The following is a 99298-nucleotide window of genomic DNA, read 5'->3' as shown; positions in this document are numbered from 1 at the left end:
AACAACGCCCGCTCTGACCTGCACGTCAGAGCAGCCTTGAGATGCATTCATCCCCGGCGTGAACGCCGGGGCTTTCTGCAAGAGCCCCGGTAACCCCCGATGGACCGGGGCCGGGACAAGTCGAGGCACCGATGTGCCAGAGTCCGGGTCCCGCGGTGCGGTGGCGGCTCGACGACAGCCCCGGCCGCCAGGTCAGATTCTGGTCGAGCTCGGCGGAGCCGCCGTAGGGGTCGCCGCGGACGGCGTTGCGGTTGCCGCGCGGCCCGGCGCGGGACCCGTGAGGGGGCCAGTACGTGCTGCTGGCCCACCACGACCGGCCGTCGTCTGCAACAAGCTCCTGAACGGCGGTGCCATAGCCAGCTATACGAGGTGTACCGATCATGAACTGAGCAAGGCGCCCACCGCACCCCAGCCCCATCCGCTACCCTGTCTGGGACCGCCGCTCGCGGCGGTCCGCTCCCTTGCCGAAATCCGGATGAATCATCACTCAGAGTATTCATCCACGTTTTACGCAAGGCCCCGCCTCCGTGGGCCTTGCGGATTATTGCGAAACCGCAGGTCAGAGCGCCGTCGCAGTAGGGTCTCGGAACGCCTCTGCATCGAATCGGGAACACTTGGAACGTCATCGCAGGTCAGCTGTGTAGCGCCGCGTGACTGACGCCGCAGCGCCGTTCGAGGCTCCGCACTGAGGCATTGCGAGTGCGGCCGGGCCGCACATCCAGCACCGAGGCTGCGCCGTTCATGCTGTGATCACAGTTGACTGGCCTGCCGCCGAGACAGGCTGGTCGGTGCTCAGCGCGAGGCGTTGCACTGTGCGGTGGCGTCGCTTTCTACAGGGCATCGATTTCCGCCATGAGGACCTCGATGCTGGGCTTGATCTCGTCGCGGATGGGGCGGACGGCGTCGACTCCTGCCCGGCCGGATCCGCCAGCTCCCAGTCACAGCACTTCCTGCGGGGAAGATCGGGCAGGCGTCGCCGCAGCCCATCGATCTCGACTCCGCTGAAGCCGATCCCGCCAAGCTCTTTGACCGTGGCGCGGCCGTCGCCCAGGACTTCTACAGGTAACCATTCCCGGCCCGGATCGACTTGGCCATCGCTACGCAGCGGGTATTCGACCAGATTCGCAGCCGTGCGGCCGAGGGATTATCCATCGCCTCCACAGCGTCCGGCATGCCGACGAGATCTACGTCCTCGATCGCGGCCGCGTCACCGAACACGGCCGCTTCGACGATTTGATGCGCCACGACAACGACAGTCTTGGAAACTTCCGCTGCATGTGCTTGGTGCAGACCGAGCAGTACCGCCTAGACGGGTACGCCCTCCCGGCACAGAACGCTCAGGGAGGGAGAGAGCGCAGCCAAGCTAGGCGAAGCTCACTGAGTCGCGCCAAGAGTTGGTGGCATCGCAGAGCGTCCTACTCACCTGCTCACGTTGCCCAGCCAGACGGTGCAGAAGCCGAAGCTACCTCGTGCTTCGGCCATCTGCGCTCTGATCTTCTCCAGCTCGGTAGCGCCCATCTCCAAGTCCAGCGCCAGCACCACCTCAAGGACGTCGGCAATCTCCTCCGGAGCTGCCTCTGGGGTAGCGCCCAAAAACTCTGATGAGGTCTGGGATTCGATCCCGCACGAATTTGCCGCGCACTGGCACCAACTACCCTTCTTCTTCGGTAGCACTCCCATCTGGGCTGATTCACATACCGACACGCGTGGATCACGAGCGGTTTTCAGTCTGGAGCGAGTGTGCTCAGGTCGAGGCGACTAAGGACCGACAATGTGGGCTCCGTCTTGAGTAGGCACTCATTTCCCAGCCACTCAAGCCCGAAGTTTGCATACTCCATGGCCAGCCCAACGACCCGTCGTGGCTCCGTCAATACATCGTCGCCCTCTTTCGTAAGAGCAAGCAATTCCAGGTGAGTCACCCGCCACGGGTCACTGTTGAAGATAGAGCCGTCCATGAACTTAACGCGCTGAGCGTCTGACTGAAACGGCAGACGCTCACCCTTTCTAACGCCGATGCACAGTCCAAGCCACCATCCGTCAATCTGGCGACTAAATATCTTCCCTTGGCCAGTGCAGTTTCGAATTACTCGATGCGCATCTTCCGGCATGTAGAGATCAATGCTGGCGTACGGTGCAACCGTCACTGTGGAACCCCCTGTTCACGGTACTGAAGATGCTCGACGTCGCCGTGCCGGGCACACACGTCACACATTTCTCGATGTGTGCATGCACAGGTTCGTGATACCGGAGCTTCAACAATCCAGTTGTTCGATAGGTCCCGCGGGTAGTGATGGCTGCACGAGAGCGTTGTGAATGAGCCGGCGCGCTCATCCAGGATGTCTTCGATGCCGGCAATCTCCGACCTTGTAAGCAAGAGGACAACCTGAAAAGGCGTCTCTGATGGACTTGCAGGGCGAGTTATAGCCTCGACCATACGGCGTTTTGTATCGCCGGACACCATCCCAAGAGGCGTGTCAATGAAACGTGGAGCGACGACGCCCGCAACCTCCATGAGTGACCATACGAATGAGAGGGTCAAAGCTCGCTGTGACGCCCCGTTGACTTCGAAGTCGGGATCGAAACTAGCACCCCTTTGGCTCATTACTTTAATGTCGAATGAATCTGTGATCGTTACGCCCGTATAGACCCCTTGCGTAGCAGAGCTATCGGTGCCGATGATTTCCAGAAACATGGCTTGCAGCCGGCCCGAGACGCGATTGACATATTCGCCCTCCAAGCGATGGCGCACGGCAGAAACAAGAGTCTTCAGGTCGTGGGCAATGTCGCGCTTTGTGGCAATATCGGCGCTGATTTGAGCGTCGCGCTGAGCCTTCTCCAGAGCCTTTTGCTTAACGGCGAGGTCCTGCCGCGCGGCCTCGACCTGGTTGCTGAGATTGCCGTGCTCATAGATGGCGTCTTTGATCTTCTCCTCCAGGTCGTTCAAGTCGCCCTGAAGCCAGCGGACCCTTTCGTCATCAATCCGACCTCGCCGCTCCTTTGTAACATTAAGCAAAGCGCCTTTACGTTCAATCTCTTGCGTGATTGTCGTATACTCCGCGAGGAGCTCAGTCCTTCGCTCGGGGAATTTGTCTGACTGCCCCGCAATATCGCGAAGGGCGCGTGCGCGGTACCTCGTATCGGAGAGGCATGCGCCTACTTCGCTCCTTTTCTGTTGCTCAGCGAGAAGGCCCTGCACGTGGTTTCGGTGCGAGGTGCCATGGTCTAGCGACTCCCCACAGATGCACCGGCAGTCGTCAAGACAGTCATGAAGGACCTGGATTGAGTGGCTCGGGATAATTCTCTTGTCTGCGAGTTCATCGAGGCGCTCGAGTCCGGCAGCGAGGGACTCGCTCATCAAAGACCAGGAGGTGATCTCGCTGCGCAACAGCAGGGACATCTCGCGTAGACATTCATTCCTGCGGGAGTCCAGTGCTACACAATCGCGCTCGAGGTCGGAAATCTGGGCATTGAGGACCTCAAGGTCCCCGACATCCTTGATCGCCTCAAGTTCGCGCCGCTTTTGAGCCTGGGTTTCTTCCATGTTCTTCTGACGTGCCGAAAGTACGTCTACCCTGGCGACGAGTTCATCGTACTTCTTCTTTCGCGCATCTCTCTGATCTGCTAGCGCTTCAACCTTAGAGCCCGCGTCTTTCGCGGCGCGTTTCTCGTAGACTTCGTATACAGCGGCGACGTCCTCGACGGCTTTCCGTAGCATGCCGATTCCTAGAAGGCTTTCGATAGCCAGGTGCACTTTCTCCTGGCGCTCGTGGGCATGTTGCCGACCGCTAATGAACCTCTGAACGTCGTCACCATTCGTGAAGAAGACATCGGCCAGGCGTTCGGGGAGCCGGTGCGCTATCCATCGCTCGGGCAACGCCGTCGGCTCACCTCCGGCCTCAGTCAGTCGGGTGAGGCGAACGATTTCATTGCCTCGCTCGAATTCATCTTCCTCCGCAGGAGTCTCGGTCACCGTCCGCTGAAGTCGATAGCGGGCTAGTACACCATCGTCCTCGACTTCGAAGTCAAGGTTGACCTCGACCATGACGGGGATTCCTGCTGGACTGGCCGTAGAAGTTAGGCGGATCTTCTCCATGCCTGTCACTGCTCTGAGGCCGCTTACGCCATAGAGCCCCCACAGGATTGCGTAAAGTAGAGATGTCTTACCTGAGCCGTTCTCGGCTCGGATGACAGTCAGTGGCCGTTCGGGGTCCACTGAGAGGTCAATTCGGACATCTAGCAGCAACTTGAAATTGTGCACTTGGATACGATGCAGCCTCATCAGGCTTCGTTCCTTCCGAGGTTGATCGCCTGCGCCCCGAGTTTCTCAATGACCTTCTGGAGATTGTCCTGGCGTTGTCTTGAGCTCGTGTGGTCCTGTTGCCGCACTAGGACATTGAGAGCTGAAACAAGGTCATCGCGATATCCGCTGTACCGTTCGCTGCGCGCGGCTACTTCCTCGTGTGCAACTTGACTAATTCGCGGCGATGTAGTCATCGATCCCTCCCCGTTAGAGCGTTCGCTCATGCCTGTCGATGACGGCCCGGGGTCCATCCGAGTCGTATTCGTTATCGGCCGCACTCGCGAACTCGCGCGCCCTCTTCAGTTCGCCGATTAGGAGCGCGCGCCCTTCTCTCGTTCCCAGCGTTGGCGGGAGCACTAGGAAATCATGGAGATTGGCGATCTCCTTGCCTTCCGCACGTCGAAGAATCCTGCCTCGCCTCTGAACCCATTCCCGGCGCACGGTGCTCGAAGCCAGCAGATAGGCGGTGTCAGTTTGTGGAATGTCAATTCCTTCGTCCAGGACCGCCATGGCTGTAAGGACCTGATACTCCCCCCGCCCGAAGGCTTCCAGGTATTTCCCTGATCCACGCTTCGCAGTCTCTGCATGAGTGAACTGGTGAAAACTGATGCCCAACTCGTCGAGCATCCGATTAGCGGCATCAATCTGACGCTCGCGGGTGAGCACAGGGGGCTTCGCTGATGTATAGATGAGCGTCTTACTCACATCGCGCGATCCGTGCAGAGCAAGGAGCTGACGTAGGGCTGGGATCTTCGCTTCGGCATGCTCAAGAAGAGCGCGCCGGCGGCGGAGTAGATGCTCGATCTGCGCCTGCAGATCGGAATCTTTACCATCGTCTGCTTGCTGGAACCCTTTCCGTTGCAGCTGTCGAGTCAAGTTCTCATACTCCGCCATCTCGTCTTCGGAGAGATGGATTTCATGGAGATGGTAGTTGTATGGACTGAGGCAACCGGATCGGATGGCGTCTTTGAGCGTGAATTCGAATAGCTCCGGACCGAAGTAGCCGAGCAGGCCTACGGTGCCTTCAGGGTCGTACTGCCGACTCGGAGTTGCTGAGAGGCCCAAGCGGACGTCGAAGCGTTCGGGCTTCTGTGACATGAAGCTCTTTGAGCCTAGGTTGTGGACTTCGTCCCCGATGACCATCGCGAGAACCGATGGGGGGAGGGTGTCGATGACCCCCCGGAACGACGCGTCCGTAGTGAAGAGCTTCTGGGTGCACACGATTACCGATGTGTACGATCCTTGTGTAGCAAGTCCAGCCTTAATTTCCTCGAGACGGGCTTCTCGTTTAGGCCCGGAGCTGTCGCTTGGTAGAAATGGTTCGATCCCGAAACGCCGGACAATATCGGACCATTGCCGTACCAGTGGCGCACTCGGGACGATCACGATGACAACCATTGGCCCTTTGTGACGGTCTTGCGCTTGGACTGCAGCAATCAAGGACGTCTGGGTCTTGCCTCCCCCCGTGGCGATAGCCAGAATCCCCCGAGAGCCGTTGACCGAGAACGCTTCGACTGCTGCCGCTTGGTGTGCGTAGCGGCCATTGCGCCACTCGATATCGGGCGGGATCGAAAGAAGCCTTGGCTGAGCGAGACTCACGCCGGGAGGCAGCGGGGGTTCCAAACCTCGTGCGTGATCGGCGTGCCATGCCCGCCAGAAGTCATCAATAGTCGGCGCCTGTGCCGTATTACGTTGCCGTCCTGCCAGTCGGAGGCCATCGTTGAGATCCACGGCTAGCACGTGTGGACTCTCGTTGTGCCACTGCCTTTCCCAGCCTGCCAGGAGCTTGGACACGCGCTCCGAGGCGATGTGTCCATCACGCCAGGGTTGGTCAACCGTCATCTGCTCGCCGTTTACGAGCAGTCCTCGTGCGGTCGCGTTGCCCGAGCCATGCACCGCGGCCCACTCCGAGTCTGACCTGATGAGCCACTGCTTCTTGTGGTACATGCCGGACTTCATGAGGGCGAAGCGGACCTTTAGGCGTCCGGTTGCGACAAGGTATGAGAGACATTCGAGGGTGTGATGCACAAGAGCATGCTCGGAGAGGGCTGCTTCATCAAGCAGGCGATCGAGGGCAGCTTCAATGACCTGCTCAGGGCTCCGGACCCCTCGCTCCATCGCTGCTAGGTCGGTCGCGTCGACCGCCGGACTAATCAGGAGCTGAAGTGTGCCGGTGTCTCGGCGCAAAAAATCTGCTAGGCCCGGCGCGATCTGCGCGAGGCACTGAGAGCCGAAGAAGCCGGCAGCGATCCGAACGTCATCCGACACCTTGATCGCTGGAATGAGAACTTCCCCAATGAGGTCGTCCTCTGGAATCTCGTAGATCGGATGAGCTCGCCGAAGGGCTGCGATCAGTTGCTCGTTCATCGTGCCTCGCCCCCGTTCGCGGCCACGCTGCCTGCTGTGTTTGGCCGCTACTGAAGACGGTTGCCGAAGGTCAGGGTCGGCGGGCCTGCGTGTTCGCGACACCGGATCAAGCCTAGCCCTGACGGCTAGAGGGTGGGGGTGCTCCGGAAGATCTGTGGCCCGGAGTGGCTGAAAGTCGCGGTTCCGGCGAGCCTGCCTCAAGGGGGTGATGAGTCCGTTAGGATCTCAGGGCACTCCTGGTGGAAGATGAGCTAGCTACGAGAACAGTCACCAGGAGCGATGCAAGGAGCCAATCTCAGCAGGCGGGGGCACTCCATGAACACAGGCTCATACGCCGCGCAGGCGGTGTACCTCGACTACAACGCGACCGCACCCATGCGCCCGGAAGCACTGCGGGCCATGCACAACGCGCTTCAGACGGTGGGCAATGCCTCCAGCATCCATGATCACGGTCGCGATGCCGCGGCAAGGGTGGATCGGGCGCGTCAGCAAGTCGCAGATTTGCTGAACTGCTCTCGCGGCGAACTCATCTTCACGTCGGGCGCGACAGAAGCCAACAACCTTGCGCTGCATGCCACTTACGTAAGCCAAGGGAGCATCGTCACTTCTGCAGTCGAGCACCCGGCAGTTCTGGAGACTGCTCGGGCCCTGACTGCTGAGGCTCCGGGCTCTCTAATGATCTTGCCCGTCGACGGTGAGGGGAAGATCGACTATGGCGCGTTCAGAGTCGAGGTCGAGCAGCGCGGAGCGGCCCTCGTCTCCATCATGCTGGCGAACAACGAGACAGGGGTCGTCACCGATCTCGCCCCCATTGCAGAGGTTGCGCACTCGGTCGGCGCGTTGGTTCACACAGACGCGACACAGTATGTCGGCCGGCTCCCCCTCGACCTAGGGGATCTCGACGTGGACCTGCTCTCTCTGTCTGCCCACAAGTTCGGCGGCCCGCAGGGAGTCGGCGCGCTCTACATCAGACGCGGCACCCCGCTGCCGCAGCGACCGCTCGTGTTCGGAGGGGGGCACGAGCGAGGTTGGCGTGCCGGCACGCTTAACGTTCCTGGGATCGTCGGCCTGGGCGCTGCTGCCGAGGCTGCCCACCGTGAGCTCGATGCCGAGGCATCTCGCATCGGAAAGTTGCGTGATCTTCTGGAGGGCGAGATCCTCGCGCTACTCCCTGGGAGCTACGTCAATGGTGTCGGCTCCACACGTCTGCCCGGTGTCTCCAGTGTCACCTTCCCTGGCTGCCCCGCCGACGCGCTCCTCACGTCGATGCCCGACATCTCTGTGTCCGACGGAAGCGCCTGCTCCGCTGGCGTGCCCACCCCGAGTCACGTCCTGTTGGCCATGGGGCTAGGCCAGGAGGCTGCCGACTCCACCCTCCGTTTTTCGCTGGGCTACGCCACCACGGAGCAGGAGATTCGCAAAGCCATCGACGCCGCCGTACGAGCCGTGACTCACGTACGGGCCGTCATGGATGCGCCTGGCCGTCCTTGATCTCGACTTAAGACTTCGCACTCATACCTTGAATTGAAGGGTTCGACCGTAATGCCAGAAGGCCGCCTCTCCTCCGATCTCGTCGGACTGAAATTCAACAGGCACGAGAGCTTTCCTCCGCGCTTCGGTTGGCTGCACAAGGCATACCTACAGGTGAAAAAGGACGAGATGCTCTTCCACGCCCCTGATGCGCTTGTGCGTCTGGGCGTGGGTAAGAACATGGTTGATTCCATGAGGTATTGGGCGCAGGCGTTCAAACTCACCCACGAATACCGCAGTGCCGATGTGCAGGCGCGCGCGCTCGCGGCCGCCCCAACTTGGCGCGCGCGGTGGCTCCTTGACGAGGATGGCGCTGACCCCTACCTCGAGGACACCGGAAGCCTCTGGCTATTGCACTGGTGGCTCGTCTCTGGCGAAAGGGCAGCCAAGTGCCTGGTGCCGAGCTGGTATGTGATGTTCCACCTCGCGCCGCTTGCTCGCGTCACGGTGGACGAGATGGCGACCCTCATTACACGAGAGGTGCACAGCAGCTTCGATCGTGACAAGTGGCCGGCGCCCGACTCGATCAGCCGGGACGTCCAGTGCTTCGTCAAGATGTACGCCCCGGACATGGACCCGAATCCACTCTCCCCGGGCAGCTTTGAGGACTCGTTGCTCTGTCCCTTCAAGGAGCTCGGCCTGCTCGAGTATCAAGGAGGCCGCGGCAAGGAACGCACTTACCGCTTCACCAGCGGCATCCGCCCGAGCTTGCCTCCGAGCGTGCTCGTGCACACCTGCCTCGACTACGCTGCTCGATTTTCTCGTAGGCCGGACTCCATTTCGTTGGCCCGCCTGGCCAGTGAGCCCGGTGCTCCTGGTCGTGCCTTCCACATGCGTGAGCCCGAACTCGCTAGGTCGATCGAAGCCTTCGTCGAGAACCACCCCCAGTTGGAGATCGTGGAGTCGCTCGGGCAGCGGAGCCTCCGTTTCGCGGACAACCCGGAAACCTTGGCTTGGGACATCCTCGACGAGCAGTACGGCCGCGTGCGTGACCGTGCCGGGTTCCCGACCCCTGAAGAGTGGGCACGGCAGAACCCCGGTCTTAAGAAGAGTACGGACGATGCTGAGGCCACGCAGGGGCAGATCCCCCAGCAGCCCGCCATGATCGAGGAGCTCGCGTGACCACGGCGACCAAGACATCTCCCAGCGCCAAGCTGAAGGGCGCGGTTCTCCAGATCCCTGCTGGAATCAGCTTCGTTGGAACGGAATTCCGTTCCACCAATCTGGAGCGCGACGTCCGCGCGCAGGACTTGCACTCCCCATACGTGGGCGTGCGCGCCCTCGACGTCCTGGACCGGGTGGGTAACGCGCTCGGAGACCTCAAGCGCACTCGCGCCTGGTCGTTTACCGGCCCGTACGGCTCCGGAAAGTCGACGCTCTCCAACCTGATTGACGCCCTTCTCGGCCACGACTCCGCACGTCGAGCCAATGCCTATGAGGCGGTCGCAGCCACCAACCCTGCGCTGGCGCAGGAGATTGCTGAGAATCGCCAGGCACTTGCGGCTGACGGCTTCTTGGGCGCTGTCACAACGGCACGCAGAGAGCCGCTGGCGGCCACCGTCCATCGGGCACTGCAGACCGCGGTGGAGCGGAAGTGGAAGAGGCGTGTCCCGAAGGACGTCTCCACTGTCATGGCGGCTTGTGCCGAGACGGACGTCCCGACTACCGACAGCCTGCTCAACGCGGTTACGACGCTGTGCGACAAGGCGCCGCTCCTCCTCATCATTGATGAGTTCGGCAAGACGCTGGAGTATCTGGTCTCCGTCAGCGAGAGCAATAGCTCCGAGAGTGACGTATTCCTCCTGCAGCTCCTCGCGGAGAAGGGCGCTGGCGCCAAGGGGCTGCCGCTCTTCATGTTCACCCTGCAGCACCTTGCCTTCTCCGACTACGCTTCGCGGTCCAGTTCCGTGCAGACCCAGGAGTGGGCCAAGATCCAGGGCCGATTCGAGGACGTCACCTTCGCCCCCAACCTGGGTGACGCGGTCTACCTTCTCCAGCGGAAGCTGGCCCATTCCGAGGTGCCGGAGCAGGGCCGCAAGCTGGTTGAGTCCCAGGCTCAGGCGGCGTACGGCATCTGGCGCCAGCAGTCGCTGCACTCGGTAGTAGACATCTCGGCAGAGTCATTCGCCCAGCTGTACCCTCTACACCCTCTTACTGCCGTCGCGGCTCCGCTCATGGCGGCGCAGATCGGCCAGAACGATCGAAGCCTCAGCGGCTTCCTGGTCAACGATGAGCCATTCACGGTGCGGCGCAGCCTCGACACCTGCGCGGTCGAAGCAGCGGAGCTCGCCTCGACGATCCGTCTCCCGCAGCTATACGACTTCTTCTTCTCGGCAGGGCGCACCACGATCCTCGCGTCATCGAAAGCAAGCCGGTGGCTGGAGATCAACGCTCGCCTTGAGGAGGCCAACGGGCTCCCCGAAGCGGACCAGGAGCTGCTCAAGGCGATCGGCGTCCTCAATCTCATTGACGCTGATGGGCTGTTGCGCGCTACGCCGGCAATGATCCAGTTCGCGCTGAACGACCCGACTGACGCCACCGACACGAAGCGGTTCGACCAGTTGAGGGAGCAGCTGGACAAATTGGTGGAAGACGGATTGGTCGTCCACCGTACGTACAGCGACGAGTACCGGATCTGGCAGGGCACCGATGTCGACATCGACGCTCGGGTTCGAGAGATCGCCACCCAGCTGCAGCCTGATGACGTGGTGCGCTACTTCAACAAACACCTCGGGACGAATGTCCTCCCGAACGCGGTGGCCGCAGGCGCGCACAGCCAGCTCACCGGTATGCAGCGGCACTTCGTCACCGCGGTCAGCCATCGGACGGAGAAACTGCGCGGCCCGAAGGTCGTTCAGGACGCAGCAGACGGGATGCTCGTCTTCCACTTCGGTGACCTGAACAGCAGCCCTCGTGTGGACTCTCCACTCCCAGTCGTCGTAGGCGTCACCAAGAACCCCCAGGCGGTGCTGGACGTCGGCAACACCCTGGTGGCGCTCCAGGACCTCATCAGCGATGAGGACCTGGACCATGTCGCTCGGCGGGAGATCAACGAGCGAGCTGGTGAGTTCTCCCAGCGCATCACCGCCATGCTCGCCGAGGCGTTCCGCCCGGGAAGCGACGAGTCGAGCTGGTTCCTGTGGAAGAGCGGTGAGGACACCGACGGTGAGCCCGCCCGGCAACTCAAGGCCCGCAGCTACGCAGGGCTCGTATCCGAAGCATGCAACGTGGTCTACGACCAGACCCCGCACGTGCGGAACGAGATGGTGGGACGTCACCAGCTCACCAGTAACGCCGCTCGTACACGCCGTGAAGTCCTCACGTCGATGATCGAGAAGACCGGCTTGCCTCTGCTCGGCTGGCCCCAGGACAGGTTCCCGGCAGAGCGTGCCCTGTACGACGGCGTCGTTGAGCACCTCGGACTGCACCGTGCCGCTGGCGAGATCACTGGCGGACAGAACTCTGAAGGCAGCATTCATACCCACGGGATGTCTCGCCCGACAGTCGCCACGAACGCAAGTGTTGTGCCTGTTTGGGAGGCGCTTGAGGAGGCATTGAGCGATGCAAAGGAGCCGACCAACCTCGTAGAGATCTACGAGCGGCTCATGGCTCCTCCGTACGGCGTCAAGGCCGGTGTCGTCCCGATCCTCGTAGTTGCCGGGCTCGTCATCCGGGGCAACGATGTAGCCCTCTTTGAGGAAGGCAACTACTGTCCGCGCCTCACCGCTCCGATCATGGAGCGCTTGAACGTCAACCCCGAGCGGTTCGCGCTCAAATCGACCCCGATTGATCGCGGCCAGCGGCGACTCGTGCTCGACGGTCTCGTGAAGGCGCTCGGCGTTGATATCCCCCGTAGCCGTGCCAATCGCAACCCAGCGTTGCTTGCGGTAACCCGCGGCATGCTGGAACGGGTCATGGTCCTCGACCAATACTCGCGGAAAACGAAGCGTCTTAGCGACGACACCCTCGTGGTTCGCCGCGTACTGACCGAAGCGACCGACCCCGACCAACTGGTCTTTGAGGAGCTCCCGGAAGCCCTGGGCTTCGAGGAGATCACTCCGGGCGTGCAGAAGGATCCCGAGGCCGCAGAGGCATACGTCGCACGCCTCACCACCGCGCTCAACGAACTTACGGATGCCAGCGCGAACCTGTGCCGGTATGTAGTCGAGACACTGGCACAGGAATTCAGGCTCCCTGCGTCGAGTACCGGCGAACTGCGGACAGGTCTGGCCGAGCGCATGCGTGGCTTCGCCGATGCCTCGCTCGAGGTCAGTCTCCATGGCTTTGTGACCCGGGTGCTAAACGAGATGCTGCCCGACGACGACTGGCTCGGCACAGTCGTGGTCCAGCTCGTCAATCAGGCGCTCGGTGACTGGACTGACCGGAACATGGAGGTCTTCCCCCGTGTCGTACGGGACAGGGCACGTGCACTTGACCGCGTGAGCCATCTGTACGACGTCGCGGAGGAGGAGGTAGTCGATGAGCCCGCCGCGGCGTCCCTCAAGCGCACGAAGCCGAAGCAGCGCCAGATCGACACCCACCTGCTGACGCTCACCACTCCCCAAGGGACGGAGGAGCGCACGCTCATCCACGTCCCGAAGAAGTCGCGGAATGCAGCGGACAAGCTCGTTGTCAGTGTCATCAGGCAAGCTGAGGAAGCACTGGGCCCCGACGGCGCACGCGTCCTGCTCGCCGCCCTGGCCGAGCACCTGTCCAGCCAGGGCAGCGCCACATCCGAGAAGAAGGAGCAGCTGTGACAGACACCGACGGCTCCCAGAGTAAGAAGCGCCACGTACTCGGGATCTCGGGGGGCAAGGACTCCTCATCTCTCGCGATCTACATGCGCGATCGTGTGCCGGAGATGGAGTACTTCTTCTGCGACACCGGGGCCGAGCTGCCAGAGACGTACGAGTACCTCAACCGTCTTGAGGGCGCCTTGGGTAAGCCAATCGAGCGACTGAACTCCTCCCGAGACTTCGATCACTGGCTCGAGGTCTACCAGGGCACGCTGCCGAGCCCTCAAATGCGCTGGTGCACCAAGAACCTGAAGATCAGGCCGCTTGAGGAATGGATCGGCGACGACGAGGCCATCTCGTACGTGGCCATCCGCGCAGACGAGAACCGGCTCGGCTATGTCAGCACCAAGCCGAACATCACTGCGGTCTTCCCCTTCCGCGAGGATGGGATTGACCGCGCGGGCGTGGACCGAATCCTCGACGAAGCCGGCATCGGCCTCCCCGGCTATTACGAGTGGCGCACGCGCTCCGGCTGCTACTTCTGCTTCTTCCAGCGCAAGCACGAGTGGGTCGGCCTCAAGGACCGACACCCGGATCTCTACGAAAAGGCTGTTGAGTACGAGGACAAGGTCAGGCACCAGGGCACGGCCATGCAAGGCCGAAAGTACACCTGGTCGCAGGGCGAGTCGCTGGGAGAGCTGATAGGACGTCGCGACGAGATCGAGGCGAAGCATCAGGCGGCGCTCGATCGGGCAGCCAAGAAGGTGAAGCCGAACAGGCCGCTGCTTGAGATCCTGTCCGACGCGCTCGACGATGACAGCGACGAGGCCGGCTGCACAGTTTGCCACCTCTGATCCACATTTAGCGAGAGGCCCAGTTGACGGAACACTCCGCGAACTGGGCCTCTTGCGTTTCCCGTTGACTGGTTGCCAGGCCCACCTGTCACACTGAGCTCCATCAAGGTCACTCAGCGGGGGAGGGCTCCTGACATATGGCTGGCTCGGGCACGGCGAACTCGAACTCACTCAGCCGAATAGTCCAGAGGTACCGGGAGGAGGACAGCCCCGCCCTCCAGGTGGAGCTGGGGTTGCTCCGTATGCTCGACGCCGACCACTGTGAGCAACTCACCCGAGACCTCGTGGAGTTCGCTGGCCCATGGGAAATCCACCGCGCCACGGAGGATCTGGCTCCGGCGCTCCCGGACGCTCCCGGCCTGTACATGTTCGTCTGGCGGCCGCCGTTCCAGTTTCAGGTCGGCAGCGTGCCGACTCACGGCACGTTCCCTCAGCTCCTGTACATCGGGCAAGCCGGTGCGTCGCAGACCGACTACGGAAACACGATCCGCCAGCGATATAAGGACTACCGGAAGTTCCTTCGCGGCGACCCCGAAAGTCTGTGGACCGACACGGAGCCCACCAACCGCAATCAGCGGCTAGCGCGATACCTCATCCTCCAGCCCATGGAGTTCTGGTGCACCACCGTGCCAGAGCGCAACAGGATCGAAGGGCTGGAGAAGCGCCTCATTCGCCTGCACAATCCACCGCTCAATGACCGGGGGCGCCCCAAGCTCCGTGGGCGCCTCGGTACTCCACGCTCCGCCTGGCAGTCCTGATCAACTCCCTACGAAGCAGAGGAACTCATGCCCTCGAAGACGTTCGTCCCTGCCTTTGAAGCAAAGGTTGGGAACTGGACCTACTACTCATGCCTCATGAGCTACGCCGCCGTCGCGCGGGAGATCAACTTCGCGCACGACCTCGGTGGGAACCAGGACCTAGGGACGATGATCCAGCGCGGTGTTGGTGCCCGCACGGCTGAGATCACCAACTACCTGCTCACGAACGAGAATCGCTTCCTCGGAGCCATCATCGTCGCGGCTTGGGGTGGCGCCCCCGAGTACATCCCCTTGGAGATGGAGAAGAACTCCGAGAACGGCGACGTCTTGTCCGGCATGGACCGCAACTTCGGTGTGTTGACGTTCGATGGCACTCACCAGTTCTTCGCACTCGACGGTCAGCATCGTCTCAAGGCGATCAAGGACGCTGTGAAGCGTGACCCCGAGCTGGGCCGCGAGGACATCAGCGTCATAGTGGTCCCGCACTTCGACAACGAAGCCGGCCGCCGTCGCACCCGTCGACTCTTCACCAACATCAACCGCAACGCAGTAAAGACGACGGCTCAGGAGAACATCGCCCTGGACGAGGACGACGGCTTCGCCATCCTGACCCGTCGACTGCTCGACGACCACGACTTCCTACGCCGTGACGGAGTGGTGCAAGTGTTCAGCAAGGTCGGGACCGATGGTGAACTCAAGCTTGCTACCCGGCAGGTCGGGGTCACCGGTACAGCCTGGACCACGATCGGTGTCCTCTACGACGTTCTCACAGACCTCGGCTTCGGGCTCCACGACAGCATGAACAAGACCTCGCAGCGCGCCGCCGATGACGTCCTCGACGAGAGCTACGAAATTCTTGCCGGGCGCATCGACGAACTCCTCGAAGCCTGCGGCAAGATGCGGGAGCGGTATGAGGCACATGCGGCACCCAAAGACCTGCGTGCTCCTAAGGGACGTGACGGAGAGGGCCACTCGTTCATGCGGCCCGCGGTCCAGGTGCAAGTCGCCCGCGCTGTACGCCACATCATCGAGCAGCGCCTGCTCGACTGGCCCAAGCTGCTTGAGCGGCTGTCCGAGCTGGAATGGCGAATGTCGGCCGCTCCGTTCTCGGCTGTTTGGCAGGAGACACCAGATGGTGCCTCCCGCAAGGGCAAGATGATCCCAGCGAAAGACAACAACCAGGCCCTTTACGAGTTGCTGCTGGTTCATCTCGCACCGAACTCTCGGGCTCAGATCGACAGGGCACTGCGGGCTTACCGCACGGTCAAGAATGATCGCTACCCCGTGACCGCAGACGAGCTGGCAAAGCGGCTGACTGCTCCGGAGACATCCTGAACATCACCGTCCATCCTGGGCAGTGCGCGTATGTCAGAACTTCGTCTCATACCAGCTGCGACCCTTGGTCTTCACGCCCAGGCGGCGGGTGAGGAGGCCTGCGGCCAGGGGGATCCTTAGGAAGATCAGCACGCTGCGGGCGATCTCCCACGCCAAGATATTCAGCCTGGTCTGCTGCAGGCCCCGCCAGCTGGGCAGAACGGAGAGGTAGAACCAGGCCAGCAGGTGAAGGCTAGGACCTGTAAGACGGAGTTCAGGGCGACCAGGGCGGCAGCGGCCTCGCGGTCGCCGCAGGCCAGGTCGTTCCAGATGATGACCATGGCGATTCAGCGGGCCCGCTCGGCGATGATCAGCCTGGGCAGGTGCTCCGGCAGGTCGGGCTGGAAAGATCCACGCGAGCGCGAACATCACGGCGGGGCCGACGATCCAGTTGATCACCAGTGAGGGAATCAGCAGGCGGCGGTCGCGGGTGACGGTGTCCAGACGGTCGTATCGGACCTTGGCCAGCGCCGGATGCATCATCACCAGCAGCCCTTCCCGATCTTGAGGCGTCGGTGGAGTTCTGCTCCAAGCTGTTCGGCGTCGAGGCGGCCAATCACCGCCCGGGATATGCCAACTTCGCCGTCCTCGAGCCGCCGCTGAAGCTCGTCCTCATCGAAGGCGAGGCGGACCAGGAGACCCGCCTGGACCACCTCGGTGTCGAGGTCGACTCCACCTAGCAGGTCAACGCCGCCACCGACCGCCTGGTGGAAGCGGGGCTTGCGATCTTCAAGGAGAACGACACCTCCTGCTGCCACGCACTCCAGGACAAGGTCTGGGCGCACGGCCCCGGCAAGGAGCCCTGGGAGGTCTACGTCCTCAAGGCCGAGGCCGGCCAGATGGGCAAGAGCGAGATCCCGGGCAGCGACGCCCGTGCGGCAGCCAATCCACCACCGGACCCATCTAGCCGGCTTCCGGGTGCGCCTGCGGCATCAGCTGACCGGCTCGCCCGGGCACCCCGCGCGTCGCACGAGCGCTGAGCCGCCGGTGCCTGACGGGCAGCGCTACTGCAGGGTGATCCAGCCGTCTGGGATCCAGCCATCCACGTATCCCTCCAGAAACAGCCCCAAGTCGCCGACTGTCAAGTGCCCAATATGGTCGGTGATTTGGTTGTACGGGAGCCAGACGACCGGTACACCGACGTCGCATAGGGAGCCCGGCGAGGCTGCGTGCCCGGTGAAGATGCGACGCCCGCCCCGCCGCTGCGGCCGGGCGCCAGATGCGGCAGCAGGGATGCGGCCGGTGACCGCCCCGAGGCGGATGGTCCCCGCGGGAGCCATCGCGCGCACAAGGCGCTGCGCGGCCCGCCGGTACGGCTCGGATTCCCTGCGCCGCACAGTCGGCAGGCCCCAGGGGTGACCGGCATTCGGCGGTCCAGGGCGGATCAGGGCGACCCGGTGCCACCGGTCGAAGCAGACAAGGTAAACGTCACCACTCCCAGGTGGTGCATACATGCACATGGCGCGAGCGTAGGGGCGGCGTGTGCGCCGCGCGCGCCCACGCGGGCGGACGGGGGATGCGGCACCCCCGCCCGCACTCCTCCTACCGAGAAGGGGGAGGAGTCGGCAGCGCGCCGGGGCCCGGCCAGACCTGGAAGCCGAAGGCGGCCTCCAACCGGGCCAGGGTGCCAAGGTCGGGCATCACTTTGCCGTGGATGACGCGGCTGATGGTGGAGTGCGTGACCCCCGTCGCCTCTGCGAGAGTCCGCAGGCTGTGCCCGCTGACGGCGAGGGCATTCTCCAGGTTGCGGGCGAGTGCCTGGCCATAGTGGGCGCTGACGGGAGCATCGGGCACGAGAGCGGCGTGCGGCCAGGCTTCGTCGACGACATAGTCGCGCGGCACCTTGTCGTTACTGCTCCGGGGCATGGCCGGATCATCCCACGCACCCGTCATCCGCCGCCCCTCTTCCTCACTCCTTGGCAGCCGCCCATCACTGCCATGGTGCATACATACACCATTTCGCGGACTCTCGCGTAGACACCCTTCGACGCACCGGTACAACCCCATCCACACAGCTCAGCCCTCGCCGCTACGCCTTTCGCTAGCACCGCACCGGCTCACAGGCTTCACTCACTGCCGCCGGACGGCCGGGCTTCCCCGCCACTGCGTAAGCGCCCGTTTCACTACCGTGCGCCCCCTCCTTTTTCAGCGTCCGCCACACTGACAGTGAGTAACTGAGGCAATGGATTGAAAGACCAGGCCAGAGGCCATGTGAGGCGCGAAATGCTGCTTTCTCGCATGGGGCGACCCATTCCATTTCGGATTTCGTTCGATGCGGATTTGCCTCGCCGACTGTGGCGTTGAGGAGGCATTTCCGGGAGAAGATCTACGGGACTGAGAAGTCGCTGGATACGCTCCTCAGTGTTTCGCTGAATTCCGGATACCTGTGGGGAGGTTCTTCCATGCGGTCGCATCGGGCACTGGCCGTCCTCGATCAGCTGAGATCGTTGGCTGCAGACGACGCATCGCTGCTGACGCAGGCGAAGGGCCGACTCGCCCGGGCGGAGAAAGAACTGTCAGCGGCCCGCTCAGCGTTCGACTCGGCGATCACGCGGGCTGAGGTCTCCCAGCGTGTCGTGCGCGGCGCCGAGGAGCTACTGCCGGCGGCGGACCAGAGCTCGGCAACGGACGGGGATCGCACCGCGGGTGTCCCTGAGGGGCGGCCGCGGACGATCGCCCAGGAGATTGTGGCCTTCCTCCGCCCGCGCCTCCACGCCGCCCGGGAAGAGATCACCCACCACATGGAGACCACACGCCCGGACGTCAAGCTCGGCAGCTTGCGCCGGGAGTTGAGCCGGATGGTCACCAACGGGACACTGACCCGGACAGGCGGGGTCTACGCGATGGCATCCGGGGCCGCGGGCGGTGATGCGTAGCGCAAGGACGCCACGTCGAAAACGTCCGCACACGCGTACGTGCCGCCGAGGTCGATTCGGCGGCACGTGGATACGCGGTCTTGGGCTCACGCATCGCCTTGATTCTATGTGCCTTTCGGTGCAGGTGCGAGAGCCTCACAGGAATTCGGCCCCATCGGGCCAGGAATTGGGCTCAACGTGTCTTTTTCTCCCTCTCATCGCGCAGATTCCGGTAGCGACCGGAACGCGGACTCCCGCACATCCGCAAAACACCGCGGCCAACGGCGTGCTGATAAGTCGCCTGCACGTCGCACGCTGCCCAGCTACCGCGCGAATCCCCGCAAGCAGGTCAACGTCTTTCTGGGGCTCGCCGAGCTCGTCATCGGTACCGCCCCGGTGCAGCGGGCGGCGCTGGCGGAGCATGTCGGCATCGGTGCGGCCACCGTCGGCGACTGTATGGCGTTCCTGGCCGACATCGGGCTGGTCGAGGCCGGCCGGGGCCAGTACGCGATCACCGAGCGGGGGCGGGCCTTCGCCGACGCGTGGCGACGGGACCGGGACCAGGCTCGACAGGTACTTCGCCGCTTCTCGCCGCGCACTGGTCGGCCGCCGCGGCGAGTCGCCATCTGGCCCGCGGGCCCGTGCGGCAGGAGGAATTGGCCCGCCTGCTGCGCGCCGGCCTGCCCGGTGTGCCCATGCGCGGCCACTACATGGTCGAGTGGCTGGAGATCGCCTTGATCGTGGAACGCGACGAGGAGCGGCTCGAAGTCCACCTGCCCGGCCGGCACGCCCCTAGGCCACCGCAGTCACAGGACTCGAGCGGTGAACAGGAGGGCAAGGAAGGCCAGGAGGAAGGCGCGGGGCAGGAGGAGGGGGCGGGGGGCAAGGACCGAGACGGCAGCGCTGCGGACGGCACCCGCGCCGACGCCGCTGACTCCCGGAGCATCGCCGGTGCCGCTCTGCTGCTCGGCATGTCCCGCCAGGAGATCCAGGAGCTGCCCGACGCCCGCTACAGCGCCTTCCTCGAAGGCATCCTGCAGACGCTGCGCGGCGCCCTGGCACCGACCGCCTGACCGCCCGGAACCACAAGGGCGCCGGTCCGAGTGGACCGGCGCCCTGAGGGTGGCGGCTGGTGCTCGCGGCCGGCTTCTGGATCCTGCCCGCGGAGGGTTCGATCCCCTCGCCATCCACCACGTAACGATCAGCATGTCAGCCCGCCCCGGAAGGGAACCAGCACCCATGTTCAGCCGCCCAGTTCGCCCAGGTTTCTGACAGCACATCAGGCCGCACCCCGAAAGGGTGCACCCGTCACCGGTACAGCCCGCTCCTGTTGCCGAATCCCTCCAACCTCCCCACGGTGCATGTATGCACCGATCGTGTGGAGGTCACCCCATGCCGGAAACCGCGCATCCGCCCGCCCCGGCACCCCGCTGGCCGGGCCGCTTCGCCGTATCGGCGGCGGCACATGGCCGATGAGGTCCCGCTCGCCGCAGCCGCCACAGCCGTCTTGGCCGCCTGGCAGGAACTCGTCGCGCGCGGCGAGATGTCCCAGCAGACGTTGAGCCGGTTCGGTCAGCTGCTGCGCCGCTTCGAAGCCTTCGCCGCCGTCCGCGGCGCGCCGCTGCTCGCCGATGTCGATGCTGCGGTTGCGGCGCAGTTCATCGACGCGCACGGCCGCACCCGTCACCGGCACGTCGCGCCGGCTTCGCTGTCCACCCGGCATCTGCGCCGCAGCGTGCTGCGGATGTGCTTCGCCACCGCCCGCCGTCTCGCCCTCACCGACACCGACCCGACCCGCGACATCGACCTGCCGGCCCGTCTGTGCGGCGCCACCCGGCCACTGGACGAGGCGGAGGCGGTCGAACTACGCCGCGCGGCCGACTTCACCGACCGCCCCACCCGTCACGCCGCCGCGGCAGCCCTGGCCCTGGCCGGCGGATTCAGCGGCGAGATCGGCCACATCGCGCCCCGCGACATCGACCTGGCCTGTGCGCGGGTGTGGATGCACGGCTCGGCCAAGACGCAGCCGCGCTGGTGCCCGCTGGATGCCTGGAGCGCCCAGGTGCTGGCCGCCCGCGCCCACCACCTCCACGCGACGGCACCACCCGAACAAGCCCCGCACCGGCTACGGCTGGCTGTCTCGGTGCGAGGCGGTACCGACGAGCAGGTCCAGGCCCGGGTCTGCGTCGCCCTGCGCGACGTGCTCAAACGCATCGGCCTGGGCGCCGACCGCTCAGTGCGGCCCGCCTCGATCACCGCATACGCGGGCCGGGCGGTCTTCACCGCCACCGGCCGTATCGAGGCCGCAGCCCGTCACCTGGGCATGGCCTCCCTCGACAGCACCGCAGCCCTCATCGGCTACCAGTGGCGCGCCGAGGCGACACACCACACACCACCGAACGGGGGCGACTTCGATGCCTGATGACCTCTTCGGCGACCGCGTCCCGCGCGCGGCCCGCAAGAAGACCGCACGCCGCGCCGGCGAAGCCGACCTGCGCACCGTCTCCCAGCGCATCACCGACGTGGCCCGCTTCGACGACCTCTACCGCCTCGCCGACACCCTCGCTCCCGCTCCCGGCCCGCGCCGCGGGCGCCCGCCCCACTACCCGCCCTACATCTACCTGCTCTTCCTCACCCTGCGTGGCATCCACGGCTCCGCCCGTTACTGCGCCGGCGACCTGCAAGAACCCAGCATGTGGACGACGATCCGAGGCAGCGTCGCCCGACACCTCGGCCACGACGAAGCCGCCCGCCTGCCCGAGGCCGGGCCCTCCCGCCACCAGTGGCAACACGCCCAGCGCACCCTGCTCATCCCCCGCCTGGAAGAACTGAGCGAAACCTTCGCCGACCTCGCTCTGGCCCAAGCCCTGCGCCAGGGTCTGCTGCCCACCGACGCCAAACGCTCCTGGAGCAGCCCCCAGCGCCACCAACTCATCGCCGGCGACGGCACCGTCGCCAAATCCCCCACCCTGTCCACCATCCCCTTCAGCGTCGACCCCACCACCGGCGAAGTACGCCGCCACCGCGTCGACCCCGCCTCCTCCTGGCAGAAGGAAGGCGGCGCCGACCGCAACGGCAACAACGCACAGAATGCAACGCCGGCCGGAACAGCAGCCGACACCGACATCCACGCCCACACCCGCGAGGGCGCGATGGTGCTGGGCACCAAGTTCGTGGTCTTCTCCACCCGCCACCGCGGCTACTTCCGCCGCGTCTTCCTGCGCTACGCCCACGTCCCCCACAACCAGCCCGGCGGCGAAGCCGCCGTCGCCCTCGACCTCGCCTGCGCCATCCTCGACGCCGCCGAGGGCTGCATGGGCGTCCTCTACGACGGCGCCCTGCGCGGCATGCACCGCGACGTCATCGCCCGCCGCGGCCGCCTACTGGTCAACAAACAGCACAAAGGCGCAAGCCCCCGCTACATCCGCACCCTCGACTTCGGGCGCTGCCGCCACGAGCTGTGGTCCAACCGCGGCCGCGTCCACGAACGTGCCTTCCTCGACGACGGCACCAGCACCCTCATCCCCCTGTCCGTCAGCAAACTCGAACGCCGCGCCAGCACACACACCCACCGCTGGTACCACCTGCTCGCCATCCCCTGTCCCCGCGGCCCCCACCAGCACCGTGAGTCCGTCGGCGTCACCAGCACCATTGGCGAACAGAGCCAAGGCCAAAGCGACACCGAGACCGGCTTCCACCGCGCCGAAAATCTCCTCCAGATCCCCGACAACACCGCCGTCCACCAGACCCTCTACGGCGGCCGCGAAGACACCGAGGCCGGCTTCTCCCAACTCGACCGCTCCCTGTGGAACCGCCGCATGATCGCCTTCGGAGCCGAAGCCCAAAGCCTCGTCGTCCTCGGCTTCCTCCTCGCCCAGAACGCCACCAGCGCAGCCCGCTACCAAGAAGACCCCACCTACTCCGACGCCCACACCGAGACAGAAGACCTCAGCAGCGACCGACGAACAGCCTCACGATCATGAACTGAGCCGAGGCGCCAACCACACACCAGCCCCATCCGCTACCCTGTCTGGGACCGCCGCTCGCGGCGGTCCGCTCCCTTGCCAGGAACCGGATGAACATCACTCAGAGTATTCATCCACGTTTTACGCAAGGCCCCGCCTCCGTAGCTCAGGGGATAGAGCACCGCTCTCCTAAAGCGGGTGTCGCAGGTTCGAATCCTGCCGGGGGCACAGACAGAAGCGGCCGGTCCAGGAGGGTTTCCTCCCGGGTCGGCCCTTGGTCGTTTCAGGGCTCTGCCCTACGCCTGCCACTACGTCCGCTACGTCGACGTGGAGTCGACTGCCGCCGGCAGGCACCCCCACCGCATTGGCGTCCAACGGGTGAATCAGGCCATTCGGTGCGTGGCGGTCGGTGTGACAGCGGGAAGGCCATCTGCACACCGGACATGCGATGGGCAGGGAGCGTCCCGATGCCGAAGTTTCTGATCCAGGCCACCTATACGTCCGAGGGCACGAAGGGGCTGCTCAGGGAAGGCGCGAGTGGGCGGCGCGCTGCCGTCGACCAGGTCGTCACGGCCCTCGGCGGGACGGTCGAGTCCGTGTATTTCGCCTTCGGGGAGGACGACGTCGTGCTCATCATCGACCTCCCCGACCCGGTCTCCATGGCCGCCATCAGCCTCACCGTGAAGGCCAGCGGGGCCCTGCACACCCGAGCCACTCCCCTCCTCACCGTCGAGGAGATCGACGAGGCCACCCGTCGGCAAGTCCCCTTCCGCGCCCCCAGCGTGTAGGGGGAGAGTGCCACTGGGCCTGCCGCGGTCGTCGAGCGTCGAGCAGCGGCCCCACCCGCCCGCTGCACGGCCTCGAGCAATCCCGGCCCGGGCTACCGTCCCGTCGCCAGTGCCGCAGTGACGGCGGCCTCGGCGTGCAGGCGGGTGGTGGCGAAGACGGGGACGGGGCTGTGCTCCGGCCGGATGAGGAGCTCGATTTCCGTGCAGCCGAGGATGATGCCCTCCGCGCCGGAGGCCACCAGCCTGCCGATGACCTCGCCGTAGGCCGCTCGCGACTCCTCGCGGACGATGCCGAGGACCAGCTCCTCGTAGATCACCCGGTGGACGACGGCCCGGTCCTCCGCGTCGGGGACCAGGACCTTCAGATCGTGACCGGCCAGTCGGTCGCGGTAGAAGTCCTGCTCCATGGTGAACGCGGTGCCCAGCAGTCCCACTCGGCTCAGGCCGGCGGCTTGTACGGCAGCCGCTGTGGCGTCGGCCAGATGCAGGAGCGGAATGTCCACCGCCGCGGCCACCTGGTCGGCGACCTTGTGCATGGTGTTGGTGCAGATCAGCAGCATGTCCGCCCCGGCGTTCCGGAGGGAGCGGGCGGCGTCGGCCAGCACTTCGCCCGCCTCGTCCCAGCGCCCGGCGACCTGCAGCCGCTCGATCTCGGCGAAGTCGACCGAGTACAGCACGCACTTGGCCGAGTGGAAGCCACCCAGCTGCTCCCTGACCTGCTCATTCAACAGCCGGTAGTACTCGGCCGTGGATTCCCAGCTCATGCCGCCGATCAACCCAATGGTCTTCATCTGTCCACTCTTGCACGCGCTTTGCTGTTGCTGCCGTGGAATTCTCCGGCGCACATGCATGGTCCGGGGGATGGAGAGGAAGCCGTGCCCGGCATCTGGCCTTGCATCCATGGGGGCGGTTTTCGGCAGCGGCCGTCGAGGCGAACGACACCTGCCGGATCGGCCTCGGGTGTGGGGTGTTGCGGGCCGCCGGCGTCAGGGGGGCGCCGCCGACGGCCCTGTCTCAGGTGCGGCGCCGCTGGTAGACGGGGCCGCCGCTCGTGGCCGGGTCGAAGGGCCGGAGCCGGTAGATGCGCATGCAGTCGAAGCAGGCGTAGAGGATCGCGCCGGGGCCGCTGCCGGTCTCGATGAGGGCGATCAGGGTGGGGCGGTCGGTGTAGTCCTGGTGCCAGTTGCACAGCCGGGGCGTCACGGGCGCTCCTCCCGGTGCTGGGTGAGCAGCCACTGGCAGTCCCGCGCGAGGGTCGTGACCTGGATGTGCGCGGCGAGCGGGCCCTCACCCAGCCCCTCCGCGGTCTGCCACCGGATCCGGTCCAGACCGGCGCGCCGCTGGTACCAGGCGACACTGCCACGCCAGAGACGGTCCGTCGACGCCTCCACCTCGGGAAACAGCAGCGCGATGTGCCCACGCAGCAGCTCGTCGAGGTGCATCAACTCGGCCATGTCGATACGACCGGAGGCAGTCCGTAAGGACCGGACGATGGTGTCCTGGATGGTTGCTTCGTCGATGGGCCCGGGGCCCTGGTGAATGCTGTCCTCGCCGGTTTCCAACAACGGTGTCCTCCCGCTCGATCCCTGCGTCTCGCGCTGTACAAGGACGCTAGGGGCCGAGCGGTGACGGAAGTGCTACAGGCTGTAGCACCTCGTGGTCAGACGACGCCGAGCCGAATGCCCAACTCGACACAAGGGCCTTTCCTCTGGGTGCGAATCATGGTGCCGACTGTCTCTCGCACACCGGCGTGCATCCGTGTTGCCTGTGGGGCCAGCCGCTCCGCTGTCAGGAACGCCTCCAGAGCGCGTTCGCGGTTGCCGTTGTAGAAGTGGGCACGGCCTACGTCGATGTGGTGATGGCTGCGGCGCTCCGGGCTGTAATCGACCGGCAGCTTCACGCGGGAGGCACGGTCCACGGCCTCCCTGCCCCGGCCCAGCTCGACGGGCAGGCTGACTCCCCAGATGGCCACGTTCGTCGGGCCGAACTGCAGTTGCCAATCGTTCCGGTCCTCACCCAGCTCCTCGGCAACGCCTCGCGCCCGGCTCCAGTGCCCCTCTGCCGCCCGGCCGTCCCCCGCGCGGGCGTGGTTCAGCGAGGCTTTCAGCTCGAAGGCTCCCCTCAAGGACACGGCCTCGGGTCCCGGGTCCCGAACGGTCCCGAGCCAGGACAGCGCATGGTCGATGATGGCACCGGCTTCGTCGTGCTCGCCGATGCTCAGGAACTCTCCGGCGTCGTACCAGTGGGAAGCCAGCACCCTCAAGGGGTCACCGGTCTCCCGGGCGGACCACACCACCCGCTCGGTCGCGAGTGTGGCATCCGAGACGTGGCCCAGCTTGTACAAGTACTGCATCGCGCATTCGTACGCCGATGCCAGCAGGCCGTACACCGTGCGCCGGTCGCCGCCCTCACACACTTCGGCGGCCACCTGCAGATCTCGGAGCAGGGAGGGAAGTTCGCCTCCGGTGTGGGCGAACGCCGCAGCGTGTCGGTGGCGGTTGGCCACGACGGTGCGCTTTCTCAGCTCAGCGAGGTCGACCTCGCTGACCTCCTGCTCGGTGGGCCGCGTAGGGCGACCATGCCGCAGCAGGGCGCGGCGCACGGCTGCGACCGCGGCGACTGCGGCTTGCCCGTCCCGATCGGACCCCTGCGGGACGGGCGGACCTCCGGTGATCTCCGTGGGGTGGCAGTCGAGGGCCCGGCACATCGCGAGGACGACGGCGGGCCGGTCGAGGGCCCGGCGGCCCTGCTCGAAGGCGCGGACTGCGGCGAGGGAGTAGCCGGATTCGGTGGCGAGTCGCTGCTGTGTCCAACGGCGCCGCATCCGCAGCCGGGCCAGCCTCTGGCCGTTGCTCTCCCCGGCCCCCTGAGTGTCGCTGTAGTGGGGCATAGTGGCTCCATTCCTAGCGTCACGGGGAAATGTACCCCTCACTCGCAACTGGGCTACGGGGAACGGGCTTACGAGACGGTGACGCTGCGGAGGGCGCAGTTCACGGCGCAAGCTTGTGCTACGGGGAACTGGTTGCAGTCCACCGCCGCTCTCGGCTTGTACAAGGTCTCGCATGACCGGCACAGAGCCGCGCGTGCAGGAACGAGAGAGACGTTGACCGCCTCGACTGCCGGAACCGAGCGCCGTACGCGCTGGGCGACACCGACAAGGATGGGAGCACCTCCATGAGCCCTCACGATGGGCTGAGGTTCGGACAGTTCATCGGGGATGACGGCGGCGTCCACAGCACGGTCGCTTCGTCGGTGATCGCCGCCGTGCCCGAGGCCAGGGCGGCGGCGGAGCGGTACGGACGCGAGCTGAGGTTCGACTTCCTCGATGACAGGGCCGTGCACGGGATGCTGTTCCACCGCTGGGAGGACAACCGGCGGGCCCGCGGGATGGGATGCCTGGCCAGCATTCCGCTCTCGGTGCTCTTGCTCGGCGCCTGGCCGTTCTGGGACCTGGTGGCCTCGCAGAAGGCCCAGTCCTTTCAGATCGCCTTCATCTGCGGCGATACTGGCTTGGTGGTCGGGCTGCTTCTGGGGCTGTATCTCTGGCGGCGTCCCAGTCTGCGGAATCCTTCCCTGCGCAACGTACGGATCCGGGCTCGCCGATACCGCGAAATCGTCGGCATCGCCCGGCGGCGCGGGGCGGCCATACCTGCGACGTATCCCTATTACGGGATGTACGCCTCGTCTCGGAAGTTCTTCCCTGACGCCCCGGAACTGCCGGTCCCCGAAAGCGACCTTCAGAGGTGAGTACCAGGTCGGGCACCGAAGCGACCGTGGGGCCGCCTCGCCGAACGGTGTGAGATGCATCGGCGAGGCGCCCGCTGACGGAGGGGGCAGCGGCCGCTGCATCCGTCCGGCGGTCCTATTCCCAGTGCAGCGTCCCGGCCACGGTGTCGAAGAGTTCGACCATCTTCGGTGCCAGGGACTCCATGGGGGTGGAGAAGGTGAGCGTCAGCCACTTCCGGCTCGCCGGCACCGGGACGTTGTAGATCACGGTTGTCGTGGCGAGGGTGCTCCCCATCTGCCGTTCAGGATCAGCAGCTTCCGTGTGCTGCTCACGAACGGCGTCGCCTGCGGCCTCCAGCCGGGTCACTTCCGCCCGTCGGCCGATCTCCCCGAACCGGCGCACGAGGTCGTGCGCGGTACGGCATCCGGGCCAGCCCTCCGGCAGCAGACTGACCAGCAGCGAGGAGGCCAGCGGCAGTCCGCGGACGGTCAGCAGGGAGATGTACAGCTCGACACCGCCTGCTCGAAACGCCGCCTTCGCCTGCTTCTGGAGGTCCCGCATCAAGCGTTCCTTGAGCACCGGCGCGTGATCGACTCCGGCGAACTGCCGGTCGGCCAGGGCGATGATGCCCCGGTCCCGCTCCTTGGGGTCCAGAGGGAGTTGGAACCACCCGGCGGGAACGAAGATCGTGTAGTCACTCGGCGGTGTGGTCCACTCTGTCTTCAATGCCATGTCAGGGCTTTTCCTGCTCGGTACCGGTGCCGTCATCCGCTCCTGGCGGAACGGGCACCAGATGCATGGTGGGCATCAGCTCGTCGACGAGAGAGGTCAGCTCGTCGGAGCGGTGCATGGCCAGCCAGTCGACATCGACGAGGATGATTTCCTCCTGCCCCTTGGGCCAGACCGCGTAGCGCAGCGTCTCGGAGAGCCGGCGGCCGAGACCGAAGAGACGCTTCTCCTCCAGGACGGCCTGCACACGCACCGCATGGCCGACAGGCAACTGGATTTCGGTCACGTCCGGCGTGCTCTTCGGCTTCGCGTCACCCCAGTCCAGCAGGTGCGAGCGCCACTCGTCGGGCGACGGCCGCTGCACTTCGTCCTCCCCATACGCCCTCCCCACCATCTCAGCGAGAAATTCACCACCCACCGTGTAGACAGCACCCGTAAAGATGGGGTCGTCCTTGTGGAGCCTCAACGCCAGCTCAGCCAAATCCTGCTGCAGCTTAGCTTTGCTCACCATCATTTCCAGAGGGTTGAACTGTTCCACGAGGTTCGCGGCGACCTTCTCCGCTTCCCGCCTGGTCCCTTCATGGAGGGTCAGCGCCAACCAATTTCCGTCGAAAGCGAAGTCAACAAGATAGTCCTCTTCCGGACCGGGCGCCCTCTCGACCATCTTTTCCATGGATTCCCACCCTAACTTCTCAGTGAACCTCATCAATGAACAAACCCCCGGCCGTGATTCCCGAGCCCACCGCAGTCATTCCCGCCGCTCTGCGCGTCAGCTTGTTCACGGCGTCATACTGCCCCAGATCCCTACCCAAGTGCTTCACCTCCTTGAGGTCGGAGGCAACCGATGCATCGGCAAGCGAGAAGGACTTGATGCCACCCTTGAGTGCGCTTCCATCCCCGCGATTCTTGAGTTCACGCCACGACTGACGATAGCCGCCCTTGAATCCGTTCTTCCAGGTAGCGACCTTGAAGGGTTCTGTCACCGGCTCCCGGAGCGACCTGGAAATGTCCTCCCGGTCCAGTCGATCGGATCGCCCAGCCTGACGATTCAATGCCTGACGATTACGCTTCACCTGTCGCGGAGTGGCGCTGCCATTCTTTTTGGCTATGCGCATCCTCCGCAGAGCCGTCTTCACATACCGCCCCGCCACCTTGGAGAACGCCTTACCGGCCCCCATCGCCAGCAGGCCGACGGCCGACCACGCCAGTTCCGTCCACGACTCGTCCCCCATGCCGACCTGGATCGCCGTGCAGGCGATGTTCACCAGCGTGGCAATCATGGAGATCGCCCCCAGCAGCCCCGCCAAGCCCTGACCGACGACGGGGATCCAACCGACTGCGAGGGCAGCAATTCCGGCCCACTTGGAAATGTTCTCGGTCCAGTCCGCCAGCCCGTCGACGAAGGCTGCGAAGTCATCCCAGAAGCCATCCTTCAGGGAGTCGTCCGAGATGACGTCGTCAATGGCGTCGCGGGCCTTCTTCGCGGCGGCGTCGCGGATCTCCTTCGCCCTGCGGAGCTTCCCCTCGGCCGCCTCCAGGGACTTTCCGGCGCTCTTCTCCCGCTCCTCCAGAGCGGACTTCCGGTCCTTGTCGTCCTTCCCGGAGAGCCCGTCCAAGCCCTTGGTCGCGGACTTCTTGTCCGCTTCGGCGTCCTGGGCGTCACGGCGGGCGATCTCGGCGATCCGCTGCGCCCGCCGGAGTTCGGTGACGTACGCCCCGGCAGGCGCGGTCGCGTTCGCTTCGTAGTCGTTGCCGTGATCCACGATGCGGTCGCCGATGGCGTCAGCCGCCGTCTCGTACCGCTTGTGTGCGTCTTCGAGCCTGCCCCTGCACTTCTTGGCCTTCTCGCGGAACTCCTTGCCCGCGTCGCTGTCCCAGGAATCCACTTCGGCCGCCGCCTTGAGGTGACGGACCTGCCGTTCCAGCTCGTCGGCCGTCCTGCGTAATTTGCGCCCGAGCTCCTCCAGCCGGTCCGGGTCACCGGGGATCGGGTCGGTGTCCGCCAGGGGCTGCCAGTCACGCGGTCGCGCCGAGCCCATCAGGACTTCTTCTGCTTGTCGGAGTCGCGAAGGGCTTTGGCCAAGGCGCTGTCCACGCCGTCATAGGCCTTGGCAGCACCCTTGGCGATGTCGGCTAAGCCCTTGATCTCATCAGCGAGCTCTTCGCGATGGTGTTCCCAGTTCCCCACGAAGTCACCGAACTGCCAGGCGAGATCGTGCTCGCCGAAGTCGTCCTCGTACTGCCCCTTCAACTTGGACAGGCCGTCGAACGCACTCTTGATTCTGCCGAGTCCCACACCCATCTCGCGGATCACATTCAGATCGTCGATCCTCGTGTTCTCGCCCACTGTCCGGTTTCCCCCTACGCGTCGTGAGTGCCTCGGCGTGACTGCCCCTCGGACACACTTCCGCCGACCCCGTCGCACACTGCGTTGCGCTGCGAGGCCCCCTGCGCCCGCTCGCGGAATCCGCCGCTCGACTGTCAATGCCGTTCCACAGCGTACAGAGCATGACTCAACTGCCAATGCAATAAGGCGAGTTGTGAATATGCCCCAGGCTCGTTACAGCTCTCGCTGCAGGATTCAGGCAGGCATGCCGGCTCCCGGGGCCGGTCCTCGGACCACCCGGACGAGTCGCCGCCCCCTACCTCGCGCGCAGCTGCCTAAAGTCCTCCAGCTCCCCCCGCGTCGGCGGGTTCGCGCCCGGGCGGGTGCAGGTGAGGGCGGCTGTGGTGGCGGCCAGGTCCAGGAGGTCCGCGAGCTCGTCCGGGCCGAGGGCACGCAACCCGGCCGACGGGCCGGCGGCCTGGCCTTCGTCGGTCCCCCCGCCCAGCAGTCCCGCCCCGTCGAGCCAGTGCAGCATGCCGGCCGTGAAGGCGTCCCCCGCCCCCACGGTGTCCGCCACCGTGATCGACGGGGCCGGGCTGCGGACCGTGTGGGTCGCCGTGACTGCCAGGCTGCCCGCGCCGCCCAGGGTGACCACGACCAGCGCCGGGCCGGTGTGCTGCCAGCGGTGGGCGACGGCTGTGACGTCCTGTTCCGGGTAGAGCCAGGCCACGTCCTCCTCGCTGACCTTGACGATGTCGGCGAGCGCCACCTGGCGTTCGATGCGCGCGCGGGCCGTGTCGCGGGCGGGCAGCAGTGCCGGGCGGACGTTGGGGTCCAGGCTGATGGTGATGCCGCGGGCCTCGGCGCGGATGCGGGTGAGGAGCTCCTCGATCACCTCGGCCCCGGGGTCGAGGGCGGTGGCGAGCGAACCGGTGTGCAGACAGCGGGTGCCGGCGGGGAGGTCCGGTGGGGCGGGGAGGTCCCAGGTGACGCGGAAGTCGTAGCGTGCCGCGCCCTGCGCGTCGAGGAAGGCGGTGGCCGTGCTGGTGGCGGTGGCCGGTCCCGGCGCCAGCGTCACCGGGACCGCGGAGGCCGCCAGGTGGTCGCGGAGCAGCCGGCCGTTCGCATCCTCGCCCAGCTGGGTGATCAGGGTGACGGGCGCGCCGAGACGGGCGAGGCCGACGGCGACGTTGGCCGGGGAGCCTCCGGGGTGGTCCACCGCGGCTGCCCGTTCTCCGGCGGCGGGGTCGTCGGCAGCGGTCGGACCGTCTTCGGCCACCGGGCCACCGGCCGCGGCCCGGCCACCGACGGCACCCTCGTCCCCGACCGCCGAAGAGAGCGGCTCCGGCAGCGGGGCGGCGGCGTACACCCGGTCGACGAGGCTCTCGCCGATGACAGTGATCATCTGGTCTCCGTGGCTGGGGAGGGAGTGGGCGGCTGCGAGTGGTGCCCTATGACGGTTGTGATGCCTGTGACGGTTGTGATGCCTGAGCGGTGGCCGGGCGCCGAGCCCCATGGCCGGTGGAGCACGGTCCTCGGGCGGCCGGCGCGGCGCCCCCGGCAGGGAGGCGCTCCGGCCACCCCATCGCACCCTGGCGGATGTCCCCGTCCCAGGGAACCCCGCCACCCCGACGAACACGCCCGACGAGCACGTCCGACGAGCACCCCGACCGGCCTCCCGGCCCCGGGCGCCGTCGGGGAAACGGACGGAGCCCGGCCCAGGGGCGCCCGGGCGGAGGGACTGCCCGCACGCAGCGGAGGGGACTGCCGGCACACAAAGGTGCCCCCGCTCCCCTGGAACGATAGGCACACCCGAAACTTCTCGCAAGATGCGTTAACAGCGGCGCGATTTTCTGCTAAAAATGTCGCCCGTCAGAGTTCGCCCCCGCCGACTCCCCCGGGACGCAACCACATGGTCTCTCCCCCTCCCTCCCCTCCATCCCGCCCTCCGGTGGCGGCGCCCAGCCGCCGTGCCCTGCTCCGCGGCGGCGCCGCTGCCGGGGCGGCCGGGCTGCTGTCCGCCTGCGGCGGCCGGCGCGACGCCGTCGTCCACGCCGACGCCGGAGCCTGGCGGCGGTACGCCGGCACCACCCTGAACTTCGTCTCCGAGAACACCGCCCCCACCGCGGCCATCGTGGCCGGGCTGCGGCCGTTCACCGAGCTCACCGGGATCCGCGTCAACATCGTCACGCTGGAGCTGTCCGCGCTCGCCCAGAAGGTCGCGCTGGACTTCGCCTCCGGCAACGGCGAGTACGACGTGGTGTACGCGGACCCGTACCTGGTGCTGGCCCCGTACGCGCCCGCCTTCGCCGACCTCCGGGAGTTCCAGGAGGATCCGGCGCTCCCGCGGCTCACCGGGGGCTTCGAGGACTTCGTCCCCAGCCATCTGGAGGCGGCCGGGCGCTTCGAGGACCCCGGGAAGGTGCTCGCGCTGCCGTACGACTGCCCGACGATGGTCTGGCAGTACCGGGCCGACCTGTTCGCCCGGCACCGCGACCGGATGGCGGACGACCTGGGCTTCGACCCCATGCCCTCGGACGACACGACGTGGGAGCAGTACTACGCGATCGCCGCGTGGTTCAACGACCGCACCGACGACGTGCGCTACGGCACCGGGCACCAGGCCAAGCAGCACGACGCCCTGATGTGCGACTTCTCCAACCTCCTCTGGTCCTGGGGCGGTGACTATTTCGACGACGGGGAGCGGGTTGGCCGGCTCGGCACCACCGACCCCGGGCCCTGCCGGCTGCGGTCGGACGCGGCCGTGGCCGGCGCCGAGTTCTACGAGCGGCTGCTGCGGATCGCCGACCCCGCGTCCCGCACCTGGGACTGGGACGGCGTCGGGGCCGGATTCCGGGCGGGCCGGTTCGCGATGTGCCCCAACTGGCACGAGTACGCGGCCGCCAACGAGGCCGCCGTACCCGGCAAGGTCGGCTACGCGCGGCTGCCGAAGGGACCGGCCCGCTCCGCCGGGATGTACGGCGGCACCGGGATCGCGGTCTCGAACATCGTCCCGGCGGAACGGCGCCGGGCGGCCTGGCTGTTCCTCGCCTGGGCCACGGCGCCCCGCACCCAGCGGGCGGGCCTGGCCAGCGAGGCCGGCGGCGGCACCCCCACCCGTACCTCGGTCTACCGCCACCCGCGGGTCGCCGCCGCCGAGCACCGGCCCTCCGCGATGCCCAACATGCTCTCCTCCCGGGCGGTGCGCACCACCTGGCAGCCGGAGAACATCGGGCTGCGCCCCAAGATCCCCATGTGGGGCGAGTGCGACACCGCCCTCTACACCGAGGTCTCCCGGATGCTCGCCGGAGACGCCTCACCGGCCGCGGCGATGCGGTCGGCCGCCGACCGGATCGACCGGATCGTCTCCCGAGGGTGGGTGGGCTGACATGGGTCTGTCCCTGAACTCCCCCGCCCGTACGGGAAGCCGTCCCGCCCGGGCCCGCCGCCTGCGGCTTCCCGGGTTCGCCGGGCGGATGATGGCGCCCGGACTGCTGGTGCTGGCCGCCGTGTCGATCCTGCCGTTCGTGGCCGTGGTGGCGATGAGCTTCTCCCGGGTGCACATCCTCGGCGGGCTGCGGCTGGAGGGGGTCGGCGCGGCCAACTGGGCGCGGCTGTTCACCGATCCGGACACCGCCTGGGCCTGGGGCCGCGCCATCGCGTACTTCACGCTCACCGTGGGCGGCGAGATGGTGCTCGGCACCGCGCTCGCCATCTGCCTCTGGCGGCTGCGACGCGGCCGGAACGCGCTGCTGGGGCTGCTGCTGCTCCCGATGTTCGTGGCCCCGGTCATCGTCGGACTGCTCGGCCGGTTCCTGACCGACTCCACGTTCGGGCTGGTCACCTGGCTGCTGCGGCTCGTCGGCCACCAGGGCGACGTGATGGCGGAGCGAGGAACCGCGTTCGCCGCCGTGACCCTGCTGGACATCTGGGAGTGGACCCCGCTGGTGGCGATGATCGCCCTGGCCGGACTCACCTCGGTGCCCGCCGCGGTGCTGGAGGCGGCGGCGCTCGACGGCGCGGGCCTGCTGCGGACCCTGCGCCACATCGTGCTGCCCGCCATCGCCCCCGTCCTGCTGGTGGCGCTGCTCATCCGGTCCATGGACGCGCTGCGCTACTTCGACATCATCTGGAACACCACCGGCGGCGGCCCCGCCGACGCCACCCGGACCGCGTCCGTGCAGCTGTACCAGACCGCGTTCCGCTTCTTCGACTTCGGCTACGCGGCCGTGGCGGGCCTGCTGATGCTGGCCGTGACCACGGTGGCCGCCCGCTGGTTCGTCCGTCTCCTCGACCGGAAGGGGCCGGCCCGATGACCGCCTCCGCCGCGGGACCGCTGGAACGCGGCACCCGCACCTCGCGCACCACCGTCCGGATCGTCGTCGCCGTCGCCCTGGTGTGGACGCTGGTCCCGCTGGGCTGGATGTTCCTGTCCTCGGTCAAGCCGACGGCCGCCGTCACCTCCGCGACCCCGGACGTGTGGTTCGCCCCGACCCTGGACAACTACCGGCAGCTGTTCAGCGGGGCCAACAACCTCTGGCCGTACCTGAACAACAGCCTGGTCGCGGCCGGTACGTCCGCGCTGCTGGCCACCGCCCTCGGGGCACTCGGCGGCTACGGGCTGTCCCGCACCCGGATGCGCGGCAAGCACCATCTGTCGTTCTGGATCATCTCGACCCGGATGGCACCGGCCGCGGTCGTGGTGCTGCCGCTCTTCCTGATCTTCCGGTACGCCGGGCTGATCGACACCCTGCCCGGCCTGGTGCTGGCGTATCTGAGCTTCGATCTGCCGTTCGCCATCTGGCTGTTGCACGCGTTCTTCGCCCAGGTCCCGCCCGCGCTGGAGGAGTCCGCGCAGGTCGCGGGCTGCACCCCGTGGCAGGCGTTCCGGCACGTGATCCTGCCGCTGACCCGGCCCGGCCTGGTCACCACGTTCGTGCTGTGCCTGGTCTTCTCCTGGAACGACTACGCCTTCGCGCTGGTGCTCAGCGGACCGCACACCCAGACGCTGCCCCTCGCCGCCGGCCAGCTGGTCACCCAGACCGGCATCGACTGGGGGCAGCTGACCGCCATCGGAACCGTCGTGGTGGTCCCGATGATGCTCGTCGGCCTCGCCGTACGCCGGTGGCTCGTCACCGGCCTGACCATGGGAGCAGTGACCGGAGAATGAGCACCCGACCGAAGAACGCCCTGCCCCCGGGCCTCCCCGACGGCATGCGCGCCGCGGTCCTCCGGGCGCCGCGGGAGCTGGTGGTGGAGGAGCGCCCGGTGCCGCGCCCGGGGCCGGGCCAGGTCCTGGTGCGGGTGGAGGCGGTGGGCATCTGTGGCTCCGACGTGCACTACTACGAGCAGGGCCGGATCGGGGACTTCGTGGTCCGCGCCCCGCTGGTGCTGGGCCACGAGCCGAGCGGGACGGTGGTCGCGCTCGGCCCCGGCGCCGCCCGCCACCGGCCCGGACAGCTGGTGTCGATCGAACCCGGGGTGCCGTGCGGGGGCTGCCGGCAGTGCCGGCACGGCCGCTACAACCTCTGCCCCGGGGTGTCCTTCTACGCGACGCCGCCGGTCGACGGGGCGCTGTGCGAGTACGTCGCCGTCGACGAGGACTTCGCCCACCCCGTCCCCGCCGGGCTCGGCGCCGACGCGGCCGCGCTGCTGGAGCCGCTGTCCGTCGGGGTGTGGGCCTGCCGCAAGGGCCGGGTCACCGCCGGATCGCGGGTGCTGGTCACCGGCGCCGGGCCGATCGGCCTGGTCGCGGCCCAGACGGCGCGCGCCTTCGGCGCCACCGAGGTGGTGGTCACCGACATCGCACCGCACCGGCTGGACCTGGCCCGGGAGCTGGGAGCCACCGGCACCGTGGACGTCCGGGGCACCCGGCTCGCCGACACCGGCTACGAACCGGACGTGCTGCTGGAGTGCTCCGGGGTGCCCGCCGTCGCCGACGAGGGCATCCGCGCCGTCGGCCGGGCCGGGCGGGCGGTGCTGGTCGGCATGGGCGGTGACGCGATCCCGCTGCCGCTGGCGCATGTGCAAAACTTCGAGATCGAGGTCACGGGCACCTTCCGGTACGCCAACACCTGGCCGACGGCGATCGCGCTGGCCGCCTCCGGCGAGGTGCGGCTCGACCGGCTGGCGACCCACCGGTACGGCCTGGAGGAGGCCGAGCGGGCGCTCACCGCCGGCGCCCGCGACCGCACCGCGATCAAGGCCCTGGTCTGTCCGCAGCCGAGCTGACGGCCGGGGATCACGAGGAGGGGAGGGGCCCGTTGCCCGCCAAGGCACGGCTGTCGCAGGCCGCCGTCGAGGAGCGGCGGCAGGCCGTCCTGCGCCAGGTCGTCGACGAGGGCGAGGCCCGCATCGACGACCTCGCCGCCCGCTTCGACGTCAGCCTGATGACGATGCACCGCGACCTCGACGACCTCGCCGGGCGGGATCTGCTGCGCAAGGAGCGCGGCCGGGCCGTCGCGTTCCCCGCGCTCACCATGGAGACCGCCACCCGGTTCCGGGAGGGCGCGGGCCTGGCCGCCAAGAACGCGCTGTGCGCCGCCGCGGCCGGCCGCATCGCGCCGGGCAGCACGGTGCTGATGGACGACTCGACCACGCTCTATCCGCTGGCCGGCACCCTGGCCCGGCTCGAGGGGCTGACGGTGATCACCAACTCGGTCGGTGTGGCCCAGCGGGTGGGCTCCGCGCCGGGCGTCGACGTCACCCTGCTCGGCGGCCGCTACAACGGCGAGTTCAACTCCTGCACCGGTCCGGACGTCACCCGCGCCCTCTCCCGCATCCGCGCCGATGTGGCCCTGATGTCGGCCACGGCCGTGCTGGAGGGCCGGCTCTTCCACCCGCTGCGGGAGTACGTCGAGGTCAAGGAGGCGATGCTGGCCTCCGCGGACGGGGCGCTGCTCCTCGTCGACCACTCGAAGTTCGGCAAGACGGCGACCCACGAGTACGGCACCGCCGCCGCGTACCGGGCGGTCATCACCGACACCGGCACCCCGGCCGACGAGGTCGCGGCGCTCCGGGAGTTCGGCGTCCCGGTGGAGACCGTGGAGCCGGCGGACGCGGGCTGACCCCGGTACGGCGCGGACCGCCGGGTCCTCTGCCGCCACCGGGAACGGCAGGGGCCCGGCGGTGCCACAGGGACGGGTGCCGGTCGGCCCGCATCCGGCCCGCACCCGCGTGCCCCCGAGGAGCGGGGCAGGTCAGGGCGTCCCCGGGACGATGCCGGTGCTGATGGCCCCCGGGTCCCAGTGGGTGTTCCCGGGGACGTGGCAGTGGCCGAAGTGCCCGCCCTGCCCCTGCCAGACGGCGCGCGGGCGGGGCATCGGCGAGGTCTCGGTGGGCACCGGCTCACCGGCGGGCCAGTTGTCCGGGATGCCGTGCGCCCGCATCGCGGCGAGCAGCTTCCGGAAGTTCGGCTTCGAGGCCGGGTCGAAGTTGTCGGTGAAGGGCTCCGCGGCGTGGCCGAGCACCTCGACCTGGATGCACACCAGCCCTTCGCGGTTGGTGCGGCGCGTGCCGTCGTTCCGCAGCGCCCGCGCACTCTGGCGCATCGGGCCGAACTGGCCGACCTTGTCGGTCACCGGGTCGTAGATGACCTGCGGCTCGGAGGCCACGCTGATCAGGAAGTTCGCCATCGAGGTGAAGAAATTGGCGCCCGCCGGTGACTCGGTGGTGTGCCAGACCGCGCGGGGCGGGTTCTCCGGGTGGTCCATGGCGCCGCCGATGACCTGGCCTCCGAACCGGACCGCGCCGTCCACGTAGTCGGGCCCGGTGGCCGCGCGGGGCGCCGGGTACGCGCCCTCTTCCGCATCCGTGCGCTCCCGGTGGGTCGTCCGCTCGGCCCCCGCCTGCCGCCCGGCCGCGGATCCCCCGGAGGCGGCCGGCCGGTCGACCGGGACGTACCAGTCGAGGTTGCCGTCGTCGCGCAGCACGAACATCACGCCGGGCTGCTCGGGGTGGTCCCGGACGTGCCGCGGCGCGCCCGCGAGCTCGGCGTGGGCGCGGACCGCGTCGACGTGGTCCTCGTCGACGGTGCCGCAGTAGGTGACGGTCCGGTCCGCGTGGACGACGGCCGCGTGGAACGTGGTCATGGACGGGTCCCATCGGTGCAGGGCCAACCGGAGGCGAGTAACGGGGGTCTCTGTAGTCGTCACCGCCGGTGCGCGGCGGCAACCCGGAGCGGACCCGACACCGCCCGTTCGGGCGAGCGGCCCGGCGGCGCACGGGGGCCCGCACGCGGGGCCCGACCGGCGGCCACGGGGCGCATATCACAGTGCACGATGCGCACGATTGTCCGACCGTGCCCCTACTCTGGATACATGTCCGACTCACCGAGCCCTGGTTCCGTGCTGCCTTCTGCCGCCGAGGCGAACGCCGCGATCCGCGCGTTCCTCGCTCAGCGCTCGGGCCGTCCGCTGTGGCCCGAGGAGCGCGAGCGGTACGAGCGGCTGCGCGCCGAGTGGAACGCCGCGGTGCGCCGCGAGATCGAGCGGGCCGCCTGACGGCCGCCCGCCGGGCCCCGGGCGCCGTTCCGGGGCCTGCCGCCGGGCACCGCGGCCTCCGCCGTACCGGGCCCGCGGCCCGTTGTCCACAGGGCGCCGGACCACCCGGGCCGCCCTCCTAGACTGAACCGATGACCAGCCCCGAGCACCGTCCCGAGATGAGCGACGCGACCCAGGTACTGCAGCGCGTCTTCGGCTACGACTCGTTCCGGGGAGGGCAGCAGGAGATCATCGAGCATGTCGCCGCCGGCGGCGACGCCCTCGTGCTCATGCCGACCGGCGGCGGCAAGTCGCTCTGCTACCAGATCCCCGCCCTCGTCCGGGACGGCGTGGGCGTGGTCGTCTCACCGCTGATCGCGCTCATGCAGGACCAGGTCGACGCGCTGCGGGCGCTCGGCGTGCGGGCGGGGTTCCTCAACTCCACGCAGGACCTGGAGGAGCGGCAGCTGGTCGAGGCCGAGTTCCTCGCCGGCGAGCTGGACCTGCTCTATCTCGCGCCGGAGCGGCTCCGGGTGGAGTCCACCCTGCGGCTGCTCGACCGCGGCCGGATCTCGCTGTTCGCGATCGACGAGGCGCACTGCGTGGCGCAGTGGGGGCACGACTTCCGGCCCGACTACCTGGCCCTGTCCGCGCTGCACGAGCGCTGGCCCACGGTGCCCCGGATCGCGCTGACGGCGACCGCCACCGAGGCCACCCACGCGGAGATCACCTCCCGGCTCGGCCTCCAGGACGCCCGGCACTTCGTGGCGAGCTTCGACCGGCCCAACATCCAGTACCGCATCGTGCCCAAGGACGAGCCGAAGCGGCAGCTGCTGGCGCTGCTGCGCACCGAGCACCCGGGCGACGCCGGCATCGTCTACTGCCTGTCCCGGTCCTCCGTGGAGAAGACCGCGGAGTTCCTGGTGAAGAACGGCATCGAGGCCCTGCCGTACCACGCCGGGCTGGACGCGCGGACCCGCGCCGAGAACCAGGCGCGCTTCCTGCGCGAGGACGGTGTGGTCGTGGTCGCGACCATCGCGTTCGGCATGGGCATCGACAAGCCGGACGTGCGGTTCGTCGCCCACCTCGACCTGCCCAAGTCCGTCGAGGGCTACTACCAGGAGACGGGCCGGGCCGGGCGGGACGGCCTGCCGTCGACGGCCTGGCTGGCGTACGGCCTGCAGGACGTGGTGCAGCAGCGGAGGATGATCGACACCTCCGAGGGCGACGCCGCGCACCGCCGCCGGCTCGCGGACCACCTGGACGCCATGCTGGCGCTCTGCGAGACCGTCGAGTGCCGCCGCATCCGGCTGCTCGACTACTTCGGCGAGAAGAGCGAGGCCTGCGGCAACTGCGACACCTGTCTGACCCCGCCGACGACCTGGGACGGCACGATCCCGGCGCAGAAGCTGCTGTCCACGGTGGTCCGGCTGGACCGCGAGCGGCGGGGCCAGAAGTTCGGCTCGGGCCAGATCATCGACATCCTGCTGGGCAAGAAGACCGCCAAGGTCATCCAGCACGACCACGACTCGCTGAAGACCTTCGGCATCGGCGCCGACCTCGGCACCGCGGGATGGCGCGCGGTGGTGCGCCAGCTGCTGGCCCAGGGGCTGCTCACGGTGGAGGGCGAGTACAACACCCTGGCGCTCACCGAGGCCAGCGCCGAGGTGCTGGGCGGCCGGCGGGAGGTGCCGATGCGGCGCGACCCCGAGCGGGCCCCGCGGGCGGCCAAGTCCGGTGCGTCCTCCTCCCGGCGGGCCGCACCGGTCGATCTGCCCGAGGAGGCCGTGCCGGTCTTCGAGCTGCTGCGCGCCTGGCGGGCGGCGACCGCGAAGGAGCAGGGCGTCCCCGCGTATGTGATCTTCCACGACGCCACGCTGCGCGAGATCGCGACCGCGCTGCCGACGACGCTCGCGGAGCTCGGAGGGATCAGCGGCGTCGGCGACAACAAGCTGGCCAAGTACGGGCAGTCGGTCCTCGACACGCTGGCCGGCGACGGGGGCGGGGCCCCGGTGGGCGCCGGGCCGGCCCCGGACACCCTGCCCGGGGCACCGGACGGCGCACCGGCCGGGTGAGCCCCGGCACCGGGCGCCCCTGACTACTCCCGGCAGGTGACCTTCATCTGGGCCGCCGCGTGGTGGGCGTAGGTGGTGCCGTAGTCGTTCCAGTCCTCGCCGCGGTCGACCAGTTCGACGCCCAGCCGGCCGTCCTTCACCTCGTAGGTGCCGGCATCGACGCGGTGTCCGCGGTTGAGGGTCTGGTCGATCAGGAAGCTGTCGTACGCGGAGTCCGGTTCGTTGGCGTCGGCGAGCACGTTGTACAGCGTGGGGTCGCCCGCCACGTCGCGGCCTTCGGCGCTGGTGGGGACGTACACCTCGATCGCGCAGGCATCGGAGTCCTCGCCCACCGTCCACCACCACAGCGCCCGGTTGCCGCTGTCCTCGGTCGAACTGCCCGACATGGGGACGGCGGAGAACGAACCGTCGCACGCACCGCCTTCGTAGCCACCGGAGCTGACGGTGTACCAGCCCTCGATGCCGTCGACGTGCCGGCCGTACTCGGCGTAGCCGCCGCCCTCGGGCGCGGTGCAGCCGTGGCCGGCCCAGGCGGAGTAGGTGACCTGGCCCTGCTCCCCCGGCTCGTCCGGCTTCCCCGGTGCCTCCTCGCCGGCGTCCGTCGTCGAGGGGCCGGACTCCTCCCCGGCCGGCTCCTCGTCCGCCGATGCGCCCGCCGACTCGTCCGACGGGCCGGAGGACGGCAGGATCAGCGTCGGCTTCGGCGGCTCGCGCAGCTCCGGATCGGCGGCCGCGGCGGTGCGCGGCTCGGCGGGGCCGGCGAAGAGCGTCGAGGACACCACCAGCGCGGTCAGTCCGACGACCCCGGCGAACGTGAGCACGGCACCCGCTCCGAGGCCTGCCCGGCGCCCCGCTGACAGCGTTGTCCAACGCCCGCGGAGCGTCTCGCGGACGATCCAGGGGTCCGGATTCCGCCGCCCGCCCGCCGCGTGGCGCCGCGGCCGCACATAGCGGCACGCACAGGGCTTTCCCGACAACGTGTCCTCATGTCCGCCGCATTGCTCACACGCCATCGTTCAGATCCCCGGGATGTTACTGGTCGTTAATGCGGACCCACTATGCATGAGGCATGTGCCCAGAGATAGGGGTGCGGCGCATCGAATTCCGATCGTCCGGTCAGCCCCCTTCCATCACGGTCCTCAGGTCCTTGTCCAGGTCTTCGGCCAGGTCCTCCTCGTCCCCGCCGTTCTCCAGCCGGCCGTGCACCAGGGTCTGCACCAGCTCGGTGAAGGCCGCGTAGTACGGGGTCACCGGCCGCGGCCGGGCCCGGCCGAGCGCCTTGCGCAACGCCTCGGTCCAGGGCGGGAGTTTCCGGCTCCCGGCCTCCTCGCCGCCGGCCTCCGGGGCCGCGCTCGCCCGCTCCCCGTCGGCGCCGCCGGTCCGGTCGCCACCGCTCCCGGCACCCCCTTCGTCCGAGGCCGTCCCCTCCTCGCCGGAGGCCTCCTCCCCGGACGTCGCCTCGCCGCCGCTCGCCCCGCCGCCTCCGGACAGCGAACAGCGCGGGCCGGCCGCCTCGTAGGTCGCCTTCAGCACCGGGGCGAAACCGGCCTCCAGCAGGCAGCGCTGCTGCGCCGGCCGCACCAGGAAGTCCAGCAGCCGGCGGGCGTCGTCCGGGTGCGCGCTGTCCCGGGTGACGGCGAGGTTCTGGCCGCCGAGCACCGACGACCCGTTGGCTCCGCGGCCCGGCAGCGGCACGACGCCGAACTTCCCCGCGACCTTCGACCCCTTCGCCGCCAGCACGTTGTACACGTAAGGCCAGTTCCGCATGAAGGGGACCTTCTCGTCGCGGAACATCTCCAGGCTGTCGCGCTCGTCGGCGGTGCTGGTCTCCGGCGGCATCAGGCCGTGGAACCGCTGGAACAGATCGGTCAGCCCCTCCTGGGTGTCCACGCTGGCCGCCACCACCTTGCCCGTGGTGTCGACGAGTTCGCCGTCGGCGGCCCAGACCGCCTCCTGGGCGTTCACCGTCAGCCCCTCGTAGGAGTCGAGCTGGGTCGCGTAGCCGTACGGGAAGGTCTGCCTGACCTGCCGGGGGTCCTTGGCGTTGCCCGCGGCGGTGTCCAGTTCGCCCCAGGTGGCGGGCGGCCGCCACGCGGCGTCCTTCCAGATGTCTTTGCGGTAGTAGAGCAGCGCGGCATCGGTGTTGAACGGCACCGCCCAGATCCGCTTCCGGAAACGGGCGGTGTCCGCCACCTGCCCCCACATGCCGTGCAGCGGGTCGCCGTCGAGCGGGCGGATCAGGTCGCCCGCGGCGAACTCGGCGGTCCAGGGCACATCCAGGTTGACCACGTCGTAGTCGGCGCCGCCGGACTGCAGGGCGGCCACCAGCTGGCTGCGCGCGTCGTCCGCCGCGGCCGGCAGCCGGACGATCTCCACCCGGACGTCCGGCTGGGACCGGTCCCAGGCCTCGATCAGCCGCTGCCGCACCGGGCCCTGCGAGACGTCCGAGGCGGTCGCCACCCGCAGCACCCGCTCCTCCCCCGGCGACGGCTTCGGGTCCGGTGCCGCCCGGTCCCCGCCGTCGCAGCCGGCGCACAGCGTCAGCAGCACCGCCCCCGCCAGCGCGGCGCCACGGCTACGGCTACGGCTACGGCTACGGCTACGGCTACGGCTACGGCTACGGCTACGGCTACGGCTACGGCCCATCGTCGCTCGCTCCTCCCTGCACCTGGTTGGCCACCTGCTCGGCCAGTGCCTCGGCGGCCTTCTCCGGCCGGCCCGCGTAACAGCCCGCCGAGGCCGGGTTCTCGAACCGGCGGATCCCGGCGGTGCAGCCGTCCAGCCGGACCGACAGCACCAGCACACCCGTGCTGCCGTCGCGCCCCTGCTCCCGGCCCAGGGCCTGGGCCGCCGCCCCGCCGCCGTCGCCCAGCGGCCGGTCGTCCCCGTCGGTGATGAGCACGATCAGCGGCCGCCGGTCCCCGCGGGTGTCGCGCAGCGCCCGCTCCAGCACCTCGTGGACCGCCGCCCCCTTGGTGACCAGCCGTTTCCTCGGCGACGAGGCCAGCCAGGCCAGGGCCTCGGCCCGGGAGTCCCCCGGGGTGCCGCGCGGGACCGCGGTACGGGCGCGGTCCGGATGCCGCGCCGACCCCGGATAGGTCCGGATCCCGTAACTGTCCCGCGGGCCCAGGCGTTGCAGGGAGCTGCGCAGCGCGGCGTCGGCCATCGCCAGCTTGTCGCCCTCGCCCATCGACCACGAGACGTCGACGAGGAAGAGAACCTGGCCCGGTTCGCGGGTCTGGGTGTACTCCTCGACGACGGTGTCCGCGGTGCCTCCGTCGGCGGTGCCGGTCACCACCGGTACGTCGGCCAGCACCCCGCTGATCCCCGGGTCCTTCCAGGCGTCGCCGCGCGGCGGGGCGGGGCTGCCGTCGGCGCGGGTGCCACGGACCAGTCCGCGCAGGAACCGGCCGCTGCCCGTGCCCGTGAGCCAGGTGCGGAAGTTCCGGACGGCGGCCTTGCGCCGGGCCGCGTCCCGGGCGCCCTTCCAGCGGACCTCGGCCAGCGGCAGGTCGAGGGCGGGCACCCCCGCCGGGTAGTAGGCGACCAGCCGGGAGTGCTCGTCGGCGGGCCGGCTGTTGTCGCACGCCGAACCCGGGCGGCTGCCGAGGTTGAAGTCGGCGACCGCCTTCTCCGAGACCAGGGCGGCGGCCTTGCCCAGCCGGGGTTCCCCGGGCTCCGGGTCGTCGAGGCCGCACAGCAGGCCGTCGGCGTCCGACGCGGGTGCCGTCCGCTGCCGCAGCCGCCGCTCCACGCCCTCGGCGTCGCGGTCCGCGCCGCCGGTGAGCCGTCCGTCGCGCGCCTCGTACAGGCCGACGGTGTGCTGGAGTCCGGTGCCCGAGGTGTCCGGGTCGGGGCGGAGCAGCGGCATACCGGGCGCGACCTCCGCCATGGCGTCGAGCAGGTCGTCCCAGCTGCTGCCGGTCCGGAAGACGCCCGCTGCCGTCAGCTTCTTCTCCAGCGCCGCCGGTACCGCGAGGACCAGCGGGGAGTACCCGGCCGAGCCCAGCGGAACCACCCGCGCGGGACCGGGGTTGCGGGCGATCTGCCGCTGGATGCGGCCGAGTTCGGTGCTCGATCCGGAGATGACGAGATCCGGCTGCGGACCGACGTCCTGCAACGGGTCGGCACACAGGGCGGACTCCTCGTTCCCCCCGGTCCCGTCCTGTGCGGCCCCGTCCGGGCCGGCGCTCTGCGGCGCCGGGGAGGCGGAGGGGCAGGCTCCGCCGGAGGCGGCGGGGGCCGGTGCCCCGGTGCCCGCGTCCGCGCGCTGCCCGGCCCAGGCGCCGGTCGCTCCGAAGGCGTCGACGGTCTCGCCCGTCCCGGCCCCGTAGACGGTGATGTTGGTCCGGCGGCAGTCGCCCCGTGCGCCGTCGTCCGGGCCGAGCGGCACCCGGTTGGCGGGGCTGCCCAGATAGGCGGCGACGGCGTGCCCCACCGCGGCGCGGGTCTCCGGACCGGCCATCAGCCGCAGTTCCAGGGGCGGCAGGCAGCCCCCGCCGCCGGGCTCCGGGGCCGGCCAGACGAGATACACCCCGGTCCCGACGGTCAGCAGCAGGGCCAGCGCGCCCGCGACCGCGGCCCGCCGCCCCTCGCCCAGCCACCGGAGCAGCCGCGGCCGGCCGGGCTCGTCCCCGCCGTCGGGCTCCGTAGCGGGAGAGGGAGGCCACGGCGGTGGCGTGGGCAGCTCCGGGGGCAGCCCGCCGGGCGGCGCAAGGTGCGGGACGAAGCGGGAGATGACGATGTCGGGGCCGACGCCGCTGCTGCCGCCCTTGGGTCCCCAGCCGTCGCCGAAGTTCACCGGCCAGTCCTTGGTCGCCCGGTACAGCCGGTCGTACAGCCCCTGCATCGTCAGCACGCGGCTGTCCCGCCCGGTCTCCTCCATCGCCCGGATGACGGCGTCGGTGAAACGGCTGCGCGGGCCGCCCTCCCCCGCGTCCACCCCCTTCGTGGGCTGGGTTTTGGTGGGCAGCGAGGAGGCCAGGGTGTAGTGCCCGTTCTGCCCGACCGCCCGACCGTCGATGGCCACCCCGGAGTTGCAGCAGTCGAGGATGAACACCGCGTGCCGGAAGTGCATCCGGTTCAGCGTCTTCAGCACGTGGGACCAGGACACCGCGGTGCCCTCCAGGTTGACGTCGAGGTCGGCGTCCGGCGTCATCAGATAGAGCTGGTTGTCGAACGGGTCGCGGTAGCCGTGTCCGGCGAAGTAGACGAAGAGCAGATCGGTGGTGGCCTCCGCGACCTGCTTCAGCTCCCGCAGCCACTCGCCCTGGCTGGGCGAGGTGAGGACCTTGATCGCGTCCTCCGGCAGGATTCCGCGGGTCCCGTCCGGCAGCACGGTCTCGGACAGCGCCGACGCCAGGTCCTTCAGATTGCGATCGACGTAGTCCAGCGGCTCGAATCCGCCGTCCGCCACGTGGGGCACCCCGACGAGGAATGCCCGCGAGCCCTTACGGTCGGGGACGTGCGCGGCCACGGCTCATGCACCACCGGTCGCACCGGACTCCAGCTCCGCGCCGACCCGCGCCACGATCTCCGGGATCCGGTCGGCCGTGAGGTCGTCCTCGGTGATCCGCACCGGCGGGCGGCCCGCCACCCGTACCGTCACCACGGTCCGGTTGCCGTGGCTCAGCCGCACCCGGCTGCGCAGCCAGCCCATCAGGGCGCCGACCATCGCCCGCACCGGATCGTCCAGGGTCGACACCGCGACATGCGCCGCCAGCGCGACCATCAGGTCCTCCAGCGCGCCCGCCCGGCCCGGCGCCGACTCCGACTTGAATCTCCAGTACTGAGTGAAGGACTCGTCGTCCTTCAGCCAGCCGGCGATGCCCTGCAGCTCTCTGCCCGGGTCCGCACTGCCCTCGACACTGATCCGTAAGTCCACTCCGCCGCCCCGTCCGTCTCCCCCGCGCCCCCACCGGACGCACACTGTCCGTTGCCCTTGCCTGACGCTCCGCCAAGTCTGTGGGTTCCCGGGCCGGATGGCCAGTACCGCAGGCAGAACCCACGGCACCGGGAGTGCGCGGCCGGGCGACGGGGGCGCACGGAGGCGCGCGACGGGGCGAGGGCCGGGGCCGCGCCCCTGCGGACCGGCCGCCCGGTGCCCGGACCGCCCGCCCGTGGCCGCCGGCGGGCGGAGACCTCAGCCGGCGTCCGGGCAGGGTGTCCCGCGCGGCAGCTGGTAGGGCGAGGCGATCCGGTAGGTACCGGCGCGCGGCGCGTGGAGCTCGGTCCACTCGTCCTCCGGCGCGCCGCCCGGGGCCGGCCGGACCGTCCTGGTGAGGCAGCCGTGCAGGTTCGTGAAGCCCCGGCCGTCCGCGTCGGGTTCCGGCGACTCGACCCGGTTGCCCTGCCGGTCGACCAGCCCCAGCCACGGCGAGTACGGGACCCGGATGAGGACCGGGCCCGCGGAGCGGACGGTGACGGTCAGCTCTCCGGCGTCGGAGTGCCGGACGACGGCGGGCGGGTCGGCCAGCGGCGTCGGGTCCGCCACCCGGTAGATCTTCCAGTTGCGGTCCGACCAGACCTCGGTCAGATAGGGCACGCCCGCCCCGACGAGCTTCGCCTCCTCCTGCCCCGCGAAGTCCGGCTCGTCGTGCGACAGCACCACGTACCGCACGGCCCACCGCTTCAGCCAGGCCCGGTAGCTGTCCCGGGTGAGCATGCCCTCCTCGTAGAAGAGCGGATTGCGCTCCCGGTCCGCCTGCCGGTTCCAGCCGCGGGCCAGATTGACGTACGGGGCGAGCGCGGACGCCTCGCGGTGGCTGCGGGCGGGGACCACCTCGACCCGGCCGCGGTCGGCGTCGGACCGGTCCAGCCGGTCGATCAGCGGTGCGACCTCCCGCGCCCAGGACGCCGCGGGCCTGGTGTTGACGACGTCGCTGACGGTCTTGACGGTCTGCCAGACCGTCACCCCCACGACAGCGACGCAGAGCGCGATCCAGCGGCGGGAGCGGTGCGGGGTCCGGGGCATCGCCGCCAGGAACACCACCCCCGCGAAGAGCAGCGCGAGGCGGGTGACGTTGCTGCCGATCTGCGAGTCCACGATCCAGCTGAGCAGTATCCCCAGCGCGTACACGGCCGAACAGAGCCGCACCGTCCGCCAGCCCGCGGGGACCAGCAGCACCCCGAGGACGGCGAAGGCGAGCGGCAGCACCACGCTGCCGAAGGTCATCGGCTGGGTTCCGGAGAACGGGAACAGCAGCGCGGACACGCCGACGACCAGCGTCGGCGTCACGCCGAGGGCGTAGGCGGCGGCGCGGCGCCGGTCCAGGAACAGGGCAGCGGCCACCATGCCGAGGAAGAGCCCCGCCACCGGACTCGCCGCGGTCGCCAGCGCCGCCAGCACGGCGGCCGCACCGGCCCGGGTGTACAGCTGCGCACGGGAGCGCCAGGTCCGCGGCCAGGAGAAGACCACGGCGACCGCGCCCAGGGCGAACATCAGGCCGAGGCCGAAGGTCACCCGGCCCGATATGGCGTTGCACACCAGGGCGAACGCGCCGGCGAGGGCGGTGGGCAGGGGATGCTTCACCGCGCCGCAGCGGGTGAGGATCAGCGCCAGCAGCCCGCAGGAGAGGGTCCCGGCGATCATCATCGTGGTGCGCACACCGAGCACATGCATCAGGTACGGCGAGATCACGCTGTACGAGACCGGGTGCATCCCGCCGTACCAGGCCAGGTTGTAGGCCGAGTCGGGGTGCCGTCCGGCGAACTCCGCCCAGGCGTCCTGGGCGGCGAGGTCGCCCCCGCTGTTGGCGAACAGCAGCAGCCAGGCGACGTGCAGGAGCGTGCCGGCGAGCAGGGTGAGGACGACGGTGCGCGGAAAGAGGCGGCGCAGCAGGGCACCGCGGGGTGCCGCGCCCGGCGTTCCGGCCGGCCGTCCGGCGGGCTCCGGCGCACCGACCGGTCCGGGGTGACTCCCCCGGTCCGACGGCTCGTCGTGGGCGCGCGGCAGCTCCCGGCCGCCCGGTGCGTCCGCGGTCCGGGGGCCGTTCTCGGCCCTGGGTCCGTCCGCGGTCCGCCCGGCGACCGGGCTCCCGTCGTGGTGCGCGCCTTCGGTCCGGTCGGCGCCCGGTGCGGCGTCCTCCCCCCGGCGCATGCCGGGCACGGATATCCGCCCCTTCACGGAGCCGTCGTCATCAGCCCGTGAGGGCCGCGCGGTCGTCACTGAGACTCTCCCCGTCTTCCCGGCGTCCCGCCCCCGCGATCACGCCACCCGGCTCGGGCGGGTGCTCCCGGCTGGTCGGGCGGGGACCGCACACGGGTCGGCGATCGTGACGCTAACACGCGGTGCCCGCCGTGCCGGGGACGGCACGGCGGCGGGCGCGCGCTCGGCGGCGGGCGCCCGACACCCCGGGGGACGCCGTCGGGGACGGGGAGGTTGCTCTCAGGTCCCGGGCTTCCGGCCGTAGACGAAGACGTCGTCGCCCTTCTTCAGCAGGCTCCAGTACTTCTTGGCCTCGCCCTTGCGCATGTTCACGCAGCCGTGGGAGCCCGGCGGGGACCAGACGCTGCCGCTGATCGAGTGGAACGCCTGGCCGCCGTCGAAGAACTGGCTGTACGGCATGGCCACGTTGTAGAGCGTCGACCAGTGGTTGATGCTGCGGTAATAGATCTTCTTCGCGCCGGTCCGCGTCTCGTACCCGTTGCGTCCGGTGCGCACCGGCACCGGGCCGTACTTCAGCTTCCGGCCGTCCTGGATCCAGCTGAGCTGCCGGGTCAGGTCGACGCAGGCGATGCGGCCCTTGTTCGTGGGGCACTTCCCGGCGGCGTTCGGGTTGCTGCCCGCGGCCTTCTGCTTGTTCATCAGGTCCATCACGCCCCAGGTGACGGGCCCGGCGTAACCGATGTTGGGGTAGATGCCGTGCTTGGTCTGGAAGGCGCGTATGGCGGCGCAGTCCGCGGCGGACTGCCGGCCGTCCACCGGGCGCCCGAGGAACTTCTCCACCTGCTTCTGGTGCGGACCGGACTGTGTCGAACACGCCGCCGCCTGCGCCGGCGCACTGCCGAGGCCCACCGCCAGCGGCACGACCATGCCCGCCACGCCGAGCGCCGCCCCCACGCGACGCCGTACCGCTCCCACTGCTGATCTCATTTCCGCCCCTCCCCGGGTGAAGTCCTGACTGCTGACTTGGACAACGCAGGGCGCCCGCCGGTTGCGGTGGGCCGTGTCGCAGAAACGTCACAACGCCCCGGCGACCGCTCGCGGCGGAGCGCTCACCGGGGTCCGGAACGGCCACCGGGGCCGGCGCCTTGCACGGCGCCGGCCCCGGTGGGGTGGGACGGATCAGCTGATACGGATCAGCCGGTACGGGTCAGGTGATGCGGGTCAGCTTGCTCCCGAAGCCCGGTTCCGCCAGGTCGTCCTGGAGGGCGATCGGCACCTGCACCTGGCCGAGCCCGCTGCCCACGGTCATCGTGCCGACCTCGGTACCGGCCTTCGCGGTGTGCGGGACGACCTTGCCGTTGTCCGTGAGCTCGATGTCCACGGTCAGCCCGGCCCAGCCGACGGCCGTGACGTCCTTGGTCGCGACGACGGGGGTGGTGCCCCCGAGGCCGTCGTCGACCCGGCCGACGACATCGCCCTTCTTGACCACCTTGCGGGTCGTCAGGGTGTCGCCCGCGGCGGTGATCAGGGCCTTACTCGCGTCGACGGCGCCGGTCAGGATGGAGTTGTCGGTCGGGGACGGGGGCTGGTTCAGCACGGCGCCGATGATCAGCTGGTTGGTGCCGCCGACCTGCTTCCGCGCCGCGAACAGCAGGTTGCCCTGTGCGGCGGTGCTGGTGCCCGTCTTGATGCCGACACCGCTGAACGGGACCAGCCGGTTCCAGTTGTCCTGCTTCTTGCCGTTGCGGTCCATGTAGGACGGCTTGCCGACGACCTCCCGGAAGACCGGGTCCTGCATCGCCTTGCGGCCCAGCTTGACCTGGTCCTCGGCGGTGCTGACGGTGGTGGCCTGGAGACCGCTCGGGTCGGTGTACGTGGTGTTCTTCATGCCGAGGTCCTTGGCGGCCGCGTTCATCTTCTTGACGAACGCCTGCTCGGAACCGGCGTCCCAGCGGGCCAGCAGCCGCGCCACGTTGTTCGCGGACGCGATCATGATGGCGTTGAGCGCCTCGCACTCGGTGAGCTTCTCGCCCTCCTTGGTGTCCACCACGGACTCGTTCTGGGCGCTGAGCCCCGCGTCGTCCTCGGCCTTCTTGTCGACCGGGATGCGGGCTCCCTGCTTGCCCGGCTTGAGCGGGTGCTCCTTGAGGATGACGTAGGCCGTCATCGTCTTGGCCACACTCGCGATCGGCACCGGCTTCTGCTCGCCGAACGTGCCGAAGCTGCCCAGCCCGTCGATCCCCACGGCCGCCTGGCCCTTGGCGGGCCAGGGCATCGTCGGCTTCTTGCCGTCGAAGGCGTAGCTCTCCTGCGCGGTGAGGTCGAGCGTCGGCTCCGGCAGCGGCCGCAGCGCCTGCACGGTCGCAAAGACGACCGCGAGCAGGATGGCCAGCGGCGTCCAGATCTTGAACCGCCGGACGATGGTGCGCACCGGGGTCTCCGGCGGCGGCGGGGTGTTCGTCAGCTGCGCGAGCAGGTCTATCGGCGCGGGCTCGCCCGGTGCCGGCTCGGGCGGCAGCGGCTGCTGCTTGGTCCGCTCGGCCTCGGACAGCGAGGGCGCCGCGGTGGACTGCGCGGGCACGGCGGGCTCGTCGGCGGTCTTCACCGGCGACTTCGGCTTGCGCGGGGCCGTGTCGGAGTCCTTGAGGGGGACGAAGCGGCTGGTCCGCTCCGAGTCCGACTCGGGCTTGGCGCCGGGCTTCAGCGCCTTGAACGCCGTCGTCGGCTGGTCGACGCCCTTCTTCTCCGCGGGCTCCGCGTCCGGCTTCGCACCGGCCTTCCCGTCCGCCTTCGTACCGGGCTCACCGTCCGGCTTCGCACCGGCCTCGGCCCGCGTCCCGGCCTTGCCGTCGGTGCCGGGCTTCTCCCCGCCGTCGGACTTCTTGCCGTCGGCGGACTTCTTGGCGTCGCCGGGCTTGGCGTCGCTGCCGGGCTCGCCCTCGGTTCCGGGCTTGCCCTTCGCGCCGGCCCCGGTCCCTGCCGCGGCGCCGGACTTCTGCCCGGCACCGGACGTGCTCCCGGCGTCGGCCTTGCGGCCCGCGGGGCGCGTGACCGTGAAGGCCGTGGTGGGCTGGTCGACGGCCGTACCGTCGTCGTCCGCCTTCTCCCCGGTCTTGCCGCCGGTCTTGCCGCCTGCCTTGCCGCCGGTCTTGCCGTTCCCGGCCGGAGCGTCGTCCGGGGAACCGCCCGCGGCCGCGCCGCCGGACTCGTCGTCCCCGTCGTCGCCCTTGGCCCAGCTCGGCTTCCGGTCCCGGCCCTCGGCCTTGGCGGAGGAGGCGTCGCCGCCCTTGCCCCCGGCCTTCGCCTCGCTCTTGCCGGCCGGCTCGGTCCCGCCCTTGCCGGCGGCCTCGCCCGCGTCCTTGCCGGACGGCTGGTCACCGGCCTCGGCCCGGTCCGCCGCGTCGGAAGCTGCACCGGTCGCGGCCGCGCCGGCCGCCGAGGCGCCCCGGGCCGGCTTCTTCCGGTCCTTGCCCAGGGTGCCGAAGGTGGCCGTCGCCCGGTCCTCGGTGACGTCGTCCCGGGCCGCCTTCGTACGGTCCTTCGGCTCCTCGTCCGAGGAACCGCCCGCACCGGCGTCCGCCGCCGCGCCGCCCGCGGGCTTGTCGCCCGCCACGGAACGCTTCTTCCCGGCCGCCTTCCGCGGCTTGCCTCCGGCGGCCTTCCGGTCCGTCGTCGAACCGTCGGCCCCGGAGGTCCGGTCGCCGGTCACCGCGCGGGGCGCCTTGAACATCGTCGTGGGCTGGTCCACTGCCGCCGCGCCGTCGCCGTCGCCCGGCTTCCCGGTGTCCTGGGACTTCCCGGCGTCCTGGGGCTTCCCGGAGCCTTCGGGGCTGCCGGGGCCGTCGGACTTCCCGGACGCGCCCGACGCGGCGTCACCGCCCGGCGTCACGCCGTTCCTGCCCTTCTCGGCCTTGCTCCTGCCGGCCTTGCCCTTGCCGGTCCCGCTCCTGCCGGCCCGCCCGGCCGCGGACGCGTCGGCTCCGTCGGCCTCGCCGTCCGCGTCGCCGTCCGCCGCGCTCTGCGCACCGTGCCCGGCCGCGGGCCGCTTCGGCAGGTCGCTGTCGGCGCCGTCCTCCGCCGTCCCGGCGTCGGCACCGGACGGGGTGCCCCCCTCGGAGCCGTTCGAGCCCTCCGAGTTCCCCGAGTCCGCGGCGTCTTCGGAGTCCGAGCCCACGGCCGCTTCCGCGTCCGCGTCGGTACCGGCCACCCAGGCGGCGACCGCGGCACGGAGCCGGGCGTCACCCTTGTCGTTGCCCGCGGGCGCGTCCGCGCCCGCCGGCTCGTCCGCGTCGGCGCCCTCGTCCGAGCCACCGTCCTTGCCCGTTCCCGCGTTCGCATCCGCGTCGTTGCCCGCGTCCGGCCCGGCGGCGGCATCGGCGTCCGCCCCGGCATCGCCGTCCGCGGCCGAACCCGCGTCCGGCCCGCCGTCCGCCTCCGCGGCACCGGCGGTGCCCCCAACGGCCTTGCCGGCAGGGGGTTCCGTGGTTTCGGACGTGTCGTCCGCGGCCTCGGCGGGCCGGTCGGGGGAGTCCTGAATGACCGAGAGACGCGGATCGCCCTCGCCCCGAGTCGTCTCCCCCGACGACTTCTGCTGCTCCGACTTCTCGGGGGACTCGCCCGCCACCGATGCCTCCTCCACACACGTGCGGGACGCCCGACGCCGCGCCGGCGTCACGTCCCGCTGCTGAACCGCACTTACCAGTTTCCAGCCCGGATACGAGTGCCCCTCGCAGCCACGCTGTTCCGACCGGGTCCGACACCCCCCGAAGGACCTCGCCCACCTGCTAGACGAGAACGACATACCTACTGGTTCCCGTACGAAACACCCAGGCACTCTCGACAGACAAGTGTGAGAGGGGTCACCCTGTCAGACATCCACGCGGGGAGGCATGGATGGGCAGGAGCCGCAGAACAATTCCGGAGGAGCTTCTGCTGCTGGCCCTGGACCCGACCACGGGTACCACGGCGCAGCCGCAGTCGCTCGACCTCGGCCTGGCCGGGGCCCAGCTAGTGGAGCTGGCTCTGGCAGGACGGATAGCCCCTGACGGGGATCGTATCGCCGTGGTGATGCCACGGCCGACAGGAGATCCGACACTGGACTCCGCACTGGAGCTGTTGCGCCGTCGCGGCAGCCCGGTCCGGGCGGTCCACTGGATCGGCGGGCCCCGGCTGGGGCTGCGTCAGACCTACCTCACGCATCTGGAACGCTGCGGCATGGTGCACGCCGTGGAGGGCCAGATGTGCGGAGTGCTGCCGACGACCCGCTACCAGGCGTCGGAGACGGCCATCAGCCGGGAGATCAGGGCCCGGCTGGACAACGCGATCCGCACCGGTGTGCCGCCGGACCCGCGGACCGCGGCGCTCGCGGCGCTGGCCCACGCGGTCGGACTGGGCAAGCACCTCTACCCCGGCAACGAGGGGCGGTCGTCCCGCTCCCGGCTGCGGGACCTGATCCGGCACGACCCGATGGGCGGGCTCGTCGCACACGCCGTGATGGACGTGCAGAACGGCGTCGCGGCACAGCCCCGGCGCGCACCGGCCCGGACCGCCGCGAGTGAACCCACCGGCGTCCCGGTGCAGTCCCGGCGCGGCAGCATGGCCCGCGCCGTGGCCCACTGACCGCACACCCCCACGAGGAAGCAGCGCATACGCGGTGCACCCGCACCGCCGACGAGTCATCCGCAGCACCGGGCGCTCCGCACGACCGCCCTCCGGAACGTCGCGCACCACGTCAGCAGACCGCTGTCACCCACCGCACCACCGACCGCCCGACCCGGTTAGGGAGCCGCAAGGCGCCGCCGGCGCGGGGACGTGGACGAGGACGCGGTGTCCGTGCCCGGCCGGGCACGGACACCGCCTCGCCGCGATCCCCGGAGCGCCGGGGCGCGCAGCGCACGGGGTGGCGGTCCGGCCGCCCGGACGACGGCCGGACCGCCACCCCGTGTGTGCGTCCGCGAACGTTCCCGCGGGACCGCGCCCCGCCGCGTCCGCCCCGACGGGGACGCCACCACCCCTCCGGCACCGGTTCCGACGGACGACGGGCCCCGGCCGGACGGGACGCGGATCCGGCAGGCCGTGGAGCCGGGGAACCGGGAAACCGGGGCCGCCCGCACGGCACCGGCCCCGCCGCAGCCCGCGGGGCGCGGCGCCCGCGCCCGGGCCGCCCCGCCGCCGCCCCGGGACACGGCCGGGTGGCTTCATGTGCCCGGACGGGGACCCTCTGTCGCCATTTCCCAGCGCCGCCGCTGCCCGGAGTGGCAGTCTGCTGAAACAAACAGCGGTACAAGTCGGAGGTGCAGCCTCGTGGCGTCCCATGTCAATCCAACGGTCAGACGACGCCGGTTGGGCCAGGAGCTGCGCAGGCTCCGCGAGCTCAAAGGGATGACGGCCGAAGAAGTCGCGGACCGGCTGCTGGTCTCCCAGTCGAAGATCAGCAGGCTGGAGAACGGCCGGCGCAGTATCAGTCAGCGCGACGTCCGCGATCTGTGCGGTGTCTACGAGGTCGAGGACCACCGGATCGTCGACTCGCTGATGCAGATGGCCAAGGACTCCCGCCAGCAGGGCTGGTGGCACGCGTTCGGCGACATCCCGTACAGCGTCTACATCGGTCTGGAGACCGACGCCGCCTCGCTGCGGGTGTACGAGCCGCAGGTGATGCCCGGCCTGCTGCAGACCCGGGCGTACGCGGAGGCGGTGATCACCGGGGCGCTCCCGGAGGCGTCCCAGACGGACATCGAGAAGCGGGTGCAGGTCCGGCTCCGGCGGCAGGAGCGGATCGCCTCCGAGGAGAACCCGCTGCGGCTGTGGGCGGTGCTCGACGAGTCGACGGTCCGCCGCATGGTGGGCGGCCGGCAGATCATGCGCGACCAGCTGGACCATCTCATCGAGCTGTCCCAACTGCCGCACGTGACCGTGCAGATCATGCCGCACACCATGGGGGCGCATCCGGGGGTCACCGGGCAGTACACGATCCTCGAGTTCCCGGACGCCGCGGACTCCAGCGTGGTCTACCTCGAGGGCGTGACGAGCGACCTCTACCTGGAGAAGGCGAACGACGTGCAGAGCTACAGCGTGATGTACGAGCATCTGCGCGCGCAGGCGCTGAACGTGGAGCAGACACGGCAGTTCATCACGGATGTCGCCAAGAGCTACACGCTCTGAGCCGGAGCCGACACGGGCCGAGGAAGCACCCGTCCACCGAGGAGGCGCCGGTACGGTACACCCCTCAGCGACACCAGGGAAGCGTCACGGGAATATGCCATCCGGTCGAGTGAACAGCCCCTTCTGGCAGGCAGGTTGGCGAGTAGCGTCGATCACGCCACCGAGCAAGGACCGCTGGCGAACCCCACCCCCTGGCACAAACCGGAGCAGAGCAATGGCCATTCAGCAAGGCGCCACGGACATCTGGACCAAGTCCTCGTACTCCGCCGGGAACGGCGCGTGTGTCGAGGTCAAGTCCCCCGCCCCGCGCACGGTCGCCGTGCGGGACTCCAAGGACCCGGAGGGGCCCTCGCTCGCCTTCGCTCCCGAGGCGTGGACCGCGTTCGTGGCGGAGGCCGGCCGAGGCGCCTTCGACCTCGACTGACCGGCCCCGGGCGGCCCCGCCGCCCGTCGCCCCACCTGGAGCCCTCTCGACTGGTCCGCCGTCCCGGCCGAGGGGGCTCAGCCATGTCCTCCGCGCCCCGGCCGGGCGGGTTCCGGCGGCACGGCTCCGCGGCCGAGGATTCCTGGCGCCGTGCCCGCTCGGGTCGCGCGCTCCCGCGCAAGGCCCTTCAGCGCAGCTCGTCCACGTAGCGGTCGGTCCCGGGGACGGTCGGGATGAAGGGGGCGACCAGCTCCACCCGGCCCCGGCCGGAGGCGGTGAGGTCGCCGTCCAGGCCGGCGAAGTGCTCCCCGAAGCACGCCCGTGGGTCCTGCTCCAGGAACCACAGCAGGGTGAGCCGGGTGTCGACGCCCGCCACCTGCGCCACGTACGACATCCGGTCCGCCGGCAGCGGCGTGGGGCGGAAGACGGTCACCATGGCGGCCGGGGAGCCCTGCAGGCGCTGCGGGAGATGGCGGCGGCGCAGCCACTCCAGGAGTTCCGCCCGCTGCCGCGGCCCGTCGGTGTCGATCACCTGGAGGAGCAGGCCGGCGTAGGGGTGGTCGAGGGCGTGGAAGTCGCGGGGGCCTGCCGCGCCGTCGCGGTAGACGGTGGCCTCGTGGTCCTGGAACGCGGTGAAGACGTGGGTGCGGTCGCGGTGGACCCGCTCGTCCCGGTTGAGCCGCTTGTTGACGGCGACGGTCCAGGCCATGTGGTCGTCGTAGCGGCCGTCGGTGATCCAGTAGACCGAGAGATAGCAGCCGGCGGTGACCGGCCGGGCCACGGCGGACCTGTCCGGGTAGCGCAGCAGTTGGAGCTCCCGGGTGGCGACCCAGCGGCGGCCCGCGTACATCCAGGGCATCGCCATGGCACCGGCGATGAAGTGGTCGTCCTCGTACCAGCGGTTGTACGCGTGCTCACGGCCAGGGTGGGGCTCGACCATGGTGATGAGGGCGTGCCCCGGGTGCACTCCGTACGGGCCGACGGAGGCCAGCTCCCCGTAGACCGTGCTGCGCGTCCCGTCAGCGCCGTGCTTCTCGCCCGTCCCGTGCGTCCCGTCCGTGCTGGGCATCCCGTCCGTGCTGTGCGTCTCGTCCGTCATGGCACCGGTGTAGCTGACATGACGTCAGATGAGGAGAGGCATCGCACGACCGGGCCGCAACGGCCCCACTCCGGACTCGCCGCTCACCTCAGGGGGCCGCGGCAGGGCTCTGGTCTTCGCCGGGGCACCGCCGTAACCTGACCGCCGTGATCTGACGAACCGTCAGCAAATCTGAGCCGATGCGCCGGAGGTCGTCATGCTGCGAGGCAGGACCGTGCTCGTGTCCGGAGTCGGGGCGGGGCTGGGGCATCAGGTGGTGTCCGCGGTGCTGCGGGAGGGCGGCAACGCCGTGCTGGGCGCGAGGACCCCGGAGAAGCTCGCCGACGCCGCGGAGCGCCTCGACCCCGGGGGCGCGCGGACCGCGTGGCGGGCCACCGACATCGCCGACGAGGGCGCGTGCGCGGCCCTCGCGGAACTCGCCGTGGAGCGGTTCGGGCGGATCGACGCCGTGGTCCACGTCGCCGCACTCGACTCCTGCTTCGGCGGCCTGGCGGATGCCGACTTCCCCACCTGGACCACGGTGCTGGATGTGAACCTGCTGGGCACGCTGCGGATGACCCGGGCCTGCCTGCCCGCCCTGACGGCACACGGCGGCTCGGTGGTCGTGATCGGCACCCAGTCCTCGGTGGTGGCCCCGTCCCAGGTCCAGCAGGCGGCGTACGCGGCCTCGAAGGGGGCGCTCGTCTCCGCGATGTACTCCCTCGCCCGGGAGCTGGGCCCGCGCCGCATCCGCGTCAACACCGTGCAGCCCGGCTGGATGTGGGGCCCGCCGGTGCAGGCCTTCGTCCACCTGACGGCCCAGGCCGAGGGCGTACCCGAGGAGGAGGTCCTGGGCAGGCTGGCGGAGCGGATGGCGCTGCCGGAGCTGGCGACGGACGGGGACGTGGCGGAGGCCGTCGTCTTCCTGGCCTCCGACCGCGCCCGGGCGATCACCGGGCAGTCGCTGCTGGTCAACGCCGGTGAGGTGATGCGCTGAGTGGTGGTCCGGCAGGTGCGGGGCGGCGGCACGGGGAACGCCCGGCGGCCCGGAAACGGTTCGGTGACGCGAGCATGATCACGCTAAGGTGCGGGGGCCTGCTCGGCCACGGGGGCCGAGAGCCTTTCCGTGGAGCCACGTTGAGCAGCCAGCAGCGCCTGAGCGCCGTGACCCGGTCGATACCGAATCCGGTCTCCTCGGCCACCGCACTCACCCGCCCCTCCCGCCCCGGGATGATCGAGGACCCCGTCATCAGCGGGCTCCACCGCGGACGCACCGCGCTGGGCCTGGTGGCCACGGCGTGGCTGCTGCTGTCGTACCCGCTGCGCGAGGACGGCGAGGCCTTCGTGCTGGGCAAGCTGGAGGAGCTGGTGATCGGCTGCGGCGTCCTGCTGGTGGGTGGGATCGTCGGCGTCGGCTTCTTCGTCCTCGCGGCCCGGCCGCCGCTCGGTGGCCGCTACGCCGGCCGGCTGGGCGGCCCGCTGCGCGCCGTGGCGGCGCCGCTGCTGGGGGCGTTCACGGTCTGGCTGATGGCGCGGGCGGTGGCGGGCGACATCATCTCGATGTCCGACATCGGCGCGCACGACTTCTTCATGGGCCTGCTGGGCGGGTTCCTCGGCACGCTCATCAGCGGCATCGTCATCGGCCTGGCGTTCGTGGCGGGGGCCCTGGCCTGTGTGGCCGTGCTCGTCGGAGCCGCCCTCTTCACCCTGATCGCGCTCGTGATGGGGCTGAATTCCTGCTTCCGCACCGCCGAGGTGCACGAGCTGCTGCCGGCGCTGCTCTCCCCGCTGCTGGTCTGGTCGCTCTTCGTGCTCAATCTCGTCGGCGACGCCGATGTCAACGCCCCGCCCGAGGTGCTGTACACCTTCCTGCTCGGCGGGCCGCTGTCGGTGACCGCGCTGTCCGTGTGGGAGGTGCGCCGCCTGCGCAGCCGGTACGGCGTGTCGCTGCGGTCGGCGCTGGAGCGTGGCCCCGAACGGTGAGGGACGCTCCGGGGCCGCCCTTGCGAGCGCCTCAGGGCCGGGGCCGGGCCGCGGGCCGGCGTCCGGGCTCCGGCCGGCGGCGGGCACCGGAGAGCCGGCCGCCCGGCGGTTCAGGCCCGGGGGTAGCGGGCGAGCCAGCCCGGCACGGACTCCGCCGGGCTGTGCAGCGCGGGGCCCTGGGTCATCTCCATCGCGAAGTCGTCGGCGAGTTCGAGGATGGTGGGACGGCCCTCGACCTCGGCCAGCCACCCGGGCGGCAGCGCCGTCTCGCCGTGCAGAGTGCCGAGCAGATTGCCGCAGACCGAGCCGGTGGAGTCGGAGTCCCCGCCGTGGTTGACGGAGAGCAGCAGGCCGTGCCGGACGTCCTCGGCGACCAGTGCGCAGTAGACCCCGATGGCGAGGGCCTCGTCGGCGGTCCGGCCCCCGCCGAGGGCCTCGACCCGGGAGGCGGTCGGCATGCCCTGGCGCACGGCTCCCAGTGCCTGCCGCAGGGCGTCCGTGGTCTCCTCGTGGCCGGGGCGGGCGGCCAGCTGGCGCAGCGCGTGCTGGACCGCGTTGTCGAGGCCGTCCCCGCGCGCGAGCCCGTGCACGATGACGGCGAAGGCACCGGCCGCGAGGTAGCCGGTGGGATGCCCGTGGGTGTGCACGGCGCACTCGATGGCGAGCTGGAAGACGAGTTCCGGTTCCCAGCCGACGAGCAGCCCGAAGGGGGCGGACCGCATCACGGCGCCGCAGCCCTTGGAGTCCGGGTTCCGGGGCTGGTCGAGGGTGCCCATCACGCCGTCGGCCAGACCGCTCAGACAGGCCCGGCCGGGCTCCCGGCGGGCGTACAGCCACTCCTCGCGGGCGAGCCAGCCGTCGTCCTCGCGGCGTTCGTCGGGCCCCCAGTCGCTCTGGGTGACCGACCAGCGCCGGTGGGCCCGGAAGACGTCGGTGGGCGGGTGCCAGGCCCCGGTGTCCCGGCGGACCTGGGCCCGTATGAGCCCGTCGAGGGTGAAGAGGGTCATCTGGGTGTCGTCGGTGACGGCACCGCGCCGCCCGTGTGCGGGGACGTAGTCGGTGATGCCGTTCGGGCCGTGCTCCTTGCGGATCCCCTCGAGGGACTCGAACGCGACCGGGGCGCCGAGGGCGTCTCCGATCGCGCCGCCGAGCAGGCAGCCACGGACGCGGCTGCGGAAGTCCTGCTGCTCGGCACGGCCCCAGACGGCTGTGCCTGCTGCGCTCACTCGCGTCCCTCCCGCTCCCGTTCCGGTTCCGACGCCCCAGGACATCCCGTCGCCGCTCGCGCAGCACTGTAATGGACCGGGAATGGTCGGCTCCGAGTCGAGAACGGAATGTGAGCAGTCGCCCCTGAGGTCGGGTTTGATCGAGTACGCCACGGGGTGGACGGCGCCCGCGGCCGGACGGAGCCCGGACCGGGACGAGCCGTGCGCGGGAATCCGGTGCCCCGGAGTCCGGCCTGCGGGAAGCCGACGCGCGGGAATCCGGTGTGCGGGGCTCCCGGACACGCCCGGCGCCGGGCCGTGGAGGTCACGGCCCGGCGCCGCCGGGAGCCACGCCGGCTCAGTCGGCCGCGGGCCGCACGGTCTTCATGATCTTCTGGATCTGCGCGGGGGTCAGGGCGTTCTTGATCCCCTGGTCCGCGTAGAGCACCCAGCCGTGCATGGTCCCGTCCGGGAACTTCTGGGCGATGCTGACCGCGACGGCGGACGGCGGCACGCACTTGCTGGGACGGTTGGTGACCTTGACCTTGGCGGTGGCGGTGTACCCCTCGATGCCGTTGTGCTTCCACGGCTTGGCCTGGCCGACCTCCATCTTCGGCTTGTGTTCGTCGCCGCCGTAGGCGATGTAGCCCCAGTTCCCGGCCCAGTTGCGGGCGTTCTCCTGGAGGGTGCCGTCCTTGCCGCCGCCCGTGGTGCCGACCGTGGCGAGCTGTCCCTTGCCCGCCTCCCCGACGCCGTCGGGGTTGGGCTGCGAGGAGCAGCCGCCCTCGCGGTAGTTGCCCGCGCCGGTCATCACGACGATCGGCTTGCCCTTGGCGTCGTTGTAGGACAGGGCGGTGTCGTCGTCGAAGACCTGCCACTTCTCGGCCTTGCCCGGGACGTCGTAGCTGAAGTCGTGCTCCTCCCGGGTCTGCGTCTGCCAGCCCTTCACCATCGGCCCGTCCGCCGTCGGGCCCGCGTTCGGGGCTTCGGGGCCCTCCTTGCCGCCGCCGGCCGGGGCGGAGACCGGCGGGGAGGAACGGACCTTCTTGCGGGCGCCGTTGGGCTTGTCGTCGCCGCCCGAGGTGAGGGCTATCGCGCCGCCGACGGCGCAGAGCACCACCACGGCTCCGGCAGCGATCAGCACCGTCCGGTTGGTGTTGCGGCGCGGCGGCTGGGGCGTGGGCGGCGGAGTCGGCTGCCAGGAGGGCGCCGGGCCGAAACCGGGCTGCTGGGCCGGCTGCTGGTACTGGGGCGGCTGCCCGGGCTGCTGGGGCTGGTGTGGTTGCTGGGGCTGCTGTTGCCAAGACATGACGGCCACCTTATGCAGGCGGCTGTCGCCGCCCTGTCCGTGTGCGGTGACAGGGCGGCGACAGGCCCCTACCCGTGTGCGCGGCCCGACTGCGCCGGGCCCGCCCCGTCCGGACCGGGCGGGGCCCCGAGGTGGCGCCCCGCCGGCCCCCGGGTGGAACCCGGGGGCCGGCGCCGGAGCGTGGAGCCGATGTCGCCGACGGCTTCCCCGCGTTCGGCCGGCCGTCCGTTCCGCGCCCTCCCTGCGGAGGTCAGATGAGGAGTTCCCCCTCCTGCCAGCCGTGGCCGATCCTGGCGCGGGGCTGGTACCCGCCGGCACCGTTGCCCTTGTACAGCCAGAGATCACCGGCACTGTCACGGCCGATCAGATCCGCCTTGCCGTCACCCGAGAAATCCCCGGGAGCGGCCAGCGCGTCATACACCTGCCAGCCGTGGCCGATCTTGGCACGAGGCTGGTACCCGCCGGCACCGTTGCCCTTGTACAGCCAGAGATCACCGGCACTGTCACGGCCGATCAGATCCGCCTTGCCGTCACCCGAGAAGTCACCGGGGGCGAGCAGGGTGTTCATCGGCTGCCAGCCCTCGCCCACCGACACGCGGGTGGAGCCGGAGTACGAACCGGAGGCGGCGTCGGCCGGGTAGCGCCAGAGCTTCCCGTCCGGGTCGACGGCGATCAGGTCCTTGCCGTTGCGGGCGACCATCCGCATGGGGTTCCAGCCCGTACCGACCTTGCACCCTCCGGACACGGTGCCGTCGGCGCTGCGCGAGTGGGTGAACAGCGCCCCGTCCGCGTCCCGCCGGACGATCGGCCCCGAGCCGGATGCCGACGGTCCGCAGTCGGCCCAGGTGGCCGCGGCGCGGAGCATCCGGTGGTCGGAGACCTTGGGGTCGAGGGGCAGCGCATCGCCCTTGAGGCCCTTGACGTAGCGGGAGCTGAGGAAGACATAGTCGATCTTCCTCTCGCCGAACGTGGGCTCACCGGACCGGCAGCGGCGCGTCGCCGCGGTGCAGGCGGCCGGGTCGAAGTGGTCCTTGTCGGTCTCGTCGGCCTCGGTGAAGGTGCCCTGCCCGCCGTCGTTGATGCCCCTGTCGTAGAAGCTGGACAGCGCAGTCGCACGGGGACGGTTGTTGAAGTCGCCGGCGAGCACCACCGGAACTCCGGAGTCCTCCCATTGCTTCGCCTGCGCGGCCAAGGCGCGCGCTTCGGCGTTGCGGTACTCCTCCTCCCCCCAGTAGAGGTGGACCGAGCAGGCCCAGTTCGCCCTGCCCTGCAGGGAACTCTTGACGCAGGGGACCTTGATGGGCTCGCTTTCGCCGCCCACCGTCAGGTCGAGCACCTTGGTATCCGAGAGCGGCCCCTTGACGAGCACGGCCACGCCGTAGTCGCTGCCGCCGCAGATATTCGCGTCCCCGGACAGCGTCTCGGTGAACAGCCCCTGGAAGCCCTTAGGGGCGAGGCGGCTGCGGATGGCGTCGTACTGGGTCCGGCACACCTCCTGGAGGTGAATCTGGTCGGCCTTCCAGCCGGAGCCGGATGCCTCCGCGACGACGGTGTCGATCCGTCGCTGGTTGTCGTACCCGGCACCGCACTTGTTGCCGCAGATGTTGTAGCTGACGAACCGCAGCGGCGGCGCGCTGCCGGACGGCACGCTGTCCGCCTGGGCGGACAGCGTCAGGGCCATGGATCCGGCGAGCACCAGAGCCGCCGTACTCAGGGTGGCCCAGAGGGTCCTGATGTGTCGCACAAGAATCTCCCGGGTGAGGAGTCGGAAAGTTCGGTCGGGCTCCCGCGCCTACCAGTGGGTGCCGATCTGGACGCGGCTGCCGCCCTTGAAGTCGGGACCGGAGTAACGGAACAGCTTGCCGGTGGACTTCTCCACCGCGAGCAGGTCCGGGACCTTGTCCCCGGTGATGTCACCGACACCCGCGAGGTTGGCCATCGCCCCCCACTTCGTACCGATCTTCACCTTCGTGGCGCCGCTGAAGTTCGGGCCCGAGTAGCGGTACAGGCTGCCGGTGGACTTCTCCACCGCGACGAGGTCCGCCTTCCCGTCACCGGTCAGATCGCTGGCGCCCACGACGGTGGACATCGCGTTCCAGCCGGTGCCGATCTGGACGCGGCTGCCGCCCTGGAAATCGGGACCGGAGTAACGGAACAGCTTGCCGGTGGACTTCTCCACCGCGACGAGGTCCGCCTTCCCGTCACCGGTCAGGTCACCGACCGCCGCGATGTTGGTCATCGAGTCCCACTTGGTGCCGATCTTCACCTTGGTACGGCCGTTGTAGTGGGGTCCGGAGTAGCGGTACAGATCACCGGAGTGCTTGTCGACGGCGATGATGTCCGCCACACCGTCACCGGTCAGATCGCCGGTGCCCACGATGTCGCTCATGGCGTTCCAGCCGTAGCCGAGTTTCACCCGGGCACCGCCTCCGTAGCCCGGCCCGGCGTAGCGGTACAGATCTCCGGTCGAGACCTCGACGGCGAGCATGTCGGGCTTCCCGTCCCCGGTGAGGTCGCCGACCGGGGTGAGGTTCGCCATCTCGGACTGCGGAGTGGGCGGTTCGGCCGGGTACGGATCGGTGTGATCGTTCCCGAGGCCGGCGCGGGGGCCGCAGACGGGCCAGGCACCCTCCCCCTGGGTGGCCAGGACCTTCTCAGCGATGCGTATCTGCTGTTCCTTGCCGGCCTCGTGCGGGTAGGACGCGTACCGCTTGCCGCCGAAGGCGTCCCAGGTGGACTTGGCGAACTGGAGTCCGCCGTAGTAGCCGTTGCCGGTGTTGATGCTCCAGTTGCCGCCGGATTCGCACTGCGCCACCTTGTCCCAGGTACTGACGGAGGCCGCCTGCGCCGCGGGGGCGGTGAGCAGGGAGAGAGTGAGTGCGGCGAGGGGGGCGGTGAGCAGCGCCGACAGGACGGGCTTGGTGAGCCGGTGCTGCGGGTGAGTGGGTCTGGACATGCGGGTTCTTCCTCCGGTCGTGTGGTGACGGACTTCGAGGGGCGCTCGTGGTGCGGCCGCGGACGGCCGCACCACGAGCGCGAGGGACTTCAGTGCCTCGCCGGGGCTACCAGTGGGTGCCGATCTGGACGCGGCTGCCGCCCTTGAAGTCGGGCCCGGAGTAACGGAAGAGCTTGCCGGTGGCCTGCTCGACCGCGAGCAGGTCCGGGACCTTGTCCCCGGTGATGTCACCGACACCCGTGAGGTTGATCATCGATCCCCACTTGGTGCCGATCTTGACGCGGGATCCGCCGTTGTACTTCGGACCGGAGTAGCGGTACAGATCCCCGTTCGCCGCATCGACCGCGATGATGTCGGCCACGCCATCACCCGTCAGATCGCCGACGCCCACGATGGTCGACATCGCGTTCCAGCCGTTGCCGATCTTGACCCGGGAACCACCGCTGTAGTCCGGGCCGGAGTAGCGGTACAGGTTGCCGGTGGACTTCTCCACCGCGATGATGTCCGGCTTCCCGTCACCGGTCAGATCGCCGACCGCCGCGATGTCGGTCATCGAGTCCCACTTGGTGCCGATCTTGACGCGGGATCCGCCGTTGTACTTCGGGCCGGAGTAGCGGTACAGGTTCCCGTTCTCCGCGTCGACCGCGATGATGTCGGCCACGCCGTCACCCGTCAGATCGCCGACGCCCACGATGTTGCTGATCGAGTTCCAGCCGTTGCCGATCTTCACCCGTGCGCTGGAGCCCACGTAATCGGGGCCGGAGTAGCGGTACAGGTCGCCGGTCGCGGTCTCCACCGCGATGACGTCGTTCTTTCCGTCACCCGTCAGGTCCCCGACCGCGGTGACGTTGGTCATGCCCTTGTCCGGATCGGGCACCGGGGCATCGGTGACCTTGTTGTAGCGGTAGGGCTTGAAGCCGTTGCTGTTGATGTAGTTGCGGCTGTACGTGGACTTCCGGGCGTTGGTGCCGGGGCGGGCCTCTTCCATGATGTTCGCCGTCGTGTGACCGGCGTCGGCCCAGCTCGCGAAGATCACCACATGCTGGTCGATGTTGTTGAGGATGTCGCCCGGCTTCAGATCGTCGAGGCTGCCGAGACGCGTGGAGTAGTTGGGCAGCGTCCAGGTGGTGGCGCTCGTGGGCAGATGCCAGGCCATGGACACCATGCCGGAGCAGTCCGTGCGGTAGGTACGCCCCTGGGGATCGCGGTAGTAGCGGGACTGGCTGTAGGGAACGCCCTCGTCGACCCAGTACTGCGCCCGCTGGATCATCTCGGTGCGGGATATGGCGCCGCCCACGCTCGAGGCGCTCGGCGCGGCGACCGACGCCTTCGGTGCCCTGGAGACGGGCTCCGCCTGGGAGGGCGCGGTCACACCGAGGACGACGGCGGCGAGGGAGGCCGCGACAACCGCGGTCCGGACGGCAGGGCGTGCGGGTCTGTGGGACATGCGGAATCTCCTGTGATGAGTGGTGCAGGGATGAGATGAGTGGTGCGGGGATGAGCAGGCCGGGCCGGTCCGGTGGTCCGGAGCCGGCTTCGGCGCCACGAGCGCTTGTCGCTCATGGGCGGGGAGGCGGTCCGGGACGCCGCCGGGTGCGGCGGAACCGAGGTCGGTCCCGCCGGACGCCGGCGCCCGGGCCTCGCCCTCTGTGGTGGTCGAGAGGTTCTCCGGGGACGGCTCGGGCAGCTGCTGCCGGCGCGAGTTCCGGTCAGGCACCGCTGCGTCTGCCGTCCTCCGGACGGTGGTGAAACGTTTGGCCGGTGCTACGAGGCCGGTTCGCGCGTCCGGCGCGGGGCGACCCGGTGCCCGGGGCGCCCCTGGCGGGTGTCCTCCACACCGGCCGGGTGCCGCCGAGACGGACGAACGGCAGCCCGTGCGCCCCACCACCAGATCAGGACGGTCAGGACCGCAACTCCTCCTGCTGCGACGGCGAGAACGTCACCCGACAGCCCCACGCCGTCACCGGCCGCTTCCCGGGGAGCAGCCAGCCAGCCGGCTGCGACCGCCCCCATGACGAACGCTGCCGACAGCGGTGCGGCCAGGGCCCAAGCCGCCGACGCGTACGCAGCGGACCGCCTGCCGGCGAGCACGCCGGGCCGCGTACTGCCGCGACCGAAGTCGAGGAATGAGGAGAGACCTGCGAGGGCGAGGGCCAGGGCAACGGTCAGCAGGCCCGGCAGGCCGAGGAGGACGATCCACCTCCCGCGGGTGTCGGCGTCCCTCGCGCCTCCGAGCCATTCGGCGCCCGGCGCGCCGACGCCCGCGGAGGCCACCGGAGTTGAGTCCCTCAGCGTCTGTTCGATCCTCGCCCGGGGCAGGACCCCGCCGTCGGAGGCGACGAGCACCAGCCTCTCCGGGCGGACCGCGGAGCGGCCGGGAAGCGGCGCCCCTTGCCGCACCTCGAAGCGGTCCACCACAGGGCTGATCCAGCGGAGCGTTTCCACGAGACGCGGGTCGGCCATGCGTGAGGAGACGAGCGTGGGCCGTTCCGGACAGCGCAGTTGCAGGGACCGCAGGAGCGGGCAGGCGCCCTGGATCCGTGCGGGCGCGCGGGAACCCGGATCGCTCGGCGGGTACACCGCGAGTGTCCCGACACCTGCCGGGAGGCCGCGGAGCACCGTGTTCACCCGGTCCCGGGGGAGGTGACCGGAGAGTTTCAGGAGCAGAACACGGTCGCCGACACGGCTCGCCGTGACCTGGGCGGCCCGTGCGTTCTCCCCCACCCGCGTGACCTCGAGGTGCAGATGGCTGACGAGTGCGAGAGCGATGGCGACCCCGGCGGCCAGGCGCACCGTCACCCCCCGGTGTGCGGCGAGGTACCGGCCGGCGACCGGGGCACCCTCGCGGCGCGCCCTCCGGGCGAGCTGTGAGCCGAGCGCCGCGACACCGACCGCGACCGCGCAGGGCAGGGTCGCCAGCACGGCCACGACGCCTGCGGTGTAGAGCACATCCCGGAGGACGCCAGGGCGCGCGGGGTCCAGCTGCGCCGGTCCCCAGACGGTCGCGAAGAGCAGCAGAGGGCAGGCGAACGCCGCCCGCTCCGTCACCCGGTACCGGCGCAGGGGGCGTCGCGTCGAACGCGATGTCCGCTGCCTCGCCGGACGGAGGAACACGGCGAGGAGGAGCGCCATGACCGCCGCCCCGCCGCATCCGGCGAGAGCCGACGCCGGCCACCTGTTCCGCAGATCCGCCGACGACAGCCAGTAGTCGACCCAGGGAAGCGGCACGTTGCCGACGGCCGTCACCCACAGCGCGGGAAGCGTCCCCACCACGGCGCCGGCCGCCACGGGCACCGCGGCCTCCGCGAGGGTGAACAGCGCCTGCTGGGCTCTGCCGACACCCAGCACGCCGAGCAGTGCCCTGCGCCGGTCCCGGCCCGGGGAGCCCAGCCGGACCGCGACGAACGCCAGCACCGCGCCCGGCACGAGGAGGAGCAGGAGGACCGGGAGGAACGTTGCACGGTCGGGGATGAACCGGATGTCACCGGTGGGCATACCGCGGTCGCCGAAGCCGACGACCGGATGCGAACGCCGGGTGTCCAGCTGTCGGTCCGTGGGATTGACATAGGCGTACCGCTCGCCGGGATGTGCCAGGCCCTCGTCACGGATCGTCCCCGCGATCCGGCCGTACCGCTCCGACGCTCCTTCGGACCGCAGGTCCCGGGCCAGTGCCGGGGACAGCACGGCTTCCCCCGGTGCGGGCCATCGGTCGACGCCCGGTGGCGGCGCCGATCGCGGGGACAGCGGACGCAGATGGACCAGAGCGAACTGCCGTCCCTCGACCTTGTCGAAGTGGGGCACAGCCATGGCCGTCACCGGGCGCGAGGGAAAGGCGTCACGGAACTGCAGTGCGCGGTTCTGTGTCCGCTGCTCGATCCCGTCGTACACGGCGTAGGTCGCCGCGACCGCTGACAGGCCGAGGCTCAGGACGGCGGTGGCCAGCAGCAGGGCGACGAACCGTACTCGGCCGGGGTCTGCGCCCTTGGCCGACGCCCGGCCCATCCGCAGCAGCCGCCGCAGCGGCGAGGTCCGCTTCATGGGCCCGTCACCGCCCGGGCCCGCACCCGGAGGGCCACGCCGTCCGGCAGGGCACGGTCGGCCGGTGCGTCGGGCAGCCCTGTGCCGTTCAACGGGATCCGGTCCTCCCCCGCTTCGTTCCTGTTCCGGCCCACTGGGTCCCTCTCTGCCTGCCGCCGTCCCGCAGAGCCGGGCGGGAAGGCCGGTCGTCGAACCGCCCCTCCCGCCCCGCCTCACTCAGTCACTGCGTCCGGGCGGCAGGCGCCGCGCGCCGCCCGGAGTGCCGTCAACCGGCGATTTCCCAGTCGCTGCAGGGGTCCCAACCCTGCTGCGAGTTGCACGTCCGCAGGTCGGTCACCTTGCCGCCGATGCCGCTGTACGTGGTGTTGCCCTTGATCCCCGACTTGTTCCACAGCGTGTAGTAGTCATTGCTGTCCGTCGTGCGGTAGTAATTCGCATAGGCCTTCGTGCCCCTGCTGTGAATCTTCACCGCGACCTGGGTGTCGTTCTTCTGACTCCACGAACCGGCCTTGCCTTCGGGGGAGTAGCTCTCGAAAGCAGCCGACGCCGGCGACGCCCCCAGAAGCGCCGCACCCGCAATGACGAGTCCCACAACCGTCTTCTTCATCATGGTGTGTTTCCTTCCGAGGAAGACCGGCGCGACGAGCGGGCCTTCCCGATTCCAAAACCGCCGCTGTCGGCGGATGTTCACCAGAATCCCCGGAAAGGCACCACAGCGTCGTTAGCGTCGGGTGAACAGAACCGTTGACAATGAGCGCACACAAGAGCGGTCACGGCGCGTCGATTTGACAGCGCCCCCTCCTGAAGCCCCGGCCGCCATTCGCTGCAGGCGCCGGACCACGACCACAAGAACTGAAGTACAGCATTCCGGAAGCGCGGGCACCAGTACCGGCCTTCGATTCCCCGCTGCGCGAACTGCAGGAGAATGGGCAGCGGTTCGGTCGCCTGTACGCGAACGGGGAGAGAATTGTTGAACGAGACAGTGTTCCGGAGTGACACCGTGCCCGCGGCGGAGCGGTTCGACTACTGGCAGGAACGTCTCGGGCAAACCCATGCGCCCATGCATCTCAGCAGCGAGCACGCCCATGACTACCGGGCCGTCCAGCGGATACTGGATCTGGGCGCGGTATCCGTGTGGCCGGCGACCTACCATCCCCTCGTCTTCCGCCGCACGGCGAAACAGATCCGCCAGTCCGACCCGGAGGTATTCCACCTCTCACTGGTGCTCAACGGATGCGCCACGGCGGCCTGGAAAAAGCGGAATACCCAGTACCGACCCTACGACCTCCACTGCAACGACTCCTCCGTGCCGTATGAGATCCACACGCACGGAGAGATGATCAGGAGCATCGGACTCGAAATTCCCAAGGCCCTTCTGCCCCTGCCCCGCGGTGCTGCCGACCGGGTGGTCGGCGCCCGGCTGCCCGGCCGGACCGGTATGGGTCTCCTGCTGGCCCAGTTCCTCACCCGGCTGGCGGACGACACCAGCAGCTACCTGCCGAGCGACGGCCCCCGCCTGGGAACGGTCGTGACGGACCTGGTCGCCGTGCTCTTCGCGCACACTCTCGAGACGGCGGACGACCTGCCTCCCGAAACCCACCAGCGGATTCTCCTGCTGCGCATCCAGGACTTCATCCGGCAGAACCTGCACGACGCTCAGCTCACCCCGGCCGGAATCGCCGCCGCGCACCACATTTCCGTCAGGTACCTTCACCGCCTCTTCTGCGGCGAAGGCACCACCGTCGCTGCCCGGATACGCCGGCTGCGCCTGGAAGCAGCCCACCACGACCTCACCGATCCTGCGCTGCGCAGCACGCCGATCCACGCGATAGCCCACCGCTGGGGCTATTCCCGGGCATCCGAATTCAGCCGCGCCTTCCGCGCCGCATACGGCATTGCCCCCAAGGACTACCGGCAACGGCACTTGGGCTGAGCACCCGGGGGAGCGTGGCCGAGAGGACTGGGGGTCGTGCGTCTGGGTGCGGACTTAGTCGCCCACCACCGGCAGCAGTTCGGGGAGGTGCCCGTCGGAGGCGAGGGCCGCCTCCCGGCGTTCGGCCGGGACCTCGCCGTAGGTGGTGGTCCGCTGCCGGGCCGGGCGTCCGGCGGCCTCGGCGATCGCCACCAGGTCCCTGATCGAGCGGTACGAGCCGTAACTCGACCCCGCCATCCGGGAGATGGTCTCCTCCATCAGCGTGCCGCCCAGGTCGTTGGCGCCGGACCGCAGCATCTCCGCCGCACCCTCGGTGCCCAGCTTCACCCAGCTGGTCTGGATGTTGGGGATGTGCGGGTGCAGCAGCAGCCGGGCCATCGCGATGACCGCGCGGTTGTCCCGGTCGGTGGGGCCGGGCCGGGCGATACCGGCCAGATAGACGGGCGCGTTGGTGTGGATGAACGGCAGCGTCACGAACTCGGTGAAGCCCTGGTGCCCCCCGGCGAGCGCCGCCTGCTGGATCTCGGCGAGCAGCCGGAAGTGGCCGAGCCAGTGCCGCGGCTGGTCCACGTGGCCGTACATCATGGTGGAGGACGAGCGGATGCCGAGCGCGTGCGCCGCCTTGATGACCTCGACCCAGGTGGCGGTGGGCAGCTTGCCCTTGGTCAGGACCCAGCGGACCTCGTCGTCCAGGATCTCGGCGGCGGTGCCGGGGATGCTGTCCAGGCCGGCTTCCTTGGCCGCCTCCAGCCACGCGGGGATGGACATGCCCGTGCGGGTGGCCCCGTTGACGACCTCCATCGGGGAGAAGGCGTGCACGTGCATGCCGGGGACGCGCTCCTTCACCGCCCGCGCGATGTCGAAGTACGCGGTGCCCGGCAGGTCGGGGTGGATGCCGCCCTGCATGCAGACCTCGGTCGCGCCGACGTCCCACGCCTGCTCGGCCCGGTCGGCGACCTGGGACAGCGACAGGGTGTAGGCGTCGGCGTCGGTGCGGCGCTGGGCGAAGGCGCAGAACCGGCAGCCGGTGTAACAGACGTTGGTGAAGTTGATGTTGCGGGTGACGATGTAGGTGACGTCGTCGCCGACGGTCGACCGGCGCAGGTCGTCGGCGATCCGGCAGAGGGCGTCCAGCGCGGGACCGTCGGCGTGCAGCAGTGCCAGGGCCTCGGCGTCGGTGAGCTGCGTCGGGTCGTCGGCGGCGGTGGCGAGCGCGGCGCGGACGTCGCCGTCCAGCCGGGACGGCGCCATACCGGGGGCCGCGGCCTCGCGCAGCACCTCCCAGTCGCCGTAGACCTCGTCGAAGTCCTCCCGGCGGTCGGCGGTGCGGCCGTCGGTGTCGATGGTGCGGTGCAGTTCGGTGCGGCCGGAGGCGGCGAAGCCCTCGTCGGGCTCCTGCCAGGGCAGCCCGACGGGCAGCGCGTCCTCCTTGGCCAGCCCGGTCTCCGGGTCGGCCAGCGCGCGGACGTGCGGCAGCAGCCGCGGGTCCAGCCAGGGCTCGCCCTTCAGGACGTACTCGGGGTAGACGGACAGCCGCTCCCGCAGCCGGAAGCCGGCGGCGGCGGAGCGCTCGGTGAGTTCGTCGATCTGCGGCCAGGGGCGCTCGGGGTTGACGTGGTCCGGGGTGAGCGGCGAGACGCCGCCCCAGTCGTCGATCCCGGCACCGATGAGCATCGCGTACTCCGCGTCGACCAGGTTCGGCGGTGCCTGGATGCAGCCGGAGGGGCCGAGGATGTGGCGGGCGACGGCGACGGTGGCGGCCAGTTCCTCCAGCTCGGCGTCCGGCATGCCGCGCATGGCCGTGTCCGGCTTGGCCCGGAAGTTCTGCACGATGACTTCCTGGAGGCCGTGGTAGGCGCGGGAGACGCGGCGCAGCGCGAACAGCGACTCGGCCCGCTCCTCGTACGTCTCACCGATCCCGATCAGCAGTCCGCTGGTGAAGGGGACGTTGGAGCGGCCCGCGTCCTCCAGGACCCGCAGCCGGACGGCCGGCTCCTTGTCCGGGGAGCCGTGGTGCGGGCCACCCGGTTCGCTCCACAGCCGCTCGGCCGTGGTCTCCAGCATCATGCCCATCGAGGGGGCCACCGGCTTGAGCCGCTGGAAGTCCGTCCAGGACATGACGCCCGGGTTGAGGTGCGGCAGCAGCCCGGTCTCCTCCAGGACGCGGATCGCCATCGCCCGCACGTAGGCGATGGTGTCGTCGTAGCCCTCGGCCTCCAGCCACTCGCGTGCCTCGGGCCAGCGGTCCTCGGGACGGTCCCCGAGCGTGAAGAGGGCCTCCTTGCAGCCCATTTCGGCGCCGCGGCGGGCGATGTCCAGCACCTCGTCCGGAGACATGAACATCCCGTGGCCCGCCCGGCGGAGCTTGCCGGGCACCGTGGCGAACGTGCAGTAGTGGCAGCGGTCGCGGCAGAGCCGGGTCAGCGGGATGAAGACACTGCGGGAGTAGGTGATCACTCCGGGGCGGCCGGCGGCCTCCAGCCCGGCGTCGCGCACCCGGGCCGCGGACGCCATCAGGTCCTCCAGATCGGTCCCCCGGGCCCGGAGCAGGACGGCGGCCTCGGCCGTGTCCAGGGCCACGCCGTCGCGGGCCCGGCGCAACGCCCGGCGCATGGCGTTCGCGGTCGGTCCGGGCTGGTCGGTCCCCTGCGCGCTGGTCGTCATCCCCCGAGCATACGAGCGCTCACCAGCAGCGAAAGGCCCCGCGGGGGCCGGGGATGTGTGCGGCTGATCACGGCGCCGCGGCCCGGCCGCCGGGACGGGCCGGAGCTCGGGGCCGGCTCCGCGCCACCCGGCCTCGGAGGTACGGGTCGGCCCGGCCTCAGAGGTACTGGCCCGCCCGCCCTCAGAGGTACTGCGCGTAGGCGTCGAGGGTCCGCAGGACCTCCGCCTCGTCCGCGGGCGGCAGTTGCAGCACGACCTCCTCGATGCCCAGCTCGGCGTAGTGGGCGAGCTTCCCCGGGGACGGGAGGACGGCGTAGGGCACGACCTCCGGGCCGTCCCCGGGCCGCCCCGCCTCCTGCCAGACCCGGCGCAGCTCCGGCAGCGCCTCGGCCAGTCCCCGGCCGCCGACCGGAAGCCAGCCGTCCGCGTACTCCGCGATGTGCGCGAGCAGCGTGGGCCCGGCACGGCCGCCGAGCAGCGTGCGGGGGCCGGTGAGCGGCGGTGCGCCCGCCCGCTCCCGGGGCGCGCGCACCGGCTTGGGGTGCGCCTGGCTGGCGCTCACCGAACCGAACTCCCCCTCGTACGCCGTCGGCTCCGCCGCCCACAGGGCCCGCATCAGCGCCATCCGGTCCCGGACGATCGCGCGCCGGCGGCGCCAGTCCACACCGTGGTCGGCGGCCTCCTCCGCGTTCCACCCGAAGCCGACGCCGAGGGTGAACCGGCCGCCGGAGAGGAAGTCCAGGGTGGCGGCCTGTTTGGCGAGGCCGATCGGGTCGTGCTGGGCGACGAGGGTGATGCCGGTGCCCAGGCCGAGCCGCTCGGTGACGGCCGCGGCCTGGCCGAGGGCGACGAACGGGTCGAGGGTGCGGCCGTACTCGGGCGGCAGCGGGCCGCCGGCAGGGTACGGGCTCTCCCGGCTGACCGGGATGTGCGTGTGCTCCGGCAGATAGAGCCCGTGGAAGCCGCGCTGCTCCAGCTCCTGGGCGAGCCGCACGGGCGTGATCGTCTCATCGGTCAGAAAGATCGTGGTCGCGATGCGCACGAGCACCTCCGGTGACGGCAACGGGCCGGGCTCTTGATCCTGCCCGTTTCCCCAGACGGGCGCACCCGGCTCCCGGCACACGTCACCGGCCGTTCACAGACGGGGCCGCCGCCGGCCGCCCCGGGCACCCACGTCGCGGACCGGCGGTGCCGGTGCGGGACCCGTGGTGCCGGCGCGGGACCCGTGGTGCCGGCGCGGGACCGCGGAGACCGGCCGCACCGGTAGCCGGAGCGGCGCGGACGGGGCGGCTCGGCAGCGCGCGGGCGCAGCACGGCACCGGAAGCCGCCGTCACCGGCGGGAAAGCGGCGTCACCTCTTCCCATGTCGCCGCGTTCACGGCTCAATACGAGGGCACGGCGCACCACCGAAGGTCCCTCGTCCGTCCTTCTCGACCCTGGGGAGTCAGTGCGATGTGCGAAGACCACGAGTCCGGCCGCTGGAACCGCCGCGGGCTGCTGCGCGCGTCCGCGGTGACGGGCGCGGCGACCGCGCTTACGGTGAGCGGTGTGAGTGCCGCCGGCGGCGCCGAGCCGCGCGAGCCCGCCCGGGACGGGAGCGGCCGGGAGAGGACCCGGACGCTCACCGGACACCTGCCGCCCGGGGCGCCGGACTTCGTCTACCTCCCGGTCGACGTGGACCGCGGGGTCCGCGAGATCGCCGTCTCCTACCGCTACGACAAGCCTGCCGTCCCGCCCGGCACCCAGACGAACGCCTGCGACATCGGGATCTTCGACGAGCGCGGCACCGAGCTGGGCGGCCGGGGCTTCCGCGGCTGGTCGGGCGGGGCCCGCACGGAGTTCACGATCAGCGCGGAACGCGCGACGCCCGGCTATCTGGCGGGCCCGGTGCGGCCCGGCACCTGGCAGGTGGTCCTCGGCCCGTACACCGTCGCGCCGCAGGGCATGGACTACACCGTGACCGTCACCCAGTGGTACGGCGCACCGGGCACGACGCCGGAGCCGGTGTACCCGCCGCAGCGGGCCAAGGGGCGGGGCCGGGCCTGGTACCGCGGCGACTGCCATCTGCACACCGTCCACTCCGACGGGCTGCGCACCCCGGCCGAGACCGCCGCCGCGGCCCGCGCGGCGGGGCTGGACTTCATCACCACGACGGAGCACAACACCGTCTCGGGGCACGGCGCCTGGGAGGGGCTGTGGGGTGACGACCTGCTGGTGCTGCCCGGCGAGGAGGTCACCACCCGCAACGGCCATGTGATCGCCCTGGGCATCGACGGGGGCGCCTTCATCGACTGGCGCTACCGCGCCCGCGACGGCGTGTTCGGCCGGTTCGCCCGGCGGATCCGGCAGGCCGGCGGCCTGGTCGTCCCGGCCCATCCGCACGGCACCTGCGTCGGCTGCAACTGGAAGTTCGGCTTCGACGATGCGGACGCGGTGGAGGTGTGGAACGGCGCGTTCACCCCGGACGACGAGGCCGCCGTCGCCGGGTGGGACAACACCCTGGTGGCGGCCGTCCGGTCCGGCCGCTCCGGGGCGGGGGCCGGGCGCCACGGCTGGCTGCCCGCGATGGGCAACAGCGACGCCCACCGCGAACCGCAGCCGGTCGGCCATCCGCAGACCGTGGTCCTCGCCGACGACCTGTCGCGGGCGGCGGTCCTGGAGGGCATCCGGGCCGGCCGGAGCTGGATCGCCGAGTCCTCGGCGGTGGAGCTGACGTTCGGAGCCACCGGCGGGCGCGGGAAGCACGCGGGCATCGGCGGGCGGCTGGACGTGGACCGGGACACGCCGGTGACGGTACGGCTGGAGGTGTCCGGTGTCCCCGGCTGCTCGGTCCGCCTGGTGACCGACCAGGGCCAGCTGCACGCCGCGCAGCTCCCCGCCTCCGGCTCCGGGACGGTCGAGTGGCGGACGACGCCGCAGTACGCGGCCTATGTCCGGGCGGAGGTGCGGCACGCACCGGCGGACGGCGGGTCCTCCGGGCTGCCCGGCACGATGGCGGCGATGACCAACCCGGTGTTCCTGGGGCGGGACTGACGGGACCGACGGAGCGGGGCTGCCGGAGCAGGGGCTGACGAGGCGGGGGGCTGAGGGGGGCGGGGCTGACGGGGCGGGGCTCCGGCCGGGCCCGGCCGAACGGACCCGACGCGGCACGACACCCCAAAGGCACGACACCGGCCGACGGTCCCGGACCGTGCCCCATTAGCCCGTACCCCCGCACCGCGCCAACCGGGGAGGCCCGGTCGGGGGATCCGGCACGGCAGCGGAGCGTACTGCGCCCGCACCCGGTGCCCGTGGGACGGCGCCCGGGTACCGCTGAGGATCGTCGGGCCTCACCTCGGCCCGCGTCCAGCACTGCTGCCCCAGTGCGCGGCCACGCCCCGAGTGGCTGCCTCCGGCCGGGTCCGACGGCTGATGGGGCACGCCCGAACAGCAAGGACTGCATCGATGACACGGAATGCTGCACGCCTCCGTCGCGGAGCGCGCGTCCTCGTCCCCCTTCTGGGTGCTGTCACCCTGACAGCGGCCATCACCACCTCGGCCGCCGCGAACCCCGCGGCCGTCGTCCGGGTCGGCGCCCAGGTCCGTCTCGCGGCCCTGCCCGGCGAGACCAACGCGGTGACCTTCTCCGCCACCACGGGGAACCTGATCGTCACCGACTCCACCAGCCTCACCGCCGGCCCGGGCTGCACCGCGGTCACCGCCAACTCGGCGGACTGCGGCCCGGCCGGCACGCTGACCTCGGTCCGCGCCGCCCTGGGTGACGGCAACGACTCGGCCGTCACCACGGACGACGTGCTCGCCTCGGTCCTGATCGACGGCGGCCGCGGGCAGGACTCGATCGACGGCGGCGGCGGCAGCGACCGGCTCTACGACAGCGACGGCTGGCCGAGCGCGCCCACCCAGCCCTCGTTCAGCGGCGGCCCGGGCAACGACGTGATCGTCGCCCTCAACGGCGGCTACGACAACGTGGACTGCGGCCCGGGCGTGGACACCGTGCTGGCCGACTCGGCGAGCATGGACGTTCTGACGAACTGCGAGGTCGTCCAGCGCCTCTGACCAGGTGCTCGGCCTCCCCGTGCGGCCGGGTGCCTGACGACCCGGCACTTCCCCCTCGGACTCGTCGCGGGCCCGAGGGGGAAGGCACGTCCGGGCCTGTGCCGGGACCCTCGCCGGAGCCCACGTTCGGACCTGCTTCCCGACCCGCCGGCCGTCCCACGGCCAGGCTCACCGCTTCCCGACCCGCCGGCCGCCCCACTGCCGGGCTCACCGCTTCCGGACCCGCTTCCGAGCCCCCGTCCCGGCTCACCCGTCCCGGGACCGCCGTCGCCCCACGGCCGTTGCCGGCCCCGCCCCGCTCAGTCCGCGGTGCTCACCGTCCGGGTGTCCCGGCCGGAGCGCAGCACCGTCCCCGGCACGGCGCCAGTGACCTCGCCGCCCCGGACCGTCTCCACCCCGCCGACCCGGACGCTCACCACGCCGATCGCGCGGGAGTCCAGCCGCGGGCTGTTCCCGGGCAGGTCGTGCACCAGCCGCGCCGGGCCGGCGTCGATCCGCTCCGGATCGAGCAGGACCAGGTCCGCGTGGCCGCCCTCGGTGATCCGTCCCCGGTCCCGCAGGCCGAACAGCCGCGCGGGCTCGTCGGTGAGCATCTGCACCGCCCGCTCCAGCCCGACCAGCCGACGCCCGCGCAGACAGTCGCCGAGGAACCGGGTGGTGTACGGCGCGCCGCACATCCGGTCCAGATGGGCGCCCGCGTCCGAACCGCCGAGCAGGACGTCCTCGTGCTTCCAGGCCTGCCGCCGCAGCTCCCAGCTGGCCGGGTCGTTGTCGGTCGGCATCGGCCACAGCACGGTGCGCAGTTCGTCGGCGGCGCAGATCTCGACCATGGCCTGGAGCGGGTCCTGGCCCCGTTCGGCGGCGATGTCGCCGACGACCCGGCCGGTGAGCCCGTCGTTGGCGGCGGAGTAGGTGTCCCCGATGACGTACCGGGCGAAGTCGGTGAGCCGCCGGAAGACCCCGGCCTCCTCGCTCTCCGCGGAGCGCCGCAGCCGGGCGCGGACCTCCGCGTCGCGCAGGGCGGCGATCCGCTCCGGCACCGGGAGGCCGAGGATCTCGCCCCAGCCGCCGGGGAGGAGGTTGAGGGCGCAGAAGGTGCCGAGCGACATGTTCATCGGGGTGAGGATCGGCATGGTCAGCGCGACGATCCGGCCGCCCGCCGCCCGCGCCCGCTCGGAGGCCAGCAGCTGGCGGGGGACGCGGTCCGGCACGGCCGAGTCGATGGTGAGCACGTTCCAGTTCAGCGGGCGTCCGGCCGCGGCCGTCATCGCCACGAAGAGGTCGATCTCCTCGTCGCTGAACCGGTCGAGGCAGCCTCCGACGATGGCCTCCAGCTGGGTGCCCTCGTGCTCGGCCACCGCCCGGGAGAGGGCCAGCAGCTCGTCCGGCCGGGCGTGCCGCGAGGCCACCGGCTCGCCGTCGCCGTCGGAGTGGGTGGCGGACTGGGTGGTGGACAGCCCCCAGGCCCCGGCGTCCATGGCGTCGTGGAACAGCCGCAGCATCCGGTCCAGCTGTTCCGGCGTGGGCTGTCCGCCGATGGCGTCCGGGCCCATCACATGCCGGCGCAGCGCGCAGTGCCCCACCATGAAGCCGGCGTTGACGGCGATCCGCCCCTCCAGGGCGTCCAGGTAGTCGCCGAAGGACGACCAGTTCCAGGGCGCCCCCTCCTCCAGGGCGACCAGGGACATCCCCTCGACCTTGCTCATCATCCGGCGGGTGTAGTCGGCGTCCCCGGGCCGCTCCGGGTTGAGCGGCGCGAGCGTGAAGCCGCAGTTGCCGCCGACGACGGTGGTCACGCCGTGGTGCATGGACGGGGTGGCGTACGGGTCCCAGAAGAGCTGCGCGTCGTAGTGGGTGTGCGGGTCGACGAAGCCGGGGGTGAGCACCAGCCCGGTCGCGTCCTCGGTGCCGCGCGCCTCCTCCGTGACGGTCCCGGGCGCGGCGACGACCGCGATCCGGCCCTGCCGGAGGCCGACATCGGCGACGTACCCGGGTGTGCCCGTGCCGTCCACGACGGTCGCGCCCCGGATGAGGTGGTCGAGCATGGCGGGATTCCCCTCTCGGCTGGTCGTCGTCCCGGTCCTGGCCCCCGGGTCCGGCCCGGGGCCGTCGGGGCCCTGTCCCGGCCGCCTGCCGGTACCGGCCCCGGCCGGGGGCCCCGCGCGGCGGGCCGCCGCCGCGGAAGCCGTCCGGCCGGGGCCGCCACCGGGACGGCGGACCGGGATTCCGCCGTCCCGTCCGGGACGTCCCCTGCCGGACAGGGGGCGTCCCGGGTTCCCGGGGAGGGAGCACGTCGGGTGGCGGACGGCCACCGCGCTCCCCCGACTGGGCCCGGCGCACCGGAGCGGACCGGCTCGGCGTACCCCCTCGGCCCGGCGCGCCGGACCGGCTCGGCGCACCGGGCCTCGGCACACCGGATCGAGTCGGTGCCCCGGACCGGCTCCGGCACACGGGCTCCCGCGCGCTCAGCCGCTCGCGGCGGCCCGGCGGAAGCGCGTGGTGCGGTGCACCGGATCGGTGTCGATCTTCGGGATCACATGCTCACCGATCAGCTTGATCGTGTTCATCGTGTCCTCGTACGGGATCCCGATCGGCAGGCCGAAGGAGAGCTGGTCGGCGCCCGCCTGCTCCCACCGCTTGCACTGCCGCAGCACCTCGTCCGGGTCGCCGCAGATCATCAGCTCCTCGCCGATGAGCAGGTCGACGATCTCCTCGGTGTACTCGGGCAGCAGCTCCGGCCACTCGGGGATGCCCTCGGGCCGGGGGAAGGTGTCGTGGTAGCGGAAGAGCAGCGACTGGAGGTAGTTCAGCCCGCCGTCGACCGCGATCCGGCGGGCCTTCTCGGAGGTCTCCGCGCAGATCGCGGTGGAGGTCACCATCACGTTGTCGTTGACGAAGCCGCCGACCGGCTCGGCCTGTTCGATCGCGGTCTTGTAGGAGTCGACGACCCACTCCATGTCGGCGACCTTCTGCACACTGAAGCCGAGGACCCCCAGGCCCTTCCGGGCGGCCATGGCGTAGGAGGAGGGAGAGCCGGCGGCGTACCACATGGCCGGGTGCGAGGCCCCGTACGGCTTGGGCAGGATCTTCCGCGGCGGCAGCGACCAGTGCTTGCCCCGGAAGCCCGGGTACTCGTCCTGGAGCCACATCCTGGGGAACTCGGCGATGGTCTCTTCCCAGATCTCCTTGGTGTGGTTCATGTCGGTCACACCCGGCAGGAATCCCAGGATCTCGTGGCTGCCCGCGCCGCGCCCCGACCCGAACTCGAACCGTCCGCCCGAGAGGTGGTCGAGCATCGCGACCTTCTCGGCGACCTTGACCGGGTGGTTGACCTGCGGCAGCGGGTTGAAGATCCCGGAGCCGAGGTGGATGCGCTCGGTCGCGTGGGCCAGGTAGCCGAGGAAGACGTCGTTGGCCGAGAGATGCGAGTACTCCTCCAGGAAGTGGTGCTCCGAGGCCCAGGCGTACTTGAAGCCCGAGCGGTCGGCCTGGATGACGTACTCGGTCTCCTCGATCAGCGCGTGGTGCTCGGCCTCGGGGTCGGTCCGCGTCCGCGCTGCGGGCACATACCCCTGCACAAAGAGTCCGAATTCCAAGGAGGTTCACCGCCCCTCTGTTTCTGACGCTCCGTCAGATCATGGCTCGACTCTCGCACCGCGGCCCCGGACCGTCAAGAGACGACGATGCGTCACATCGGCCGGGGCCGGGGCGGGCGCGGCGGCGCCGGCAGGACTCCGCAGGGGCGTACGGGGCGGGTCCGCAGGGGCCCTGCCGGGCCGGGCGGAGCCGGTCAGCGGCGCGTGGTGGAGCGCTCGGGCGGCGCGATGCGCACCCGCTGCTCGACGGGCGCGCTCTCCAGGTCGTCGAGCTGCGCGACGATCGTGCTGCGCAGGTCGTCGTAGTCCTCGAAGCAGTGGTCCTGGAACAGGGTGTGCCCGGTCCACATCAGGTTGGCGCAGACCCGGGCCGGCACCCGGCCGGTCCGGGCCCCCATCCCGACCAGGGCCACCGACGTGATGCTGCCCGGCGCCTCCCGGTTCTGCTGGTGGATCGCCTGGAACGCGGCGGCGCACGCCAGGGCCACGTTCAGGGTCTCGCTCACGTTCTGCGAGGACGACTCCATGGTCGGCGTCGAGATGAGGAACTTCGGGCTGACCGCCCCGGACGGAACGCACACCGCGCCGCCCACCGGGAGGCTCCCGGCGAACCGGTCGCGGATCGCCCGCTGCACGCGCAGCTGTATACCCGCCCCGAGATGCCGCTTGACGGCCGCGTCGACCCCGCCGTCCATCCGGCCCCGGGAGTTGGTCGGGCTGACCCAGGCGTCGACGTCCTCGTCGAGGATCGAGCCCTTGCGGATCTCGATTCCGGGGGTGTCGGCGAACGCCGCCCGCCACGCCTCCACCACGTCGGCGTTGAGGTCGGTCAGGACCACCTTGAGCGGCGACTGCGGGCGGTTCACGGTCATCGTGCACTCCGATCGGGATACGGCTCTTCCGTCACTCAGGAAGCTATCGCGCCCCACTGACAACGCCCCTGTGCACAGCGGCCAGTGATATGCCGTCACCCCCGCGAGCCGGGGGGTGACCCGTGTTAGCCTTCCGCCAGTTTTCCGCGGAGCACCCCCCTGAAATGGGGCGCAGCGCAGGAATGTCAGCCCCCTCCGGTACACATGCCATTCCGGAGCCCTTTCCGTCACCTTCAGGGTTTCGCCCGGAATCGACCATCTCGCCAACCGCGCCTCCCAGCAGGCGTGGTTCGACCCTGCGGAGCTTCTTCATCATGACCGATGCCACCACCCCGGCCGAGCCCGACCCGAATGACCCGCTGGCCCTCACCGAGCTCTTCACCGGTGGCGGCGAGCCGTGGCTTCCGCTGCTGAAGCCGGTCATCGAGGCACAGCCGGGCGCGGCCGGATTCATCGGTTCCGGCCGGGCCCCGGAGGTCGTTCCGGCCCGGGAACTGACCTTTCAGGCGCTCAAGCCCCATCCGCCGCACAAGTGGAAGGTCGTCGTCTTCGGCCAGAATCCTTACCCGCGGCCGGAGAGCGCGACCGGCATCGCCATGTTCGACAACACCTTTCACGACTGGACGGACAGCCAGTTCGGGAGGGTCGTCAGCATTCGCTGCATCATCAAGGCAGCGGCGATGTGGAAGTACGGCATTCCCAAGAAGACCCCGATCGCCGATATTCGCGCACTGCTGAAGAAGCAGGAGACCGTTCAGCCGCCGGAATGGTTCCAGGCCATGCTGACGCAGGGCGTGCTGCTGTTGAACGCGGCGCTCACCGCGAGCACCGCCGAGGCGCGGGGAAGCGACCGGCACACCGCATTCTGGCGTCCGGTCGCCGAGCGGATCGTCGAGGAAATCCTCAAGGCGAAGCAGAATGCCGACGAGGAGGACCGCGGTGTCGTCTTCGCGTGGTGGGGAGCGCATGCGCGCCATCTGAAGAAGGTCGTCCTCCAGCTCCAGGAGAAGTACCCCGACGTCGATGTCCGGCACATCGACCACCCGAATCCCGCGGCGCAGGGCGACATATTCTGCGACGGCGACCACTTCGCCACGGTGAACGACGCCCTCGCGTCACTGGGCACCGATCCGGTCGACTGGCTGCCGAGCAAGGGGTGGAACGAGAACGGGGCCGAGGACGGCGGTGCGGACGCCGGGACCGCCGAGCGCATGGGCGCGTTCATCACGTCCACCATGGAGCTGCACCAGCTCTATCTGGAACGGCTCGCGAGCGTCAAGGACGAGGGCCTCGCCCTCCCCGCGATCACCGGCGTGTTCGACACCCCGCTGATGGATTTCCGGAATGCCGTCGCCCCGGTCGTCGCCCTGATGCCGAACCTCGACCGGCATGTCGGGGAGTCGTACGAATTCGGCAAGCGGAGGGCGGACGAAGCGGCCGGGGGCCTGTCCGCCGACGCGATTGCCGCGCTCTATCTCTACACCTGTCCGTCCGCCTTCTACCGGAAGATCAACGCCGTACTGCGCGACCCGGACCGGGACCACGTCCTTCCCTATCTCCCGTATCTGCGGCTGCTGTTCTCCGCGGTGGGGGAGCTTCCGGTCCGCACGGATCCGTTGTGGCGCGGGGTCTCGCTGGACCTGCGGTCGCAGTACCCGGTCGGGCGGACGGTGACCTGGTGGGGCGTCTCCTCCTGCACCCCCGAGATCGGCGTGGCCCGGGCGTTCCTCGGCCGCAGCGGCAAGCGGACGCTCTTCGAGGTGACCCCCGCCCGGGCGGTGGGCATCCGCAATTTCTCCGCGTTCACCCACGAAGAGGAATTCATCCTCTCGCCGGGCACCCAGCTCAAGGTCACGCAGGTCAAGTCCGAGCGCGGCGGCTTGTGCACGGTGCGGCTGACCGAGCTGGAGGAGCAGCCGCTGGTGTCCTGAGCGGGTACCGGCGCGACGGGCCGCGGGCCGGCCGCCGGCCGGCAGGGGCCCCGCGCCGCCGATGAGCCGGGAAGCCGAGGAGCCGGGAAGCCGAGGACAGGGCTCCCGGCGCACCGGCGTCCGCAGCACGCTTCCGGCGCTGCGGACGCCGGGCCGCCGCCCCTGCGGCGAGCCGGCCGGCCCTGCTACGAACGGCACCCGTTCACAGCACGGAGACCCCGGACAGCCACCCGCCGTCGATGACGAAGGGCTGACCGGTGACGTAGGAGGAGTCCTCGCAGGAGAGGAAGAGCGCCAGCCGGGCGATCTCCTCGGGGCGCCCGATCCGGCCCAGCGGCACGGCCTTGGCGCAGTAGTCGTACATCGCCTTGCTGTCGTCCCTCGCGCTGCTGTCGTCCGTCACCCCGCTGTCCTCGTCGGACGTCCCGCTCCCGCCCTCCGGCCCGTGTCCCTGCCCCGCGGCCTTCCCGGGGTTGACCATCGGGGTGTCGACGGCCCCCGGGCACATCGCGTTCACCCGGATCCCCTTCCCCGCCAGCTCCAGCGCCGCGACCCGGGTCATCCCGAGGACCGCCGCCTTCGTCGCGGCGTACGCGGTGAGGAAGGCCATGCCGGTCAGCGCGGTGTACGAGGCGGTGTTGACGATGGTTCCGCCGCCCGTCGCCTCCAGCTCCGGGATCACCGCCTTCATCCCGAGGAACACCCCGGTCTGGTTGACCCGGACCACCTCCTCGTACTCCTCCAGCGGGGTGTTCACCAGCTCGTTGAACCGCAGGATCCCGGCGTTGTTGACCAGCCCGTCGAGCCTCCCGAACTGCGACCGGGCGACGGCCACCGCGGCGCTCCAGTCGTCCTCCCGGCCGACGTCGAGGTGCACGTAGCGGGCGCAGTACCCCAGCTCCTGGGCCAGGTCCTTGCCGCGGTCGTCGAGGACGTCGCCGAGGATCACCCACGCCCCCTCCGCGGCGAACAGCCGCGCCTCCTGCTCGCCCTGTCCGCGCGCCGCACCGGTGATGATGACGACGCGCCCGTCCAGCTTGCCCATGCCTGCCTCCCCGGCCGTGGTGGTCCCTCCTCGGCCGCCGGCCCGCACTCCCGAGCGGCCGGCGGTCGTCCCTCAGTCCTCGGTGCTCGGTGCTCGGTCCTCGGTGCCCCGTCCTCGGTGCCCCGTCCTCGGTGCTCAGTCCTCGGTGCCCAGTCCTCGGTACTCGGTGCTCGGTCCCCGGCCCTCAGTCCTCGAGGTGCGGGCCGACCCCGGTGGCGAACGCCTCCATCTGCTCGGTCAGTTCGGTCCGGCTCCGGCTCCGGAAGCGGACCTGGAGCTGCCGCACCCCCATGGCCGGATAGGCGCGCAGCGACTCCGCGATCCGGTCGGGCTTGCCGCACAGCGTCCGCCGGCCGACGTCCCAGCCCGGCTCACCGACGTACAGCGGCTCGGCGATGGCCCCGATCACGATCGGAGCGCGCACCCCGGCCCGCTCCCGCAGTTCCCGGATCCGGGCGATCTGCCCCGGCAGCCGGTCGCGCGGGTCGCCCTGCGGCAGCCAGCCGTCGCCGCGGACCGCGGCCCGGCGGACCGCAGCGGGCGACGACCCGCCCACCCAGACCGGCGGACCGGCGGGCTGCGCGGGCCGGGGCGCCTGCCCCAGCCCGCTGAACGCGAAGTGCTCACCGGCGAACTCCGGGAACTCCTCCGGGCCGAGCGCGGCCCGCAGCGCGTCGATCGCCTCGTCCAGCACCGGCCCGCGCCCGTCGAACTCCGCCCCGAGCGCCTCGAACTCCTCCCGCACATGCCCGGCGCCGACCCCCAGCAGCAGCCGCCCGCCGGAGAGCCGGTCGAGCGTGGCGTACTGCTTGGCGGTGGCCAGCGGGTGCCGCAGCCCGACGACCGCCACATGGCTCAGCAGCCGCACCCGCTCGGTGACACCGGCCAGGAAGGAGAGCGTGGCCACCGGGTCGTACCAGGTGGTCCCCATGGCGGCGGCCAGCCGCCGGGGAATCGCCACATGGTCGCAACAGCCGATGTAGTCGAAGCCGAGCCGGTCGGCGGCCCGGGCGACGGCGGCGAGGTCCGCGGGGCCGCCGCCGGCCTCCCACGGCTCGGCGAACAGGGTGCTGAGCGACTGGACGGGAAGCTGCATCCCGTACCCGAGGCGCTCCGGGGACGGAGTCGGATCCATACGACCTCCTCGGCCTCGCGCCGTCCGCCGGGCGCACGGCAGCCCCCGGCACGCAGGCCCATGGTTGTGTCTGACGTCGTGCCGGACAAGACCACCGGCAGCGGGCTACCGGCCCGGCCAGAGGCCGTCCCCGGTCAGTCCCAGCAGGTCGATCGCGTTGCCCCGGACGATCCGCTCGACGGCCTCGGGCGCCAGATGCCCCATCTGCTCCTCGCCGACCTCCCGGGACTTCGGCCAGGTGGAGTCCGAGTGCGGGTAGTCCGTCTCGTACAGGACGTTGCCCACGCCGATCGCGTCGAGGTTCCGCAGGCCGAACGCGTCGTCGAAGAAGCAGCCGTACACATGCTCGGCGAACAGCTCGGACGGCGGGCGCAGCACCTTGTCGGCCACCCCGCCCCAGCCGCGGTTCTCCTCCCACACCACGTCGGCGCGCTCCAGGATGTAGGGGATCCAGCCGATCTGGCCCTCCGCGTACATGATCCGCAGGTTGGGGAACCGGTCGAACACGCCGGACATCAGCCAGTCGGTCATCGAGAAGCAGCAGTTGGCGAAGGTGATGGTGGAGCCGACCGCCGCCGGGGCGTCGGCCGAGGTCGACGGCATCCGGGACGAGGACCCGATGTGCATGGCGACGACCGTGCCGGTCTCGTCGCAGGCCCGCAGGAAGGGGTCCCAGGCGTCGGTGTGGATGGACGGCAGCCCCAGGTGCGGCGGGATCTCGCTGAAGCACACGGCGCGGACGCCCCGGGCGGCGTTCCGGCGCACCTCGGCCGCCGCCAGCTCCGCGTCCCACAGCGGCACGATGATCAGCGGGATGAGCCGGCCCTGCGCCTCGGGGCCGCACCACTCCTCCACCATCCAGTCGTTGTAGGCGCGGACGCCGAGCAGGCCCAGCTCGCGGTCCTTCGCCTCGGTGAAGGTCTGCCCGCAGAAGCGGGGGAAGGTGGGGAAGCAGAGGGCGGACTGCACGTGGTTGACGTCCATGTCCGCCAGCCGCTCCGGCACGCTGAACGATCCGGGGCGCATCTGCTCGTAGGTGATTCCTTCGAGTCTCACCTCGTCGCGGGAGCAGCCGACGGCCGTGTCGAGACGCGTCAGCGGCCTGCGGAGGTCCTCGTACAGCCACCAGTCCGCGAGCGGTCCGTCGTCCCCGGGGGCGCCCATCACCGGCGCGAACCGCCCGCCGACGAAGGTCATTTCCTTCAGCGGCGCACGGACGACACGCGGTCCGACGTCGTGATACTTCGACGGGAGCCGGTCCCGCCAGACATGCGCCGGCTCCACCGTGTGGTCGTCCACCGAGATTATCTTCGGGAAGCTCTCCATGGCTGCCACGGTAGCGCCGAACTGACGAACCGTCAGCTACGCGCCACCGGTCCGAACCCCCACACGGTGTACGGGCCTTGTGCAGACCGGCCGCCCCTACTGACGCAGCCGTCATGAACAAGGCAAACTGGCTGGGGGCACCTCCCGGACGGGTCCGGGAGAGCGACAGGACTCCGAAATCATCTGGGGGCATCGATGGGCCAGGAACCGGCGCCCGGGCCACGCCTGCGTTTCGCCGTACTCGGTCCCGTACGGGCCTGGCGCGGCGAGCAGCCGCTCCCGACCGGTTCACCGCAGCAGCGCGCCCTCCTGGCCGCCCTGCTGCTCCGCGGCGGACGGACCGCCACCGCGTCCGAACTGGTGGACGCGCTGTGGGGCGAGGAACCGCCGCATGCCGCCCTGGCCGCTCTGCGGACCTACGCCTCCCGGGTCCGGAAGGCCTTCGGCCCGGACTCGGACGCGCTGGTCAGCGAGTCCGGCGGGTACGCCATACGGGTCGAGGAGGGCGGGCTCGACATCGCGCTCGCCGAGAGCTACGTGACGGACGCCGAGAAGGCCCGCGGCCGCGGCGACCGCGGCCGGGCGCGCGAACTCATCAACGCCGCGCTGGACCTGTGGGACGGGGAGCCGCTGGCCGGCCTGCCCGGCCCGTTCGTCGAGGCGCAGCGCACCCGGCTGGAGGAGTGGCAGCTCCAGCTCCTGGAGACCCGGCTGGACCTGGACCTGGAGGTCGGCTGCCACGCCGAGGCCGTCTCGGAGCTCACCGCCCTCACCGCCGCGCACCCGCTGCGCGAACGGCTGCGGGCGCTGCTCATGCTCGCGCTGTACCGCAGCGGGCGGCAGGCGGAGGCCCTCGCGGTCTACGCGGACACCCGGCGGCTCCTCGCCGACGAGCTGGGCGTCGACCCGTGCACCGAGCTGAACGAGCTGCACCAGGGCATCCTGGAGGCCGACATCGGCCTCGCGGCACCGGACGGCGGGCACAGCGAGAACGCCCCGGTCGTGGTGCGCCCGGCTCAACTCCCCGCCAGCGTTCCGGACTTCACCGGGCGGGACTCCTTCGTCGGGGAGCTGAGCGACCAGCTGGACACCACGGAGGGCCGGGTCATGGCCGTGTCGGCGGTGGCCGGGATCGGCGGCGTGGGGAAGACCACCCTCGCCGTCCACGTCGCCCATGTGGCCCGGGACCGCTTCCCGGACGGGCAGCTGTACGTCGACCTCCAGGGCGCGGGCGCCCGGGCCGCCGAGCCGGAGGCCGTCCTGGGCGCCTTCCTGCGGGCGCTGGGCACCCCGGACTCCGCCATCCCGGACTCCGTCGAGGAGCGGGCCGCGCTCTACCGCTCCACGCTGGACGGCCGGCGGGTCATGGTGCTGCTCGACAACGCGCGCGACGCGGCGCAGGTGCGCCCGCTGCTGCCGGGCACGGACGGCTGCGCGGCGCTGATCACCAGCCGGGTCCGGATGGTCGACCTGGCCGGCGCGCACCTGGTCGACCTCGATGTGATGAATCCCGAGGAGGCCCTCCAGCTCTTCACCAAGATCGTCGGAGCCGAGCGGGTCGGCAGCGAGCGCGAGGCGGCCCTCGACGTCGTCGCGGCCTGCGGGTTCCTGCCGCTCGCCATCCGGATCGCCGCCTCCCGGCTGGCGGCACGGCGGACCTGGACGGTGTCGGCGCTCGCGGCCAAGCTCGCCGACGAACGGCGGCGGCTGGACGAACTCCAGGCGGGCGACCTCGCGGTGAAGGCCACCTTCGAACTGGGCTACGGCCAGCTCGAACCGCAACAGGCCCGGGCCTTCCGGCTGCTCGGCCTGGCCGAGGGCCCGGACATCTCGCTGGCCGCGGCGGCCGCGGTGCTGGACCTCGACCCGTACGACGCGGAGGAGCTGCTGGAGTCCCTGGTGGACACCTCGCTGCTGGAGTCCGCGGCGCCGGGCCGCTACCGCTACCACGACCTGGTGCGCCTCTACGCGCGTTCGTGCGCCGAGCGGGACGAGCAGCCCCCGGCGGAGCGGCACGCGGCGATGTCCCGGCTGCTGGACTTCTACCTGGCGACCGCGGCGGGCATCTACGCCCTGGAGCGCCCCGGCGACCACGTCGTGAACCACCTGGCCTACACCCCCGGCGACGGGCTGGCCTTCAAGGACCGGACGCAGGCGCTCGACTGGCTGTTCACCGAGGCGGCCTGCCTGCTCGCCGCCGCCCGCCAGGCGGCCACCGGCGACACCCTGCGGCGGGCGGCCGATCTGCTGCTGGCCACCCAGGACCTCTCCGAGTCGGGTGCCGTCGCCCGGCAGTACGAGCAGTCGGCGCGGGCCGTCATCACCGCCGCGAGCGAGCAGGGCGACGCGCAGGCCGAGGCCCGCGCGCGGACCGTGCTCGCCCACGGACACAGCCTGGCGGGCCGGTTCCAGGAGGCCGGGGCGGAGTCCGGGCGCGCCCTGGAGCTCGGCCGGGCCGCCCAGGACCCGATCCCCTGCTGCACCGCGCCGAACGACCTGGGCATCATCGCCATCTACGAGAACCGGCACCGGGACGCCCAAACCCACCTCAACGAGGCGCTGGCCGCCTTCCGGGCCGACCGCAACCGGCACGGCGAGGCGAGCGCGCTGAGCAACCTCTCGCGCGTGCAGCTCAACATGGGCAACCCGACGCACGCGGTGGAGCTCGCCGAACAGGCGCTGGCCATATACCGGGGCCTCGGCGGCACGCTGCGGATGGCCAACGGGCTGTACGCCCTGGGGCTGGCCCTCACCGCGCTGGGCCAGCACGACGCGGCCCTGGAGCGGCTCGGCGACGCACTGGCCGTGTTCCGGGAGAACCGGCAGCGGTTCTGGGTCGGCATGACGCTGTACCGGATCGCCGAGACCCATCTCGCCGACGGCCGCCCGGCGCAGGCGGCGGCCCATGCGGAACAGGCCCTGGCGCAGCTGCACGGCATCGGTGGCGACTGGCGGCGCGGCAACATCCTGACGCTGCTCGGCCGGGCGCTGGAGTGCCTCGGCCAGTCGGACCGGGCCCGGGCCTGCTGGCGCGAGGCGCTGGGCCTCTTCGAGGGGGCGGGGATGGCCGAATCGGAGGACGTCCGGGCGCTGCTGGCGCCCGCCACCGCCGCCTGATCGCCATCCGGACGGGCGCGTTCATCGATCGTTTATCGCGGCACGCCACTCTTGAGTACATCGACTCGCCGCAACGGGGGGCAGGCGGGTCGGGGGATGCCTCACCGTCAGGTGACAGGTTCACCGTCAGGTGACAGGTTCACCGTCAGGTGACAGGCCCTGAGATGCCCGGCCGGCGACCCACGGGGGAGTCGCCGGACGGGCACCGCAGAATGGGTCCCCCTTGAGACCCAACGGAGTTGAGAACGATGAGCACGACCGCGAAGACCACGCCCGCGCCCGGTGTCGACCCGAGCAAGGTCGAGACCGACGGCGACGCCGACGTCACCACCGAGGACCACCACGCCTCGGGCGGGGACGTGCGGACCGCGGACCACCACGCGTCGGGTGGCGGCATGAAGCCGAAGGACCACCACGCGTCCGGGGGCGGCGTGCGGACCATGGACCACCACGCATCCGGCGGGGGTGCCCGGACCATGGATCACCATGCGTCCGGCGGGGGCAAGTAGCCGCCGGCCGCCCGCGCTTCCGCCGGTGAGGCGGAGGCGCGGGCAGGGTCCTGGTTCCTCATGACGGGGGAGGCCGCCGCGATGGCACGGAGGGGGAGCCGTCGCGGCCGGCCGCATGCCGGAAGGGTTGGATCACGCCACCCTTGGGTCATTTCGGGCCAATGGTGCAAACGTTTGCAATTCCATCGCTAGGTTTTTCGAGTGAACGACCTTCCGCGCCCCACAGAGGAGTTGACATGACCCGCACCAAGCAGATTCTCGTCACGTTCGCAATCGCCGCGGCGACGGCGGGAATCGGAGCCGCCCCGGCCATGGCCGACAGCCACAGGCCGGTCACCGTCGGCACCGAGGACCACCACGCGGGAGTCGCCCCGGTCGAGGACGCCACCGTGCAGGCGCTCCCCGGGGACCACCACTCCAGCTGACCAGCCGCAGCACAGCGGCGTGCCCCGTCCGGCACGCCCCACGGGGGCCGAGCGCGTCACGCACGGCCCCCGTTGCCACGCCGGAAGCTGCCGCGCCGGAGAAGCGCCCTGCCGGAAGTTGCCCTGTGCGCGAGCCGCCCAGCGGGCGCGGCCGGAGGAACGCGCACCGGAGGACGCCGCTGTCACCGGGACCGGAGCTCGGTCTTCAGCACCTTCCCGCTCGCGTTCCGCGGCAGCTCCGCCAGGAATTCCACCGCCCGGGGCACCTTGTAGTTCGCCATCTCCCGCCGCGACCAGGCGATCAGGTCGTCCGCGGTGAGCGTCGCGCCCGGCCTGCGCACCACATACGCCTTGCCCACCTCGCCCAGCCGCGCGTCCGGCATCCCGACGACCGCCGCCTCCGTCACATCCGGGTGCCGGCCGAGGAGTTGCTCGATCTCCGCCGGATACGCGTTGAAACCGCCGACGATGAACATGTCCTTGATCCGGTCGGTGATCCGGAGGTTGCCGCCTGCGTCCAGCACCCCGACGTCGCCGGTCCGCAGCCAGCCGTCCGGCGTGATCGCCTTCCCGGTCTCCTGCGGGTCCTCGAAGTAGCCGGACATCACATGGTGTCCGCGGACCAGCACCTCACCCGGTTCACCGGGCGACAGTTCCGCACCGTCCGGGCCGACGACCCGGACCTCGGTGTCCGGGATGGCCCGGCCCGAGGTGGACGCCACGACCTCGGCCGGGTCGCCGCGGCGGCACATGGTCACGGTGCCGGAGGCCTCGCTGAGCCCGTAGGCGGTCAGGACCGTGGCGACGCCCAGTTCGCCGCGGAGCCGCTCCACCAGGTCCAGCGGGACGACCGCCGCCCCCGTCACCACCAGCCGCAGCGCACTGAGATCGTGCCGGGAGCGCGCGGGGTGGTCCAGCAGCGCCTGGTGGAGCGTGGGCGGGCCGGGCAGCACGGTGATGCGTTCGGCCGCCAGGTTGGCGAGCGCGGTGTCCACGTTGAAGACCGGCTGCGGGACCATCGTCGCCCCGCGCAGCAGACAGGCGATGATCCCGGCCTTGTAGCCGAAGGTGTGGAAGAAGGGGTTCACGATCAGATAGCGGTCCCCCTCCGCCAGCCCCGCCAGTTCGCTCCAGACCTCGTAGACCCGCAGAGTCTGGGCGTGGGTGATGACCACGCCCTTCGGCCGGCCGGTCGTGCCCGAGGTGAAGGTGATGTCGGAGGGGTCGCCGGGGCGGACCGCGTCCGCCCGCTCCCGTACCGCGCCGGGCGGCACCGCGGCGCCGTCGGCCAGGAACTCCCGCCAGGTGCGGAAGTCCGCCGGGGCGTCCGCGGCCAGCACGACCACCTCGCGCAGCCGGGGCAGCCCCGGGAGCGGCCCCTCCCCCGGCCCCTGCCCGGCGGCACGCCGCAGCGAGGCGACGTAGGAGGTGCCCAGGAAGGTCCCGGTGACGAAGAGCAGCTTCGCCCGCGTCCGCGCCAGCACGTACGCCGCTTCCGCGCCCTTGAAGCGGGTGTTGACCGGGACGAGCACTCCGCCCGCGGTCACGGCACCGAGCGCGGCGACGATCCACTCCAGGGTGTTCGGCGCCCAGACCGCGACCCGGTCACCGGGCTCCACCCCCCGGGCGATGCAGGCGGCGGCCGCCCGCTCCACCCGCTCGCCCAGCTCCCCGTAGGTGATCCGGGTGCGCCCGTCGACCACCGCCTCACGGTCCCGGTGGCGCTCGGCGGCCCGGCGGACCAGCCCCGGAATGGCCGCGCGGTCCGCCGGAGGTCCGGGGGTCGCTCCCCGGAGAGCCGCTGTACCCCGCATCGCCCGCCTCCCGTTCCGGCCCGCACCGCTGCCGTCCGCACTGCCGGCCGTCCGTATTGCTGACTGACCGTCAGATTAACGGTAGCCTTCCCGGCTGTCAGCAGTGACGGCCGACCACGGAGGTGGCGATGGGGACGGCTCTCAAGGACGCCACGGCGATCGCCGGCATAGGCCGGACCGCCTTTGCCAAGCAGCTTCCCGAGTCCGAGAAGACCCTCGCCTGCCGGGCGGTGCTGGCGGCGCTCGACGACGCCGGCATCGCGCCGTCGGAGGTCGACGCGTTCGCCTCGTACACCATGGAGGAGACGGACGAGGTCGAGCTCGCCAAGGCCATCGGTGCCGGGGACGTCACCTTCTTCTCCCGGGTCGGCTTCGGCGGCGGCGGCGCCTGCGCCACCGTCGGCCACCTCGCCGCCGCCATCGCGGCCGGACAGGCGACCGTCGGCGTGGCCTGGCGGTCGCGCAAGCGCGGCTCGGGCCCCCGGCCCTGGCGGAACACCGCCGTCCAGCTCCCCACGCCCGGCCAGTGGACCCGGCCGTTCGGCCTGCTCCGCCCCGCCGACGAGATCGGGATGCTGGCCCGCCGCTACATGCACGAGTACGGCGCCACCCGCGACCACTTCTTCAACGTGGCGCTGGCCTGCCGCAACCGCGCCAACCAGAACCCCGCCGCGATGATGTACGACCGGCCGCTGACCCGCGAGATGTACATGACGGCGCGGTGGATCAGCGAACCGCTCTGCCTCTACGACAACTGCCTGGAGACCGACGGCGCCCTGGCCTGTGTGGTGGTCTCCGCCGAGCGGGCCCGCGACTGCCGCCGGCGCCCCGTCCGCATCCACGCCGCCGCCCAGGGGCTGCCCGCCCAGCACCACGGAATGGTCAACTACTGGAACGACGACCCGCTCACCGGCCCGGCCTGGACCGCCGCCCGACACCTGTGGAAATCCGCCGACTTCGGGCCGCAGGACGTCGATGTGGCCCAGATCTACGACGCGTTCACCCCGCTCATCCCGCTCTCCCTGGAGGGCTACGGCTTCTGCGGGCGGGGCGAGGGCGCGGCCTTCACCGAGGGCGGGGCGCTGGAGATCGGCGGCCGGCTGCCGGTCAACACCAGCGGCGGCGGGCTCTCCGAGGCCTACGTCCACGGCTTCAACCTGATCACCGAAGGCGTGCGCCAGCTGCGCGGGACCTCCACCGCCCAAGTTCCCGGCGCCGCCACCTGCCTGGTCACCGCGGGCGAGGGCGTCCCCACGTCCGCCCTGCTCCTGAGGAGCTGATACCGGATGCCGGAAACCGCCGACGGACTGCTGACCCCCGTCGCCGACGACGACGGCGCACCCTTCTGGGAGTACGCCGCCCGGGAGGAACTGCGCGTCCAGGCCTGTGCCGACTGCGGCCGGCTGCGCTTCCCGCCCCGGCCCTGCTGCCCGCACTGCCACTCCTTCGGCCAGGAGTGGCTGCGGATGAGCGGGCGCGGCCGGATCTGGTCGTACGTCATCGCGCACCCGCCGCTGCTGCCCGCCTACGCCGCCCAGGCCCCGTACAACGCGATCGTCGTGGAGCTGGCCGAGGACCCGCTGATCCGGCTGGTCGGCAATCTGGTCACCGCCCCGGACGCGCCGCTGGACTCCGCGGGCCCCGGTGCGCTGCGGATCGGGGCGCCCGTCCGGGCCGTGTTCGCCCGGCCTCCGGGCAGCACCGTCACGGTGCCCCGCTGGCTCCCGGACCGGTCATGACGGTCCGCACCGAGATCCGGGACGGCGTCGCGGTCGTCACCCTCGACCGGCCCGAGCGCCACCATGCGATCGACCTCCCGACCGCCGCCGAACTGCGCCGCACCTGGCAGGCGTTCCGCCGGGACGACGCGGTGCGCGCGGTGGTGCTCACCGGCTCCGGCGAGCGGGCGTTCTGCACCGGCATCGACCGGTCGGCCGAGGTCCCCCAGCCCGGCAGTCCGTACTCGGTCGACGATCCGCTCCTGACGGTCGGCCCGAAGGCGAACGACCTGTGGAAACCGGTCGTCGGGGCGGTCAACGGCATGGCCTGCGGCGGCGCGTTCTACCTGCTCGGCGAGTGCGAATTCCTCATCGCCTCCACCGCCGCCACCTTCTTCGACCCGCACACCGCCTACGGCATGGTCAGCGCCTACGAGGCCATCGCCATGGCACAGCGGATGCCGTTCGGCGAAGTGGCGCGGATGTCCCTGATGGGCACGGCGGAACGGCTGTCGGCGCACCGGGCGTACGAGACCGGGCTCGTCTCCGAGGTGGTGGAACCGGACGAGCTGATGACGGCCGCGCTGCGGGCGGCGTCGGTCATCGCGTCGTATCCCACCGCCGCGGTGCAGGGCACCGTACGGGCCGTGTGGTCGGCCCGCGAGGCGGCCCGCGGCCAGGCGTTCGCGGGCGCCGCCGCGCTGATCGCCCTCGGCAATGCGCCCCCGGAGCGGCAGGCGGAGCTGTTCACCCGGCGCACCCGGGACTTCCGCACCCGCTGACCGGCCGCAACGATCCCCCTGGAGTCGGCGGATGCCGCGGCCGGGCGGGCCGGGCCGCGCCGTCCCGCGGCCGGAGCCCGCCCGGGCCGGCTCCCATGGCGGAGGCGCGGCTCCCGGCGTAGCGTCGGAAGGGAGGTGATCCGCGCTCATGGCACGCAACGCCCTCGGCTCCACGGTCGCCCTCCTCGGGGCGGCGGCCGCTGTGGCGAGCCCCTTCCAAGCCTGGTACGGCAACCGCCAGGGCCGTGACATCCGCATGGAGGACCTCTTCGACGGCATCACCACGGTCTCCGCCGAACTCTGGGAGTCGGTGTTCGTGGTGATGCTCTTCGTCGCGCTGCTGACCCTGGTGGGAGTGATCTTCCGGTCCCGGCTGACGGTGGCCCTGGCGGGCATCGTGTCGCTGGGCTTCACCGTGCTGTGGATGGTGCGGCAGGGGCAGGCGACCGGAAGCCTCACGGCCGGCGGCGCCGAGGGACTGGGCGCGGGCGCCGCCCTGGCCGCCGGCGGCTCGGTGCTGATCCTGCTCGGCGCACTCCTGATGGCCGGCCGCAAGCGCCGCCGGTCCCGGCACGGCCGCGGCGGGGAACTGGCCGAACCCGAGCCGTACGGCTACGAGCCCGAGCCCGAGCCTTACTACGGACCCGGCGGACCCGGCGGTCCTGTCGACGGGGACACCCCCACGCAGCCCTACCCGCCGCCTCCGCCCCCGCCGGACGAGCCCTGGCCGCCGGACCACCGCCCGCCTCCCGGGCGGTAGCGCCCCGGGCACCGGCAGGCCCGGCCCCGCCGTCCCGCCGTCCCGCCGTCCCGTCAACGGGCATTCGGGCGGTCATGCCATCGGCTGAACCAGCACCAAGAGCGCCCCGTGCCCCCGAGCACTGTGGGACTTTTGCTGTTTCCCGGGTTCCCCCGGGCCGACCGGGCCACGGCGACACCGGGCGCACACGCGGGCCCCAGCGGAACTCCCCCGGGGAGACGGGCGCACCCCGGCGCAGCGATTCCCCGATGGTCTTTTACGCATATGGTCATATTCACCCCATGGTGCGTCCAATGCGCTCTGCCGGGGCCGTGACCTCCTCGGTTTCAATGTTTCTCAGGCAAGGGGCAGAGACCTTTCTCTCGGGGTCACCGGCCGCTCGCCCGCTCCCATTCCGGCGACCCCGCACCGCAGCGGGCACGCCGTCGCGCACTCTCCCAGGGCACGCAGTACGGGGCCCCTGTGCCCTGGGGGGGGCTCCGCACGGACGGCACAGTGCCCAGCTCCGGCGTCACCACGGGCCGATACCCCCCGGGACTTCTCGGCCGCTCTTCTCCGTCCGTGTCGTTCCGCCCCGGCATCCCATCCGGCGGGAGCTCACCCATGCGAGGAAAGGGACAAACGTCGTGGCGACTATCAACCCCACCCAGGGCCCCGCGTCAGGCGGGAACTCGGTGGTCATCACCGGCACCAACTTCACGGGGGCGACCGCCGTGAAGTTCGGAACGAAGTCGGCCTCCTACACCGTCAACAGCGCCACCCAGATCACGGCGACGGCTCCGTCCGGCACCGGCTCGGTCGGCGTGACCGTGACGACTCCGGGCGGCGTCACCACGCCGGTGGCGTACTACTACATCAACCCGCCCATCAAGTCGACGCTCAGCGCGACGTCGGGGCCGCTCGACGGATCGACCACCACGGTCACCGGGGCCAATCTGACGACCGCGACCTCCGTCACCTTCGGCGCGGTCGGCTCGGCGACCCCGACCGTGGTGAACGACAGCACGCTGAACGTCACGGCGCCCACCGCGGAGGACCCGGGAACCGTGCCGGTCACGGTCACCACCCGGGGCGGGAGCACCAACGGGCTCTTCTTCACCTACGTCGACGCACCCACCGTCGGCACCATCAGCCCGGCCACCGGCCCCGAGTCCGGCGGTACCGCGGTCACCGTCCCGGGCACCGCGCTGAGCACGGCGCAGACGGTCACGTTCGGCGCGACCTCGGCGGCGTTCCAGGTGATCGACGACTCCACGCTGATCGCCTACTCGCCCGCGGGCACCGGCACGGTCGCCGTCAACGTCACCACCGAGGGCGGCACCGACGCCAGCGCCAACAGCTTCGTCTACGTGGCACCTCCCGGTTAACAGGCCGGGGTGGACGGCGGGTTCCCGGCGTCCACCCCGCCCCAGGCCATCTCGGGTCCAGGCCGGCTGCGGCCTGGACCCGTCCGCAGGGGAACGACAGATCCGCAGGGGACCGACAGAGAGGTATGCCGTGCCCGAGCCCTCCGCACCATCCGCCAGGACGACCGCCCCGCAGCCGATTGCCTCGCCGTCTCTCCTCCTCGCCGCACCGGTGCTCACCTCCCTGACGCCCACCTCCGGACCGGCGGGTGGGGGCAACACCGTCACCCTCACCGGCACCGATCTGAACGGCGCCACTCAAGTCCGGTTCGGCAGCAGCATCGCCGGCTTCACCGTGGTGTCCGCGACGCAGATCAATGCCACGGCTCCTGCGGGCATGGGCAATGTCCAAGTCGTCGCCGTCACTCCCAGCGGCACCAGCAACGGGCTCACGTACACCTATATGCCGGCCCCGGCACTCACCTCGCTGGCTCCCGCCTCCGGTCCGGCGTCCGGTGGCACCACGGTCACCCTCACCGGCACGAACCTCTCCGGGGCCACGCAGGTGCGGTTCGGCACCACCAACGCCACGTTCACCGTGGTGTCCAACACCCAGATCACCGCCACCGCGCCACCGGGGGCCGGGGGTGTCCAGGTCACCGCCACCACCCCGGGCGGCACCAGCAACGGCCTCAGCTACACCTACGTACCGGCCCCGACACTGACGTCGCTGAATCCCACCTCCGGAACGGCCGCGGGCGGCACCACCGTCACCCTCACCGGCACCGATCTCAGCGGGGCCACGCAGGTCAAGTTCGGTTCCACCAACGCCACGTTCACCGTGGTGTCCAACACCCAGATCACCGCCACCGCACCCCCCGGAACCGGAACCGTCCAGGTCACCGCCACCACCCCCAGCGGCACCAGCAACGGACTCAGCTACACCTACACCGCCGTTCCGGCTCCGACGCTCACGTCGCTGTCGCCCGCCTCCGGGTCGGAGAGCGGTGGCACCACCATCACGCTGACGGGCACCAACCTCAGCGGGGCCACGCAGGTCAAGTTCGGGACGGCCAACGCCACCTTCACCGTCGTCTCCAACACCCAGATCACCGCCACCGCACCCCCCGGAACCGGAACCGTC

Annotated in this window: 75 protein-coding genes, 1 tRNA gene and 3 pseudogenes; 39 read left to right on the top strand and 40 right to left on the bottom strand. The window is 70.6% G+C overall.

Features of this window, described 5'->3' with window-relative positions:
• Positions 1-830 precede the first annotated feature (830 nt).
• The 4 genes and pseudogenes from ACFYYR_RS17655 to ACFYYR_RS17640 all read right to left on the bottom strand — a co-directional run.
• A pseudogene (locus ACFYYR_RS17655) lies at positions 831-990 on the bottom strand (phosphotyrosine protein phosphatase); the annotation flags it as partial.
• Positions 991-1056: 66 nt separating this feature from the next.
• A complete protein-coding gene (locus ACFYYR_RS17650) occupies positions 1057-1245 on the bottom strand; it encodes a hypothetical protein (RefSeq protein ID WP_388853505.1) in 189 nt (62 codons plus the stop codon).
• An 895-nt stretch (positions 1246-2140) separates the two neighbouring features.
• Positions 2141-4258 carry an AAA family ATPase gene (locus ACFYYR_RS17645; RefSeq protein ID WP_388853502.1) on the bottom strand — a complete coding sequence of 706 codons (2118 nt, stop codon included), beginning with the start codon at positions 4256-4258 and terminating at the stop codon, positions 2141-2143.
• 249 nt (positions 4259-4507) lie between these two features.
• On the bottom strand, positions 4508-6667 hold the full coding sequence (locus ACFYYR_RS17640) for a DEAD/DEAH box helicase family protein (protein WP_388853499.1): 2160 nt from the start codon (positions 6665-6667) through the stop codon (positions 4508-4510).
• 315 nt (positions 6668-6982) lie between these two features.
• Between ACFYYR_RS17640 and ACFYYR_RS17635 the strand changes: the two genes are divergently transcribed.
• From ACFYYR_RS17635 to ACFYYR_RS17610, 6 genes are all read left to right on the top strand, one after another.
• Complete coding sequence (locus ACFYYR_RS17635) at positions 6983-8158, top strand: cysteine desulfurase family protein (protein ID WP_388853496.1); 1176 nt, start codon at positions 6983-6985, stop codon at positions 8156-8158.
• 51 nt (positions 8159-8209) lie between these two features.
• Positions 8210-9319, top strand: coding sequence for a DUF4007 family protein (locus ACFYYR_RS17630; RefSeq protein WP_388853493.1), 1110 nt, complete (start codon positions 8210-8212; stop codon positions 9317-9319).
• On the top strand, positions 9316-12954 hold the full coding sequence (locus ACFYYR_RS17625) for an ATP-binding protein (protein WP_388853490.1): 3639 nt from the start codon (positions 9316-9318) through the stop codon (positions 12952-12954). Before ACFYYR_RS17630 ends, ACFYYR_RS17625 begins: the two co-directional genes overlap by 4 nt.
• Complete coding sequence (locus ACFYYR_RS17620; RefSeq protein ID WP_388853487.1) at positions 12951-13787, top strand: phosphoadenosine phosphosulfate reductase family protein; 837 nt, start codon at positions 12951-12953, stop codon at positions 13785-13787. The genes ACFYYR_RS17625 and ACFYYR_RS17620 overlap by 4 nt, the downstream gene beginning before the upstream one ends.
• A gap of 242 nt (positions 13788-14029) precedes the next feature.
• Positions 14030-14545 carry a hypothetical protein gene (locus tag ACFYYR_RS17615; RefSeq protein ID WP_388853484.1) on the top strand — a complete coding sequence of 172 codons (516 nt, stop codon included), beginning with the start codon at positions 14030-14032 and terminating at the stop codon, positions 14543-14545.
• Between the two features lie 27 nt (positions 14546-14572).
• Positions 14573-15880, top strand: a complete 1308-nt coding sequence (locus ACFYYR_RS17610; RefSeq protein ID WP_388853481.1) for a DGQHR domain-containing protein — start codon at positions 14573-14575, stop codon at positions 15878-15880.
• Positions 15881-15916: 36 nt separating this feature from the next.
• On the opposite strand, the pseudogene ACFYYR_RS17605 reads toward ACFYYR_RS17610, so the two are convergent.
• A pseudogene (locus tag ACFYYR_RS17605) lies at positions 15917-16414 on the bottom strand (arsenical-resistance protein); the annotation flags it as partial.
• Between ACFYYR_RS17605 and ACFYYR_RS17600 the strand changes: the two are divergent.
• Positions 16372-16859 (top strand): annotated as a pseudogene (locus tag ACFYYR_RS17600) (ArsI/CadI family heavy metal resistance metalloenzyme). The pseudogenes ACFYYR_RS17605 and ACFYYR_RS17600 overlap by 43 nt on opposite strands.
• 602 nt (positions 16860-17461) lie before the next feature.
• On the opposite strand, the gene ACFYYR_RS17595 reads toward ACFYYR_RS17600, so the two are convergent.
• Entirely contained in the window at positions 17462-17785 is a 324-nt protein-coding gene (locus ACFYYR_RS17595) for a helix-turn-helix transcriptional regulator (protein WP_366421480.1), read from the bottom strand.
• Positions 17786-18366: 581 nt separating this feature from the next.
• On the opposite strand from ACFYYR_RS17595, the gene ACFYYR_RS17590 reads away from it, so the two are divergent.
• The 6 genes from ACFYYR_RS17590 to ACFYYR_RS17565 all read left to right on the top strand — a co-directional run bounded on the left by ACFYYR_RS17590 (position 18367) and on the right by ACFYYR_RS17565 (position 23527).
• Positions 18367-18795 (top strand): hypothetical protein, encoded by a 429-nt coding sequence (locus tag ACFYYR_RS17590; protein WP_388853478.1) that lies wholly within the window; start codon positions 18367-18369, stop codon positions 18793-18795.
• Positions 18796-19430: 635 nt separating this feature from the next.
• On the top strand, positions 19431-19847 hold the full coding sequence (locus tag ACFYYR_RS17585; RefSeq protein WP_388853475.1) for a hypothetical protein: 417 nt from the start codon (positions 19431-19433) through the stop codon (positions 19845-19847).
• Positions 19848-20239: 392 nt separating this feature from the next.
• Positions 20240-21196 carry a hypothetical protein gene (locus ACFYYR_RS17580; protein WP_388853472.1) on the top strand — a complete coding sequence of 319 codons (957 nt, stop codon included), beginning with the start codon at positions 20240-20242 and terminating at the stop codon, positions 21194-21196.
• Positions 21189-22757 carry a hypothetical protein gene (locus tag ACFYYR_RS17575; RefSeq protein WP_388853469.1) on the top strand — a complete coding sequence of 523 codons (1569 nt, stop codon included), beginning with the start codon at positions 21189-21191 and terminating at the stop codon, positions 22755-22757. Before ACFYYR_RS17580 ends, ACFYYR_RS17575 begins: the two co-directional genes overlap by 8 nt.
• Before the next feature lie 137 nt (positions 22758-22894).
• Positions 22895-22967, top strand: a tRNA-Arg gene (locus tag ACFYYR_RS17570).
• A gap of 239 nt (positions 22968-23206) precedes the next feature.
• Complete coding sequence (locus ACFYYR_RS17565) at positions 23207-23527, top strand: GYD domain-containing protein (protein ID WP_388853466.1); 321 nt, start codon at positions 23207-23209, stop codon at positions 23525-23527.
• 92 nt (positions 23528-23619) lie between these two features.
• Here the strand turns inward: ACFYYR_RS17565 and ACFYYR_RS17560 are convergent, their stop codons facing one another.
• The 4 genes from ACFYYR_RS17560 to ACFYYR_RS17545 all read right to left on the bottom strand — a co-directional run bounded on the left by ACFYYR_RS17560 (position 23620) and on the right by ACFYYR_RS17545 (position 26417).
• The gene (locus tag ACFYYR_RS17560; protein WP_388853463.1) at positions 23620-24318 is read right to left on the bottom strand and encodes an aspartate/glutamate racemase family protein; all 699 of its coding nucleotides are present in this window, start codon (positions 24316-24318) and stop codon (positions 23620-23622) included.
• A gap of 223 nt (positions 24319-24541) precedes the next feature.
• Positions 24542-24730, bottom strand: coding sequence for a hypothetical protein (locus tag ACFYYR_RS17555; RefSeq protein WP_388853460.1), 189 nt, complete (start codon positions 24728-24730; stop codon positions 24542-24544).
• Positions 24727-25089 (bottom strand): DUF6415 family natural product biosynthesis protein, encoded by a 363-nt coding sequence (locus tag ACFYYR_RS17550; RefSeq protein ID WP_388853457.1) that lies wholly within the window; start codon positions 25087-25089, stop codon positions 24727-24729. Before ACFYYR_RS17550 ends, ACFYYR_RS17555 begins: the two co-directional genes overlap by 4 nt.
• 98 nt (positions 25090-25187) lie before the next feature.
• Entirely contained in the window at positions 25188-26417 is a 1230-nt protein-coding gene (locus tag ACFYYR_RS17545) for a helix-turn-helix domain-containing protein (protein WP_388853454.1), read from the bottom strand.
• Positions 26418-26701: 284 nt separating this feature from the next.
• Here ACFYYR_RS17545 and ACFYYR_RS17540 point away from each other — a divergent pair, with 284 nt between their 5' ends.
• Positions 26702-27274 carry a hypothetical protein gene (locus tag ACFYYR_RS17540; RefSeq protein WP_388853451.1) on the top strand — a complete coding sequence of 191 codons (573 nt, stop codon included), beginning with the start codon at positions 26702-26704 and terminating at the stop codon, positions 27272-27274.
• Between the two features lie 115 nt (positions 27275-27389).
• On the opposite strand, the gene ACFYYR_RS17535 is transcribed toward ACFYYR_RS17540, so the two are convergent.
• The 5 genes from ACFYYR_RS17535 to ACFYYR_RS17515 all read right to left on the bottom strand — a co-directional run bounded on the left by ACFYYR_RS17535 (position 27390) and on the right by ACFYYR_RS17515 (position 31714).
• Positions 27390-27986, bottom strand: coding sequence for a hypothetical protein (locus tag ACFYYR_RS17535; RefSeq protein WP_388853448.1), 597 nt, complete (start codon positions 27984-27986; stop codon positions 27390-27392).
• Between the two features lies 1 nt (position 27987).
• Positions 27988-28656, bottom strand: a complete 669-nt coding sequence (locus ACFYYR_RS17530; protein ID WP_388853445.1) for a hypothetical protein — start codon at positions 28654-28656, stop codon at positions 27988-27990.
• Between the two features lie 19 nt (positions 28657-28675).
• Positions 28676-30022, bottom strand: coding sequence for a hypothetical protein (locus ACFYYR_RS17525; protein WP_388853442.1), 1347 nt, complete (start codon positions 30020-30022; stop codon positions 28676-28678).
• Entirely contained in the window at positions 30022-30330 is a 309-nt protein-coding gene (locus ACFYYR_RS17520; RefSeq protein ID WP_388853439.1) for a hypothetical protein, read from the bottom strand. Before ACFYYR_RS17520 ends, ACFYYR_RS17525 begins: the two co-directional genes overlap by 1 nt.
• A gap of 295 nt (positions 30331-30625) precedes the next feature.
• Positions 30626-31714, bottom strand: a complete 1089-nt coding sequence (locus ACFYYR_RS17515) for a carbohydrate kinase (RefSeq protein ID WP_388853436.1) — start codon at positions 31712-31714, stop codon at positions 30626-30628.
• Positions 31715-32260: 546 nt separating this feature from the next.
• Here ACFYYR_RS17515 and ACFYYR_RS17510 point away from each other — a divergent pair.
• From ACFYYR_RS17510 to ACFYYR_RS17490, 5 genes are read left to right on the top strand one after another with little or no spacing between them, the layout of a single operon-like run.
• Entirely contained in the window at positions 32261-33697 is a 1437-nt protein-coding gene (locus tag ACFYYR_RS17510; protein ID WP_388853433.1) for an extracellular solute-binding protein, read from the top strand.
• Between the two features lies 1 nt (position 33698).
• Entirely contained in the window at positions 33699-34625 is a 927-nt protein-coding gene (locus tag ACFYYR_RS17505; RefSeq protein ID WP_388853430.1) for a carbohydrate ABC transporter permease, read from the top strand.
• Positions 34622-35479, top strand: coding sequence for a carbohydrate ABC transporter permease (locus ACFYYR_RS17500; protein ID WP_388853427.1), 858 nt, complete (start codon positions 34622-34624; stop codon positions 35477-35479). Before ACFYYR_RS17505 ends, ACFYYR_RS17500 begins: the two co-directional genes overlap by 4 nt.
• Positions 35476-36540: an NAD(P)-dependent alcohol dehydrogenase gene (locus tag ACFYYR_RS17495; RefSeq protein WP_388853424.1), complete on the top strand. Its 1065-nt coding sequence runs from the start codon at positions 35476-35478 to the stop codon at positions 36538-36540. Before ACFYYR_RS17500 ends, ACFYYR_RS17495 begins: the two co-directional genes overlap by 4 nt.
• A 32-nt stretch (positions 36541-36572) precedes the next feature.
• The gene (locus tag ACFYYR_RS17490; RefSeq protein ID WP_388853421.1) at positions 36573-37376 is read left to right on the top strand and encodes a DeoR/GlpR family DNA-binding transcription regulator; all 804 of its coding nucleotides are present in this window, start codon (positions 36573-36575) and stop codon (positions 37374-37376) included.
• Between the two features lie 132 nt (positions 37377-37508).
• On the opposite strand, the gene ACFYYR_RS17485 is transcribed toward ACFYYR_RS17490, so the two are convergent.
• Positions 37509-38399, bottom strand: coding sequence for a hypothetical protein (locus ACFYYR_RS17485; protein WP_388853418.1), 891 nt, complete (start codon positions 38397-38399; stop codon positions 37509-37511).
• A gap of 228 nt (positions 38400-38627) precedes the next feature.
• Here ACFYYR_RS17485 and ACFYYR_RS17480 point away from each other — a divergent pair, with 228 nt between their 5' ends.
• Together ACFYYR_RS17480 and recQ are read left to right on the top strand one after the other, a co-directional pair.
• A complete protein-coding gene (locus tag ACFYYR_RS17480; RefSeq protein ID WP_351505891.1) occupies positions 38628-38810 on the top strand; it encodes a hypothetical protein in 183 nt (60 codons plus the stop codon).
• Positions 38811-38941: 131 nt separating this feature from the next.
• Positions 38942-40864, top strand: a complete 1923-nt coding sequence (recQ, locus tag ACFYYR_RS17475; RefSeq protein ID WP_388853415.1) for a DNA helicase RecQ — start codon at positions 38942-38944, stop codon at positions 40862-40864.
• A 23-nt stretch (positions 40865-40887) separates the two neighbouring features.
• On the opposite strand, the gene ACFYYR_RS17470 is transcribed toward recQ, so the two are convergent.
• From ACFYYR_RS17470 to ACFYYR_RS17440, 7 genes are all read right to left on the bottom strand, one after another.
• Positions 40888-41685 (bottom strand): adhesin, encoded by a 798-nt coding sequence (locus tag ACFYYR_RS17470; protein WP_388853412.1) that lies wholly within the window; start codon positions 41683-41685, stop codon positions 40888-40890.
• Positions 41686-41980: 295 nt separating this feature from the next.
• Positions 41981-43414, bottom strand: coding sequence for an extracellular solute-binding protein (locus tag ACFYYR_RS17465; protein ID WP_388853409.1), 1434 nt, complete (start codon positions 43412-43414; stop codon positions 41981-41983).
• An 85-nt stretch (positions 43415-43499) separates the two neighbouring features.
• Positions 43500-46340 (bottom strand): caspase family protein, encoded by a 2841-nt coding sequence (locus ACFYYR_RS17460; RefSeq protein ID WP_388853406.1) that lies wholly within the window; start codon positions 46338-46340, stop codon positions 43500-43502.
• Between the two features lie 3 nt (positions 46341-46343).
• Positions 46344-46748: a hypothetical protein gene (locus ACFYYR_RS17455; RefSeq protein ID WP_388853403.1), complete on the bottom strand. Its 405-nt coding sequence runs from the start codon at positions 46746-46748 to the stop codon at positions 46344-46346.
• Between the two features lie 258 nt (positions 46749-47006).
• Positions 47007-48962, bottom strand: coding sequence for an MFS transporter (locus ACFYYR_RS17450; protein WP_388853400.1), 1956 nt, complete (start codon positions 48960-48962; stop codon positions 47007-47009).
• A gap of 288 nt (positions 48963-49250) precedes the next feature.
• The gene (locus ACFYYR_RS17445; RefSeq protein WP_388853572.1) at positions 49251-49946 is read right to left on the bottom strand and encodes a L,D-transpeptidase family protein; all 696 of its coding nucleotides are present in this window, start codon (positions 49944-49946) and stop codon (positions 49251-49253) included.
• Positions 49947-50178: 232 nt separating this feature from the next.
• A complete protein-coding gene (locus ACFYYR_RS17440) occupies positions 50179-53595 on the bottom strand; it encodes a D-alanyl-D-alanine carboxypeptidase (protein ID WP_388853397.1) in 3417 nt (1138 codons plus the stop codon).
• Between the two features lie 269 nt (positions 53596-53864).
• On the opposite strand from ACFYYR_RS17440, the gene ACFYYR_RS17435 reads away from it, so the two are divergent.
• The 3 genes from ACFYYR_RS17435 (at position 53865) to ACFYYR_RS17425 (ending at position 56556) form a co-directional block, all read left to right on the top strand.
• A complete protein-coding gene (locus ACFYYR_RS17435) occupies positions 53865-54590 on the top strand; it encodes a GPP34 family phosphoprotein (protein ID WP_388853394.1) in 726 nt (241 codons plus the stop codon).
• A gap of 684 nt (positions 54591-55274) precedes the next feature.
• A complete protein-coding gene (locus tag ACFYYR_RS17430) occupies positions 55275-56132 on the top strand; it encodes a helix-turn-helix domain-containing protein (protein WP_388853391.1) in 858 nt (285 codons plus the stop codon).
• 214 nt (positions 56133-56346) lie between these two features.
• Positions 56347-56556: a DUF397 domain-containing protein gene (locus ACFYYR_RS17425; RefSeq protein WP_388853388.1), complete on the top strand. Its 210-nt coding sequence runs from the start codon at positions 56347-56349 to the stop codon at positions 56554-56556.
• Between the two features lie 187 nt (positions 56557-56743).
• Here ACFYYR_RS17425 and ACFYYR_RS17420 read toward each other — a convergent pair whose 3' ends face one another.
• On the bottom strand, positions 56744-57625 hold the full coding sequence (locus ACFYYR_RS17420) for a hypothetical protein (protein ID WP_388853570.1): 882 nt from the start codon (positions 57623-57625) through the stop codon (positions 56744-56746).
• 226 nt (positions 57626-57851) lie between these two features.
• Here ACFYYR_RS17420 and ACFYYR_RS17415 point away from each other — a divergent pair, with 226 nt between their 5' ends.
• Together ACFYYR_RS17415 and ACFYYR_RS17410 are read left to right on the top strand one after the other, a co-directional pair.
• The gene (locus ACFYYR_RS17415; RefSeq protein ID WP_388853385.1) at positions 57852-58631 is read left to right on the top strand and encodes an SDR family oxidoreductase; all 780 of its coding nucleotides are present in this window, start codon (positions 57852-57854) and stop codon (positions 58629-58631) included.
• 140 nt (positions 58632-58771) lie between these two features.
• Entirely contained in the window at positions 58772-59617 is an 846-nt protein-coding gene (locus ACFYYR_RS17410; protein ID WP_388853382.1) for a hypothetical protein, read from the top strand.
• Between the two features lie 110 nt (positions 59618-59727).
• On the opposite strand, the gene ACFYYR_RS17405 is transcribed toward ACFYYR_RS17410, so the two are convergent.
• The 7 genes from ACFYYR_RS17405 to ACFYYR_RS17375 all read right to left on the bottom strand — a co-directional run bounded on the left by ACFYYR_RS17405 (position 59728) and on the right by ACFYYR_RS17375 (position 69735).
• Positions 59728-60888, bottom strand: a complete 1161-nt coding sequence (locus ACFYYR_RS17405) for an ADP-ribosylglycohydrolase family protein (RefSeq protein WP_388853379.1) — start codon at positions 60886-60888, stop codon at positions 59728-59730.
• 292 nt (positions 60889-61180) lie between these two features.
• Positions 61181-62131 carry a hypothetical protein gene (locus ACFYYR_RS17400; RefSeq protein ID WP_388853376.1) on the bottom strand — a complete coding sequence of 317 codons (951 nt, stop codon included), beginning with the start codon at positions 62129-62131 and terminating at the stop codon, positions 61181-61183.
• Between the two features lie 250 nt (positions 62132-62381).
• Complete coding sequence (locus ACFYYR_RS17395) at positions 62382-63875, bottom strand: FG-GAP-like repeat-containing protein (RefSeq protein ID WP_388853373.1); 1494 nt, start codon at positions 63873-63875, stop codon at positions 62382-62384.
• A gap of 48 nt (positions 63876-63923) precedes the next feature.
• Entirely contained in the window at positions 63924-65087 is a 1164-nt protein-coding gene (locus tag ACFYYR_RS17390; protein WP_388853370.1) for a transglycosylase family protein, read from the bottom strand.
• 106 nt (positions 65088-65193) lie between these two features.
• A complete protein-coding gene (locus ACFYYR_RS17385) occupies positions 65194-66534 on the bottom strand; it encodes an FG-GAP repeat domain-containing protein (protein WP_388853367.1) in 1341 nt (446 codons plus the stop codon).
• 317 nt (positions 66535-66851) lie between these two features.
• The gene (locus tag ACFYYR_RS17380) at positions 66852-69125 is read right to left on the bottom strand and encodes a hypothetical protein (RefSeq protein ID WP_388853364.1); all 2274 of its coding nucleotides are present in this window, start codon (positions 69123-69125) and stop codon (positions 66852-66854) included.
• A gap of 265 nt (positions 69126-69390) precedes the next feature.
• A complete protein-coding gene (locus tag ACFYYR_RS17375; RefSeq protein WP_388853361.1) occupies positions 69391-69735 on the bottom strand; it encodes a hypothetical protein in 345 nt (114 codons plus the stop codon).
• 360 nt (positions 69736-70095) lie between these two features.
• Here ACFYYR_RS17375 and ACFYYR_RS17370 point away from each other — a divergent pair, with 360 nt between their 5' ends.
• Complete coding sequence (locus ACFYYR_RS17370; protein ID WP_388853358.1) at positions 70096-71058, top strand: helix-turn-helix domain-containing protein; 963 nt, start codon at positions 70096-70098, stop codon at positions 71056-71058.
• A 54-nt stretch (positions 71059-71112) separates the two neighbouring features.
• On the opposite strand, the gene ACFYYR_RS17365 is transcribed toward ACFYYR_RS17370, so the two are convergent.
• Positions 71113-73722, bottom strand: a complete 2610-nt coding sequence (locus ACFYYR_RS17365; RefSeq protein WP_388853355.1) for a bifunctional FO biosynthesis protein CofGH — start codon at positions 73720-73722, stop codon at positions 71113-71115.
• 181 nt (positions 73723-73903) lie between these two features.
• The gene (locus tag ACFYYR_RS17360; RefSeq protein WP_388853352.1) at positions 73904-74764 is read right to left on the bottom strand and encodes a TIGR03619 family F420-dependent LLM class oxidoreductase; all 861 of its coding nucleotides are present in this window, start codon (positions 74762-74764) and stop codon (positions 73904-73906) included.
• A gap of 410 nt (positions 74765-75174) precedes the next feature.
• Here ACFYYR_RS17360 and ACFYYR_RS17355 point away from each other — a divergent pair, with 410 nt between their 5' ends.
• Together ACFYYR_RS17355 and ACFYYR_RS17350 are read left to right on the top strand one after the other, a co-directional pair.
• Positions 75175-76755 carry a CehA/McbA family metallohydrolase gene (locus ACFYYR_RS17355; RefSeq protein ID WP_388853350.1) on the top strand — a complete coding sequence of 527 codons (1581 nt, stop codon included), beginning with the start codon at positions 75175-75177 and terminating at the stop codon, positions 76753-76755.
• 411 nt (positions 76756-77166) lie between these two features.
• Positions 77167-77778 carry a hypothetical protein gene (locus ACFYYR_RS17350; RefSeq protein WP_388853347.1) on the top strand — a complete coding sequence of 204 codons (612 nt, stop codon included), beginning with the start codon at positions 77167-77169 and terminating at the stop codon, positions 77776-77778.
• A gap of 299 nt (positions 77779-78077) precedes the next feature.
• Here ACFYYR_RS17350 and ACFYYR_RS17345 read toward each other — a convergent pair whose 3' ends face one another.
• From ACFYYR_RS17345 to ACFYYR_RS17335, 3 genes are all read right to left on the bottom strand, one after another.
• The gene (locus ACFYYR_RS17345) at positions 78078-79823 is read right to left on the bottom strand and encodes an amidohydrolase family protein (protein WP_388853344.1); all 1746 of its coding nucleotides are present in this window, start codon (positions 79821-79823) and stop codon (positions 78078-78080) included.
• Positions 79824-80243: 420 nt separating this feature from the next.
• Positions 80244-81374, bottom strand: a complete 1131-nt coding sequence (locus ACFYYR_RS17340; protein ID WP_388853341.1) for an LLM class flavin-dependent oxidoreductase — start codon at positions 81372-81374, stop codon at positions 80244-80246.
• 194 nt (positions 81375-81568) lie between these two features.
• Positions 81569-82246, bottom strand: coding sequence for a macro domain-containing protein (locus ACFYYR_RS17335; RefSeq protein ID WP_388853338.1), 678 nt, complete (start codon positions 82244-82246; stop codon positions 81569-81571).
• 314 nt (positions 82247-82560) lie between these two features.
• On the opposite strand from ACFYYR_RS17335, the gene ACFYYR_RS17330 reads away from it, so the two are divergent.
• Entirely contained in the window at positions 82561-84177 is a 1617-nt protein-coding gene (locus ACFYYR_RS17330; protein WP_388853335.1) for an ADP-ribosyltransferase domain-containing protein, read from the top strand.
• A gap of 202 nt (positions 84178-84379) precedes the next feature.
• Here ACFYYR_RS17330 and ACFYYR_RS17325 read toward each other — a convergent pair whose 3' ends face one another.
• The 3 genes from ACFYYR_RS17325 to ACFYYR_RS17315 all read right to left on the bottom strand — a co-directional run bounded on the left by ACFYYR_RS17325 (position 84380) and on the right by ACFYYR_RS17315 (position 87683).
• Entirely contained in the window at positions 84380-85222 is an 843-nt protein-coding gene (locus ACFYYR_RS17325) for an SDR family NAD(P)-dependent oxidoreductase (protein ID WP_388853332.1), read from the bottom strand.
• Between the two features lie 184 nt (positions 85223-85406).
• A complete protein-coding gene (locus ACFYYR_RS17320) occupies positions 85407-86357 on the bottom strand; it encodes an LLM class F420-dependent oxidoreductase (RefSeq protein WP_388853329.1) in 951 nt (316 codons plus the stop codon).
• A 105-nt stretch (positions 86358-86462) separates the two neighbouring features.
• Positions 86463-87683, bottom strand: a complete 1221-nt coding sequence (locus ACFYYR_RS17315) for an amidohydrolase family protein (protein WP_388853326.1) — start codon at positions 87681-87683, stop codon at positions 86463-86465.
• Positions 87684-87878: 195 nt separating this feature from the next.
• Here ACFYYR_RS17315 and ACFYYR_RS17310 point away from each other — a divergent pair, with 195 nt between their 5' ends.
• The 3 genes from ACFYYR_RS17310 to ACFYYR_RS17300 all read left to right on the top strand — a co-directional run bounded on the left by ACFYYR_RS17310 (position 87879) and on the right by ACFYYR_RS17300 (position 91734).
• On the top strand, positions 87879-90800 hold the full coding sequence (locus ACFYYR_RS17310; protein WP_388853323.1) for a BTAD domain-containing putative transcriptional regulator: 2922 nt from the start codon (positions 87879-87881) through the stop codon (positions 90798-90800).
• A 248-nt stretch (positions 90801-91048) separates the two neighbouring features.
• Entirely contained in the window at positions 91049-91309 is a 261-nt protein-coding gene (locus tag ACFYYR_RS17305) for a hypothetical protein (protein WP_388853321.1), read from the top strand.
• 236 nt (positions 91310-91545) lie between these two features.
• Positions 91546-91734: a hypothetical protein gene (locus tag ACFYYR_RS17300; protein ID WP_388853319.1), complete on the top strand. Its 189-nt coding sequence runs from the start codon at positions 91546-91548 to the stop codon at positions 91732-91734.
• A gap of 182 nt (positions 91735-91916) precedes the next feature.
• On the opposite strand, the gene ACFYYR_RS17295 is transcribed toward ACFYYR_RS17300, so the two are convergent.
• Positions 91917-93548 (bottom strand): FadD3 family acyl-CoA ligase, encoded by a 1632-nt coding sequence (locus tag ACFYYR_RS17295; RefSeq protein ID WP_388853316.1) that lies wholly within the window; start codon positions 93546-93548, stop codon positions 91917-91919.
• 128 nt (positions 93549-93676) lie between these two features.
• On the opposite strand from ACFYYR_RS17295, the gene ACFYYR_RS17290 reads away from it, so the two are divergent.
• The 6 genes from ACFYYR_RS17290 to ACFYYR_RS17265 all read left to right on the top strand — a co-directional run.
• Complete coding sequence (locus tag ACFYYR_RS17290) at positions 93677-94828, top strand: lipid-transfer protein (RefSeq protein ID WP_388853313.1); 1152 nt, start codon at positions 93677-93679, stop codon at positions 94826-94828.
• Positions 94829-94834: 6 nt separating this feature from the next.
• The gene (locus ACFYYR_RS17285; RefSeq protein WP_388853310.1) at positions 94835-95287 is read left to right on the top strand and encodes a Zn-ribbon domain-containing OB-fold protein; all 453 of its coding nucleotides are present in this window, start codon (positions 94835-94837) and stop codon (positions 95285-95287) included.
• The gene (locus ACFYYR_RS17280; RefSeq protein ID WP_388853307.1) at positions 95284-96048 is read left to right on the top strand and encodes an enoyl-CoA hydratase/isomerase family protein; all 765 of its coding nucleotides are present in this window, start codon (positions 95284-95286) and stop codon (positions 96046-96048) included. Before ACFYYR_RS17285 ends, ACFYYR_RS17280 begins: the two co-directional genes overlap by 4 nt.
• Before the next feature lie 148 nt (positions 96049-96196).
• Positions 96197-96808, top strand: a complete 612-nt coding sequence (locus tag ACFYYR_RS17275) for a hypothetical protein (RefSeq protein ID WP_388853304.1) — start codon at positions 96197-96199, stop codon at positions 96806-96808.
• Between the two features lie 626 nt (positions 96809-97434).
• On the top strand, positions 97435-98175 hold the full coding sequence (locus tag ACFYYR_RS17270; RefSeq protein WP_388853301.1) for an IPT/TIG domain-containing protein: 741 nt from the start codon (positions 97435-97437) through the stop codon (positions 98173-98175).
• Between the two features lie 130 nt (positions 98176-98305).
• Positions 98306-99298, top strand: a 993-nt coding sequence (locus tag ACFYYR_RS17265; RefSeq protein ID WP_388853298.1) for an IPT/TIG domain-containing protein, incomplete at its 3' end; no start/stop codon positions are given.

It is taken from the genome of Streptomyces sp. NPDC001922 (genome assembly GCF_042891165.1).
Taxonomy (GTDB): domain Bacteria; phylum Actinomycetota; class Actinomycetes; order Streptomycetales; family Streptomycetaceae; genus Streptomyces.
Note: the sequence above shows the minus strand (reverse complement) of the source record. Positions and strands in the feature narration are given on the sequence as shown.

What these genes read in the sequence shown, in the direction of transcription:
- ACFYYR_RS17640 (WP_388853499.1), bottom strand. Translation starts at nt 6,667, where the DNA reads ATGAACGAGCAACTGATCGCAGCCCTTCGGCGAGCTCATCCGATCTAC.
- ACFYYR_RS17635 (WP_388853496.1), top strand. Translation starts at nt 6,983, where the DNA reads ATGAACACAGGCTCATACGCCGCGCAGGCGGTGTACCTCGACTACAAC.
- ACFYYR_RS17630 (WP_388853493.1), top strand. Translation starts at nt 8,210, where the DNA reads ATGCCAGAAGGCCGCCTCTCCTCCGATCTCGTCGGACTGAAATTCAAC.
- ACFYYR_RS17615 (WP_388853484.1), top strand. Translation starts at nt 14,030, where the DNA reads ATGCTCGACGCCGACCACTGTGAGCAACTCACCCGAGACCTCGTGGAG.
- ACFYYR_RS17610 (WP_388853481.1), top strand. Translation starts at nt 14,573, where the DNA reads ATGCCCTCGAAGACGTTCGTCCCTGCCTTTGAAGCAAAGGTTGGGAAC.
- ACFYYR_RS17595 (WP_366421480.1), bottom strand. Translation starts at nt 17,785, where the DNA reads ATGCCCCGGAGCAGTAACGACAAGGTGCCGCGCGACTATGTCGTCGAC.
- ACFYYR_RS17580 (WP_388853472.1), top strand. Translation starts at nt 20,240, where the DNA reads ATGGCCGATGAGGTCCCGCTCGCCGCAGCCGCCACAGCCGTCTTGGCC.
- ACFYYR_RS17575 (WP_388853469.1), top strand. Translation starts at nt 21,189, where the DNA reads ATGCCTGATGACCTCTTCGGCGACCGCGTCCCGCGCGCGGCCCGCAAG.
- ACFYYR_RS17565 (WP_388853466.1), top strand. Translation starts at nt 23,207, where the DNA reads ATGCCGAAGTTTCTGATCCAGGCCACCTATACGTCCGAGGGCACGAAG.
- ACFYYR_RS17560 (WP_388853463.1), bottom strand. Translation starts at nt 24,318, where the DNA reads ATGAAGACCATTGGGTTGATCGGCGGCATGAGCTGGGAATCCACGGCC.
- ACFYYR_RS17545 (WP_388853454.1), bottom strand. Translation starts at nt 26,417, where the DNA reads ATGCCCCACTACAGCGACACTCAGGGGGCCGGGGAGAGCAACGGCCAG.
- ACFYYR_RS17540 (WP_388853451.1), top strand. Translation starts at nt 26,702, where the DNA reads ATGAGCCCTCACGATGGGCTGAGGTTCGGACAGTTCATCGGGGATGAC.
- ACFYYR_RS17535 (WP_388853448.1), bottom strand. Translation starts at nt 27,986, where the DNA reads ATGGCATTGAAGACAGAGTGGACCACACCGCCGAGTGACTACACGATC.
- ACFYYR_RS17530 (WP_388853445.1), bottom strand. Translation starts at nt 28,656, where the DNA reads ATGGAAAAGATGGTCGAGAGGGCGCCCGGTCCGGAAGAGGACTATCTT.
- ACFYYR_RS17525 (WP_388853442.1), bottom strand. Translation starts at nt 30,022, where the DNA reads ATGGGCTCGGCGCGACCGCGTGACTGGCAGCCCCTGGCGGACACCGAC.
- ACFYYR_RS17515 (WP_388853436.1), bottom strand. Translation starts at nt 31,714, where the DNA reads ATGATCACTGTCATCGGCGAGAGCCTCGTCGACCGGGTGTACGCCGCC.
- ACFYYR_RS17505 (WP_388853430.1), top strand. Translation starts at nt 33,699, where the DNA reads ATGGGTCTGTCCCTGAACTCCCCCGCCCGTACGGGAAGCCGTCCCGCC.
- ACFYYR_RS17500 (WP_388853427.1), top strand. Translation starts at nt 34,622, where the DNA reads ATGACCGCCTCCGCCGCGGGACCGCTGGAACGCGGCACCCGCACCTCG.
- ACFYYR_RS17495 (WP_388853424.1), top strand. Translation starts at nt 35,476, where the DNA reads ATGAGCACCCGACCGAAGAACGCCCTGCCCCCGGGCCTCCCCGACGGC.
- ACFYYR_RS17485 (WP_388853418.1), bottom strand. Translation starts at nt 38,399, where the DNA reads ATGACCACGTTCCACGCGGCCGTCGTCCACGCGGACCGGACCGTCACC.
- ACFYYR_RS17480 (WP_351505891.1), top strand. Translation starts at nt 38,628, where the DNA reads ATGTCCGACTCACCGAGCCCTGGTTCCGTGCTGCCTTCTGCCGCCGAG.
- recQ (WP_388853415.1), top strand. Translation starts at nt 38,942, where the DNA reads ATGACCAGCCCCGAGCACCGTCCCGAGATGAGCGACGCGACCCAGGTA.
- ACFYYR_RS17450 (WP_388853400.1), bottom strand. Translation starts at nt 48,962, where the DNA reads ATGCGCCGGGGGGAGGACGCCGCACCGGGCGCCGACCGGACCGAAGGC.
- ACFYYR_RS17435 (WP_388853394.1), top strand. Translation starts at nt 53,865, where the DNA reads ATGGGCAGGAGCCGCAGAACAATTCCGGAGGAGCTTCTGCTGCTGGCC.
- ACFYYR_RS17425 (WP_388853388.1), top strand. Translation starts at nt 56,347, where the DNA reads ATGGCCATTCAGCAAGGCGCCACGGACATCTGGACCAAGTCCTCGTAC.
- ACFYYR_RS17420 (WP_388853570.1), bottom strand. Translation starts at nt 57,625, where the DNA reads ATGCCCAGCACGGACGGGACGCACGGGACGGGCGAGAAGCACGGCGCT.
- ACFYYR_RS17415 (WP_388853385.1), top strand. Translation starts at nt 57,852, where the DNA reads ATGCTGCGAGGCAGGACCGTGCTCGTGTCCGGAGTCGGGGCGGGGCTG.
- ACFYYR_RS17405 (WP_388853379.1), bottom strand. Translation starts at nt 60,888, where the DNA reads ATGTCCTGGGGCGTCGGAACCGGAACGGGAGCGGGAGGGACGCGAGTG.
- ACFYYR_RS17400 (WP_388853376.1), bottom strand. Translation starts at nt 62,131, where the DNA reads ATGTCTTGGCAACAGCAGCCCCAGCAACCACACCAGCCCCAGCAGCCC.
- ACFYYR_RS17390 (WP_388853370.1), bottom strand. Translation starts at nt 65,087, where the DNA reads ATGTCCAGACCCACTCACCCGCAGCACCGGCTCACCAAGCCCGTCCTG.
- ACFYYR_RS17385 (WP_388853367.1), bottom strand. Translation starts at nt 66,534, where the DNA reads ATGTCCCACAGACCCGCACGCCCTGCCGTCCGGACCGCGGTTGTCGCG.
- ACFYYR_RS17380 (WP_388853364.1), bottom strand. Translation starts at nt 69,125, where the DNA reads ATGAAGCGGACCTCGCCGCTGCGGCGGCTGCTGCGGATGGGCCGGGCG.
- ACFYYR_RS17375 (WP_388853361.1), bottom strand. Translation starts at nt 69,735, where the DNA reads ATGATGAAGAAGACGGTTGTGGGACTCGTCATTGCGGGTGCGGCGCTT.
- ACFYYR_RS17365 (WP_388853355.1), bottom strand. Translation starts at nt 73,722, where the DNA reads ATGACGACCAGCGCGCAGGGGACCGACCAGCCCGGACCGACCGCGAAC.
- ACFYYR_RS17355 (WP_388853350.1), top strand. Translation starts at nt 75,175, where the DNA reads ATGTGCGAAGACCACGAGTCCGGCCGCTGGAACCGCCGCGGGCTGCTG.
- ACFYYR_RS17350 (WP_388853347.1), top strand. Translation starts at nt 77,167, where the DNA reads ATGACACGGAATGCTGCACGCCTCCGTCGCGGAGCGCGCGTCCTCGTC.
- ACFYYR_RS17345 (WP_388853344.1), bottom strand. Translation starts at nt 79,823, where the DNA reads ATGCTCGACCACCTCATCCGGGGCGCGACCGTCGTGGACGGCACGGGC.
- ACFYYR_RS17335 (WP_388853338.1), bottom strand. Translation starts at nt 82,246, where the DNA reads ATGACCGTGAACCGCCCGCAGTCGCCGCTCAAGGTGGTCCTGACCGAC.
- ACFYYR_RS17330 (WP_388853335.1), top strand. Translation starts at nt 82,561, where the DNA reads ATGACCGATGCCACCACCCCGGCCGAGCCCGACCCGAATGACCCGCTG.
- ACFYYR_RS17325 (WP_388853332.1), bottom strand. Translation starts at nt 85,222, where the DNA reads ATGGGCAAGCTGGACGGGCGCGTCGTCATCATCACCGGTGCGGCGCGC.
- ACFYYR_RS17320 (WP_388853329.1), bottom strand. Translation starts at nt 86,357, where the DNA reads ATGGATCCGACTCCGTCCCCGGAGCGCCTCGGGTACGGGATGCAGCTT.
- ACFYYR_RS17315 (WP_388853326.1), bottom strand. Translation starts at nt 87,683, where the DNA reads ATGGAGAGCTTCCCGAAGATAATCTCGGTGGACGACCACACGGTGGAG.
- ACFYYR_RS17310 (WP_388853323.1), top strand. Translation starts at nt 87,879, where the DNA reads ATGGGCCAGGAACCGGCGCCCGGGCCACGCCTGCGTTTCGCCGTACTC.
- ACFYYR_RS17305 (WP_388853321.1), top strand. Translation starts at nt 91,049, where the DNA reads ATGAGCACGACCGCGAAGACCACGCCCGCGCCCGGTGTCGACCCGAGC.
- ACFYYR_RS17300 (WP_388853319.1), top strand. Translation starts at nt 91,546, where the DNA reads ATGACCCGCACCAAGCAGATTCTCGTCACGTTCGCAATCGCCGCGGCG.
- ACFYYR_RS17295 (WP_388853316.1), bottom strand. Translation starts at nt 93,548, where the DNA reads ATGCGGGGTACAGCGGCTCTCCGGGGAGCGACCCCCGGACCTCCGGCG.
- ACFYYR_RS17290 (WP_388853313.1), top strand. Translation starts at nt 93,677, where the DNA reads ATGGGGACGGCTCTCAAGGACGCCACGGCGATCGCCGGCATAGGCCGG.
- ACFYYR_RS17285 (WP_388853310.1), top strand. Translation starts at nt 94,835, where the DNA reads ATGCCGGAAACCGCCGACGGACTGCTGACCCCCGTCGCCGACGACGAC.
- ACFYYR_RS17280 (WP_388853307.1), top strand. Translation starts at nt 95,284, where the DNA reads ATGACGGTCCGCACCGAGATCCGGGACGGCGTCGCGGTCGTCACCCTC.
- ACFYYR_RS17275 (WP_388853304.1), top strand. Translation starts at nt 96,197, where the DNA reads ATGGCACGCAACGCCCTCGGCTCCACGGTCGCCCTCCTCGGGGCGGCG.